We start from the raw sequence: 115343 nt of genomic DNA, 5'->3' as shown, positions 1-115343 counted from the left end.
AGCGAGGGTCTGGCGAAGACGCCTTGGCTGCGTCGCAGATGGTTCGGTGGACTGAATGCTGTGGCCGCGGTCGCGGCGTTGAATTCGTGCGCCTCGAACTCGCCCATAGAAAAGCCGCCTCACGGCGGCTTTTCTATTTCTACGACACGGCAATCTCCGGGTTCAGATCGCCTGATCGGTCGACGGCTTTTCCCACAGGTTGATACCGCCTTCGGTCGCATAGCGGTCGATTTCCGCCAGTTCGTCTTTCGAGAACGCGAGGTTTTTCAACGCACCGACGTTTTCGCGCACCTGCTCGGCACGGCTTGCGCCAATCAGCACGGAGGTGACGCGCCTATCGCGCAGCGCCCAGGCCAGTGCCATTTGCGCAAGGCTTTGTCCGCGACGCTGCGCGATGTCATTGAGCTTGCGCACGTGTTCGATGTTTTGCGGGCTCAGATGCTCCTGCTTCAGCGAACCGCCGCCCGGCTTGTTGACACGCGCGTCTTCCGGCACGCCGTTGAGATATTTGCCCGTGAGCAGACCTTGTGCGAGCGGCGTAAACGCGATGCTGCCCGCACCGACCTGGTCGAGCGTGTCGAGCAGTTCGTGCTCGATCCAGCGGTTGAGCATGTTGTACGCCGGCTGATGGATCAGGAGCGGCACCTTGTATTCGGCGAGCAGCTTCGTCATTTCGAGCGTCTTGGTTGCCGAGTACGACGAAATACCGATGTACAGCGCCTTGCCCTGCTGTACGGCGCTCGCCAATGCGCCGGCGGTTTCTTCGAGCGGCGTGTCGGCGTCGAAGCGATGCGAATAGAAGATGTCGACGTAGTCGAGACCCATACGTTGCAGGCTTTGATCGAGACTCGCGAGTATGTACTTACGCGAGCCGCCGCCTTGACCGTAAGGCCCCGGCCACATATCCCAGCCTGCCTTCGACGAGATCAGCAGTTCGTCGCGATACGGCTTGAAGTCGTCTTTGAAGAGCCGGCCAAAATTGGTTTCGGCGCTGCCGTACGGGGGGCCGTAGTTGTTGGCGAGATCGAAGTGTGTGATGCCCAGATCAAAGGCGGTGCGCAGGATATCGCGCTGCGTGGAGATCGGCGTCGTATCGCCGAAGTTGTGCCACAGGCCCAGCGACAGTGCCGGCAGTTTGAGACCCGACTTGCCGCAGACGCGGTATTGCATGTCCGAGTAGCGTGCTGAATCTGCTTCGTAAGCCATTGCAAAAGTCCTTGTATCTCGCGCGCCGCGAGGCGGCGCTATGGTTCGATGATGCGGCGTTGAGTCAAGCTGGTTTGCTATGGTAGCCAATCGGCGCCTTGCGTGCAGATGCCCAGTATGCGGGATGGACGGTTGCATGCCGGTCCCCTACACTTTGCCCGATCGGATTTATCGGAGGGATTCATGACGAAGGCGATTTCAATCGCATTGATTGTTGGCGGGATTGTGATGTTGTACTTCGGTGGGCAGGCGTTCAATTCGGTTAGCAGCGATGTGTCTCGGGTTTTTACCGGGTCTCCGACCAATAAGGCGATCATGCTGATCGTGGGGGGCGTTGTTGCTACTGTTGCCGGATTAACCGGCGTGGCTTTGTCTGGACGGAAGAAGTAAGGGTTTTTTTGCGCGTAACGGCTGGTTGGGTTGTTTGCCTGCGGCGGCATAAAGCGCGGCGCAGGCAAAAAAATCTAAAAAGCAATTTCAGGCTTGGCAGCCGACCGAGTCCCCGGCAACGGGACATTGCTCGCCCCATGATAGGTGAACACCAAAGAAAACTTAATCTGATCGCTAAGATTCTTCCCGGCCGAATGCAACGTATTGCAATGGAAAAACACCACATCGCCGACGCGAAGCTCGGGCGAAACAGCGGTTCGAATCAGCGCCTGATTCTCCTCCAGATCGGAGCGAAAAAACTTCGCCTCATCAAATCGATCAGAAGTGAAAGAAGCGCTATGTGACTTCGGCACCAACCACAACGCGCCGTTATCGACAGTCTCCGGCCCGAGAGCAAGCCACACGGACACCAGATCGTCACGCTCGAACGACCAATACCTCACATCGCGATGCCAGCCCGTCAAACTGCCGTATGCAGGATGCTTGGTCATCATGCAGTTGTGATGCGCCCGCGATAACCGCGGCTCCTCACCGAAATACAACTCCATCCAGCCGCGAATTTCCGGTGCAGTCGCCCATTGGGCAAAACTCGGATGACGCGCGTACGCGTCGAGCAACCGCCGAACCGTATGCCCACCCGGCGCATATTTAGACTCCGGCGCCCCCGGATAACGCAGATCCGCTTCGAACTCGATCGGCGCCGCCGCCTCCAGCAATTGCCGCTCTGCAATCTGCTTCAGTTCGCCGCAACGCTCGGGTGACACCAATCCCGGCACAACGACAAAGCCCTGCTCCCGCAACGTCTGAATCTGTTCTTTCTTCGAGTGAACTGACATGGATATTCCGTTACTTTCGACTGGCTGATGCTGGATTGTAAAACGGGCGCAATCGGGCTGCGCGCAGTTTCACCCATCCGCTTGCCCACCATCAAACCGTCGCCTTACGCACGACTTTCATGCGCAGTGAAATTGCATCGCACGTTGTAAGGGCAATCGCGCACGATAGACGGGCGCAAAGGGCACGATCCGACAGGTATGCCGGACCTTCCAACTCCGTAAAAACCCGGATTCGCAGGGTAAAAACGGACTTTCTGACGTCACGAATCGCGTGTAGCCTGCATGCATGTTGATCGCCACTCCCGCACTTCGGCGACGCGCACAGGCCGCCATGGCCGATTCCGCCGTCCTCCGTGCCCTTTCCAGTCGATTCCCAGGCTTTCGCGCCGTCCATCGCGACACCACCGTTGGCACATTTGGTGCTCCTTTCGGTACACATTCCGTCGCGCGACACGTTGCCTACTTGTGAAGCCATGCATACTCTACTGAGCTCCCGTCTTACCCGCGCCGCGTTGAAAGCGGCGCGTCCCGCGCGCCGCCATGTCATGCGCGCACTGCGTCACCACTCCACCCGCGCTCGCGCGCTAGGCGAACAATGGCGCGACGCCAAAGCGGTCGACGGTATTCGCACGTGGTTCCAGACCTTCTTTTCAGCGCTGCGCATACGAGGCGGATCGCGCCGCTTTTCGCTGCGTACGCTGCTGCGCAAACCGACGCCGCTGCGTGCGTTGACTGCCGCCAGCCGCGCACCGGTCGCCACGCCGCAGAGCACGAGCCGTCGCCCGCGTCGGATGTCGACAAGCGGCAGCACCGGCTGGTTTGCGTTCGCGTTTGCAAGCCGTTAAGCCGATCACCAGACGCACCGTCAGCGTGCAGCGAGGCGCGACCTTCGGCGCGTAGTTCAGCGTTAATGCCATCGTCCAATCGTGCAGCAACGCATGCAGCGGCTATAAAAAAACCCCGCCCGGCTCACGCCGGCGGGGTTTTTCGTTAAAGCGAACCGCGTGCGCTTATGCCAGCGCGGCAACCGGCTCCGTGCCGGCAGCTTCAGCGAGCGCCAAAGCCTTGTCCGTGGCTTCCCACGTGAATTCCGGCTCTTCGCGGCCAAAGTGACCGTAGGCCGCGCTCTTCTCGTAGATCGGACGCAGCAGGTCGAGCATCTGGATGATGCCCTTCGGACGCAGATCGAAATGCTCCTGCACGAGCTTCGTGATCGTCGCATCCGACACGCGGCCCGTACCGAACGTGTTGACCATCACCGAAGTCGGCTGTGCCACGCCGATCGCATACGACACCTGAATCAGGCAGCGCGAAGCCAAACCAGCGGCAACAATGTTCTTCGCCACATAACGGCCGGCATAAGCCGCCGAACGGTCGACCTTCGAAGGGTCCTTGCCCGAGAACGCGCCGCCGCCGTGGGGCGCCGCGCCGCCGTACGTGTCGACGATGATCTTGCGGCCGGTCAAACCGCAATCGCCTTGCGGACCGCCGATCACGAAGCGGCCGGTCGGGTTCACCAGGAACTTGATGTCGCCCTTGATGAGCTCAGTCGGCAGCGTCGGCTTGATCACTTCCTCGATTACGGCTTCGCGCAGCGTGTTCAGGTCGATGTCCGGCGAATGCTGCGTGGACAGCACGACGGTGTCGATGGAATACGGCTTGCCGTCGACGTAACGCACAGTGACCTGCGACTTCGCATCCGGACGCAGCCACGGCAGGCGGCCGTCGCGGCGCAGATTCGCCTGACGCTCGACCAGACGGTGCGACAGGTGGATCGGCAACGGCATGAGTTCCGGCGTTTCTTCGCACGCGTAGCCGAACATCAGGCCCTGGTCGCCGGCGCCTTGATCGAGGTTGTTGTCGTGCGCGCGGTCCACGCCTTGCGCGATGTCCGGCGATTGCTTGTCGTACGCGACGAGCACCGCGCAGCCGCGGTAGTCGATGCCGTAATCGGTATTGTCGTAGCCGATGCGCTTGATCGTGTTGCGCGCGACCTGGATGTAATCGACGTTCGCAGTAGTAGTGATTTCACCGGCCAGCACGACCAGTCCCGTGTTGCATAGTGTTTCAGCAGCAACACGCGAATATTTGTCTTGCGCCAGAATTGCGTCGAGGATGGCGTCCGAAATCTGATCCGCGACTTTGTCGGGATGGCCTTCGGACACGGATTCGGAAGTGAAGAGATAATCATTTGCCACGTTGCAGACTCCTGTTTTGTGGTTACGGTTGAGTTTCACGTAGCCAGCTTCGGGAGCCTTGAAGCGGCGACGCTTTAGCGGATTACCTGACCGTCAGGCGCTTCCCATATGAGTTGCGCGCCTGGCAGCTTCGCCCCGCAAGTTGTCTATTAACTCGGCGAAGCCCTTATTATAGCGACTTCCTTTGAATGTCACAGAGTGTTCACCCGTGCCGTATTTCAACCCGTTTCCAGGTCTCTTGAGCAAAGCGTCGCTCGACGCCCCACACGGAGGGGCGGCATGCTGAGTCGTATTGGTGCCCACCTGGCCATTGGGCTGCTGAAATTCCTGGCGCTGCTGCCGTACGGCCTCGTTGCAAGAATGGGCGATGGGCTTGGCTGGTTGCTCTATCAGGTCCCCAGCAACCGTAAGCGCATCGTTCACATCAATCTGAGCTTGTGTTTCCCGGAATGGAGCGAGGAGCACCGCGCAGAGATCGCGCAGAAACACTTCCGCCATGCGATTCGCAGTTATGTGGAGCGCAGCGTGCAATGGTTCGGCTCTGCGAAGAAGCTCGAAAAGCTCGTTCAGGTGGATAGCGAAATCGACCTGCTCGATCCCGACATGCCGCCCACCCTGTTGCTTGGTGCGCATTTCGTCGGTATCGAGGCAGGCTCCGTATTCATCAATCACGCACTGCGCCGGCAGTGCGGCGCGCTCTATCAGCCGATGTCCAACAAGGTGCTCGACGACGTGGCGATAGCCGCGCGCGGCCGCTTCGGCGCGGATATGGCAAGCCGCGCCGACAGCGCGCGCATCGTGCTGCGCTGGCTGCGCGACCGCAAGCCCGTCATGCTTGGCGCCGACATGGACTACGGCATGCGCAACTCGACGTTCGTGCCGTTCTTCGGCATACAGACATGCACGCTGACGGCCGTCGGACGGCTCGCCAAGGTCGGACATGCGCAAGTGGTGCCGTTCATCGGCGAAGTGCTGCCGAACTACAAAGGCTACCGGTTGAAGGTATTCAAACCGTGGGACAACTACCCCTCCGGCGACGACGATATCGATGCGCGTCGCATGAATGCCTTCCTCGAAGAGCAGATTCCGCTGATTCCCGAGCAGTATTACTGGGTGCACAAGCGCTTCAAGACGCGTCCGCCGGGCGAACCGGGCGTGTACTGAGCAGATTGCGCCGGAACGCGGAAATAACGCGGTGTCCGGCTCACCTGCCGGCGCGTCACTTACAATAGCGCGATGAAACTGAAATTCACCAAAATGCACGGCGCGGGCAATGACTTCGTCGTGCTCGACGGCTACACCCAACCGGTCGACCTGACGCCGGAACGGGTGCGCGCGCTCGCGGACCGGCATTTCGGCGTCGGCGCCGACCAGTTGCTGCTGGTCGAAAAGCCCACGCTCGACGGCGTCGATTTCCGCTATCGCATCTTCAATTGCGACGGCGGCGAGGTCGAGCATTGCGGCAACGGCGCGCGCTGCTTCGTCAAGTTCGTGCGCGATACCGGTCTGACCGACAAGCGCAGCGTGCGCGTGCAGGTCCAGAACGGCACCATCACGCTGACCATGCAGGACAATGGCGAAGTGCTGGTCGACATGGGCACACCTGTGTTCGAACCGGCGCGTGTGCCGTTCGATGCCAAAGGCCTCGAAGGCCGCAGCGAAGGCGCCGACACGCTCTGGCCGCTCGACGTGAACGGCGTGACGCGATGGATCTCGGTGGTGTCGATGGGCAACCCGCACGCGGTGCAGGTGGTCGACGACGTCGAAGATTTTCCGGTGCTGACCGATGGCCCGCTGATCGAGCGGCATGCGCGTTTCCCGCAGCGAGTGAACGCGGGCTTCATGCAGATCGTCGGCCGTAGCGAAATCAAGCTGCGCGTCTACGAACGCGGCGCCGGTGAAACGCTGGCCTGCGGCACGGGCGCTTGCGCGGCGGTCGCCGCCGGCATTCGCCGCGGGCTGCTGGATGCGCCGGTCCTCGTGCACACGCACGGCGGCAAACTGACGATTTCGTGGGACAGCACGCACGAGGGCGCGCCGCTCCTGATGGCCGGTCCCGCGGCAACTGTTTTCGAAGGCGAAATCGAGCTGGCCGATTAACCGATTAAGCGGCCACACTAACTCATTGACCGATGCGCCGCCCGAAGGCGTCGTCCCGTAGTCCCGTAGTCCTTTAGCCGAAACCATGAACGATCGCGAAGTCTCCGAATATCTGCTCGCCAACCCCGAATTCTTCGCCGAACACGCGGAAATGCTCGCGACGATCCGGCTCGCGAACCCGCACGGCAAAGCTGCAGTGTCGTTGCAGGAACGGCAGATGGAAATGCTGCGTGACAAGAACAAACATCTCGAACGGCGCCTCGCCGAGTTGCTGCGGTACGGCCACGAGAACGACAGCATTGCGTCGAAATTCAATCGCTGGACCATCCGCGTGATGGCCGAACGCGATCCGTATGCACTGCCGCGTACGATCACAACCGGTTTGCGCGACATTTTCGACGTGCCGCAAGCCGCGCTGCGCGTGTGGGATATCGCCGAACCGTACGCGCAGGCCGACTTCGCGCGCCATGTCGGCGAGGAAGTGCGGATCTTCGGAAATAGTCTCACCACACCGTATTGCGGCGCGAACACCGGCTTCGAAGCGGCGCAGTGGTTGGCGCCCGCAGTGTCGGCGGTAGCCGACGACACGTCGTCTTCGTCGGCGGAAAACGCGAGCGAATCCGCGCACGCCACCGAGTCGATCGCGCTGCTCGCGCTGCGCGACCCTGAAGGTAAAGAAGAAGCGCCCACCTTCGGCCTGCTGGTGATGGGCTCAGCCGATCCGCGCCGATTTCACGACGGCATGGCCACCGACTTCCTGACGCAGATCGGCGCGTTGGCGAGCGCGGCGCTGAGCCGCCTGCTGCCGCGCTGAGCCCACGCCGATCCGCCCAAACGCCGCCCATCGTGACCGAAGCCGACCCGATCGCCGTCTATCTGTCGAATCTCGAACACGAGCGGCGGTTGTCGGCGCATACGCTGCGCGGCTACACCCACGAACTCGAAGAACTGAAGCTGCTGGCTAAAGGCCGGCCGCTCGAAAGCCTCACCGCCATCGACATTCGCGGCGCCGTTTCACGCGCGCACGCGGGCGGACTGACCGCGCGCTCGATCAGCCATCGGCTTTCGGTGTGGCGTGCGTTTTATCGCTGGCTCGCGGGCCGCGTCGACTTGCCGGCCAATCCGGTCGCCACGGTGCGCGCGCCGAAACAGGCCAGGACGCTGCCTAAAGCGCTTTCCGTCGACGACGCCACGCGCCTGATGGAAAGCCCGCCCGCCGCCACGCTCGAAGGTTTGCGCGATCACGCGATGCTCGAGCTGTTCTACTCGTCGGGCCTGCGCCTGTCTGAACTGGTCGGTCTCGACGCCCGTTTCGCCGATGCCGACGGCTACCGTTCCGCAGGCTGGCTCAAGCTCGATTCCGCCGAAGTCGAAGTGCTCGGCAAGGGCAACCGGCGCCGCATCGTGCCGGTCGGCAGCAAGGCGCTCGACGCCTTGCGCGCGTGGCTCGCGGTGCGCGACCAGATGGTGAAGCACGATCCGCATCCGCTGTTTCTGTCGGCGCGAGGCAATCGTCTGTCGCCGAACGTGGTGCGCGAACGCGTGAAGCGCGCGGCGCTGGTCGCCGGCATTCCCGCCAACGTGCATCCGCACGTGCTGCGGCATTCGTTCGCCACGCATGTGCTGCAATCGAGCGGCGACCTGCGCGCGGTGCAGGAGCTGCTCGGCCACGTCAGCATTACCGCCACACAGGTCTACACGGCGCTCGATTTCCAGCATCTCGCGCACGTCTACGATCAGGCGCATCCACGCGCGAAAAAACGCGACTGACTCCGCTTTTTGCGGTTTGCAGTATCCACCTTCGCTTCACCTGCCGTGTGCGTCTCGCCATGCGGCCTATTGCTCTGCTGACACCCTGATGAACATCGTTACGCTCAAACCGTCGAAAGAAAAGTCGCTGCTGCGCCGCCATCCGTGGGTCTATGCCAATGCAATCGATCGCGTCGACGGCCATCCCGCCGCCGGCGCCACCGTCCTGGTGCGCGCGCACGACGGCCGCTTCCTCGCGCGCGCCGCCTACAGCCCGCATTCGCAGATCCGCGCCCGCGTTTGGAGCTTCGACGAAACCGAGCCGATCGACCACGCGTTCTTCAAGCGCCGCGTGCAGCGCGCGCTGGCGCATCGTCAAAGAATGGTGCGCGACACCGGCGCCGTGCGGCTGATTTTCGGCGAAGCGGACGGGCTGCCTGGCCTGATCGTCGATCATTACGTCGCCGAGGACGAAGGCCAGCGCAGCCAGCTCGTCTGTCAATTCATGGCGGCGGGCGTCGAAGCATGGAAGGAAGCGATCGTCGCCGCGCTAACCGATGCGACCGGTTGCCCGAACGTCTACGAACGCTCGGATGTGTCGATCCGCCAGAAGGAAGGCCTCGAGCAGATCACCGGCGTGCTGGCGGGCGAAGCGCCGTCCGGGACGCTGATCGCGAGCGAAAACGGCGTGCGTTATCACGTCGACGTGCGCAACGGCCACAAGACCGGCTTCTACGTCGACCAGCGCGACAACCGCTTGCTGGTGCAGCAACTCGCGCAGGACCGCGACGTGTTGAACTGCTTCTGCTACACCGGCGGTTTCTCGCTGGCAGCGCTCAAAGGCGGCGCCAGACGCGTGGTGTCGATCGATTCGTCGGGAGACGCACTGGCGATCGCCCAGCAGAACGTCGCGACCAACGGCTTCGATGCGCAGCGTGCCACGTGGCTCGACGCCGACGCGTTCAAGACCCTGCGCCGCCTTTACGACGACGGCGAACGCTTCGACCTGATCGTGCTCGATCCGCCGAAATTCGCGCCGTCGCGTGAACATGTGGACCGGGCGTCGCGCGCCTACAAGGACATCAACCTGACCGGGCTCAAGCTGCTGCGCCCGGGCGGTCTGCTGTTCACCTATTCGTGTTCCGGCGCGATCGACTCCGAACTGTTCCAGAAGATCGTCTCCAGCGCGGCCGCCGACGCGCGCGTCGATGCGCGGATTCTCAAGCGCCTCGGCGCCGGGGTGGACCATCCGCTGCTCACCGCCTTCCCGGAAGGCGAGTACCTGAAAGGCCTACTGTTGCAAATCGCCTGATCGCCCATAGTTTCAGGCCTATTTCCCGCGCCGGCGGCGCAGGCAAACCAGGGTTCGAACGCCGCCGCCTGCGCCGTCCCGACAGATATGTTTCAATACCGGGCTGGATTGGGCTGCGCGCCGTCGGGCTGCCGCGCCCGGTCCGACGCATTCGATTCTGCAGATTCACGTACATACAGGCGACCAACATGATCCCAGTCACCATCCTGACCGGCTTTCTCGGCAGCGGCAAAACCACCCTGCTCAAGCGCATCCTGAACGAAAAGCACGGCATGAAGATCGCCGTGATCGAAAACGAATTCGGCGAAGAGAACATCGACAACGAAATCCTCGTGCAGGACACGAGCGAACAGATCATCCAGATGAGCAACGGCTGCATCTGCTGCACGATCCGCGGCGACCTTTCGCGCGTGCTCGGCGATCTGGCGGCGAAGAAGCAGTCCGGCGAACTGGATTTCGACCGCGTCGTGATCGAAACCACCGGCCTCGCCAATCCGGGCCCGGTCGCCCAAACGTTCTTCATGGACGACCAGATCGCCAATGAATTCCTGCTCGACGCGATCATCACGCTGGTCGACGCAAAGCACGCGAACCACCAGCTCGACGAGCACGAAGTGGTGCAGCGCCAGGTCGGCTTCGCCGATCGGCTGTTCATCACGAAGGCCGATCTGGTCGACGAAAAGCATGTGGAAGATCTGCGCCACCGTCTGCTGCACATGAATCCGCGGGCGGCGATCAGAATCGTCAATTTCGGCGAAGCGGACATCAAGGAAATTTTCGACCTGCGCGGCTTCAACCTGAATTCGAAGCTCGAGATCGATCCGGACTTCCTCGCCGAAGACGAACACGCGCACAACCATGCTCACGCACACGACGAGCACGGCCATACCCACGACGATCACGAAAACTGCGATCACGACCACGGCCATTGCGATCACGAAGGTCACGATCACGCGAATCATCACCACGCGCACCACGACGACAAGATCAAATCGTTCGTCTTCCGCAGCAACCGTCCGTTCGATCCGAACAAGCTGGAAGACTTCCTCGGCGGCATCCTGCAGATCTACGGCGAGCGTCTGTTGCGTTACAAGGGCGTGCTGTACATGAAGGGCGTCGACCGCAAGGTGGTTTTCCAGGGTGTGCATCAGATGATGGGCAGCGATCTGGCCGCGAAATGGCAGCCGATCGAAAAGAAGACCAACAAGATGGTGTTCATCGGCATCGAATTGCCGCAAGACCTGATCACCGACGGTCTGAACGCCTGTCTGGCGTGAGGCGTGAGGCGTGAGCGGCTACGGCACCTACCGTGCCGCGCCGTTGTGCCGCGTGTGCCTCCAGGCACGTGGGCGCAGCGCCAATCGTCTGCTGAATGCGCCGAAAGTGGCCGAAAGGCCGCTGAAAAGTCGTATGTATGAAAAGCGCGTGAAAACCCTGCTGTATTAAAGCGTGCACGACCATCGCTTTTTAGTCGGGCGCGCGTTATATTTTCGGGATATATCGACCTGCTGCAGCGGGATTTCCACCAGTTGCGGTGCAGGATTGTGATTCAGTTACAATACGTGCCCACTGGAGAATGACAACGAATTGCCCGGTCAGTGCGTATCCCGCGCCGGGCCTGACATGGCGCCGGAAAATCTTGTCCGGAAACACGCCGACAATGCCGGCTGGCACAGCCTGAACGGGCGCGCTGCCGGTAGCACTGCCTCAGGAGCATTTGAGAAATCGGTTTCCAGAGGAGTTCGGCCCCGCATAGGCGTAGCGATGCCCAGCGCGTAGGCGCTCGGCGCTTCGGCGTCACGGCAGTCCACCGTCCGTGTTCGCCCTGCGCTCATCGAGCGTCTTCGAGGCGCCTTTGCGGGCAACACGAAAGTGCGGGCACTATGTAAGAGTTTTGCCTCACATTGAAGAAGCAAGCCAGATGACGACGAAACGACTCTTGACTGAAGCCGAAATCCTGAAGATGAGCGACAAGGATTACATGAATGAGGATCAGCTCGCTTTCTTCAAGAACAAGCTCGAACAGCTGCAGGCGGAGATTCTCCGCAATGCCGGCCAGACGACCGAAAACCTGCGCGAAACGGTAATCGTGCCGGACCCGGCCGATCGCGCGACGATCGAGGAAGAGCATGCGCTCGAACTGCGCACGCGCGACCGCGAGCGCAAGCTGCTGAAAAAGGTGCAGCAATCGCTCGCGCGCATCGATTCGGGCGATTATGGCTGGTGCGAAGAAACCGGCGAGCCGATCGGCATTCCGCGTCTGCTCGCACGGCCCACGGCCACCCTGTCGCTCGAAGCGCAGGAACGCCGCGAACTGCGCCAGAAGCTGTTCGGCGACTGAACGCCTGCGGCGCGGCTTCGGCTCCGCGCCCTGTTACGCTGCTTCGTCGAGAGGCGCACGGTAATCTGTGCGCCTTTTTTCTTTTGCAGGGCACTTTTTAGCGTTCGCCAGGAACGCGCCCCCGATCGTCAGCTGGCGGCGGTTCTACGCCGCGCCGGTGCTGCCACCCGGCTCCTCACCCTCTCCCGTGCGCCGTCCTGGTCACGGGTTTTTTGTCTTATGCCATTTGCCGGCTCTTGATATGACCGCGCACGCCCTAAAATAAACCGAACATGCGCTGCACGAGCGCGCGCCGGCCAGTCGATCGTCGGGTTGACCGGTTCAGCGTCGCGCGCCGTCCGCTTCCCGGATTCATGCGGTAGCGCTGCGCTGCCGCGTCCTACCCGTTTTGCAAAGAGGAACGCATATGGAGCAATTTCACGGCACGACGATCGTCTCCGTGCGCCGCGGCGACAAGGTCGCGCTCGGCGGCGACGGCCAGGTCACACTGGGCAACATCGTCATGAAGGGTGGCGCGAAGAAAGTCCGGCGCATCTATAACGGCAAGGTGCTGGTCGGCTTCGCCGGCGGCACGGCCGACGCCTTCTCGCTGCTCGACCGCTTCGAAGCGAAGCTGGAAAAACATCAGGGCAATCTGACGCGCGCGGCCGTCGAACTCGCGAAAGACTGGCGCACCGACCGCATGCTGCGCCGCCTCGAAGCGATGCTGATCGCCGCCGACGCGACCAGTACCCTAGTCATCACCGGTAACGGCGACGTACTCGACCCGGAAGGCGGTATCTGTGCAATCGGTTCGGGCGGCGCCTACGCGCAAGCCGCTGCGAAAGCGCTCGCCGACAACACCGAGTTGTCGCCGCGCGAAATCGTGGAGAAGTCGCTGGAGATTGCCGGCGACATGTGCATCTATACGAACCATAACCGCGTCATCGAGACGATCGAGTAAGGACCCACGATGAGCACCATGACCCCTGCCGAGATCGTCTCGGAACTCGACAAGCACATCATCGGCCAAGGCCGCGCGAAAAAAGCGGTGGCAGTGGCATTGCGCAACCGCTGGCGCCGTCAACAGGTCGAAGAACCGCTGCGTCAGGAAATCACGCCGAAGAACATTCTGATGATCGGACCGACCGGCGTCGGCAAAACCGAAATCGCGCGGCGCCTGGCGAAACTGGCCGACGCGCCATTCATCAAGATCGAAGCCACCAAGTTCACCGAAGTTGGCTACGTAGGCCGCGACGTCGACAGCATCGTGCGCGATCTGATGGAGATCTCGATCAAGCAGACGCGCGAAACGGAAATGCGCAAAGTGCGCAACAAGGCCGAAGATCAGGCGGAAGACCGCATCCTCGACATCCTGCTGCCCACCGCGCGCCCGGTCGGTTTCGGCGCGAGCTCAAGCGCCGCGGACACCGTGGATGAAAGCAGCCCGACGCGTCAGACCTTCCGCAAGCGTCTGCGCGAAGGCCTGCTCGACGACAAGGAAATCGAACTCGACGTCGAGCAGCCGCAAGTCGGCATGGACATCATGGGGCCGCCGGGCATGGAAGACATGACCGAGCAGATCCGCTCGATGTTCGCGAACATCGGCGGCGGCAAGAAAACGCGCCGCAAGATGAAGGTGAAGGAAGCGCTGAAAGTCCTCACCGACGAAGAAGCCGGCAAGATGCTCAACGACGAAGAGGTGAAAACCAGGGCGGTGCAGAACGTCGAGCAGAACGGCATCGTGTTCCTCGACGAAATCGACAAGATTGCCTCGCGTAACGAAACGGGCGGCGGCGAAGTGTCACGCCAGGGCGTGCAGCGCGATCTGTTGCCGCTCGTCGAAGGCACCACGATCAACACCAAGTACGGCATGGTGAAGACCGATCACATCCTGTTCATCGCAAGCGGTGCGTTTCATCTGGCGAGGCCGAGCGATCTGATTCCGGAACTGCAAGGCCGTTTCCCGATTCGGGTCGAACTGGATTCGCTGTCGGTAGGCGATTTCGAGTCGATCCTGGTCGCCACCGATGCGAGCCTCGTCAAGCAATACCAGGCACTGCTCGAAACCGAAGACGTGCACCTCGAATTCGCCGACGACGGCATTCGCCGCCTCGCCGAGATTGCGTACTCGGTGAACGAGAAAACCGAGAATATCGGCGCGCGCCGCCTGTACACGGTGATCGAAAAGCTGCTCGAAGAAGTCTCGTTCTCGGCCGGCAATCATTCGGGCACGACGGTGAAAATCGATGCGTCGTATGTCGACCGCGCGCTGAATGAAGTGGCTGAAGACGAAGACCTCTCGCGCTACGTGCTGTGAAGTCGCATCTGCCGCCGCGTATGCCGCATCAAAGCCGTACGCCTCCCCGGATCCACATCATGTGCGAGGCGTAAAAAACGGGCTGCTTTGTGAAAGGCAGCCCGTTTTGCTTTCTGGCCTGCGAACGAAAGGCCCGGCCGCTTACTGCTTGACCGGCCGCTTGGCCAACTTGCGCTGCAGCGTTCGACGATGCATGTTTAGTGCGCGCGCGGTGGCCGAGATATTACCGCCGTGCTCAGCGAGCACGCGTTGAATATGCTCCCACTCGAGACGCGCGACCGACAACGGCGTGGGATGCTCGATCGCCTCTTCGGCTTGCAGCGCGCTCGCTTCGCTTTGCAGCGCCGACAAAATCGTTTCGACGTTGGCCGGCTTCGCCAGATAGTTATCGGCGCCGTCTTTCACCGCTTGCACCGCGGTCGCAATGCTCGCGTACCCGGTCAGCACCAGCATCCGCGCGTCCGGCTGCAGGTCGCGCAGCGGCGCGACGAGCGTGAGGCCCGAGTCGTTGCCGAGATGCAGGTCCACCGTGATCTGGCTGAACTTCTGCTGGTTCGCGAGCTTGATCGCCTCGTCCGCGTTGTGCGCTTCGGCCACCGTGTAGCCGCGCCGCGTCAGACCGCGGGCGAGGATACCGGAGAACACCTCATCGTCGTCGATCACCAGAAAATTCATCTCGCTCATGCCTGTTTCTCCGTGTTGGATGGCGCGGCGCCGCGACGGCCCGTGCCGGATAATTTGCGCGCCGCGAGCGGTAGCCGCAGCACTGCGCGTGTACCACGTGGCTTGATCTCACTGACGTCGGTCAATTCGATCGAACCGCCTAGGCGCGCCGCCGCTGAAAACGCCAGATAAAGACCCACGCCGTGCCCGCCCTGCGTACTATCGACCGGCACCGTGCCGAGTGAACCACGCAACGCCAGCGGAATACCAGGGCCCGCGTCGCATACTTCGAATTCGATCCGGTCGCCTTGCTTCGCGAGCGTGCATGCCAGCGTCACATGATCGCGGCTCGCACGCGCTGCGTTGTCCAGCAGGATCGTGAGAATCTGACTGACGGCAACCGCGTCGTCAAGACTCACCTCCGCGGGCGGCACGCCGAACCGCTCGAATTTCACGTGCGGATGGCGCAAGCGCCATTGCTCGCCGAACGACTCGAGCCACTCGGCGACCGGTTGCCGGTTGCTCGACGTCGAGGCGCGGCTGCGCAACCGCGCAAGCGCCGAGGTGCACAACGTCATTTGCTGTTCGAGCAGTTCGAGGTCGGCCGTATAGGGCGCGAGGCCCTGATCTGTGCGCGCGGCGTCGCGCAATTCTTCGGTCAGCATCGCGATGGTAGACAGCGGCGTGCCGATTTCGTGCGCGACGGTGGCGGCCTGCACGCCGAGTGCGACGGCGCGCTCGTCTTGCAGCAAGCGCTGCTGGGCTTCGCCAAGCGCTGCGTCACGTAGCCGCAGAGCCCGCGACATACGCGCCACGAACCATGCAATCAACCCCACGCTGACCATGAAGTTCACCCACATGCCCGCGCGATAGTAATCGAACAGGTTGGCGGGGTTATCGAGATTAAGCGGCACCGAATCGAAACCAAGCACGGCGTAGCAGGCCACCGCGAAGGCAGCAAGCCACGCCATCAGACGCCACGGCAACACGGCCGCGGCAATCGCGAGAGACGGCAGATACAGCGAGACAAAGGGATTGGTCGTGCCGCCGGACAGAAACAGCAGCGCCGACAACGCGCCCAGATCGACCCAGATCTGGCCGAACAATTCGAGGTTGGACTCGGGCCGCTGCTGCAAGACGCGCCACCAGGTGAGACCGTTGAAGATCACTTCGAGCGAGATCACGAGCAACATCGCGGGCAACGGCAGATGCACGCCGATGAAGATCTGCACGAACGCGATCGTCATCAGTTGGCCGATGATGGCGAGGCTGCGCAGCCAGAACAGATGACTGAGATTGACTCGGCCGGTGGTGGTAATACGATGCATCACGTCAGTTTACCTGTTCGGAATTGTCGGACTCGTCTGACTGACCTCGCGACGTCGCGCCGGTAACATGGCTTTTCTGCGATAGCGCCGCACGGGCCATCGCCCACCATCGGTTCGCCAGCCGTCCGGACATACTCATGCCGTCTCCATCCTCAGATTCCGAGCAGCACGTCTCGTCAGCTTTCCTGAATTTTCTGCGGCATGCTGCCGCAGCTCGACAAAACGGCACGGCACAAGCAGAGACCAACTTGCTCGATGCCGCCGCACAACTGCATCCACTCGACGACGAATCGCTCGATTCGCTGACCACAGCTTCGCTTGCGCAGCACCGTCACGACGACGCCATCGCGCTCGCCGCCATTATTGCCCAACTAGACCCCAACCGCGCTGTCGCGCACTTTCGCCTGGGCTACACGCTGCAAATGGCGAACCGGCATGACGAAGCGATTGCACCGTATCGTCGCGCACTCGCGCTCGATCCGCGGCTGCCGCAGTTGCGCAACAATCTCGCTGGCGCGCTGATGCTCACCGGCGGCGACCTGAGCGAACAGCTCGCGCTACTGGAAAGCGCAGTGCAAGACGAACCCGGCGAAGGCGAAGCATGGACCAATCTCGCGCAGGCAAGCCGCGCCGGTTTTAATCTGCCGCGCGCGCTTGAGGCCGGCGCAATAGCCGTGCAATGCACGCCGTATAGCCCGCTGGCGCATAACAACTATGCGCTGGCACTGCGTGAAGCGCAACGCTGGGACGACGCGGAGCAAGCCGAAAGGATCGCCTGCGCACTTGCGCCCACAGACGCGATCCTGCGCTTCAATCTCAGCACGTTGCTGCTGATGCGCGGCAATTACGCACACGGCTGGCCGGCCCACGAAGCGCGCTGGGACGGTTCTTTGGAACTGGGCGGCGACCGCCCACAGATGCCGGCGCCGACCTGGCAAGGCGAGCCTCTCGCCGGCAAAACGCTGTTGGTGTGGGGCGAGCAGGGCATGGGCGACGTACTGCAGTTCAGCCGCTATATTCCGTTGCTGGCGGAGCGCGTTCATCGCGAAGACGGCCGCCTGATCTGGAATTCGTTTCCCCAGATGGGCGCGCTGCTGGTGCGCAGCCTGGGCGTTCACGTGGACGACTACACGGCAGGCGGCGGCGTCGAATCCCTGCCGCCGTTCGACTATGAGATTCCGCTGCTCAGTCTGCCATCCATATTCGACACGCGGGAACAGACGATCCCCGCTGCGATTCCGTATTTACACGCCGACCCCGCCGCCCGCGAGTCATGGCGCACGCGCCTGGCCAGCGAACCCGGGCTCAAGGTGGGACTGACATGGACCGGCAGCGCCGGCCATCAGCGCAATCCGTTTCGGCGGCTTGGCTGGGAACGCTACGCGGCGTATTTCGGTGGCGCGAAAGACGTTGGCTTCTATTCGCTGCAGCCGGGCGCGGCCGCGGACGTCGCGGCGGCGCAAGCAGCCGGCTTGCCGATGATCGACTTCACCGCCGGGTTCACCGACTTCGACGACACCGCCGCGTTTGTCAGCGCGCTCGATCTCGTGATCACGGTTTGCACGTCCGTGGCGCATCTGAGCGGCGCGCTCGGCCAGCGCACGTGGGTCCTGCTCGACGTCAATCCGCACTGGGTTTGGCTGCTCGACCGGTGTGACAGCCCGTGGTATCCGGGCGCGACGCTATACCGGCAGCAACAGTTCGGGCAATGGGATCGGGCACTCGAAGCCGTTACACGCGATCTGAGCACGCTAGCGGCGCGGCACCGCGCGGCGTAGCTCGCCACAGCGTCGCCACAGCGCGCCGGTTTCAAGCCGGATCGATGCCAGGCCAGGCTTGCGCGGCTCGTGCGATCTCCCCGGCGAGACATTCGGGGCACAGGCAGCGGCCCCCCGGATCCAACCTGTCGGCCGGCAATGCCGGCATGGCGCGGCACCAACACTCGAACGGCTCCCCATGCATGGCGCAGTCGAACGCGTTGCCGCAACGCGGACAACGCGCGCTGCTTTGGGAGCGGGTAGCGGACGGTTTCATGACGGGCAGGATGGTCTCGCTAAAGCATCGGTCAGGAAATGATGCCACGAGTGGCGCGGCTCCGTTAGTCGGCCGTTCGGCCTATTCCCGGCCTGCCGTAACCGGCTGTACGCTGGTTCGTCGGCCACCTGTTTGAGCCGTCGATTGCGCAGTGCGCCAGGTACGTGCCGCCCGCCGCCAGCACCGGCGTCGAAAACCCTGTTGCAGCGCGCCAGTCCTGTACAATTCGCCCTGTTTCAACTGTCCCGTGCCTGAGCCTGCCGCCATGTCCGAGCTTCCCGACCTTTCGCAGATCGCGCCCACCCTCAAGGCTGAAATCCTCGCCGAGGCGCTGCCCTATATTCGCCAATATCACGGCAAGACCGTGGTGATCAAATACGGCGGGAACGCTATGACCGAAGAGCGCCTGAAGCAAGGCTTCGCGCGCGACGTGATTCTGCTGAAACTGGTCGGTATCAATCCGGTGATCGTGCACGGCGGCGGTCCGCAAATCGACCAGGCGCTGAAGAAAATCGGCAAGCAGGGCACGTTCATCCAGGGCATGCGCGTCACCGACGAAGAGACGATGGAAGTCGTCGAATGGGTGCTCGGCGGCGAAGTGCAGCAGGATATCGTCACGCTGATCAACCATTTCGGCGGCCACGCCGTCGGTCTGACCGGCAAGGACGGCGGCCTGATCCACGCGCGCAAGATGCTGATGCCGGATCGAGACAATCCCGGCCAGTATGTCGATATCGGCCAGGTCGGCGAAGTCGAGGCGATCAATCCGGCGGTCGTGAAGGCGCTGCAGGACGACGCGTTCATTCCGGTGATCTCGCCGATCGGTTTCGGCGAAGACGGCCTGTCGTACAACATCAACGCGGATCTGGTCGCGGGCAAGCTGGCGGTCGTGCTGAACGCCGAAAAGCTCGTGATGATGACCAACATCCCCGGCGTGATGGACAAGGAAGGCAATCTGCTGACCGATCTGTCGGCGCGTGAGATCGACGGCCTGTTCGACGATGGCACGATCTCCGGCGGCATGCTGCCGAAAATCTCGTCGGCGCTCGACGCGGCGAAGAGCGGCGTGCGTTCGGTGCACATCATCGACGGCCGGATCGAGCACTCGGTTCTGCTGGAAATTCTCACCGAACAGCCGTTCGGCACGATGATCCGCTCGCATTGATCTTCGCCTCGAGCACGGCATGCACGGCGCGCCCAACCTGTGCGCCGTGCATGCCCGTTGTACTGCCCGGTTCGCAGCCTGGTTCACAACTCACCTCACACCGCGCCGCCCGATCGCGCGAAAATAAACTTCCCGTTGCTCCCCTCGCTCGCGTCGCAAGCCGCCCGCGTTCATTGCACGGCGCGGCAGCTCGCCGCTAGCCGGCTCTACTCATCATGCGCACCCCCACCTCCCAGCGCCGTCGTCCGCACATCGCAGGTGGCAGTCCGGTCTGGCTGTTCGATCTCGACAACACGCTGCACCACGCTTCGCACGCGATCTTTCCGGCGATCAATCAGGCGATGACGCAGTACATCATCGACGCGCTGCAAGTCGAAATCGATGAAGCCAACCGCCTGCGCACCGGTTACACGCAGCGCTACGGCGCGACCTTGCTCGGGCTCGCGCGGCATCATCCGCTCGATCCGCACGATTTCCTGAAGGTCGTGCACACGTTTGCCGATCTGGGTTCGATGATCCGCCACGAACGCGGCATCGCGCGCCTCGTCGCGGCGCTGCCGGGCCGCAAGATCGTGCTGACCAACGCCCCGGAAACCTATGCGCGCGCCGTGTTGGCTGAACTAGGCATCGAGCGGCTGTTCGAGCAGGTCATCGCGATCGAGCATATGCGCGACCGTCGCGGCTGGCGTGCCAAACCCGACCACGCGATGCTGCGCAAAGCGATGCGCGACGCGCACGTGTCGATGAGCGATGTGATCCTCGTCGAAGACACGCGCTCGCATCTGAAGAACTATCGGCGGCTCGGCATCCGCACCGTGTGGATCACCGGTCACCTGCCGCGCAAACCGCATGCGGACGGCATGCCGACGCGTCTGCCGGGCACCGGCCGGCCGCACTATGTCGATCAGTGCATTCGTTCGTTAAAATCGTTACGACTGGGCACCCGCTCGGTGCGACTGAAGGGACGACAGACATGCAGCCGATCGACAAGCCTGACGAAGCCGTAGCCGAACACGAGTCCGAACCCGCGGCGAGCCCACGTGCGCCGCGCCTGAAGCCGGGCGAACGCCGGGTGCACATCCTCCAGACGCTCGCCGCGATGCTGGAGGCGCCGAAGAACGAAAAGATCACCACTGCGGCGCTCGCCGCCCGCCTCGGCGTTTCGGAAGCCGCGCTGTACCGCCATTTCGCCAGCAAGGCGCAAATGTTCGAAGGGCTGATCGAGTTCATCGAGCAAACCATCTTCGGCCTGATCAACCAGATCGCCGACAAGGAAAGCAACGGCGTACTGCAGGCGCGTTCGATCGCCTTGATGCTGCTCAATTTCCCCGCGAAGAACCCCGGCATGACGCGCGTTTTGACCTGCGAGGCGCTGGTCGGCGAGCATGAACGGTTGACCGAACGCGTCAATCAGATGCTGGAGCGGGTCGAAGCTTCGTTGAAGCAATGTCTGCGGCTCGCTCAAATGGATGCAAACGCGAGCGAAACCGCAAGCGCGGGCGGCACGCAAGCCGCCGTGCCGCTGCCCGCCGGCTACGATCCCGCGATCCGCGCGAGCCTGCTGCTCAGCTACATCATCGGCCGCTGGCACCGGTACGTGCGCAGCGGCTTTGCACGGGCGCCCGCTGAACATGCCGACGCCCAGTTGCTGCTGATTCTTCAGTAGTCCGCGCGGCATGCGCGGACTCATGCGAGCGCCCACGACGTTGCCACATGAGAATTTCCGCTATACTTTCCGCCTGATTGCAGCACCTGATTGCAGCGCCCGAAAGCACCGGGCGCCGCAATCCAGAACACCCTGAACATCTCACGCGCCGATTTGCTGACTCGATTGCGGGCGCGCGAACCACCGGGAACGTTTCCCGGGGTTCACTACAAATGCGGCTAAAGAGGTCGTCAGCCGCGCACACAGTCTTTCCCCCGTGCCTCGCCGACGCCATCTAGCCGCCCTGTTTTGTTAAATGGCGGAATGAATGGAATCGATCGGTATCGTCGCTCCCCAAAAAATGCATTTCACTGAGCCGCTGCGCTTGCAGAACGGCAGCTCGCTGGCCGGTTACGACCTGATGGTCGAAACCTACGGCACGCTCAATGCCGCGCGCAGCAATGCGGTGCTGGTGTGCCACGCGCTCAATGCCTCGCACCATGTCGCGGGCGTGTACGCCGACAATCCGAAGGACATCGGCTGGTGGGACAACATGGTCGGCCCGGGCAAACCGCTCGACACCGACAGGTTCTTCGTGATCGGCGTGAACAACCTGGGCTCGTGCTTCGGCTCGACCGGCCCGATGAGCATCGATCCGGCCACCGGAAACCCCTACGGCGCGACGTTTCCCGTGGTGACGGTGGAAGACTGGGTCAACGCCCAGGCGCGCGTCGCCGATGAATTCGGCATCGTGCGCTTTGCCGCGGTAATGGGCGGCAGCCTCGGCGGCATGCAGGCGCTGGCGTGGAGCATGATGTATCCGGAACGCGTCGGCCATTGCATCGTGGTCGCGTCCACGCCGAAACTGTCCGCGCAGAACATCGCGTTCAACGAGGTGGCGCGCTCGGCGATCCTGTCGGACCCGGACTTCCACGGCGGCAACTACTACGCGCACAACGTCAAGCCGAAGCGCGGCTTGCGCGTCGCGCGGATGATCGGCCACATCACCTATCTGTCCGACGACGACATGGCCGAGAAATTCGGCCGATCGCTGCGCCGCGCGGAAGGCGCGGTGGATGCGTACAACTTCAACTTCGACGTCGAGTTCGAGGTGGAGTCGTATCTGCGCTACCAGGGCGACAAGTTCGCCGACTACTTCGACGCGAACACCTATCTGCTGATCACCCGCGCGCTCGACTATTTCGATCCGGCCAAAGCCTTCGACGGCGATCTGACCGCCGCCGTCGCGCACACCACGGCGAAATACCTGATCGCCAGCTTCTCGACCGACTGGCGTTTCGCGCCGGCCCGCTCGCGCGAACTGGTGAAGGCGCTGCTCGACCACAAGCGCACGGTGACTTACGCGGAAATCGACGCGCCGCACGGCCACGACGCCTTCCTGCTCGACGACGCGCGCTATCACAACCTGATGCGCGCCTATTACGAACGTATTGCGAACGAGGTGAACGCATGAACCAGCGAGCACTCGATTATCTGGCGCTGCGCCCGGATTTCCGCGCGATCGCCCGCTGGGTCGAACCGCGCGCGACCGTGCTCGATCTCGGCTGCGGCGACGGTTCGCTGCTGTCGCTGCTGACCGAAGAACTGGACGTGCAGGGCTACGGCATCGAAATCAACGACGCCGGCGTGCTGGCATCGACGCAAAACGGCGTCAACGTGATCCAGCAGAATCTGGAAGACGGCCTGCGTCTGTTCGAAGACGGCAGCTTCGACTTCGCGATTCTGTCGCAAACGCTGCAAACCATCCATCAGACCGCCGCGATCCTGCGCGAGACGGTGCGGGTCGGCAAGGAATGCATCGTGTCGTTTCCGAACTTCGGCTACTGGGCGCACCGGCTTTCGGTGCTGCAAGGCCGCATGCCGGTGTCGAAGTCGCTGCCTTTTCAATGGCACAACACGCCGAACGTGCGGGTACTGACCATCAAGGATTTCGAGGCGCTCGCGCCCGAGGTCGGCATCGAAATTCTCGACCGCGTGGTACTGCACGACGGCCAGGTGGTGCGGTGGGGCGTGAACTGGCGTGGTAGTCTTGCGGTCTATCGCGTCAAGAAAAGCTAACGCAAGTTATCCACATGTCGAACCCGCCGCACGAGGCGCCTGCACTTACCGCTCACGTAGAACATCCCGGCTGGCGCGCGTTCCTGAATGCGCGCATGCTGATCTGCGTCTTTCTCGGCTTTACGTCGGGACTGCCGCTGTTCACGCTCGTGTATCTGGTGCAGGCGTGGCTACGCTCCGAAGGCGTCAATCTGAAGGAAATCGGCCTGTTTGCGCTGATCCAGTTTCCGTACACCTGGAAATTCGTCTGGGCGCCGCTGATGGACCGCTACGTGCCGCGTTTTCCGGGCTGGCGTCCGGGAAGACGGCGCGGCTGGATGCTGGTCACGCAGATTCTGGTTGCCGGCGCGATCGCGGCGCTCGGTTTTGTCTCGCCGCGCGATTCGATCTGGACGGTCGCGGCGCTCACGGCGCTGGTCGCGTTCTTCGGCGCGAGTCAGGACATCTCGATCGATGCTTACCGGCGTGAGCTGCTGAGCGACACGCAGCAAGGTCTCGGCAATGCGGTGCACGTGAACGCGTACAAGATCGCCGCGCTGGTGCCGGGTTCGTTGGCGCTGATTCTGTCCGATCATTTGCCCTGGGCCATCGTGTTCATCGTCACCGGCGCGTTCATGCTGCCCGGCATGATCATGACGCTGGTGGTGCGCGAACCCGAGGTGCACGGCACGCCACCCAAGAATCTGCGCGAAGCGATCGTGCAGCCGTTCAGCGAATTCATTCAACGCGACGGCTGGCGCGGCGCGCTGTTCGTGCTCGGCTTCATCTTCCTGTACAAGCTCGGCGACACTATGGCGACCACGCTGTCGACCTCGTTCTTTCTCGACATCGGCTTTTCACGCACGCAGATCGGCGTGATCGCGAAGACCACCGCGTTTGGCGCGAGTCTTGCCGGCGGGATTGTCGGCGGGATCTGGCTGATGAAGATCGGCATCGGCCGGGGGCTGTGGATTTTCGGCATCCTGCAGATGGTGTCCACGCTCGGTTTCGCGTGGCTCGCACATCTCGGGCCGGCTTCGCCCGGTCTTACCGCGATCTATGACATCGCCGTCTGGCTGAGCCAGGGCACGACGAAGCTGCTCGCGCTGGTCGGCGTCGACTGGGCCGTGCAGCTCGATCCGCGATCGGTCGCGCTCGCACTCGTCTACGGCCTCGAAACCTTCGCGACCGGCCTGACCATGGCGGCCTTCACCGCCTACATCGCCAGCACCACCGATCCGCGCTACACGGCCACGCAGTTCGCGCTGTTCACGAGTCTGGCGTCCGTGCCTCGCACACTGGCATCGGCGGCAAGCGGCTACGTGGTCGCCAGGATCGGCTGGTTCGACTACTTCATCGTGTGTACCGCGCTGGCGCTGCCCGGCATGCTGCTTCTGCTGCGGATCGCGCCTTGGAGAAGCCAGTCGTGACGGTGCTCCCGCCAAAGCGTGCGATGCGCGCGGATGCCTTTTCGGCTCAGCCCTTCAAGGCCAGCCGCGCCGCATTGCATGCGGCATTGGCGCTCGGCTATGCGGGCGTCACGCTAGCTGCGCCGCCAAGCGCACACGCGACAGCCATGCCTGCGGTCGCCACCAGCGCACCGGCACCGGCTACGGCACCAGCGGCACCGGCCGCGCCGCCGGCAAAATCGGCGCAGAGTGCAGCGAGCCCTGAGAATGCGACACCGGCGGCACCCAGCGCGAATAGCGCCGCAACCGCCGGCAGCGCAGCTGCCGCCGCTACGCCGCCCGCGCCGTCGCCCACGCCGCAACCACCGGTAACGGCCAAGACGCCCGCGCCTACCGCGACACCGCCCGCAGCTGCAAAAGCGCCCGCGGCCACCTCGACGCCAGCAGCGGCTTCAAGTCCTGCCGCGTCCGCGTCGTACGGTCCGAACGCGCAACTGCGCTACGGCGGCTACGTGGTATTCCGCAACCTGATTCCATCGCCGATGCTCGAGGCGCAAGCCGCCGACGAGTTCGACCAGATCGCCCGCGGCGCGGATCACGCGAACCGCCTGTACGGCGAGACCGATGCACACGTCACGCGCGTGCGTTCGATCACGGACAAACTGATCCCCTACTCGCTGAAATGGAACGAGCGGGCGAAAGGCTGGAAGTGGGATGTGGCGGTGGTGCGCTCGCCCGATATCCGCATGTACTGTCTGCCGGGCGGCAAGATCGTCGTGTATAGCGGCCTGCTCGACCGCGTGCATCTGAACGACAACGAACTCGGCATGCTGATCGGCCATGAGATCGCGCACGCATTGCGCGAGCATGCGCGCGAACGGCTCGGCGAGCAACAGGCGGAGCAACTGGGTTCGTCGGGCGCGATTCCGCAGATATTCGGGCTCGCCGATCTGGGCGCGGCGCCGCTCGGCATCGGTTCGCAGTTGCTGGAAATGAAGTACGAAAACACCGACGAAACCGAAGCCGACGTGATCGGCAGCGATATCGCGTCGCGCGCCGGCTTCGATCCGCGCGCGGCGGTCACGCTGTGGGACAAGCTGGCAACAGCAACCCACAGCAATCGCGAGCAAGGGTTCATCTACGTGCATCCGTACACGCAAGCGCGCCGCCAGGACATCATCAAGCGCTTGCCGGATATGCTGCCGCTCTATGCAAAGGCGGTCGGCAAAAGCGTGGATGCGCTGCCGGACTATGCCCGCATGGGCCGTCCGCGCCGCAAGCTGACCCGCGATTGAGTGTCGCGAGCCGCGCGATTGTGATGCGCTCGCGGCCCTTGCGGTTCGCTTGCGGCTCAGCCGGCTCCCATGTTGTGATTACTTCTTGAGCTTGTGGTCGTAGTCGACGGTCAGCGGCGCGTGGTCGCTGAATTTGATGTCGCGGAACACGTCGGTGCGCTTCGCCTTGCCTGCGATGCCCTGCGTCGCGATCTGATAATCGATCCGCCACCCGACGTTCTTCGCGTACGCCTGACCGCGATTGCTCCACCACGTATATTGCTCCGGGCGCTGATCGAGCGTGCGGAACACGTCGACATAACCGACTTCGTCGAACAGTCTGGTCAGCCACGCGCGTTCTTCCGGCAGGCAACCTGAGTTCTTCTGGTTGCCCTTCCAGTTCTTGATGTCGATCTCTTTGTGGACGATGTTGACGTCGCCGCACACGATCACTTCGCGCTCTTTAGCCAGCTCCGCGAGATGCGGCATGAACACGTCCATGAAGCGGTACTTGGCCTGCTGACGTTCTTCGCCGCTCGAACCCGACGGCACATACACCGACACGATCGACAGCTTGCCGAACCGCAGTTCGACATAGCGCCCTTCGGGGTCGAATTCCTCGCTGCCGAAACCGATCATGACTTCGTCCGGCTCATGACGCGTGTAGACGCCCGCGCCGCTATAGCCCTTCTTCACCGCATGCTGAAAATAGCCGGTGAAATCGTGCGGCGCCATGAATTCGGGCGTCATATCGTCTTGCGAGCATTTGATTTCCTGCACGCACAGCACGTCGGCTTTCTGTTCGCCGAACCATTCGAAAAAACCCTTCTTCGCCGCTGAGCGGATGCCGTTCAGGTTCGCGGTAATCACACGCAACATGTCGTTCCTCGTATGTTCAATTCGTTCAATTCGTTCGATTCACTTTGAGGCCGAAGGACGGATCACTCGACCCTGACGCCCTTCAGTGATTCTTTGGGAGGCGGATATTCGAGCTTCAACCCTTCGAACGTGCGCAACAGCAACTCGGCGACCATCACGTTACGATGCGTCTTCGAATCGGCCGGAATCACATACCACGGCGCGTAGTCCGTCGACGTGGCGGCTAATGCATCGCGATACACCGTCTGATATTGGTCCCACTGCTTGCGCGCGTCGAGATCGGACACATCGAATTTCCAGTGCTTGCTCGGATCGTCGATCCGCGCTTGCAGACGCGCACGCTGCTCGTCTTTCGAAATGTGCAGCATGCACTTGACGATGGTCGTGCCGTTGTATGCCAGCATCTCTTCGAACTGCCGAATGTGGCAGCTGCGTTGCTCGAATGCTTCGGCGCTCAGGTTGCCGAGCACGGTGGGCACCAGCAGATCCTCGTAGTGACTACGATTGAAGATCGTCAGCTCGCCGGCAGCCGGCGCTTGTGCATGCACGCGCCACAAGAAGTCATGCGCCAACTCGACAGGCGTCGGCGCCTTGAACGGCACGATGCGCAAACCGAGCGGATCGACTTCATGAAACACCGCGCGGATCGTGCCATCCTTGCCGCTCGTGTCCATGCCTTGCAAAACCAGCAACACGCGACGCTTTTGCTGCGCGTGCAAGCGCTCCTGCAACACGTCGAGCTTAGCTCCAATCCCCGCCAATCGTGCGCGGTCGCTTTCTTTCGAACCGGTTGAAAACGGCTTGGCGGCCGGGTCGAAATCGGCCAGCGAGAATTTGCCGTTCTTTTTGCCGGCATCGAAATACGGCACGCGGAAATCGTCGAGTTCGGGTTGCTTCGCCATTCACACACTCCGTGATCTGCGTTTAAACGGGCCCGCAAAATGAAACGGGCCGTTGCCCCACTTTCGTTTCCGGCAACAGCCCGCGATGGCTAAAGCTCGCGCCTCAGCCGTGCTTCTTCAACTGAGCTTCAACTCAGGACAGCTTCTTCTTCAGCAGTTCGTTGACCTGCGCCGGATTGGCCTTGCCCTTGGTCGCCTTCATCGCCTGGCCGATCAGCGCGTTGAACGCCTTTTCCTTGCCGGCGCGGAATTCCTCGACCGACTTCTGGTTCGCGGCAAGTACTTCGTCGATGATCGCTTCCAGCGCGCCGGTGTCCGAAATCTGCTTCAAACCCTTCGCTCCGATGATGCGATCGGCGGCGGCTTCGTCCGTGGCCTTCTCTTCCCAGATAGCGAGGAAAATTTCCCTGGCGATCTTGTTCGAGATCGTGCCGTCGGCGATACGTTGCAGCAACAGCGCGAGTTGTGCCGACGAAACCGGACTCCCGGCGATGTCCAGGCCTTCGCGATTCAGTTGCGACGACACTTCGCCCATCAGCCAGTTTGCAGCGACCTTCGCTTGCGCCGGGCCGACCTTGACGACAACCGCTTCGTAGTAAGCAGCCATTGCCTTGCTCGACGTCAGCACGTTGGCGTCGTACGGCGTCAGGCCGTATTGCGACACGAACCGTTGCTGAATCGCTTCCGGCAGTTCCGGCATCTCGCCCTTCACGCGCTCGACCCACGCCGCGTCGATCACGAGCGGCATCAGATCGGGATCGGGGAAATAGCGGTAATCGTGCGCGTCTTCCTTGCTGCGCATCGAGCGCGTTTCGCGCTTGTCCGGATCGTACAGACGCGTTTCCTGCACCACCGTGCCACCGTCCTCGATCAATTCGATCTGACGGCGCACTTCATACTGGATCGCTTCTTCGAGGAAGCGGAACGAGTTCAGGTTCTTGATCTCGGCGCGCGTGCCGAATTCCGCCTGACCGACCGGCCGCACCGACACGTTCGCGTCGCAACGGAACGAGCCTTCCTGCATGTTGCCGTCACAAATGCCGAGCCACGTCACCAGCGTATGCAGTGTCTTGGCATACGCAACTGCTTCAGCCGCGCTGCGCATTTCCGGCTCGGTGACGATTTCGAGCAGCGGCGTGCCGGCGCGATTCAAATCGATGCCGGTCATGCCCGTGAAGTCTTCGTGCAGCGACTTGCCCGCATCTTCTTCGAGGTGAGCGCGCGTCAGGTTGACGACCTTCTCGTATGCTTCCTTACCCGTCTTTTCATTGGCAGGCACTTGAATCGTCACCTGGCCGCCCTGCACGACGGGAATTTCGTACTGGCTGATCTGATAGCCCTTCGGCAGATCGGGGTAGAAATAATTCTTGCGCGCAAAGATGCTGCGCGGCGCGATGGTGGAGCCGATCGCGAGACCGAACTGGATGGCGCGCTCGACAGCGCCGCGGTTCATCACCGGCAATGTGCCCGGCAACGCGAGGTCGACGGGGCAGGCTTGCGTGTTGGGTTCAGCGCCGAACTGCGTGGCGGCGCCGGAGAAAATCTTCGATTTGGTCGACAGTTGCGCGTGGGTCTCCAGACCGATCACGACTTCCCATTGCTTGGTCATGGTGTTCACACTCCTGCCGGTGCTTTGCGGTGCCAATCGGTGGCGCGCTGGAACGCGTCGGCCACTTGCAGCATCCGGGCTTCATTGAAATAGTTGCCGATGATCTGCAGACCCACCGGACGCTGCGCATTCGCGCCCGCGCCGAAGCCGCACGGCACGCTCATGCCGGGCAAACCGGCGAGGCTCACCGACAGCGTGTAAATGTCGGCCAGATACATCTGCACCGGATCGTCGCCCTTCGCGCCGAGGTCCCACGCCACTGACGGCGAGACCGGTCCCATGATCACGTCGCACTGCTTGAACGCTTCCTGGAAATCCTGCGCGATGATGCGGCGGATCTTTTGCGCCTGCAGGTAGTACGCGTCGTAGTAGCCGTGCGACAGCACGTACGCGCCCACCAGAATGCGGCGCTTCACTTCCGGACCGAAGCCTTCGGCACGCGACTTCTTGTACATGTCCAGCAGATCGCGGTATTGCGCGGCGCGATGGCCGAAGCGCACGCCGTCGAAACGCGACAGGTTCGACGAGGCTTCCGCCGGCGCGATCACGTAGTACACCGGAATCGACAGTTCGGTTTTCGGCAGCGAGACGTCCACCAGCGTGGCGCCGAGCGCTTCGTATTGTTTCAGCGCGGCGTCGATCGAGGCGCGCACGTCATCGGCCAAACCTTCGCCAAAGTATTCCTTCGGCAAACCGATGCGCAGACCGGCGAGCGGTTTATCCGCGCCATCCTCTTTCCACGTCTTGCCGATGTAGCGCGTGAAGTCTTCGTCGTCGCGCGTGAGGCTCGTCGAATCGCGTGCGTCGAAACCGGCCATGGCGTTGAGCAGCGTCGCGCAATCCGCGGCGGTTTGCGCCATCGGACCGCCCTGATCCAGCGACGACGCAAACGCGATCATCCCGTAACGTGACACGCGGCCGTAGGTCGGCTTGATGCCGGTGATGCCGGAGAACGACGCCGGCTGACGAATCGAGCCGCCGGTATCGGTGCCGGTCGCAGCGGGCGCCAGGCGCGCCGCCACAGCCGCCGCCGAGCCGCCCGACGAACCACCCGGCACGGCCTGACGATCCCACGGATTCTGCACCGGGCCAAAGTACGAATTCTCGTTGGACGAGCCCATCGCGAACTCATCCATATTGGTCTTGCCCACGCACACCATGCCGGCGTTCTGCAAGCGCGCGACCACGGTTGCGTCGAACGGGCTTTCGTAGTTCGCGAGCATCTTCGAGCCGGCGGTGGAGCGCCAGCCCTTCGTCACGAACACATCTTTGTGCGCGATCGGCAGGCCGACCAGCGGGCCGGCGTGGCCGGTATGGAGCAGCGCGTCGGCCGCTTTCGCCTGCGCGAGCGTCAGATCGGCGTCGACCTGAATGAATGCGTTCAGGCTGTTGGCCGCGTCGATCCGCTTCAGATACAACTGTGCCAGTTCGACTGCGGAGCATTCCTTGGCAGCGAGTGCGGCACGCAGTTCGGTCAAGCTTTTTTCATGCATTGCGTTTCATCCTGAAGAGCGCGACAGCGCTTGCAACGCTGCCGTGGAGGCTTTCGGCTGCCCGCCGGCAAGCCGGGCCGAGAAGGCCGGATACAGTGGACACGCGAGCGCTGCTCCGCTGTGCGGCAGTCCGCTCGCACGCCGCGCCGGGCTTTATTCGATCACCCTCGGTACGAGGTACAGGCCGTCCTGGACAGCCGGCGCCGGGCGCTGGAAAGCTTCGCGTTGAACGGTTTCGGTTACGGCGTCGTCACGCAGACGCAGCGCGACGTCTTCGATCTGTTCGATCGGATGAGCAAGCGGCGCGATGCCGGTGGTATCGACTGCCTGCATCTGTTCGACGAGGCCGAAGAAATCATTGAGCTGGGCAAGCGTGTGCTCAGCGTCGGCGTCGGCCAGTTCGAGCCGCGCAAGATGCGCGATGCGTTTAACATCGGTCAGGGTCAGAGCCATGCAGTCACCGGAAAATGTGGTGGACCGCCGCAGCGCGGAAAAACAATGCTGCGACAGCGGGTTACGACACTGGAGGAACGCCTCGAAAAAGGGGCCAGCGGCGGCAAAAAGTGCCGTCCGTTTCCTTCAAATCATCCAAAATTATAAGGTATCATTACGCGTTCGACCCAAACCCGGACCGACTTACCAAGGCCTTTCTGGACAATTCCCACGGATAGTTCGGATTTTGCCAACATGGCTTTGCTCCGGCCTCCGGTAGACTCCCTCGCAGCTTCAAGTTCCTGTGGCGCCGCTTCCGCCCGGTTGAAGCTGTTATTTTTTCCGCTGCCGCCCTGCGCATACGTTGCGAGGCCCGGCGCCAAGCGAGACAGGATTTTGAATGTTCGGTTTTCTGCGCAGTTACTTCTCCAACGATCTGGCGATTGACCTTGGCACTGCCAACACGCTCATCTACATGCGTGGCAAGGGCATCGTTCTCGATGAACCGTCGGTGGTCTCGATCCGCCAGGAAGGCGGTCCCAACGGTAAAAAAACCATCCAGGCAGTCGGCAAGGAAGCCAAGCAGATGCTCGGTAAGGTGCCGGGCAACATCGAGGCGATCCGCCCGATGAAGGACGGCGTGATCGCCGACTTCACCGTCACCGAACAGATGATCAAGCAGTTCATCAAAACTGCTCACGAATCGCGCATGTTCTCGCCGTCGCCGCGCATCATCATTTGCGTGCCGTGCGGGTCGACCCAGGTCGAGCGCCGCGCGATCAAAGAAGCAGCTCACGGCGCCGGCGCTTCGCAGGTCTATCTGATTGAAGAACCGATGGCTGCCGCAATCGGCGCCGGCTTGCCGGTGTCGGAAGCCACCGGCTCGATGGTCGTCGATATCGGCGGCGGCACGACCGAAGTCGGCGTGATCTCGCTGGGCGGCATCGTGTACAAAGGCTCGGTGCGCGTGGGCGGCGACAAGTTCGACGAAGCCATCGTCAACTACATCCGCCGCAATTACGGCATGCTGATCGGCGAGCAAACCGCCGAAGCCATCAAGAAGGAAATCGGCTCCGCGTTCCCGGGTTCCGAAGTCAAGGAAATGGAAGTGAAGGGCCGCAATCTGTCGGAGGGCATTCCGCGCAGCTTCACGATCTCCAGCAACGAAATCCTCGAGGCCCTCACCGATCCGCTGAACCAGATCGTGTCGTCGGTCAAGATCGCGCTCGAACAAACGCCGCCGGAACTCGGCGCCGACATCGCCGAGCGCGGCATGATGCTCACGGGCGGTGGCGCACTGCTGCGCGATCTGGACCGCCTGCTCGCAGAAGAAACCGGCCTTCCGGTGCTCGTCGCCGAAGACCCGCTGACGTGCGTCGTGCGCGGCTCGGGCATGGCGCTCGAACGCATGGACAAGCTGGGCAGCATCTTCTCGTACGAGTAAGCGAGCCCGTCTCCATGCCAGTAGCGCGGATCAGGCAAACGGCCCCTTGTGGGCCGGCTTGCCGTTGGCTGGGCTTACCAGCCGCCGCGCACTGAACGCGCGTCCCTCGCGCGCCGCCGTCTCACCCAATCGCTCACGCCCCCGGCGCCGACCATGGAATACAGTCCGCCGCCCCTGTTCAAGCAAGGCCCGTCCGCGCTCGCACGGCTGGTGTTTTTCGTCGTGCTGGCGCTGGCCCTGCTGATCTCCGATGCGCGCTTCAAAACGCTTGAAATCGTTCGCGGCGTGCTCGGCGCGGGTCTTTATCCGTTGCAACGCGCGGCGCTCGTACCGCGCGACGTCTTCATGGGCGCGGCCGACCTGGCCGTGACCAGCGCCACATTGCGCAGCGAAAACGCCAAACTGCGCACCAAAGATCTCCAGTTGTCGCAGCAAGCCAATACGGCCGCCGAACTGGCCGCCGAAAACACCCACTTGCGCGCGCTGCTGCAACTGTCGCAGCGCGCGACCACGCAATCGCTGCCCGCCGAAATCCAGTACGACACGCGCGACCCGTTCACGCAGAAGGTGGTGATCGGGCGCGGTGCGCAGCAAGGTATTCAGAACGGCTCGCCGGTCGTCAACGAAGACGGCGTGATCGGTCAGGTGACGCGTGTGTTCCCGCTGCAAGCCGAAGTGACGCTGCTGACCGACAAGGATCAGGCGGTGCCCGTGCAAATCGTGCGCACCGGCTTGCGCAGCGTGATTTACGGCACGCCGAAGGGCGATGCGCTCGACCTGCGCTTCGTGCCGATCAGCGCCGACGTGCAAGCCGGCGACGAACTCGTCACCAGCGGGCTCGACGGCGTTTACCCGCCGGGTCTGCCCGTCGCCAAGGTAGTTCGGGTCGATAGACAGGCGGATACGGCGTTTGCCCGCGTCATCTGCCTGCCGGTCGCGCCGGTGCGCGGCGCGCGTCAGCTGCTGGTGCTGCACTATCTGAACAATGTGCCGCCGCGTCCGGCGGAAGAGCCCGATGCGGCCACCACCGCAAAGGACGCGAAGAAGAAGGGCGTGAACCCCGCGGACAGCAAGGCCGCCGCGGACAAATCCGCCGCCGGACCCGCCGAGAAATCGCCGCCGGCCAAACCCGCTGCAGCGGAGAAGAAATCGGCCACTGACAAGAAACCGGCCGCCGACAAGAACGCGAAGCCGCCAGCCAAGCCGGGGGTCCAGCCATGAACCGTCCGCAATATATCCTGCAGCCGGTCAACCCGTACTTCATCGCGTTTAGCCTCGCTGCGGCGTTTTTGCTGAACCTGATGCCGTGGGGACGCCTCCTCGGCGTGCCCGATTTCGTGGCGCTCGTGCTGCTGTTCTGGAATGTGCACCAGCCGCGCAAGGTCGGCATGGGCATCGCGTTTTTCCTCGGTTTGCTGATGGACGTGCATAACGCCAGTCTGCTTGGCGAACACGCGCTGGCTTATACGCTGCTGTCGTACGGCGCGATTACGATCCACCGCCGCGTGCTGTGGATGTCGCTCGGCGTGCAAGCCTTTGCGGTGATGCCACTTTTAGTCGTCGCGCAGCTGGTGCCGTTCGTGATCCGTCTGCTGACGGGCGCGGCGTTTCCGGGCTGGGGTTACCTGATCGACGGCTTCGTTGAAGCCGCGCTGTGGCCGATCGCCAGCGTGCTGCTGCTGATGCCGCAGCGCCGCCCGGCCGATCCGGACGATACGCGGCCGATCTAGCCATGCAACGCGCGTGCCGGCCATTCTGGGAACCCGCGTTCCCGGCCCGCTCGACGTGCATCGCTGTTCATGCCTCCCGGTTCCGGCCGGATTGGGCGCACACTCATGACGGCCGTCACACGGCCTTTTGCAGAATCGCATGACCGAATTCAAGGACACTCAGCAACAGCTCTCGAAGTTCCGCCTGCGCGTCGCGGCGGCGGGCCTGTTCGTGTTCGTGTGCTTCGGGCTGATCGGCTTCCGTTTCCTGTTCCTGCAGGTCTGGCACTACAGCAAGTACTCGCTGCAAGCGGACGAAAACCGCATCTCGGTCGCGCCGATCGTGCCGAACCGCGGCATCATCACCGACCGCAACGGCGTGGTGCTGGCCAAGAACTACTCGGCGTACACGCTCGAAATCACCGCGTCGAAGCTGAACGACACGCTCGAAAACGTGATCGACAACCTGGCCACCGTGGTGTCGATCGACGCCCGCGACCGGCGCCGCTTCAAGAAACTGCAGGAAGACTCGAAGAACTTCGAGAGCCTGCCGATCCGCACCCGCCTCACCGACGACGAAGTCGCGCGCTTCACCGCGCAGCGCTTCCGCTTTCCGGGCGTGGAAGTGCGCGCGCGCCTGTTCCGCCAATATCCGCTCGGGCCGACGGCAGCGCACGTGATCGGCTACATCGGGCGGATTTCGCAGCGCGACCAGGAACGCATCGACGACGCCAGCGATCAGAACGACAGCGATCCGGATCACTACGATCCGCGTCTGGATGCGAACAACTACAAGGGCACCGATTACATCGGCAAGATCGGCGTCGAGCAGAGCTACGAAACCGAACTGCACGGGCAGACCGGTTTCGAGGAAGTCGAGGTGACCGCCGGTGGCCGGCCTGTGCGCACGCTGTCGCGCACCCAGGCGACGCCCGGCAACAACCTCGTGCTGTCGCTCGATATCGGCTTGCAGCAGGTCGCCGAGCAGGCCTTCGCGGGCCGCCGCGGCGCGCTGGTCGCGATCGAACCGGCAACGGGCGACGTTCTCGCGTTTGTCTCGGCGCCGAGCTTCGATCCGAATTCTTTCGTCGACGGCATCGATCAGCAGACCTGGGACGAACTGAACAATTCGCCTGATCACCCGCTTCTGAACCGGCCACTGCACGGCACCTATCCGCCGGGCTCGACCTATAAGCCGTTCATGGCGCTCGCCGCGCTGACGCTGCACAAGCGCACGCCGGGCTGGGGCTTCCAGGATCCGGGCTCGTACACGTTCGGCGGCCACACGTTCCGCAACGATGTGCGCTCGGGCCAGGGTTGGATCGACATGAACCGCGCGATCGTCGTGTCGAACGACACGTACTTCTACATGCTCGCGCACGATCTCGGCGTCAATGCGATCGCCAATTTCATGAAACCTTGGGGCTTCGGCCAGATCACCGGCATCGACATCTCCGGCGAAGCGCGCGGCATCCTGCCGTCGACGGAATGGAAGCGCAAGGCGTACCGCAAGCCCGAGCAGCAGCGCTGGTACGAGGGCGAAACGATCAGTCTGGGCATCGGCCAGGGCTACAACTCGTTCACCATTCTGCAACTCGCCCACGCAACGGCAACGCTCGCGAACAACGGTGTCGTGATGAAGCCGCACCTCGTGCGCGACATTGAAAACCCGATCACGAAGGACACGCGTGCGGTCGTGCGCGATCCCAAAGACAGGATCGCCGTGAAGCAATCGGACATCGATATCATCAAGCGCGCGATGGAAGGCGTCGTGACGGACGGCACCGCGTCGAAGCTGTTCATCGGCGCACCGTATCTGGCGGCCGGCAAGACCGGCACCGCGCAGGTGTATTCGCTGCAAGGCACGAACTACAAGGGCCACGCGATCGCCGAGCATCTGCGCGACCACGCGCTGTTCATCGCATTCGCGCCTGCCGAACAACCGAAGATCGCGCTCGCGCTGGTCGTCGAAAACGGCGGCTGGGGTGCTGAAGCGGCCGGTCCGATCGCACGGCGCGTGCTCGATTATTACCTCGTCAGCAAGAACAGGCCCGGCGCTGAAGCAGCCGCCGTAGCGGCAGCAGCCTCGGCAACGCAGGATGCGTCCGCGCCGGAAGTCGGCGACGCACCGACGCCGCAGGAAGCGGCCCAGTCGGTCAAGATCGCGGCGGGCTTCACGGCGCTGCCGATACCGGGTGCGGCTTCGGCGGCAGCGGCAGCCTCGGCTGCGGCTGCCGCATCGGCACCAGCTGCGGCATCGGCGCCTGCTGCCACGGCTGCTGCATCCGGCGCTTCGGCGGCCGTTGCCGCCTCTGCGTCCACCACCACAAAGAATCCGCCGCCGCGCAAATCCGGCGGACCGCGTAAGCCCCGCCCGAGCAGCGAGGCGGTTCCGACCGCCGCCGCACGCCCCGAAGGAAGTCCCCTTGGGGGACGCCCCGGAGGACGTCCCGTTGGGGAACCGTCGCGGGATGACGGCATTCAGTCCACGCCGCCACGCCAGCCGGTTTCCGGCGGCATCGACGAGTAAGGAGAAAGGCATGCAATTCGACAAGCGCGCCTGGCTCGACCGCATCAAGCGCATGTTCGCGGGCTTCGATCGCCCGCTCGCGTTGATCGTGTTTCTGCTGCTGTGCGTCGGCATCGTTACGCTGTACAGCGCAAGTCTGGACGTCCCCGGCCGCGTGGAAGACCAGCTGCGCAACATCATGCTGACGTTCGTGCTGATGTGGGCGCTCGCCAATGTGCCACCCACGATGCTGATGCGCTTCGCGGTACCGCTCTATACGTTCGGTATCGCGTTACTGGTTGCGGTGGCCCTGTTCGGTTTGACGCGCAAGGGCGCAAAGCGTTGGATCAACGTGGGCGTGGTGATCCAGCCGTCCGAGATTCTGAAGATCGCCACGCCGTTGATGCTCGCGTGGTACTACCAGCGCCGCGAAGGGGTGGTGCGCTGGTACGACTACCTGGTCGGATTCGCGATCCTGATCGTGCCGGTCGGGCTGATCGCGAAGCAGCCCGACCTGGGCACCGCCGTGCTGGTGTTTGCGGCCGGGTTCTTCGTGATCTACTTCGCGGGCCTGAGTTTCAAGCTGATCGTGCCGGTGCTGGTTGCCGGCGTGATCGCGGTCGGTTCGATCGCCGCGTTCCAGGACAAGATTTGCCAGCCCGAAGTGCAGTGGCCGCTGATGCACGACTATCAGAAGCACCGCATCTGCACGCTGCTCGATCCAACCTCCGATCCGCTCGGCAAGGGCTTTCACACGATCCAGGCAGTGATTGCAATCGGCTCGGGCGGGCCGCTCGGCAAAGGCTGGCTGAAGGGCACGCAGGCGCATCTGGAGTTCATCCCCGAGAAGCACACCGACTTTATCTTCGCGGTGTTTTCCGAAGAGTTCGGGCTGGCGGGCGGCCTCGTGCTGCTGACGCTTTACATGTTGCTGATCGCGCGCGGTCTGTATATCGCGGCCAATGGTGCGACGCTGTTTGGACGTTTGCTGGCCGGTTCACTGACGATGGCGTTCTTCACCTACGCGTTCGTCAACATCGGGATGGTGAGCGGGATCTTGCCGGTGGTCGGCGTGCCGCTGCCGTTCATGAGCTACGGCGGCACGGCGCTAACGACGCTGGGGGTCGCGATCGGCCTGATCATGAACGTCGCGCGGCAGAAGCGGTTGATGCAGAGTTAAAGCGGCAGAGTTGAAGCGACGGAGTTAAAGCGGGCCACGAACGGCCCAGCAAGCAAAAGGGGCGCACCGCAAGGAGCGCCCCTTTTTATTCACTGCGGTTTCACTTCCTTCTGATCCCGCAATTGCGCGCTCAGTTGCTGATACTTCAGACGCGCCGCCGGATCGCCCTGTGCCGCCGCCGCCGCGTAATATGCGCGCGCCACGTTCAGGTTCTTGTCCACGCCATCGCCACCGCGCTCGTAGAACGAGCCGGTCACGTATTGCGCGGTCATGTCGCCGCCTTGCGCCGCCTTCTTGTACCAGACGAAGGCCTGCTTGTTGTCGCGCTCGGTGCCGCGGCCGTCGAGAAACTGATTGGCGAGCGCCAGTTCCGCCTGCACGTGCCCTTGCTGCGCGGCCTTCAAAAACCACCGATGCGCCTCGACCGGATCGCGCCCGACAAACTCACCATCGTCGTACATCTTGCCGTACACGTACTGCGCGTGCGACATGTTGGCGTCGGCGGCCTTGCGCAGCCACTTCTTGCCTTCGTCGACATTCGCGGTAGTGCCTTCGCCGTTGAGCAGCATCATGGCGTAGTTGAACTCGGCGAGCCGGCTGCCGTGCTCGGCTGCCTGGCGAAACTCGGCAAGCGCCGCCTTCAGGTTGCCGGCGTTGTAATCGGCGACCGCGGTTTGCGTCTCGGGATCGTTCGACTTTGCGATCTTGTCCTGCGCGTACGCCGTCACGTTCGCCATCAACGCCGCTGCGACCGCCAGACGCATGACGACGCATTGCACCATCCCCTTCATGACCTCACCTCCTGCAACGCCTGGCGAGTCGCGCGCAACATCCACATGACGTCCGCGGCCAGAGCGATGAAACGGAAACCCGCGTCGCGATACTGCTTCGCACTCGCGACGTCGACGGCAAACATGCCAGTTGCGATGCCAGCCTTGTTGGCGGCGTCGACGATGCGCGCCATCGCCGCCTGCACGTCGGCATGCTTCGAATCGCCGAGATGGCCGAGGCTCGCGGCCAGATCGGCCGGCCCGACGAACAGGCAATCGATGCCTGGCGTCGCGGCGATCTTCTCGACTTCCTGCAAGCCGCGCGTCGATTCGATCTGCACGATGGTCGCGATCTGCGCGTTGGCCGTCTGCACGTAATCGCGCCGCATGCCATACGAAGCTGCCCGCACCGCGCCGGCGACGCCGCGCAAACCGTCGAGCGCGTCGGCGGTCGGATATTGCGTCAGACGCACGGCGTGGGCCGCCTCCTCGGCGGATTCGATATTCGGGAACATCAGCGTGCGCGCGCCGGCGTCCAGCACGCGCTTGACCAGCCACGCCTCACTGGCGGGCACCCGCACGACCGGCTCGCTCGGCAGATGCGCGGCGGCGATCGCGCGCAATTGCGCGGTGACGTCGCCGCTATCGTTCGGCGCGTGTTCCATGTCGATCAGCAGCCAGTCGAAACCGGCATGCGCGAGCGCCTCGGCCGCCGATTCGCTACCGAGCGACAGCCACAGGCCGAACAGCGGATCGGCTTCCTTCAGACGTTGCTTGAGGGGATTGGTAAAGGTGCTCATCGCCACGCTCCCCGGCGATGGGACACATCGCCTGGAACGCGGGAAAGGACGCTGGCGTGGCGAACCTGGTGGCCGCCAAGGCCGTGGTGGCCAACGTACCTGCTGCGACGTAATGCGGTGACCGGCATGTCTCGCTCCGTGTGGTTATCGGAGCGATCATACCGTGACAATAACGCGGGGGTTGGATCGTACTGCTCGCCGCAGCTTCAGTCGCGGACCACGTCGGCCCAGCAGTTCGGCGTCTCGAACAGACGCACCTTGTGCAGGCGCAGATTCACGCCGTAGTGCGCGTCGTAGACGTTCGCGAGGATGTCGAACGCGACGGCGGCGAGATTCTCGACGGTCGGAATGCGATCGAGCACGACGGTCTTATGCCCCGCCATGGTTTCCAGAAAGCCGCGCACCTGCGTATCGCCTTCGTAGACGAGGAATGCATGGTCCCATTTATCCACCAGATGCTCGACGGCGAGCGCCTTCACGTCGGCGAAGTCCATCACCATGCCGCGATCGGGCGCGCCTTCCGTATCGACCAGGTCGCCTTGCAGCGTGATTTCGAGCACATAGCGATGCCCGTGCAGGTTACGGCACTGGCTGCGGTGGTCAGGGATGCGGTGACCCGCGTCGAATTCGAGTTTTCGTGTAATCGTCAGCACGGCAAATCAGGGAATGTTCAGATACTTGTGGGTCTGCATCGACAGGCGCCATTGCGGATGGCGTTTGCACCAGTCGATCGCGAGCCTGGTGTTGATCTCGCGCGACGGGCCGTCCATCGGCTGGACGAGGAAATACTCGAAGTCGAGCTTCGCATAGTCGGACAGCCGCTGGTTGTCCTGCGGAATCACGACCTTCAGTTCGTTGCCTTTGGTAACGACGAGCGGCGCGTCGGCCTTCGGGCTCACGCAGATCCAGTCGATCGTCTCGAGCACCGGCAGCGAACCGTTGGTTTCGATGGCGATTTCGAAACCGGCGCCATGCAACGCATCGACGAACGGCTGATCGATCTGCAGCATCGGCTCACCGCCCGTGCACACCACGAAGCGTTCGCCCTCGCCTTCCGGCCACAGGGACGCAATCATCTGCACCAGTTCTTCGGCGCCGCGGTACTTGCCGCCGTTCTCGCCATCGGTGCCGACGAAATCGGTATCGCAGAAGCGGCACACAGCCTCCGCCCGATCTTCTTCGCGGCCCGACCACAGATTGCAGCCGGCGAACCGGCAGAACACGGCCGGACGCCCGGCATTCGCGCCCTCGCCTTGCAACGTGTAGAAGATTTCCTTGACCGCGTACGTCATGCTGCTTTCTGCCTTGTGTTCCTGAAAATGATGGCCTGCGTGGCGTTCGTTAGGACGGCGCCGCGCCGAGCCCTCAAACCGGCTCGGTCACCTTCTCGCCGGCCAGATACGCTTCGTAGCCACGCTTGCGCAAGCGGCACGCGGGGCATTCGCCGCAGCCGAAGCCCCATGCATGCAATTCTGCGCGCTCGCCGACATAGCAGGTATGCGTTTCGACGCGCACCAGTTCAACCAGTTCGTCGCCGCCCAGCTCTTGCGCGAGCCGCCACGTGTCGGCCTTGTCGAGCCACATCAATGGCGTTTCGAGCAGGAAGCGCTTGTCCATGCCGAGATTCAGCACGACCTGCAATGCCTTGATCGTATCGTCGCGGCAATCGGGGTAGCCCGAGAAATCCGTCTCGCACATCCCGCCGACCAGCACCTGCAGGCCACGCCGATACGCGATGGCCGCGGCGATCGTCATGAACATCAGATTGCGGCCCGGCACGAACGTATTCGGCAAACTGTTCGCGGTGGCTTCGATCTCGATCTCACGCGTCATCGCGGTATCGCTGATCGAACCGAGAACCGACAGATCGATCATGTGATCGTCGCCGAGGCGCTCGGCCCATGCCGGAAAAGCGCGCACCACAGCGTGACGAAAACCTTCGCGGCATTCGAGTTCGACCCGGTGCCGTTGACCGTAATCGAAGCCGAGCGTTTCGACCGTTTCATAACGATCGAGCGCCCAGGCGAGGCACGTGGCGGAATCCTGGCCGCCGGAAAACAGCACCAGAGCGCTACGTTTAGCGTCTTTACGGATCACCGTGAAACTCCGTGAATGATGAGTGCCACGTCGCGCTGCGCGAGGTGCGCCATGCAAGCAACGCGGCGCGACGCGTGCCGGCACTGCCGCCGGCCCAAACCAGTATAGGCCGCGCCTTCTGAATGCAGCGTCGCTGGGCGCTTATACCGTCAATCGTCGGACGCAGGGTTCGGTGTCTGTCGGCGCCTGACCGTTTGCGACCAGGATGCCTCACAAGGCCGGCGCCATAAACACGAAAGGACTTGTCCGGCGCGGCGGCACTCAGGCACCACACTCGCGTGCAAGTCCTTGAACTGGCGCGATTTTATCACGCGACGCCGAACGCCGCCGAGCGCGCCGCACTTGCATCATGCGCAGGCCGGATCCGACGAATGCCCGTCGGAAAAGGAAAAGCCCCAGGAATCTTGCGATTTCCTGGGGCTGAATCCTGGTGGCCTGGGACGGAATCGAACCATCGACACGCGGATTTTCAATCCGCTGCTCTACCAACTGAGCTACCGGGCCAACGAAGAACGAGATGATATCAAAGGGTCAGCAGCACGGCAAGCCCCTTCTCGAAAAAATCCGCTGGGGCAATATCCGCGCGCATGGCGCGGCCGTTCACTCCCCTTTGTTCTTGCCGAGATCGACGCCGAGCTGCTTGAGCTTGCGATACAGGTGCGTGCGCTCCAAACCGGTCTTCTCCGCCACGCGCGTCATGCTGCCGTTCTCGCGTGCGAGGTGATATTCGAAGTACGCGCGCTCGAACGCATCACGTGCATCGCGCAGCGGAATATCGAACGAGATCGACGCCGTTTGCGCAGCCAATCCACCGCTGCTGCCGACGCCGTCCGACGACAGCATCGGCAACGCCGCCGCTGAAGCCACTGCCGACGCGTTGGTCGGCAAGACCGGCTTGGCTGCCGCGCCGCCCGGCGCACTTGCAGCATTGCCACGCGCCAGCCCTTGCTCGACCGCCTTCAACAGCTTCTGCAACGCGATCGGCTTCTCGAGAAAATTGAGCGCGCCGATCTTGGTCGCTTCGACCGCCGTATCGATGGTTGCGTGGCCGGACATCATGATCACCGGCATGGTCAGTTGCCCTTGCGCGGCCCATTCCTTAAGTAAGGTCACACCGTCGGTATCGGGCATCCAGATGTCGAGCAATACCAGATCGGGTGTCTGGCGCAAACGGAAGTCACGCGCTTCCTGCGCGTTTTCCGCGGCCTCCACGACATGCCCCTCGTCGCTCAGGATCTCCGAGAGCAATTCCCGGATGCCCATTTCATCATCTACCACCAGGATGGTTGCCATTTACGCTGCCCTTGTCTGCACTGTTGCTTTTGTCGTTGCCTGCGACGCACTGCTGTGCGCCGCCCGCGGCCCCGCTTCAGGTGCCGCGGCATCGTCTACCAGTTGAAGGAAGAGGATCGAGATCTGCGCGCCTTCGATCACATCGCCCGCTTTCATGCGGTTACGAATGTCGATCCGCGCGCCGTGTTCGTCGACGATCTTCTTGACCATCGCGAGACCGAGACCCGTGCCTTTGGCCTTGGTCGTCACGTAAGGTTCGAATGCACGTGTCAGGATACGCGTAGGGAAGCCCGGTCCGTTATCCGACACCGTCAGACGCACCGCGACGCGTACTTTGCCTTCCGCGTCGGGGTCTCCGTATTCTACTGTCCTCGTCTCGATCAACACACGTGGTTGCTCGACGTCGGCCACTGCATCCTGCGCGTTCTGCAGCAAGTTGTGAATCACCTGACGCAATTGCGTCGCGTCGCCGCGAATCACCGGAAGTTCCGCGAGTTCCACTTGAATCGCACTCTTGCCTTCCTCGATACCGTACAACGTGAGCACTTCGCTGACCAGATCGTTCAGTTGCAGATGCGCGAGCACCGCCGGGGGCGTACGCGCATAGTCGCGGAAATTGTCGACCATCTGCTTCATCGCCGCGACCTGGTTCACGATTGTGGTCGCGCCGCGCTTGAGCACATCGGCATCCGACGGCGCCAGCTTGTCGGCGAGCTTCATCTGCAAGCGCTCGGCCGAGAGCTGGATCGGCGTGAGCGGATTCTTGATCTCATGCGCGAGCCGCCGCGCGACTTCGCCCCATGCGATCGAACGCTGCGCCGAGATCACGTCGGAGATGTCGTCGAACACGACGACGTAGCCCGAAGTCTGCATGTCTTCGGCGTCGCGCTCGGCGGCGGACACGAGACGCGCGCCGCGCACGAGCAGGGTGAGCGGCTCGGTTTCGCCCTGCACCTGTATCGAGAATTGCTGCTGCCAGTGGCCGCGATCGTCGTGACCGTCGCCGCTTGCCGCTTCACGATCGGCAAAGGCTTTGCGCACCATGCCGCCGAATTCGCTCAGCACGCCGATCTGTTCGAGCGCCGAACCCAGCACCTCCTGGAACTGTTGACGGAAAATCCGCTCGGCGCCGCGGTTAGCGGTGGTGAGGCGGAACTGCCGGTCGAACACGAACACGCCCGCGGTCAGGTTCGCGAGAATGCTTTCCAGATAGGCCTTCGAATGCTCGAGCGCGATGCGGTTGTTTTCGACCGCCGCGCGCGCTTCGGAAAGCTGCCGGGTCATCGCGTTGAACGACTGCGTGAGGAAACCCAGTTCGTCGCGCGACTTGATTTCGCGTTTCGGCGTGTAGTCGCCCTCGGTCACTTCCTTGGTGCCCTGCGCGAGCAGGAACAACGGCCGCGCAAGCTGATTGCCGAGCGCGAGCGCCAGCATCATCGCGATGAAGGTGGCGAGAAACAGCGCAAGCGTCAGTGTGCCGATGTACATCTTGCGCAAGCCGGTGCGGCCCAGCGCCTTCTCCTGGTACTCGCGATACGCGCGCTGCACCGCGTCGGCATTGCGTGCGAGCGACGGCGAGACCGGCTGCGTGAGTTGCAGGAAGCGTTCGGCGGGCTGTAACAGCGACGCGTTCGAATCCGGAATGCGCTGCACGATGCGCAGCCGCAATGCGCCCTTGCTGCCATGCGCGTGCGGATCGCCGTCCACCTCGCCTTCGATCGCTGCATAACCACGCCCGCGCGCCTGGTCGATCATCAACGGTGTGGGCAAGTCGTTCGGCACGAGCGTCGCGAAATTGCCGGACGCCTGCGCGACCACGTGCATGTCCGGCGTCGCGCCCGACATGCTGCGCGTGGGTTCGACGATCGTCGCGTCCTGCACGCCGAACTGATCGCGCAAGCGCAACAGCGTGAGCGTCGTGCCGGCCGCGTCCGCACTCGCCAGTTGCTCGGACATCAAACGGCCCTTGGTCTGCAGATCCGACAGCGACGCGTCGAGCATGCCGCGGCCGAGGTTCAGCCCCGAGGTCAGCGCGGTTTCGACGTTCACGTCGAACCACGATTCGATACTGCGCGACACGAACTGATACGACACGACGTAAATGATTCCGCCCGGCACCACGCCGACCAGCGCCATGAAGAACGCGAGTTTCGCGAGCAGCCGCGTGCCGAATTTACCCTTGCGAAGCCGGGCAATGATGATGATGACTAGGGTCGCCACCACCAGCAAAAAAATCATCGCAACGATGAGATTCGCTGCATACAGCCACTGGTAATAACGGTCGAAGAATTCGGTGTTCGCGCTTGCGGCCGCGAGCAGCACGAGCAGCAGCACGGCCGTGACGGCGACCGTAGTCACCAGCACGCGCACGACGATGCTGCTGACACTGGTGGCGCGGCGCACTCTATTTAGCACGTTCGGTCACCGTGAAGGTAAAGCGCTTCCATTCCGACGAGAGATTCCAGTCGCGGTTGTTCACGGCGTCGATCTGGAACGGCTTGGGCATCAGCGCGATGTCGAGCTGCATGCGCACGGACGCGTTGTAAGTCTCGCCGGCATGCACCTGAGTGCGGTCGATCACATGCCACGAGGTGACGTGCTTGATCACCGCGAGCGCATCTTTGAGCGTAGTGAAGCCGAGCTGCAAACCGCCCGACGACACACTCGACACGCGGTACTCACGTGTGAGCGGCTGGAACGACAGGCGGATGCTCTGCGACACGCTCACCGGCTGCTCGTCGAACCAGTACCAGCGCGGCCGGCTCAATTCGAAATCGGTCGTGAAGTAAAGCGGAATGCCTTTATTGACAGCGTCTTCGAGATTGCTGTTCAGATCGAAATCAAAGCGCGCGTCGAGGCTCCAGCCGGTACCGTCGGATTGCAGCGACGCGCGCTGCACCGCGATCGAGTCAGCATGCGCCACGCCCGGCACGGCAAGCCATACGGCCAGCGCGATCCAGAGCACGGCTGCGAGCCGAAGCGGGAAAAAGCGTTTGATGGTCACCGTTTCTGAAAGCGCGCGTAGAAAAATCCGTCGTGGTCTGAGTTCGAGCCGGTGCCATCTTCAGCGGCGTATCCGGCATGGGAATCGGCCGATTTGTCGGCGGGCGCGCGGGAAACTGTGGGTAAAAGTTGCCCTGGCGCGTCCAATCGTACCGCATCCTGGTACTTGTCTCCAAACCACTGTGCCTGCAACTCGCCTTCTTCGGGGAAGATCGAACACGTAACGTAGAGCAACTCGCCGCCCGGCTTCACGAGCGGCCACAGCGCGTCGAGAATGCGGCGCTGCTCGGCGACCAGCGCGGGAATATCTGACGCGCGGCGCAGCCAGCGAATATCCGGATGACGCCGCACGATGCCCGATGCGGAACACGGCACGTCGGCGAGAATACGGTCGAAGGGCTGGTCGATGTCGTCATGCCATTTTGACGGCTGGCCCGCATCGCCGATGCGCACTTCTGCCTCGAGCTTCAGCCGCTGCAAATTTTCGCCGATGCGACGTGCGCGCGACGCGTCGCTTTCGAGCGCGATGAGCTGAAGGTTGGCGAGTTCGAGCAAATGACCGGTCTTGCCGCCCGGCGCCGCGCAAGCATCGAGCACGCGCATGCCGTCGCGCACGCCGAGCAGTTGCGCCGCGAGTTGCGCGCCGGCGTCCTGCACGGACACGACACCGTCGCTGAAGCCGGGAATCCGGTCGACCGGCATCGGTGTGGCCAACTTGACCGCGTAGTCGCCGGCCTTGCTCGCGGCGATGTGACGGTCTTGCAGCACTTGAAGATACGCGTCGACTGTCGAGTGGCGCGCGTTCACACGCAGCGTCAGCGGGCCTTGCGTGTTGCCGGAGGCGAGCACCGCTTGCCACGCGTCGGGCCAGGCGCGCCTGACTGCGTCGATCCACCACGCCGGGTAATTCCAGCGTGCCACTTCGTCGGCCTGCGACTCGCTCAGCAGCGTCTCACGCTCGCGTAGAAAATTACGCAGCACGGCGTTGACGAGCCCCTTCGCGAACGCGAATTCACGACGTGCGGCGATTGCGCTGACGGCCTGATCGACGACGGTGAACGGCGCGTAAGCGGCGCTCGCTTCATCGTCGACGAGCAAGGCCAGCGCGCACGCGAGCACGTGACCGACGTGCGGCGGCGGCGCCTTCTTCACCAGCTTCGCGATCAGCCATTCGGCGGTCGCCAGACGCCGCATCGTGCGGTACGCGATGTCCTGCACGGCGCCGCGCGCAGCGGCGGCGCTGCCCTCAGGCGCGGACACGAACACGGATTGCAGGGCGGCCGGCAAGGCCGCGCCGAGGCGCACGGCGCCGACGGCCTGGCCCGCGCAATCGAGCGCAAAACCGAGCGATTCGGGCGCGAGATGCAGCAACGACAGACGTGATTCGCGCGGGCGCGCCGATTGGGAAGCAGAACGCGAAGAAGGCTTTGGGATCATGAAAGAGGCAAAGGCAGGCCGCGCGGTGCGCGCGACGCAAACAACACATTGTAGCGTGGCGCGGCTCGGGGCTTCTGCGGCGGGGCCGCGGCCGCCACGCGCAGACCTCGCTGGCCGAACAAAAAAGGCGAGCCCGCAGACTCGCCTTTCGCCGCACCAGGTCAGCGCTGCGCGCCGTTATTCGAAGCGCCCGGTGCGCGCCATTTCCATCAACCGGGCGATCCGCTCCTCGGTAGCCGGGTGCGTCGAAAACAGATTCGCGATGCCGCCGCCCGAGAGCGGATTCATGATCATCATCTGCGCGGTGGCCGGATGCTGCTCGGCTGTCGGAAACGGAATGCCGCTCGCATAGCGATGAATTTTGTCCAGCGCCGACGCCAGCGCCTGCGGGTCGCCGGAAATCTGCGCGCCGCCACGGTCCGCTTCGAATTCACGCGCGCGCGAAATCGCCATCTGGATCAGGGCACCGGCGATCGGCGCAAGCAACGCGACGGCAATGCTCGCGATCGGATTCGACGGACGGCCGTTTTCATCGCGGCCACCGAAGAACATCGCGAAGTTCGCCAGCGCGGAAATGGCGCCGGCCATGGTTGCCGAGACGGTCGAGATCAGGATGTCGCGGTGCTTCACATGCGCCAGTTCGTGCGCCATCACGCCGCGCATTTCGCGCTCGGACAGCACCCGCAGGATGCCCGTGGTCGCAGCAACCGCTGCGTGCTCCGGATTGCGGCCGGTGGCGAACGCGTTGGGCGCGTCTTCGTTGATCAGGTAGACGCGCGGCATCGGCAGGCCGGCACGCGTGGACAACTCGCGCACCATCCGGTAGAACTGCGGCGCGCCGGCTTCGTCGACTTCCTGCGCGTTGTACATGCGCAGGACCATCTTGTCCGAGAACCAGTACGAGAAGAAATTCATTCCAAGGGCGATCACGAGCGCGATCGTCATGCCGCGCGACCCGCCGATCATCCCGCCGATCACGATGAAAAGGGCCGTGATCGCGGCCATCAACATCGCGGTTTTGACCCAATTGAACATGTCTGCTACTCCTTGCCCGAACGCGGGTTCATATCTGCGCCGCGTCATCGCGGCGACTGATTGTAAGCGAGATGTTAGATATGGGCGCGCAAGGAAAATTCAATCATCTCGACGCGGTGGCGAGCTTGATGCCCAAGCCGACGAATGCGCTGCCGACACTGCGATCCAGCCACTTCTTCACCGACGGCTTGCCGGAGAAGCGCCGCGTCACGCTGCCCGCGATCCACGCGACAAAACTGTTCCAGATCATGCTCATCACGACGAACACCACGCCGAGCGTGAGGAACGCGAGCGCTTTGTGGTCGCTGCCGGTCGTCACGAACTGCGGGAAGAACGACACGAAAAACAGCACCACTTTCGGGTTCAGCACATTGGTCCAGAAGCCTTGCAGGAACAACTGCCGCAGCGATTTCGGCGCGCCTGCGGCACGTGCTTCGCCGAGCGCTTCGTCTGCCGCTGGTTTCGCGAAAATCAACCGCACGCCCAGATAGATCAGATAAATAGCGCCGACAAACTTGATGACGGTGAACGCCGTGGCCGACGCGGCCAGCAGCGCCGTCAAACCGAATGCGCAGGCAAGCGAATGAATGCAGCAACCGGCTGAGATACCCAGCGCGGACATCAGGCCCGCACCGCGGCCCTGCGCAACGCTGCGCCCGACGATATAGGCCGTATCCGGCCCGGGCGTCACGTTCAGCAGAAAGACGGCGACGACGAAAAACTCGAAATGGGTGATGCCGAACATGGGAATCCTCGAAAACTGGGTCGTTGCATGGAGGATTCTAACGCGCCGCAGGGCTGCGGCGCGGGTGTTGCACACCCTGCCGAAACGGACAATGCTCAGGACCTGTGGACGGCTGCTACCGCCCTTCTGGAAGCTGGAAACGCTGCCCTGCCGCCAGCGTCGCGCCGGCCAGGAATTCGCGCACCGGTAAGCGCTTGCCGCCGGGTTTCTGCAACTGCGTGAGACGCAACGCACCTTCCCCGCAGGCCACCACCACGCCTTCGGCCGAAACATCGGTGATCGTGCCGGGGGCGCTGTTGCCTTGCGCCTCTACGGGAACCGCCGCCCAGATCTTCACTGACGTGCCGTCGTCCAGCGTGGCCACGCCGCCGGGAAACGGGTCGAACGCGCGCACCTGACGCGCGAGCACGTCGGCCGGCTTGCGCCAATCGAGCGCGGCTTCATGTTTGCCGATCTTTTCCGCGTACGTCGCGCCTTCGGCCGGCTGCGGGGTCGCCGGCAGCTTGCCGTCGCGCTCGAGCTCGATCAGCGCGTCGACGATCAGCTTCGCGCCGTCTCGCGCAAGCCGGTCGTGCAAGGTGGCCGTGGTGTCGGCTTCGGAAATCGACGTGCGCACTTCGGAGATCATCGCGCCGGTGTCGAGGCCGACGTCCATTTGCATCAGCGTGATGCCGGTTTCCGCGTCGCCCGCTTCGATCGCGCGATGGATCGGCGCGGCGCCGCGCCAGCGCGGCAACAGCGATGCGTGAATGTTGATGCAGCCATACGGCGGGATATCCAGCACTTCCTGCGGCAGGATCAGGCCATAAGCGGCCACCACCATGACGTCGTGCGGCGTAGCGCGCAGCAGGTCGATGGCGGCTGCGGCTTCGGCCGGATATTTGCCGGCGCGGCGCAGCGAAGGCGGCTGCGCGACGGCGAGCCCATGCTCCTGCGCATAGCGCTTCACCGGGCTCGCCTGCAATTTCATCCCGCGTCCGGCGGGGCGGTCGGGCTGGGTCAGCACGAGCGGCACCGGAAAACCGGCGCTGTGGATCGCGGCCAGCGCGGCCGCGGCGAACTCCGGTGTACCGGCAAAGATGACGCGCAACGAATGACTCATGAACGAGGGAGGTAGGCGAGGTGGACGCGCATTACATCGCGTGGGCGAGCTTCTTCATCTTGCTCTTGATACGCGTCTGCTTCAGCGCCGACAGGTACTCGACGAACACGCGGCCCATCAGGTGATCCATTTCGTGCTGGATGCAGACGGCGAGCAGCCCCTCGCAGTCCATCTCGAAGGTTTCGCCCTTCTCGTTCAGCGCCCGCACGCGCACTTTCTCGGCGCGCTCGACGTTGTCGTAAATGCCCGGCACTGAAAGACAACCTTCTTCCGAAAGCTTCCTCTCGTCGCTCGACCAGATGATTTCCGGATTGATGAAGGCGAGCAGTTCGTCGTGCGCGTCCGACACGTCGATCACGACCACGCGCTCATGCACGTCCACCTGGGTCGCGGCGAGCCCGACGCCGGGCGCGGCGTACATCGTTTCGGCCATGTCGGCGACAAGCCGGCGGATGCGGTCGTTGACCGCTTCGACCGGCTTCGCGATCTTGTGCAGCCGTTTGTCCGGGTAATTGATGATGTTCAGTAAAGCCATGATCTTGAAGATGATTTTAGGCGCCGCTGACCGGTGGAAGGTTCGCGTTGGCCGTTCGGCCAGGTTGTGAGCCCGTCGCGTTACGCAGAGGATAGATGGTGTCGAACCGGTTCGATTCAACGCGCTACTTGCGCCAGACAACGAGCCCGCGCGGGTGGGCGCGGCGCTGCAGTTATTTCGGATGATGAAAATTTTAGCATGGCGCCCGCCTGCCCGCTGGCCCTGTACGAGGATCGACCGCAATGCACACCTTGCCCGCTACGGATATTGAACTCGCCGCCTGGCTGCGGCTGTCGCTCGCGCCGGGGCTGAAACCCGCCGCGCTGCGCTTACTTCTGAGCGCTTTCGGACTGCCGGAAGCTATCTTTGATCAATCGCCCGAGGTGCTCGCCGGCATCGCCGGCGAGGCTGCGGCGCGCGCCGTGCTGGCGCCGGCCAATCCCGAATTTGAAGCGCAGCTCGCTGCGGTGATTGCGTGGCGCGACCAGCACGGCAACCATCTGGTCGCGCTCGACGATCCCGCCTATCCGCCAACGCTGCTGACCATGCCCGATCCGCCACCGCTGCTATATATAAAGGGCCGGCTGGAGCTGCTGCATACGAGGGCGATCGCCGTGGTGGGCAGCCGCAGCGCCACGCCGCAAGGTGCCGAGGACGCGGAGCGTTTTGCGCGTGAGCTTTCAGCGGCGGGCGTGACAATCGTATCGGGGCTGGCGCTCGGCATCGACGGCGCCGCGCATCGCGGCGGTCTGGAAGGCCCCGGCGGCACGGTAGCGGTCATCGGCACCGGCGCGGACCTCGTGTACCCATCGGCGCATCACGCGCTGGCTCGGCAGATCGCAGTGGAAGGGGCGATCGTCTCGGAATGGCCGCTCGGCACGCCTGCGCGCGCCGCCAATTTTCCGCAGCGTAACCGGCTGATCGCCGGCCTCGTTAGCGGCGTTCTGATCGTCGAGGCAACCATGCGCTCAGGCTCGCTGATCACCGCGCGGCTCGCCAATGAAATGGGGCGCGATATCTTTGCGTTGCCGGGGTCGGTCCACGCGCCGCTCTCGCGTGGCTGTCACCGGATGATCAAGCAAGGTGCCAAGCTGGTCGAAACGCCCGATGAGGTGCTCGAGGAACTCGGCTTCGCCAAACCGTCGGCGGCTGCGTCCGCTCGCGCATCGCCAGTGCCGCGGGACGGTGAGGTTCGGGCGGATTCGGCACCCGCGGCGGCATCAGCAGCGGCCGCGCCTGCGATCACCGCAGAAGGTCAGCGACTGCTCGCCGCGCTCGGCCACGCGCCATCCACACTTGAAATTCTTGCCACCCGCACCGAGATGGAAGGCGCAGCATTACAAAACACGCTGCTGCAACTCGAACTCGCCGGCCAACTGACCGTCCTGCCTGGCGGCCGCTTCATGCGGGCAAGCCACGGCTAACCCTGCATTGACCAGGGTCGACCACGACTCGCGATCGGCCGTGCTACATTCGCGCCAAAGCACCTGACAAAAAAGTACGCAAGGAACCACCATGCCCGCGCTGAATCTCGACACCGACCAAGACCGGATCGCCGAGCGCGTCAACGAACCCGAGACGCTGCTCGTTGCCTGCCTGTGCGCGGAGTGGTGCGGAACCTGCCGTGACTATCGGGAAGCCTTCAACCGGCTGGCGGACAAGCACCCGGACATCTGTTTCGCATGGATCGACATTGAAACCCACGCCGACCGCTTCGACGATCTGGACGTCGAGAATTTCCCGACCATCCTGATCGAGGACTCGATAACGACACGTTTTTTTGGCACGGTTTTACCGCAGGCTGCGATTGTCGAGCGGATGCTGGCCGACCTGACGGCCGTGCCCGGCATCAGCGGGGCGCCCAAACTGCGGCCCGCGCTGGCGGTTGCCTGAAGCGTGGCTGCCAGCCGCGCAGCCTTGCGGCACGGGCGTTGCGGGCTGTGCACAGCACACTTGCCAGCGCTTCCTCAAGCGCTGGGCACAACATTATGATGGTCCGTTTTTTTATGGCACTTGACGCGCCGCTCTCGCGCCGTGTGCTATAAAGCGGTCGTTATTGGGTCGCAAAGGTCACAAACGAGGGTCGCGCTAAAGAAAGCGCACTCAAGGCCACCAACCCGGATCTACCAACCTCACATCGAGTCATGTCCAAAGCACTGATCATCGCCGAAAAGCCTTCCGTCGCGAACGACATCGCGCGCGCTTTGGGCGGCTTTACCAAGCATGACGAATACTACGAAAGCGACGAATACGTCCTTTCCTCGGCAGTCGGCCATCTGCTGGAAATCGCCGCGCCCGAAGAATATGAAGTCAAGCGCGGCAAGTGGAGTTTCGCCAATCTGCCCGTCATTCCGCCGCATTTCGACCTCAACCCGATCGCAAAAAGCGAGTCGCGCCTGAAGGTGCTGACCAGGCTGCTCAAGCGCAAGGACGTCGACCGGCTCATCAATGCATGCGACGCGGGGCGCGAGGGCGAGCTGATTTTCCGCCTGATCGCGCAGCACGCGAAAGCCAAACAGCCGGTTCAACGCCTGTGGTTGCAATCCATGACGGCGGGTGCCATTCGCGACGGCTTTGCCCGTCTGCGCAGCGACGAAGAAATGCAACCGCTCGCCGATGCGGCGCGCTGCCGCTCGGAAGCGGACTGGCTGGTCGGCATCAACGGCACGCGCGCGATGACCGCGTTCAACAGCAAGGGCGGCGGTTTCTTCCTGACCACGGTCGGGCGGGTGCAGACGCCGACGCTGTCGATCGTCGTCGAGCGTGAAGAGAAAATTCGCCGCTTCGTGCCGCGCGATTACTGGGAAGTGAAGGCGGAGTTCGTCTGCGCAGCCGGCTTCTATGAAGGCCGCTGGTTCGATCCGAAATTCAAGCGCGACGAGTTCGATCCGGAAAAACGCGACTCGCGTCTGTGGGCGCTGCCCGCCGCCGAAACGATCGTCGCCGCCTGCCGCGGGCAGATCGGCACGGTAACCGAAGAATCGAAGCCGTCCACACAACTGTCGCCGGCGCTGTTCGACCTGACCAGCTTGCAGCGCGAGGCCAACGGCCGCTTCGGCTTCTCGGCCAAAAACACGCTCGGTCTCGCTCAGGCGCTGTACGAAAAGCACAAGGTGCTGACCTATCCCCGGACCGACGCACGCGCGTTGCCGGAAGACTATATGGATACGGTCAAGCAAACACTCGGCATGCTCAAGGAGAGCAATAACTATCTGCCGTTTGCCAAGCAGGTGCTCGACAAGGGCTGGGTGAAGCCGAACAAGCGCATCTTCGATAATTCCAAGATCAGCGATCACTTCGCCATCATCCCGACGCTGCAGGCGCCGAAGAATCTGTCCGAACCGGAACAGAAGCTCTACGACCTGGTCGTGAAGCGCTTCCTGTCGGTGTTCTTCCCGGCCGCTGAATACCGGGTGACGACGCGGATCACGGAAGTGGTCGGCCATCATTTCAAGACTGAAGGCAAGGTGCTGGTCGAACCGGGCTGGTTGCAGATTTACGGCCGTGAAATCAGCGGCGAAGACGCGAACCTCGTGCCGGTGCAAAAGAACGAGAAGGTCAAGACCGACAAGATCGCCGCGCAGCAACTGGTGACGAAACCGCCGGCACGCTACAACGAAGCGACCTTGCTGTCGGCAATGGAAGGCGCGGGCAAGCTCGTCGAGGACGACGAACTGCGCGAAGCCATGGCGGCCAAGGGTCTGGGCACGCCGGCCACGCGCGCCGCCATCATCGAAGGGCTGCTCGGCGAAAAGTATCTGATTCGCGAGGGCCGCGATCTGATTCCGACCGCCAAGGCGTTCCAACTGATGACGCTGTTACGCGGCCTCGGCGTGAAGGAATTGACCGCACCGGAGCTGACCGGCGAGTGGGAATACAAGCTCTCGCAGATGGAGCACGGCAACCTGCCGCGCGACGCCTTCATGCAGGAAATCGCGCGCATGACGCAAACCATCGTCAAGCGCGCGAAGGAATACGATTCCGACACGATCCCGGGCGATTACGCGACGTTGCAGACGCCGTGTCCGAATTGCGGCGGTCAGGTGAAGGAAAATTACCGGCGCTTTGCGTGCTCGAAGTGCGAGTTCTCGATTTCGAAAATTCCGGGCGGACGCCAGTTCGAAATTCCGGAAGTCGAAGAGTTGTTGCAGAACAAGACGATCGGACCGCTGTCCGGTTTCCGCAGCAAAATGGGCCGGCCGTTCTCGGCGATCCTGAAGCTCTCGCTCGACGACGAGATCAAGAACTACAAGCTGGAGTTCGACTTCGGCCAGGATGCGGGCGGCGAAGATGGCGAACCGCCTGACTTCTCCGACCAGCAGCCGGTCGGCGCATGCCCGAAGTGCAAGGGGCACGTGTTCGAGCACGGCATGAGCTATGTCTGCGAGAACTCGGTCGCAAGTCCGAAGACGTGCGACTTCCGCTCGGGCAAGGTGATCTTGCAGCAGGAAATCGGCCGCGAGCAGATGGCGAAACTGCTGGAAGAAGGACGTACCGACCTGCTGACGAACTTCAAGTCGTCGCGCACCGGCCGTAACTTCAAGGCTTTCCTCGTCAAGCAGAGCGACGGCAAGATCGGTTTCGAGTTCGAGAAGAAGGAGCCGTCCGCGAAAACCGCTGCGAAGACTGCAGCGGCGAAGTCGGCTGTCAAGGCGGCGCCGGAGCTGGACGACGAAGAAGCGGCAGTCGCTGTGAAGGCGGCGCCAGCGGCCAAAAAGGCGGCTGCGAAGAAAGCACCCGCCACCCGGACCGCGGCAGCCAAGAAGGCGCCCGCTAAAAAAGCAGTAGCGCGCAAGACCGGCTCGTAATCGAAGCCGGCGGCCGGGGAGGAGGTCACTCGCATCCGGCCAGCTTCGCGCTTGCGATAAAAAGGCGCAGTCACATGTGAAGTGACTGCGCCTTTTTATTTGCCTACCAGACTGCACTTACCGATACGCTCCCCGGCTAGTACTACATGAGCTCACCCGAGCAGTTCACCGCAACTCGGTTCACAGCGGCGACAAAGCCGTCGGCCGCGAGCGATTCGATGTCTTCGCCAAGGTCTTCGGCACGGGCGACAACTCGCTATCGAGCAGACTTGACAACGGCTCAGCGCCGTCGAACGCTTCCGGCGGGGTGATCTCTGCGGAATCCAAAGCGGCCGCCGTGGCAGGCCGCACAAGGCCGTCCTTGATCCACTGCTCGCCGAGCAGGCTGTTCGGCGTCTGGCTGAAATGCTCGACCAGGTGATCGATGAACGTGCGCACCTTCGCCGGCAAATGGCGGCGGCTCGGATACGCAATGCTGATCTCCACCTGCGGCAAACGGTAATCGCCGAGCAGACGCACGAGCCTGCCGCGGGTCATGTCGCGCCCGATCAGATAGCTCGGCAGAATCGCGATGCCCATGCCGAGCAACGCAAACTGCCGCAGCATTTCCGTGTTGTTCGCCACGATCACGTTCGACGGACGCACCCGCACCTCGCCTTCCGGCCCCGTGAACACGCGCTCGTCGCCCCAATACTCGGACGGCAAGCTCAGACACGGGTGCTCGAGCAGATGCTCAGGGCGCGTGGGCGTGCCATGCTTTTCCAGGTACGCCGGCGTCGCGCACACCGTCATGCAGCCGGTGGTCAAACGCCGCGTGACAATGCTCGCACTGCGCATCTGCCTCGCGATAACGACGCCGACGTCGAAGCCTTCTTCGACCAGGTCGACCTGCCGGTCCACCAGCGTGACATCGGGAATGACTTTCGGATAACGCTCCGCATAGGTCTGGAGCACCGGCGCCAGGTTATGCAACCCGAACACGACCGGCGCAACTATTCGCAATGTGCCGACGGGTTCGTGATTTCGCGCGACCACCATCTGCTCGACGTCTTCCAATTCGTCGAGAATCTGGCGCGCACGCTCGAGATAGACCTGGCCTGATTCGGTCAGCGACAAGCTGCGGGTTGTGCGATTGAGCAGCCGCGTACCAAGGCGGCCTTCGAGATCGGCGACGTGGCGGGTCGCAACTGCATTGGATATATCCATCGCGCTTGCAGCGCGGGCGAAACTACCGAGATCCGCCACTTTGACGAATACTCGCATCGACTGCAAATGATCCATGGGACTACTCCTGCCGTGTTACAGCTTCCTGAAAAGCAGTGAAGCGAACTTGGAATTCTCCTACGACTCGCGAAATCCTGCAGAAGTTGCCCATCAAAGCGGAAATTTTGTCGATATTTGCGTCACTGTGCTCTTCAGTGCGGGGCACGAACACTCATTGTTCCCGAAAAAGAAACAATCTGCTGCACCGCAGCTTGCACAGTCTTTTTTGTTCGAACAGACGCAGCGGTCGTGCGGGCATTGCTGAATCAGCAAAAGTGTTAGAGGGTCGAATCAGAAAGCGAAAAACCGCCCGAAGGCGGCTTTCTACGCGAAGTGAATACTCACGTTATCAGACTGCGAATTTCCCTTCCAAGGCTGCTTTAGCCTGAGTCAGAGCCAATGGCAGCCCTTGCTGCAGTGTGTCGAACAACTCGGCATGCAGAGCGAGTTCATCGCGCCAGGCAGCGTCGTCCACCGAGATCACCTGCTGGAATTGCTCGCGGCTGAAATCGAGCCCGCTCCAATCGATGTCTTCATAGTGCGGCGACACGCCAAATGCGTGTTCCTCGCCTTGCGCCGAGCCTTCGATGCGGCCGACCATCCAGCTCAACACACGCATGTTCTCGCCGAAACCCGGCCAGACGAACTTGCCGTCCGCGCCCTTGCGGAACCAGTTCACGCAGAAGATTTTCGGCAGCTGCGCGTTCAATTTCTCGAGGCGCTCGCCGGTTTTGAGCCAGTGACTGAAGTAGTCGCTCATGTTGTAGCCGCAGAACGGCAGCATCGCGAACGGGTCGCGGCGCACCACGCCCTGCTGGCCAGCGGCGGCTGCGGTCGTTTCCGAGCCCATGGTTGCGGCCATGTAGACGCCTTCGACCCAGTTGCGGGCCTCCGTGACGAGCGGCACCGTGGTCGAACGGCGGCCACCGAAGACGAACGCGTCGATCGCGACGCCCGCCGGATTCTCCCACTCGGCATCGATCGACGGACATTGCGAGGCCGACGCCGTAAAGCGCGCATTCGGGTGCGCCGCTTTGCGCCCGCTTTGCCTGGCGATTGCCGGTGTCCAGTCCTTGCGCTGCCAGTCGATCAGATGCGCGGGCGGCTCGGCGGTCATGCCTTCCCACCAGACGTCGCCGTCGTCGGTCAGTGCGACGTTCGTGAAGATGACGTTTTCCTTCAGCGTGGCCATTGCATTGAAGTTGGTCTTCTCGCTGGTGCCCGGCGCGACGCCGAAATAGCCCGCTTCCGGATTGATCGCGTACAGGCGGCCGTCCTTGCCTGGCTTGATCCACGCAATGTCGTCGCCGATTGTCGAGATTTTCCAGCCGTTCAGGCCTTGCGGCGGAATCAGCATCGCGAAGTTGGTCTTGCCGCAGGCCGACGGAAACGCGGCGGCGACATGGTGCTTGCGGCCTTCCGGCGATGTCACGCCGAGAATCAGCATGTGTTCGGCGAGCCAGCCTTCGTCGCGGCCCATGGTCGATGCAATGCGCAGCGCAAAGCACTTCTTGCCGAGCAGCGCATTGCCGCCGTAGCCCGAACCATAGCTCCAGATTTCGCGCGATTCGGGGAAATGGACAATGTATTTGGTGCTGTTGCACGGCCACGGCACGTCTTTCGCGCCCGCAGCGAGCGGCGCGCCGACCGAATGCACGCACGGCACGAACTGGCCGCCTTCGCCGAGCACGTCGTACACCTTGCGGCCCATGCGCGTCATGATGCGCATGTTGGTCACCACGTACGGGCTGTCGGTCAACTCGACGCCAATGTGCGCGATCGGCGAACCGAGCGGCCCCATCGAGAACGGCACGACGTACAGCGTGCGGCCGCGCATTGCGCCGTCGAACAGGCCGTCGAGCGTCGCGCGCATTTCGGCCGGCGCGATCCAGTTGTTGGTTGGGCCAGCGTCTTCGCGACGCTGCGAGCAGATGAAGGTGCGGTCTTCGACGCGCGCCACGTCCGACGGATCGGACCACGCCAGATACGAATTCGGGCGTTTGGCGGGATTGAGTTTTTTGAGGGTGCCGGCTTCGACCATCTGCGCGCACAGGCGGTCGTACTCTTCCTGCGAACCGTCGCACCAGACGACCTGATCGGGCTTGGTCAACGCGGCGACGCGCTCGACCCACTCGATCAATTTACGGTGTTTGACCCATGTGGGTGCCTCGAAGGTGGGCTGTCCTTCGAATGAGGGATGATTCATCGACCTGTCTCCGTTCTGATAGCAATAGAAAAACGGTACGAGCCCAGTGACGCTGCGTGCGAGAGGCGTTCAATCCATCACGTCGGCAATTCCTACAACTCGACGCGCAATTCGATTGTGCAGATCATGGGCTACGCACAGCCCGTTGCGCGGAGGCGTCCGCCGACAGCCTTCTGAAACCGTCTGTAAAGCGGCTTGCCTCAACGCACAACAAACTGTTAAAAACGATGTCAATCGGCCCTGCCGTGGTGCTGCTGCTGTTCTTCGCGGCAGCTTCTACGGTAAAACATTCATCTAGTCCACCGTGTGACCTAGGTCACATGATGGGACAGCCAGCATAACACTCCGTTCCGCACCACCAAGGTGCGTCGCAAGACACATACCATGAAGATTGCCATCCTCGACGATTACCAGGACGCCGTTCGCAAGCTCGACTGCTTTCAATTGCTGGCCGACCATGATGTCAAGGTCTTCAACAACACTGTCCGTGGTTTGGGCCAGTTGGCGAGCCGTCTTTCCGAAGTCGATGCGCTGGTCCTGATTCGCGAACGTACCCGCATCAACTCGCAACTGCTCGACAAGTTGCCGCGTTTGCGCATGATCAGCCAAACCGGCAAGGTGTCGAGCCATATCGACCTGCCGGCGTGTACCGAGCGCGGCATTGCCGTGCTGGAAGGCAGCGGCTCGCCGTTCGCGCCGGCCGAATTGACGTGGGCACTCATCATGGCTGCCCAGCGGCGGATTCCGCAATACGTAGCAAACCTTAAGCAAGGAGCCTGGCAACAGTCGGGTTTGAAGACGTCGGCACTGCCGCCGAACTTCGGCTTGGGCCAGGTGTTGCGCGGCCAGACGCTGGGGATTTGGGGTTACGGCAAGATCGGGCGGCTGGTTGCCGGATACGGCAAGGCGTTCGGCATGAACGTGCTGATCTGGGGCCGCGAACATTCGCGCGAAGCGGCGCGTGCCGACGGCTTCGGCGTCGCCGAAAGCCGCGAAGCGCTGTTCGAACAGAGCGATGTGCTGTCGCTGCATCTGCGTTTGCATGACGACACGCGCGGCATCGTCAAGCAGGAAGATCTGCTGCGGATGAAGCCGACCGCGTTGCTCGTGAACACGAGCCGGGCCGAATTGCTCGACGAAAACGCGCTGGCGAGCGCGCTGTCACACAATCGTCCGGGGATGGTCGCGATCGACGTCTACGAAAGCGAGCCGATTCTGCAGGGCTACAGCCTGCTGCGGATGGAGAACGTGATCTGCACGCCGCACATCGGCTATGTCGAGCGCGAGAGCTATGAGTCGTATTTCTCCGCGGCGTTCAAGAACATTCTGGCCTTCGACGCCGGCGATACGGCCAGTGTGGCGAATCTGGAAGCGTTGCAGGGCGGACGGCGGCGTTAAACGCGGCGCAACAGCTGGTGCGCGGCGTCGTATCGCATCGTAATGAAACGCATCGCGACGAAACGGAAACGAAGCAAAACCGCGCCGCCGCCGCTCAGCGCGCTTCGTGCGCGGCGGCTTCGCGCAGATCGGGCATGCGTTCGAGGAAGGTTTCGCCGTCGACGCGGCCGAGGTTATACGCGTGCACCATCTGCGAAGGGCTCGTGTAATCCCAGCTCGAAATCGGCACCTTGCACGACGGCTGCACGTAGAGCCGTTGCTGCACGCCATGCGGCACGACGAACATCTGCGGACGCGGATAGAGACGCGTGACCATCACCAGCACGTTGCCCGGCGCGTCGGCATCGAGCGCGCCGACCGGCACGTTATCGACCATCCCGCCATCCAGTACCGGCCTGCCGTTGCGCCGCAGAACCGGCGTGAACGGCGGCGTGCTCGACGATTGCAGGATCAGATCCGCGAGGTCCTCGACAGTCGCGCAATCCTGCGCGCGCACGAATTCCGGATGGAAGCCGAGCGTCTGACCGAGCGTCGGATGCAGCGTCTTGCGCACGTATTTTTCGATGTTGTACGCGATCAGTCCCGCGGCGACCGCGCTGCGCGCGCCGAGCCAGCGAGGCAGATGCGACACGCCGATGCGGATTTCCGGCGCCTGTGCGAGCGTCGCAAACTTGTCGCCATAGATGTCGAGCAGAGCCTGCCGGTAGATGCGGTAATGCGGAAACACCGATTCGCCGCGCAGCAGGTTGCCCCAGTAGGCGTTGCGGGTGTTGTGGCGCAGCGCGTCCTGGTAGTAGCGCATCACCCAGTCGGAATCGCGCGTGTAGAGCATGCACGCGGTGGCGGCGCCGGCCGAAATGCCGGTAATGACGCGCGGACGGATATGCAGTTCCGGCTGCACGACGTCCCAGAATCCCGCCTGCCACCAGCAGCGATTGCCGCCACCGGCGAATACGACCTGATCGAACATCTTGGCTTTTTCCTCTAATGCGGCGTGCGGCGCGCCGTTTTAATTCGAATTGAATCGTTTTAGTCGAGCAGCGCGTAGGTGGTGGTGGCGTGGACGGCCATGTTGCCGGCTTCATCGAACAATTCGACTTCGCCGAATACGAGATTACGGCCCAAGCGCAACACGCGCGCGGTAATCAGCACATCGCCCTTACGGACCGCGCGCATGAAGCTGATATTGAGAGAGACTGTGCTCATCGGCTTGAAGCCGCCGAGCGCGGCTGAAATCGCGACGATCATCGCTGTGTCGGCGGCCGCCATGAACACCTGACCGCAGATCACGCCACCCGAATGACGCAGTTCGCCGGAAAACGGCAGGCGCAGCGTTGCGCTCTCTTCGTCGACCTTGACGGGAGTCAGCGTGAGCGTGCGCACCCAAGGCGCCAAGATGCGGTCGAGCAACTCGAGAATCGCTTTGTCATCCATGTCCGTCCCCGGTCGATAACCGCGCGACGCTTCGCGCGGTATGGTGTCGCGACATGATACCGGGACGGTGAGCTCAACGTCTTTTTGGCGAGGACCGGTCTGCTGGGCGTACCCGCGGCGGTCGTTACAAATATTTTTAAGAAAGTTGCTAAGGAGACTTGGCAATCTCGGAAAGTTACTGCATAATTTCGCTTCTGTTTGGGGCGTTAGCTCAGTTGGTAGAGCAGCGGACTCTTAATCCGTCGGTCGAGTGTTCGAGTCACTCACGCCCCACCAAAGAATTCAAGCACTTAGCCCAGTCATTGCGACTGGGCTTTTTGCTTTATGGCTCGCGTGTAACACGCTGTGTAACCGCATTTTAGGCAATGCGCGCAGAGCGAGCGCTCACTCCTCCGTGTCAGCGATCCAGCAGCCGAAACGCTCGAATTCATCAAGCGGGACGTGCTCAATCTGGCGATGTGCAACACGGACAATCACACGCGCAATACGGCCGTGCAACTGGTCGAAGGCAGAGTCCAGCTCACGCCCCTGTTTGACTTCGCGCCGATGTACCTCGATCCCGAGTTGATTCCACGTGCACTGAGGTGGTATCGGCCGGACACCCGGGCTGAACTGACGGACTGGGCCGACGTGCTCGCGGCATTGCCCGTACCCGACCACGAACGCCGGATGCTCGCCGGGGAGTTGAGCCGGTTTGCCGTACGGATCGAACGCTTGCCCGACACCATGGCAGCGCAGGGGGTCGATCACGACATCATCGAGTTCCTGACGCCGTACATCGATACGCAGGTCCGACAACTGAAAGCCCTTCAACCCTCAGAGGCCTAGCATGCCCCGTCGGACTCGACCCACCCGTGAAGAGCAGAACGCCCTGCGCCGCGCTTTCTACGACAGGATCGCCCGGGGCGATATGACCATTCCTGAAGCCATGAAAGCGATGCGCGCGATGACGGGCCTGACCCAGGCGGAATTCGCCGCGCACCGAGGCGTCAGCCGCCGGGTCATCCAGGACATCGAGCGCGGGACCGGAAATCCGACCGTCGACTCGCTCAACAACGTTGCGAAGCTCTTCGGCCTGCAGGTCGGGTTCGTCCCGATCAGGCGGAACGAACCATCTTCGCCGACCTCGAGCTAACAACTATCAAACGGTGCCGGACGACGTCTCCGAAGCAAGCCACCTATGACGCAGTGGCCATGGCCAACACCCAATTTCGCGCCGCAGGAGCCTGATCACCCCACCTCGCGAGCCAGCGCCACCCGCCCTCCCCCAATCAGCGAAAGAGCAATTTCCTTCAATACACCCCACCCCGCCGCCCGATACCGTTGACCGTCGCAAATCCTGCGCACCCACGTATCGAGGCATCAGATGACCGTATTACTTTCCATGGCCGCCTTTGCGTTGGCCTCGTCGATCTCACCCGGCCCAGTCAATGTCGTTGCGCTCAGCGCCGGCGCCCAGCACGGACTCGCCGCGAGCATGCGGCATGTCACCGGGGCGACCGTCGGCTTCACGCTGCTGCTTCTGCTCATCGGTCTGGGTCTGCACGAACTGCTCGCTCGTTTCCCCAACCTGATCACAGTCGTCCAATGGGCCGGCGTCGGTTTCCTGCTTTACATGGCCTATAAACTCGCCGTCGATGACGGCAAGCTCGGCGCCGACAAGCCCGTCCGAGGGCCGTCCTTCGCATATGGCGCCGCCATGCAATGGCTCAACCCGAAAGCATGGCTCGCGTCGCTGGCGGGCATGAGCGCCTACGCAGCCGACGGCGACGGCAGGCTCGTCTGGCAGTTCACCGTCGTGTACTTCGTGATTTGCTATGCGTCGATTGCCAGCTGGGCGTATGCCGGTACGTTCCTGCGTCGGTACTTGCAGGAACCGAAGCGCGTGAGGCTATTCAATCGTGTGATGGCGGCTTTGCTCGCCGCTAGCGCGCTGTATCTGCTAATAGCGTGACCCGCACGGCAGAGCGCACTTCCAGACGCGCCGTTCGCCTCAACCGCGATACTGCCCCGGCGTCGCCGCGACCAGCCGTTTGAAGGTCCGCTGCAAATGCGCCTGATCGGCAAAGCCGGCATCCAGAGCAACGTCCGCAATCAGACGGCCACGCCTGAGTTGCGCGCGGCTGTACTGAATGCGCCGATTGATCAGATACGCATGCGGCGTCATGCCGTAGCGCTTTTTGAACGCGCGAATCAGATGCGAGGCGGACAGATCGGCCGCCTCGCAGACATCCTCCAGCTTCAGCGGACGCGTGCAGTTTTCGGCGATAAATTCAGCAGCGCGCGTGAGTTGGCGGCTGGCGTCGTTATCCGGCAAAGGCGCCGGATTGAGGGTTTGCTGGACTTCGGAAAAGAATGTGACGGCGGCGCTTTCCTTGCGCATGACATCGGCGTTGCCGTCGACGAGAATCGCGTACAGACAGTTCAACCCGTCAAACAAAGCGGGCTCCGTCGTCATGGTCTGCGAAAACGCGCGGAACGCATGGTTGCCACTGAATCCCAAGTCGTGCTGCAGCCCCGCAAGCCATGCAGCATCGACATGCAGCATCCGATACGACCAGCGTTCGTCGGCAACCGGATTACAGGCGTGCGCGTCGTCCGGGTTCATCATGACGACCGCGCCGGCCCCGACCCACTCACGCGCGCTGCGGTTTACATACACGCTGCGCCCGCCGGTCACGGCGCCGATCGAAAACGTTTCGTGCGAGTGTTTGGCGTAGCAAAGCTCGCGGCCATCTTCAATCGAGCGGGCTTCGAGAAACGGCAACGTCTCGTCGCGCCAGAACTGAGGCGCCGCGCCGCTTCGTGCGAAAACCGCTTGCTGCGTCACCTCACTCATTGTGCGTTTCCCGATTATTCATATGACACAGGGCTCGGCTGCCGAACTCAATGCATCGGCCACCGTGTCACGAAAGAATAGCGGGAAATCCCCTTCGTTGCCTGACGAAAAGAACGGCGGCGAAAATCCGAAGTGTTCCGCAAGAGGCGCGACGTGATGCGGCGTAGTGCCGTGAACCACGCCCCTTTACATTACTTCGGCGTCACATCGATATTGCCCAGATACTTCGCCGCCAGCGTCTTCACCGTACCGTCGGCCTGGACCTTCGCGATCGCCGCATTCAACTGATCGCGCAGTGCGGTATCGCCCTTGCGAATGCCGTATGCAATACCGCTGCCGAGGATCTTGTCGTCGCGCACCGGCTGGCCGACGAAAGCGTAATCCTTGCCGTTAGGTTTCGACAGAAAACCCGTCTCTCCTGCCGGCGCCAGAACCAGCGTCGCGTCCAAACGACCCGCGACGAGATCCGTATAGACCTGGTTCTGATCCTGATACGGCACGACGGTGACGCCCCCGGCTTCCCAATGCGCCTTCGCGAAAGTCTCCTGAATCGACGCCTGCAACACGCCAACGCGTTTGCCCTTCAACGATGCGGGGGTCGGCAGCAGACCGCTGTCACGCTTCGCGATCAGCTGCGTCGGCACGCGATACACGACGGTGGTGAAATCGATCGCCTGACGGCGCTGCTCGGTCGCGTTCATCGCCGAATTGATGGCGTCGAACTTGCGGCCCTGCAACGCGGGAATCAAACCGTCGAACGACGTTTCGACCCACTTGCACGTCAAATGCGCCGCGGCGCAGACGGCATTGCCGACATCGATATCGAGGCCTTGCAGCTCACCGTTCGGCCCTTTCGATTCGAACGGTGGGTACTGCGCTTCGAGTCCGAAACGCAAAGTCGATGTATCGGCGGCAATGGCGGCAGACGACGCTGCCACCGATGCCAATGCGCAAGCCAGCGCCAGTAGAGGTTTGAGCAACTTCATAACAGGTCCCTTTCCCTTGAATTCATTGTGACGGCGAGCACGCAGCGCGACGATCATACTGCGTCCAAAAAAGGCCGCCGGCTCGTGCCGCGCCGATCAGATTTCGCACAAACGCCGTGCGCCTTCGATCAGCGTCGCGTCGTCCTTCGAGAAGCTCAGGCGGATCAAACCCGAATCCGTGCCGTCGGTATAAAACGCCGACAGCGGAATCGTCGCGACGCGCGCATCGCGAATCAGGCGCAGCACGAAATCGCTGTCGCTTTCATCGGAAAAGCCGCGAAAGCGCGCCAGCATGAAAAAGCTGCCTTCGCTCGGCAGCAACTCGAAGCGCGACTCGCGCAGCGCATGCGCCAGCAGATCGCGCTTCTTCTGATAGAACGCGGACAGGCCAAGATAGCTTTCGCGATTCGCGAGCGCGTCGACGAACGCGTATTGCATCGGCGTATCGGCGGAAAACACCATGAACTGGTGGACCTTGCGGATCTCGTCCATCAGCGCGGCGGGCGCGAGGCAATAGCCGACACGCCAACCGGTGACGTGATACGACTTGCCGAACGACGACACGATCACGCTGCGCGCCGCGAGTTCGGCGTCGCAGGCCATGCTTTGATGCTTGGCGCCGTCGAACACCACATGTTCGTAGACTTCGTCGGCGAGGATCACGATATCGGTGTTGCGCGTGATGGCCTTCAGCCGGGCGACATCGGCCTCGCTGAACGTGGTCGCGGTCGGATTGTGCGGCGTATTGACGATGATCATGCGCGTCTTCGGCGTGATCGCGGCGGCGACCTCGTCCCAGTCCACGCGAAAATCGGCAAGCGACAGTTTGATCGGAATGGGCTTCGCGCCTTGCAGACGCACGATCGGCCCGTAGCTGTCGAACGAAGGCTCGAAGTAGATCACTTCGTCGCCGGGATGCACCAGCGCGCTGATCGTCGAGTACAGACCTTCGCTGGCGCTGGCGATCACGGTTACTTCACTGGCCGGGTCGTAACGCACGCCGTATAGCGTCTCCACCTTGTCGGCGAGCGCGTCGCGCAGCGCGCCGATGCCGGCCATCGGGGCATACTGGTTGTGGCCGGCGCGCATGGCTTGCGCGACGCCGTCGATCAGCTTCGCATCCGGCGCAAAATTCGGCGCGCCTTGCGACAGGTTCAATGCGTCGTATTGCGCGGCCAATTGACCGATCACGGTAAAAATCGTCGTGCCTACGTCAGGCAGTTTCGAGCGGGCTTGCAAGGCGCTCTGCATAAGGCGTTCTCCATCGGGCAGCGGATTCGCGGACAGCCAGCTGCGCGGCGGCCCCATCCGGTTCGATGATTAGGCATCAGCCAAAGAACCGTCACAATCGAAACTTTGTCATGCGCGGCATGCGTTTACGTCATGGCTGGCGCCATGCCGCGCCGGCGCGGGCTGAGCCAATGAAATCGGGGCTTTGAGGGAAGAGATGAGGCCGCGCGGAGAACGCGGAAAACGGCAGAGGTATGACGTAATGTGATGAATGCGGACGGCTGCGACCGGGCGATCACAGCCGTTTGAAGCGGAATTACTCATCCATCAAGCGGACTTTCACCTTCTTGCCCTTTACCTTGCCGGCGCTGAGCTTGCGCAACGCGTCACGCGCGACACTGCGCTCCACGGCCACATAGGTCGACATTTCGGTCACGTTGATCTTGCCGATCTGCGAACCGGCGAAACCCGCCTCGCCGGTCAGCGCGCCGAGCACGTCGCCGGGGCGGATCTTTTCCTTGCGGCCGCCGAGTATCTGCAGCGTTTCCATCGGCGGCAGCAGCGGCTCGTTGCTGGCGGGCTTCAGATCCGCCAGCTTGTGCCACTCGACGTCACGCTTGTGCGCCTGTTCGAGGCTGCCCACGCGGCCCATCTCGTTCATGCTCGCGAGGCTCAGCGCCCAGCCTTCCTGATCGGCGCGACCGGTGCGGCCGATGCGGTGCACGTGCACTTCCGGATCCGGCGTCACGTCGACGTTGATCACCGCTTCGAGCTGCGCAATGTCGAGGCCGCGCGCGGCGACGTCGGTGGCGACCAGCACCGAGCAGCTACGGTTCGCGAACTGGATCAGCACCTGATCGCGTTCACGCTGATCGAGTTCGCCATGCAACGCAAGCGCATGAAAACCTTGCGCGCGCAGCACGTCGAGCAGATCGCGGCATTGCTGCTTGGTGTTGCAAAACGCCAGCGTGCTCACCGGTCGATAGTGATTCAGGAGCATACCGACCGCATGCAGACGCTCATCCTCGGTCACTTCATAGAAGCGCTGGCGGATCTTGGTGTTGTCGTGCCGCTCGGCGAGCTTCACTTCCTTCGGATTGCGCAGGAATTGCTGGCTGAGTTTGACGATGCCTTCGGGGTAGGTCGCGGAGAACAGCAGCGTCTGGCGCTCTTTCGGACATTGCCGCACGACCGTGGCGATATCGTCGAAGAAACCCATGTCGAGCATGCGGTCGGCTTCGTCGAGCACCAGCGTGTTGAGCGCCTGCAACGGCAAGCTGCCGCGTTCGAGGTGATCCATGATCCGGCCCGGCGTGCCGACCACGATATGCGCGCCGTGTTCGAGGCTGGCGGTCTGCGGACGCATCGGCGTGCCGCCGCACAGCGTCAGCACCTTGATGTTTTCTTCCGCGCGCGCAAGGCGCCGGATTTCCTGCGTGACCTGGTCGGCGAGTTCGCGCGTCGGGCACAGCACCATCGCCTGCACGGCGAAGTTGCGTACGTCGAGACGCGCGAGCAGCGCCAGCGAAAACGCCGCGGTCTTGCCGCTGCCGGTTTTCGCCTGGGCGATCAGATCGTGGCCGGCCAATGCGATCGGCAAGCTGGCGGCCTGGATCGGCGTCATCTCGACGTAGCCGAGCTGCGTCAGATTGGCGAGCGTCGCGGGCGGTAACGGCAGCTCGCTGAACGGCGCGCCGGCTGTGGTGGGACTGTTCATATTCTCGATGGCTCGCTAAAGGCTGAAGGCTGAGGACTAATCGGCCACGGGGCCAAGGGTGGGACGGCCTTCGATCTGCTCGTAAAGCACCGAGCCATCGTCCGCGTCGAAACGTTCGACGTAATTGCGCGCGCCGCACATCGGGCAACGGAACAGGAGCCCTTGGCCCTCGTTCTTGATGACGACGTCCGACTGCTCCCACTGCGCGTCGCAGGACTTGTTTCTACAGGTAAACACGTTGATTCTCCAACTGGATTCGATTGTTTATTGGGCGGGCCGTACGAGCGGCCCAGCCGTGAATGGGATCACTACCGGGGACGCTGCCGATGTCACCATCGCGATGGCTACGGGATGAAGCGCTTTAGCCCAGATGCGTATGCCGTGCACGCGTTGCGCTCACTTCCATACCGGTGAGGCCCTGAACGATGCCGCAGTCTTCGACCGCCTGCTCGCCATGGCATTGCTCGCGCAACGTGGTCAGTTGCACTTTCAGTTGCTTCAGTTCGTCGATGCGCGCGTCGACATGCGCGATGTGCTCGTCGATCAATGCATTGATGCCGCCGCAGCCGTCCGCCGGCGCGTCGGTCAGACGCAGCAATGCACGGATTTCGTCATGGGTCATGTCGAGCGCACGGCAATTCCGGATGAAACGCAGCCGCTCGACGTGCTTCGCCGTGTAGCTGCGGTAATTCGCCTCGGTGCGCTCCGCTTCGGGCAACAGGCCCTCTTTTTCGTAGAAACGGATGGTTTCGGTCGTGCAATGGGCGATTTTCGCCAGTTCGCCGATTTTCATGGCGCCTCCAGATTCCGGCCTTGACCTTGTAGTGGCTTCAAGGTGTTTACTAGACCACAAATCGAACCAGGAAGCCACCATGCCGCGCGCCAGCCATGCCGAAACAGAACGTCACGAACACGGTGAAGCCTGTGCCCACGGGCATAAAGCGCGCGCTCACAATCACAGTCATGGCGAAACCTGCGACCACAGCCACGAAGCCGATGCCCAAGCGCATGGACACGCTCATCGCCATGCCGACGCCGCCTGTTGCGCGCCCGCGTCCGTCTTGCCAATGCCGGGCCGACTCCCGAAATCCGAAAGCGTCGGCAGCGATGTACGCACCGCCATCCGCATCATGCAGATGGACTGTCCGACCGAAGAAGCGCTGATCCGCAAGAAATTCAGCCGCATGCCGGCCGTGCGCAGCATGGATTTCAACCTGATGCAGCGGGTACTGACGGTCGTGCACACGCCCGACGCGCTCGGCACCATCCTCGCCGCGCTGCGCTCGCTCGACTTCACGCCTGAACTCGCCGACGCCAATCCAAACGCAGATGCAGGGCCCGCCGCGCCTCACGCGCCGTCCAGGCCGTGGTCGCTGGCGCTGGCAGGCCTGGCGGCCGTGGGCTCAGAGGCCGCCAGTTGGCTCGGCGCGCCCATCTGGCTGGCTGCGGGTCTGGCGATCCTCGCCATCGTCTCCGGCGGCCTGACGACGTACCGGAAGGGCTGGCTCGCGATCCGCAACGGCAACCTCAACATCAACGCGCTGATGAGCATTGCGGTAACCGGCGCGCTGATCCTGCGCCAGTGGCCGGAAGCCGCCATGGTGATGGTCCTCTTCACGATCGCCGAGTTGATCGAGGCGAAATCGCTCGACCGTGCCCGCAACGCGATCAAAGGCCTGATGCAGCTGACGCCAGAACAGGCAAGCGTGCAGCAAGCCGACGGCAGCTGGCGTTCGACGGCGCTCAAATCGATCGCGCCCGGCGCTTTGGTTCGCGTGAAGCCGGGTGAGCGCATCGCGCTCGACGGCGAAATCGTCGCGGGCCGTTCGAGCGTGGACCAGGCGCCGATCACCGGCGAAAGCCTGCCGGTCGACAAAACCGTTGGCGACTCCGTGTTCGCCGGCACGATCAACCAGACCGGTTCCTTCGACTATCGCGTAACGGCCGCGGCCAGCAACACGACGCTCGCCCGCATCATCCACGCAGTCGAAGAAGCACAAGGCACCAAAGCGCCGACGCAACGCTTCGTCGATCAGTTCGCGCGCGTCTATACGCCGATCGTGTTCGCGACCGCGCTCGCCGTCGCGGTGCTGCCGCCGCTGCTGTTCAGTGGTCCGTGGCACGAGTGGATCTACAAGGCGCTGGTGATGCTGGTGATCGCCTGTCCGTGCGCGTTGGTGATCTCGACGCCGGTGACGATCGTCAGCGGCCTCGCCGCGGCCGCGCGCCACGGCATTCTGATCAAAGGTGGCACCTACCTCGAACAGGGCCGCAAGCTGACGTGGCTCGCGCTCGACAAAACCGGCACGATCACGCACGGCAAGCCCGTGCAAACGGAGTTCGCATCGCTGGCCGATGTCGATGCCGCCCGCTGCCGGTCGCTCGCGGCGAGTCTCGCGGGCCGCTCGGATCATCCGGTGTCGATGGCGATTGCGGCGGCGGCCAAAGCTGAAGGCGTCGCGAGCACGACAACAGTCGATGGATTCGAAGCGTTGACGGGACGCGGCGTGCGCGGCGACATCGACGGCTCGCCGTATTGGCTCGGCAATCATCGGCTGGTCGAAGAACTCGGCCGCTGTTCAGCATCGCTGGAAGCACGTCTCGACGCGCTCGAACGGCAAGGCAAAACGGTCGTGATGCTGCTGGACGCCGAACGCGTGCTGGCCTTGTTCGCCGTCGCCGATACGGTGAAGGACACGAGCCGCGCCGCCATCGCCGATTTACATCGCCTCGGCGTGCGTACCGCGATGCTCACCGGCGACAACACGCACACGGCCGAAGCGATCGCGCAGCAGGTCGGCATCGACGAAACGCGCGGCGATCTGTTGCCGGAAGACAAGCTGAACGCGGTGGCAAGCTGGTCGAAGGACGGTACCGTGGTCGGCATGGTCGGCGACGGCATCAACGACGCGCCGGCGCTCGCGCGCGCCGATATCGGCTTCGCGATGGGCGCGATGGGCACCGACACCGCGATCGAAACCGCCGACGTCGCGCTGATGGACGACGACCTGCGCAAGATTTCGCTGTTCGTGCGGCTCTCGAAGGCGACGCATTCCGTACTGGTTCAGAACATCACGTTGGCGCTGGGCATCAAGTCCGTTTTCTTCGTGCTCACGCTAATGGGCCTCGGCACGATGTGGATGGCGGTGTTCGCCGATGTGGGCGCGAGCTTGCTGGTAGTGGCAAACGGCTTGCGGTTGTTGCGTCAATAAACGCGGGCCGCGTCACGCCGAAGCGCCAGCGCGCTAATGCGTGAACGAATAGGCGTGTTCTTCGGCACGTGAGCTGGCGGCGGCCTTCAGCGTATCCGACGGCCGCATGCCGAACAGCTTCCGATAATCGGTGGCGAACTGGCTCAGATGCCAGAAGCCCCACGCCGCGGCAATATCCTGCACCGAACGCGACTCGCGCCACGCGCCGCATAGATCGCGGCGCGCGCCGTTCAGCCGGATGATGCGCAGATACGTGGCGGGCGCCATGCCGAGCACATCCTGAAAGCAGTATTGCAAGGTCCGCCGGCTCACATGCAACCGTTCGCACAACTCCGGCACATTGACCGCGCGGTCGCGATTCGCCAGCACATATTCGCGCGCTTCCGAGACGATCGACTGACGGCGTGGACGCACAGGCATCGCGACCTGCTCCGAGCCGGGCAACGCGCCCACGTCGAATAGCGACGCCAACACCGATGCCTGCAAATTGTTGCGCGCGAACGAGGACAGCGGCGCGGCGCTCGCCGCGCCGTCGTCGAGAAGCTGCCGCAGCGAAGCGCACAGCCGCTCCTTTCTCGCCATGCCGATCGAAACGACCTCCGTATTCGGCAATTGATCCGCCAAACCGACGCGCTCCACTTCGGCCGAATAACGGCGCAACACTTCGCCTTTCACCACCACGCCGAAAATCTCGTAACCCGACGACGTCAGCAGTTCGAATTCGATTCCGCCAGGACGACATGCGAGCGCATCGCCGGCGATCACCTGCGCGTCGATACGCCCGGAGCCTTCCGGACAAGTGGGAATGCCGAACCAGTATGCGTCCTCCTGCACTTCGCAAGTTTGCCTGAGCGTGTGGCTGGTCGTTTCGACGAACACCTGCATGTGATCGAGACATAACTCCGTCAACCCGCCGACAAAGCGGCCGGCGCTCAACTGGTCATAGGTCTGGCTCCAGCCGTGAAGGTTGCGCGCCTGTTCGTCGGCGTCGTGGGCGACGCAGGTGTGCACGCAAAAGCTCGGCTGCGGCACTGCGGGCCGGTCAGTGAAGCTGTCGCTTTGGAGTTCGATCGTCATACCAGGTCGGCAAAAAAAGGAACATGAGCGGAATATCGGGAAGAAAAGAAGGCAATTCCCATGCCGAACGCATTCACAGCGTGCAGGCTCGACAAGCGCCCGTGCGCTGTTCAATTGATGAACAACGCTGCGCACACTGATCAGAAATAGGACGTTCATTCTGCAACAGGTTGAACAGCGCATCGCGCGATGCGTCGCAATAGTGCCTGCCACGCGTGCGCAACTCACCAGCGCGGTGCATTGGCACACTTCTGGCTCTAGTCACTCGCGGCCAAGCGAAATATCGCGCCGAATACAGCCCATTCAACATGTGAGGAGCACACAGATGAATCATGCAGAGATGCAATTTCTGAGTACCGAATTCCCGTACAAAAAGCAGTATGCGAATTTTATCGGCGGTGAATGGGTCAAGCCCGTCGCAGGCGAGTACTTCGACAATGTCTCGCCGATCACCGGCGAGCCGTTCACGTCGATCCCGCGCTCACGCGAGGCCGATATCGAACTCGCGCTCGACGCCGCCCATCGCGCGAAAGCCGCATGGGGCAAGACCTCGACCACCGACCGCGCCAACATTCTGAACCGCATCGCCGACCGGATGGAAGCGAATCTGCAACGACTCGCGGTGGCCGAAACGATCGACAACGGCAAGCCGTTGCGCGAAACGATGGCCGCGGACATTCCGTTGGCGATCGATCACTTCCGCTATTTCGCCGGCGCCGTGCGCGCGCAGGAAGGCTCCATCTCCGAGATCGACGACGATACAGTCGCATATCACTTTCACGAACCGCTCGGCGTGGTCGGCCAGATCATTCCGTGGAATTTCCCGATCCTGATGGCGGTTTGGAAACTCGCACCTGCACTGGCCGCAGGGAATTGCATCGTGCTGAAGCCTGCCGAGCAGACGCCGGCATCGATACTCGTGCTGCTCGAATTGATTCAGGACCTGCTGCCGCCGGGCGTGCTGAACGTGGTGAACGGTTTCGGCCTCGAAGCCGGCAAGCCGCTCGCATCGAGCAAACGCATCGCGAAGATCGCCTTCACCGGCGAGACCACCACGGGCCGCCTGATCATGCAGTACGCGAGCCAGAACATCATTCCGGTGACGCTCGAACTCGGCGGCAAGAGCCCGAACATTTTCTTCGCCGACGTGATGGACCAGGACGACGGTTACTTCGACAAGGCGCTCGAAGGCTTCGCGATGTTCGCGCTGAATCAGGGTGAAGTGTGCACGTGCCCGTCGCGCGTGCTGGTCGATGAAAAGATCTACGACCGCTTCATGGAACGTGCTTTGAAGCGTGTTGCCGCGATCACGCAGGGGCATCCGCTCGATACGAAAACGATGATCGGCGCGCAAGCCTCGCAGGAACAGCTCGAAAAAATCCTCTCGTATGTCGATCTCGGCAAGCAGGAAGGCGCCGAGTGTCTGATCGGCGGCGAACGCAATGCGCTCACTGGCGAACTGAGCAAAGGCTACTACGTGAAGCCGACCGTGTTCCGCGGCCACAACAAGATGCGCATCTTCCAGGAAGAAATCTTCGGGCCGGTGGTGTCGGTCACGACGTTCAAGACCGAAGACGAAGCGCTGGAAATCGCCAACGATACGCTCTACGGTCTCGGTGCCGGCGTATGGACGCGCGACGGCACGCGCGCTTATCGCTTCGGCCGGCAAATCCAGGCGGGCCGCGTATGGACCAACTGCTATCACGCGTATCCGGCACATGCGGCTTTCGGTGGCTATAAGCAATCGGGCATTGGCCGCGAGAATCACAAGATGATGCTCGATCACTATCAGCAGACCAAGAACCTGCTCGTCAGCTATAGCCAGAAGCCTCTCGGTTTCTTCTAAGCACAACGATCCTGTTCAGGCGGGCCGCGTCGTGCGGCCCGCTTTTTTCGGCGAGGGCATGTGATGGCTGACGAGAAGGAAGTCGCACGCGTGATCGCGACGCCTGCCGCTGTGACGTTGATCGAGACGCTGCGTGCCGAGCATGGCGCCGTGATCTTTCACCAATCCGGCGGATGTTGCGACGGCAGCGCACCGATGATGTTTCCGCAAGCCGAATTCATGGTCGGCTCATCCGACGTGAAGCTCGGGACGATCGCCGGCGTGCCGTTCTACATGAGCGAATCGCAGTTCGAGTATTGGCAGCACACGCAATTGATCATCGACGTGGTGCCGGGCAACGGCGGCATGTTTTCTTTGGAACGACCCAGCGGATTGCGATTCTTGACGCGCTCGCGACTCTTCGAGGACGACGAGAACGCGTGGCTGGAAACGCATCCGGTGGAACGGGCGGATGCGTGATTTTTTAGGCGGCGCTTGGGTTTGAATCGTCGCTGACTGCGGGTACGGAAGGCGTACTCGCCAGCAATGCGTCGCTATCGTCTTTAAGACCGACACCGGTGAGTCCCAATCGCCGTGCATGCGTCAGCAGGTAATGCAATTTGTGCGCAGCCAACGCGTAGTTCAAACCTTCAGGCCGCACGTTCGAAATGCAGTTGCGCTGCGCATCGCTACAGCCCACTTTCGGCGCGTACGTCAGGTAGATGCCGAGGCTATCGGGCGAACTCAACCCGGGCCGCTCGCCGATCAGCATCACCACCAGCTTCGCACCTAACAACTCGCCGATTTCGTCGCCGAGCGCAACACGTGCCTGCCGCGCGACCACCACCGGGCCGATTTTCCAATCCGTGAGTTTCGGACAGACAGCTTGCAAAAACGGAATCGATTGCTTGGATGCGGCGAACGCCGACAGGCCGTCGCCGATCACGAACACCACATCCGGTGAATCGGCCGGAACCTGTGCGAGCGCTGTACGGCTCTCCTCCGACAAGCGTCTGCCGAGATCGGGACGCCGCAAGTAATGCTCGCGATCGGGCGCAGCGCTATGCACGTCGACCGTGCTGAAATTTTGCGCGCGTAGCTGTTCGTGCAGCACATCGGTATCGAGCGGATGATGCACCGCGTCGCGTGCTTGCGCATGCGACAGGTTGAACGCCAGCAACGGCGCAGTCGGCAGACTGCTGCCCGCGCGTCCCAACGCGATGCGCGCATTGGTGAACTGGCGCAGCGCGTTCCAGGGATTTTTTTCGAGGAAGTCGCTCATGCGATGCCCATCCAGTCGCGCGCGCCTTCCAGCAGCGGTTGTTGTGTCGATGCGCTGAGCAATGCGCCGCGCGCGTCGGTGATCTGCATCGACTCCAGCCATTCTTCGAATTCAGGTGCGCGGCGCAAGCCGAGCACGTCGCGCATATACAGCGCGTCGTGGAATGACGTGCTTTGATAGTTGAGCATCACGTCGTCCGCGCCCGGAATGCCCATGATGAAGTTGATGCCCGCCACGCCCAGCAGCGTGAGCAGGTTGTCCATGTCGTCCTGATCGGCTTCGGCGTGATTCGTGTAGCAGATGTCGCAACCCATCGGCACGCCGAGCAGCTTGCCGCAGAAGTGATCTTCGAGACCCGCGCGGGTGATCTGCTTGCCGTCGTACAAATATTCCGGTCCGATGAAACCGACCACCGTGTTGACCAGAAACGGATTGAACTTGCGCGCGACCGCATAGGCGCGCACTTCGCAGGTCTGTTGATCGACGCCGTGATGGGCATCGGCCGACAACGCGCTGCCCTGGCCGGTTTCGAAATACATCAGGTTATTGCCGACCGTGCCGCGTTTGAGCGACAAGCCCGCTTCATACGCCTCCTGCAACAGCGCGAGCGAAATGCCGAACCCTGCGTTCGCTTTCTCCGTACCGGCAATCGACTGAAACACCAGATCGACCGGCGCGCCTTTTTCGATCGCGGCGATCGTGTTGGTGACGTGGGTCAGCACGCACGATTGCGTCGGCACCTGATAGCGCTGGCGGAAGTCGTCGATCATCACGAGCAGCGTGGTGATCGCGGCGAGATTGTCGCTGGCGGGGTTGATGCCGATCATCGCGTCGCCGCAGCCGTACATCAAACCATCGAGCATCGACGCGGCGATGCCTTTGACGTCGTCGGTCGGATGATTCGGTTGCAGACGCACCGACATGTGGCCCGGCAAGCCGACCGTATTGCGAAAGCGCGTGATCACCGGACGCTTGCGCGCCGCCGCGATCAGGTCCTGATTGCGCATCAGCTTCGACACCGCCGCGACCATCTCCGGCGTAAGGCCGGCGGTAATACGCGTGAGCGCGTCGGCATCGGTCGTGCTGCTGAGCAGCCAGTTTCGGAAGTCGCCTACCGTCAGATGCGCGATCTCGGCGAAGGCTTGTGGCGAGTGATCGTCGATCACGAGGCGCGTGACTTCGTCGCTTTCGTACGGGATTAGCGCTTCGTTGAGGAACGTGCGCAGCGGCACCTGGGCGAGCGCCATCTTGGCTGCGACGCGTTCTTCCTCGCTGGCCGCGGCGACGCCCGCGAGCTGATCGCCCGAACGCTGCGGACTCGCCTTCGCCAGCAGCGTTTTGAGGTCGGCGAAACGATAGGTGCGGCTGCCGATTGTCTCGGTGTAGCTCATCTTTACGACTCCATCGCCGCTGCTTACGCAGCGGCTCGATCCGTCATTCTTCGAGCAAAGCGTCCGCCGGCGCCGTTTCGCGTTGATGGCGCGTCAGCAGGAAGTAGACGTAGCCCAGCGCGAGGAAGATAGCGAACACGATGGCCACCAGAAAATTGAAGTAGACCATCGTCGCCAGACAAATCACCGCGGCCACCAGCGCGAACGCCGGAAAGAACGGAAACAGCGGCGCACGGAACGGGCGCTCCATATTCGGGTCCGAGCGGCGCAGCTTGAACAGCGACAACATGCTGATGATATACATCACGATAGCGCCAAATACGGACATCGTCACGATGTTCGCCGTCAGCGTCTGGCCGCCGAACTGGATCAGTTCATCGCTGTAAATCGCGGCGATGCCGACCACACCGCCCGCGAGAATCGCGCGATGCGGCGTCTTGAAGCGCGGATGCACCTTCGAGAGCCACTCCGGCAGATAGCCCGCGCGGGCCAGCGCGAAAATTTGCCGCGAATAGCCGAGGATGATGCCGTGAAACGACGCGACGAGCCCAAACAGGCCGAGCCAGACCAGCATGTGCATCCAGCCGCTATGCTCGCCGACGATGTACTTCATCGCTTGCGGCAGCGGGTCGTTGATGTTCGACAGCTTGGTCCAGTCGCCCGCCGCGCCGGCAAACACCATCACGCCGATGGCGAGCACCACCAGCGTCAGAATGCCGGCGACGTAGGCGATCGGAATCGAGCGCTTCGGGTTCTTCGCTTCCTCGGCGGCCATCGCGACGCCTTCGATCGCGAGAAAGAACCAGATCGCGAACGGGATCGCCGCGAACATGCCGTGGAACGAGCCCATGCTGAAGGTGTCCGCGCCCGCCCAGCCGCCCTTCGTGAAGTTGGACCACTGGAATCCCGGCGAGACGACGCCCATGAACACCAGCAGCTCGAAGATCGCGAGCAGCGTCACGCACAACTCGAAGGCCGCGGCGATCTGCACGCCGACGATATTCAGCGCCATGAAGACCAGATACGCGCCCATCGCCGCGTGCTTCGGTTCGAGGCCGGGAAACTGCACGTGCAGATACGCGCCGATTGCGAGCGCGATGGCCGGTGGCGCGAACACGAATTCGACGAGCGTCGCCGCGCCAGCCAGATAGCCGCCGGTCGGGCCGAACGCGTGGCGCGCGTAGGCGAACGGGCCGCCCGCATGCGGGATCGACGTGGTGAGTTCGGTGAAACTGAAGATGAAGGTGGTGTACATCGCCGCGATAAACACCGCCGTGATAACGAAGCCGAGCGTGCCGGCGCTCGCCCAGCCGTAGCTCCAGCCGAAGTACTCGCCCGAAATGACGAGACCGACCGCGATTCCCCACAGTTGCCACGTGCCGAGCGTCTGCTTCAACTCGTGATGCGTGACCTTGCCGACGTGCTGACTTTTGGATTCTGATTTCATCGGGGGCTCCCTGATGTTGCCGCTTGCTTTATGCCGCAAGGTTTTGCGGGGCATGGGCGGACAGGCTTCAGCCGATGGTAGTGAGCCAATAATCGAGGTGTTATCGAAATTCGGCAATTTTCGGCGGCGGGTGTGTCAGCGAGCGCTTAAATGTGCTGATGCTCGGGGCGTGAAATTCGCGGGATTGGTAAATGGGGACGCGGTACTTTGGTTCGCATTCGTTCGCACTAGTTTCTGTTGGCAAGGCGCTCGGCGGTTTGTTCGATTGGCGGCCTGCAATGTGCTCGTTTGTGCAGCGCGGTTCGCTACTGCCTCTCTGGTTTTTATAGTTTTGTATATGTATACGTAGTAATAGTTAACAAGCAGCGCGCCTGGCTGTGGATAACTTGAATCTTCTTTTACGGATCAAAGGTCTGCGGAATCGATAACCCTGCGGAGCGCGCGCGGACAGGGGCACGGAGCCTGGGAAAACTTTTGCGCGGCCTGGTAGGGCCGCGCTTTTATCAAAGTTTCGTCCACAGTGTGCCGGGTGGTTTTTACAAAAGTTATCCAGAGGGAGTTGTGGATAAGTGGGGTTGCTTATGTCGCGCTCAATCCGCTAATTCGTACGACGTGCTGCGGCCTCCTGCTGCCGATTTTTTCAACACCCCTAATGCGAGCAGTTCGCTGATGTCGCGCAACGCGGTATCCGGTGAACACTTCGCAATCGCAGCCCACTTGGTACTGGTCAGCTTGCCTTCAAAACCGTCGAGCAGGCGACTGACCAGTTTGATTTGCCGCTCGTTGAGCGGCGTGCTCGCCCAGCGCCGCCAGAAGCGAGCCTTGGACAACACGACGTTCAGTGTGAGTTGGGCTTGATCGACTGCGCGATGCAAAGCACCGAGGAACCATACCAGCCACTCGGTGGCATCGAGTGTGCCTTTTTGTGTGCGCTCGAGAATGTCGTAATAGTCATTCCGCTCACGCTGGATCTGTGCCGACAAACTGTAGAATCGCTCGGGGCTGCCGTCGGCACGCGCCAGAAACAAATCGCCGATGGCTCTTGCCATGCGGCCGTTGCCATCGTCGAACGGATGCAGCGTGACGAACCAGAGGTGGGCAAGCCCTGCCTTGAGTACCTGCGGATCGGCCGAATCGCTATTCAGCCAGGTGAGAAAACGGTCTGCTTCCAAATCGAGGCGCCCTGCGGGCGGTGCCTCGAAGTGGACTTTCTGACGGCCGATCGGACCGGAAACAACCTGCATCGGGCCTTTGGAATCGTCGCGCCAGTTGGCAACGCTGATCCGGGACATGCCGCTGAACCCCGTTGGAAAAAGCGCGGCGTGCCATGCGAACAGACGCTCCTGAGACACCTCGGCCGAACATCGCTGGGTGGCGTCAAGCACCATCTCAACGACGCCTTCGATATGGCGGTCGACTGGCGCGAGTGCGCAAATGTCGACGCCGAGCCTGCGTGCTATCGACGAACGCACCGATGCGACATTGAGCTGTTCGCCCTCTATCTCGCTGGTTTTGACGACGTCCTCAGTGAGCGCGGCAAGACTGGCCTCGCCCCGTAGCGCCAGGCCGACATCGGCGAGACGCCCCAGCAATAGACCTTGGGCTCGGGAGACTTCCGCAAGCGGCTCCGCAAGGCGTGACAAGTCATAGCGCCATGTCGGCCATTCGGGGGATTCCCAGATGTATAACCAATCTCCGCGATTCATGCGGAGATTATGCTCTATTTTCTCCGCAGATTCAAATTATTCTCCGCAAGATAAACGGAGAATAAGGGTGCCATTCGCCGCTCGGGGCCGTAGGCCCCTCGCGTGCGACTGATTTTTCAAGCGGACTGGATGGGTTGAAATGCTGGAACATCGAAAGCCGATGATCTGCGCGACAACCGTTTGCGCAAGAAATCAACGACTGGAGCAGGAGAAGATCCGCTTCAGGCAGGTCAAGGCGGCGCTGCAAAACACGTAATAACTGCGGCAATGTCAAATCAGAATTCGTTGTCGTACTTGTCGGATACCGTCTGTGCGATGGTGGGGCCGTATCCTCGCCAACTGCAGATTTTGTCGCTGCACATCGTTGACGGTGGGTTACCGTGCCTTCTGCATCAAACAGTCGCTTCGGCAACGCCTTATTGCAAAATTAATTCGCACTGCCAAGGCGTTGACAACACTTAGGCGCGTCGCTTATCTTCGGCACGCGGGACGGTCGGTCAAGCTTGCCAAGGTACGGGAAATTACGTTCCAGGCACTACGGGGCTACCCCGTGGATCAGAATGACCTCCGCAGTTCGTCGCATGAGCGTCACTTGCGCGTTGCGCAAACCGGCTCACGCAGCACAAGACGCGTTGACTGGCCGCCCCGCCCCTCTCTTTGCTCTATGCCCTTATCTTCCCTGCAACACGTCACCTATGCGATCGCCGATGCCATGCTGGCCGGGCCGCCTGAGCCCGCCGCAATGGTCGAGCGGATGACGCTTGTGTTGGGTGAACGCGCGGACTGGATGAATGGATTGGTGCGCAGGGTCGCAAAGCGATTCGGCGCACCGTGGGATAGCGTCGGCAGTAAAGAATTGTCGAAGGTTGTTGCTGAGACCACGGGTTTTGTCTCGGCTTGGAGGGGTGAGAACCGGCCGAGGGTTGTTCGTGTGTTGGCGCGGCCTCCTTTTCAGCGGCCGCCTCCGCCTTGGTTGCATGACGTAGCGCTACCGCAGTTGCCGACGCTGGGCGATCTGGCCGCGTGGTTGGGAATCGAGCCGGACGAACTGGACTGGTTTGCTGATCGCTGGCGTGTGCCGGCGCAGAGTGCGGCGACACCGCTTCATCACTATTCGTACAAGGCGATCGAAAAACGCGACGGCCGGTGTCGGATTATCGAAGTGCCCAAATCGCGCTTGCGGGCTTTGCAGAGGAAAGTGCTTCGTGACTTACTCGATCGAGTTCCTGCTCACGATGCAGTGCATGGTTTTCGACGTGGGCGGAATACGGTTACGTTCGCGGCGCCTCATGCGGGTAAAGCGGTTGTGATTCGCTTCGATTTGACGGATTTCTTTGCATCTGTGCATGCGGGGCGCGTTTACTCCGCGATACGTGCTTTTGGTTATCCGTTGGAAGTTGCACGGGCGCTAACTGCACTGTGTACCAATCGCGTGCCGAGTGGCCGCCTGCTCGCGCTGGATGTGCGGGACAGGATCGATTGGCAGGAACGGCAGCGGTACAGGAACCGTCATTTGCCGCAGGGGGCGCCGACTTCGCCGGCGTTGGCGAATTTGTGTGCTTTTCGGCTGGACCTGAGGCTTGCCGGACTCGCGCGTTCTCTCGGTGCAACTTATACGCGGTATGCCGATGACCTGGCTTTTTCGGGTGGTGAGGATCTCGCACGGGTCGCCGAGCGGCTGTCGATTCGCGTGGCGGCGATCGCGATCGAGGAAGGGTTTTCGGTCAATTTACGGAAGACGCGGATGATGCGACGGGGTGCGAGGCAACATCTGGCCGGCGTGGTGGTGAATCGCTATCCGAATCTCGCTCGGCCAGCGTTCGATGCGTTGAAAGCCGTGCTCACGAATTGCGTGAGACACGGGCCGGCTTCGCAAAATCGCGACGGCCACGCCAACTTTCAGGCGCACCTGGCGGGCCGCGTCGCGCAGGCGGTGATGCTGAATGCGTCGCGGGGCGCGAAACTGAAGGGAATCTTTGAGCGGATCGAGTGGGACGAAGTCCAACCGCGGCATTTCACGCACCAACGCCACGAACCGTAGCCGCTAGCCGGGCCCACGAGTCCTCAAGTCCTCAAGTCCACGCGCCCTCGTCGCTCAACAACGTCGGCTATCATCGACGTTTAGGACACTGCGATCGCTTCAGCCTTTCCAACGCCTGCCCCATGAATTTCGACTATTCCACGCTGGACCTGTTGCGCCAGAACCATCCCGCATGGCGCCTGCTACGCTCGGATCACGCACCGCTTGTCGCGAGCTTCCTGCAGCGAACTTTCACGGCGCCCAACGTGCGCGTCATCGCGCAAGCGGACCTAGCCGAAGCCCTCGAAGACGAACTGTTTGCATTGCGCGAACAACTCGGTCCTTCCGCCTTTCCCAAAGCGGCTTCGGACTATCTGAACGACTGGGCGGCTAACGATAAAGGCTGGCTGCGCAAGTTCTATGGCCCGGGCTCGGATGAACCGCATTTCGATCTGACGCCCGCTACTGAGAAAGCGATCGCATGGCTTGGCACATTGACCGAACGCAGTTTCGTCGGCACGGAATCGCGCCTGCTCACGCTGTTCGAATTGCTCAAGCAAATGAGCGAAGGCAGCGAGCGGGACCCCGAGGCGCGCCTTGCCGAACTTCATAAGCGACGTGCGGAGATCGACGCGGAGATCGCGCGTGCGGAAGCCGGCGACATTTCTGTCATGGACGACACCGCGCTGAAAGACCGCTTCCAGCAATTCACCGCCATTGCGCGTGAACTACTGACCGACTTCCGCGAGGTGGAGCACAATTTCCGCGGCCTCGACCGTCGAGTGCGCGAACGCATTGCGCTATGGGACGGTGCAAAGGGCGAACTGCTGGAAGAAATCATGGGCGAACGCGATACGATCGCCGACTCGGATCAGGGCCGCAGCTTCCGCGCGTTCTGGGACTTTCTGATGTCGAGTCGTCGCCAGGAAGAACTGACCGCCTTGCTCGACCGCGTGCTCGCCCTTCCGCCTGTGGCCGAACTCAAGCCCGATGCGCGCACCCGGCGAGTCCACTATGACTGGCTCGAAGCCGGCGAGCACACGCAGCGCACCGTCGCTTTTTTGTCGCAGCAGCTGCGGCGCTTTCTCGACGACCAGGCGTGGCTCGAGAACCGCCGGATCATGGACATCTTGCGCGGTGTCGAAGCTAAAGCGCTGGCGTTGCGGGACACGCCGCCGTCCGGTGAAATAATGACGATCGCCGATACGGCCGCCGACATTGAATTGCCGATGGAGCGCCCCCTCTATTCACCCGCGCTGAAACCGCGCATCGCGTCGATTTCGATCGAGGCGGGCGACGCCGACATCGACGCGGCGGCGTTGTATGCACAAGTCGTCGTCGATAAAGCCAGACTGACTTGGCACATCCGTCATGTCCTGCAGGATCGCTTACAAGTGACGCTGCGCGAACTGTGCGAGATGCAGCCGCTGCAGCAGGGTTTGGCCGAACTGGTCGCCTACCTGCAACTTGCCGGCGACACCTTCAGCAGCGTGGTGGACGAACAGTCCAGTGAGACGATCATGTGGCACAGCGTGAAAGAAGACGGCGAACACCAGACCCGGCAGGCGAACCTGCCGCGCGTCATTTTCGTGAGATGAACATGCTGGAACCCGAACAGGACGCCACGGCGTCGATGCACGATTTGTCGAGCCTGCTGATTCCCTTGCTCAAAGGGGTCATTTACCGGGACGCGGATACGGTACTGTGGAGCGCGTTGCTCGACCTGCAGGCCCGCGTCCGCGACTACGTCACTGTCCTGAACCTCGAGTTGGTACTCGACGAAGCCGAAGGCTACGCGTTTCTGCGCTCGCGCCCCGAGAACGGCGACGATTCTCCCGCTTTGCCGAGGCTCGTGGCAAGACGCCCGTTATCGTTTCCCGTGAGCCTTTTGCTGGCGTTGCTGCGTAAGAAGCTCGCCGAGTCCGATGCCAGCGGCGGTGAGACACGCCTCATTCTCGTGCGGGAGCAGATCGTCGACATGGTCCGGGTGTTCCTGCCCACCGGCAGCAACGAGGCCAAACTGACCGATCAGATCGATACCCACATCAACAAGATCGTCGAACTCGGCTTTTTGCGCAAACTCAAGCCGGTCGCCGGCAAGCGCGACGGGCAAGCCGCCGCGTTCGAAGTGCAGCGCATCCTCAAAGCGTTTGTCGATGCACAGTGGCTGGCCGATTTCGATGCACGGCTCGCTGGTTATCAGGCGCAACTCGGGGCAGCAGCAGGGAGCGCCAATGACTGACATGCAACTGCCCGGACTCGATTTTGTCGCCGACGACGCCCTGTCCGGTTTTCGCCTGCATCAGCTGGAAGTCTTCAATTGGGGGACATTCGACGGCCGGGTGTGGACACTGAAACCGGACGGCAAAAATGCGCTGCTGACAGGCGATATCGGCTCCGGAAAGTCGACCCTCGTCGATGCCGTGACCACGCTGCTGGTGCCCGCGCATCGCATCGCGTACAACAAGGCAGCGGGTGCCGACAGCAAGGAACGCACACTGCGCTCGTACGTGCTCGGCCATTACAAATCGGAACGCAATGAGTCCAGCGGGACAGCCAAGCCTGTGCCGCTGCGGGATCACAACAGCTATTCGGTGATTCTCGGCCGGTTCCACAATGCCGGCTACGACCAGACCATCACCCTTGCGCAGGTGTTCTGGATGAAGGATCCGCACGGGCAGCCCGCGCGGCTGTTCGTCGGCGCGGAACGGGCGTTGTCGATTGCTGCCGACTTCGCCGGGTTTGGCCCGGACATCTCGGGCCTGCGCAAAAAGCTGCGCGCGGCCGGTGCGGAGGTGTTCGACAGTTTCCCGCCCTACGGTGCGTGGTTCCGGCGCCGCTTCGGCATCGAGAACGATCAGGCACTGGAGTTGTTTCATCAAACGGTGTCGATGAAGTCAGTGGGCAATCTGACGGATTTTGTCCGTAGCCACATGCTCGAACCGTTCGATGTTGCGCCACGTATGACCGCGCTGATCGGCCACTTCGACGACCTGAACCGCGCGCATGAGGCGGTGTTAAAGGCCAAGAGGCAGATGGAGCGGCTCAATCCGCTCGTCGACGATTGCGAGCGGCACGCGCTGCTCGTGTCGCAAGTCGACGATCTGCGTGCCTGCCGGGAAGCGCTGCGCTCCTATGCCGCCGACCTCAAACTCGGTTTGCTCGATAAACGCATTGAGAATCTCGCCGCGGAATGGGAGCGGCAGGACGCTCATGTGAAGCGGCTCGACGCGACACGCTCCGCTCAACGAATCCAGGAGAGCGAACTGCGGCGCCATATTGCCGATAACGGAGGCGATCGGCTGGAGCGGCTCGAAGCCGAGATTCGCGCGAAGGATCAGGAGTGCGCGGGACGTAAGCAAAAGGCGCAGCGCTACGATGAGCTCACGCAGATCATCGGCGAGCCGCTTGCGCAAGATGAACTCGGCTTTCTCGCGCTCCGGCGGCGCCTGCCGGAACTGATCGAAAGCGCGCGATCGGACGATGACCGCCTGCAGAACGACCTGACCGAACACGGCGTCAGTTTCCGCACGGGCAAACAGGAGCATGACGCGCTGCTGGCCGAGATCGGCAGCCTGAAGAGCCGGCGCAGCAATATCCCGGCGGAACAGATCGCCATGCGTGCGGCGTTATGCGACGCACTTGCGCTGCCCGAAGCCGATCTATGCTTTGCCGGCGAATTGCTACAAGTGCGCGAAGACGAACGCGATTGGGAGGGCGCCGCCGAGCGTCTGTTGCGCAATTTTGGCCTGTCCCTGCTGGTCTCCGACGAGCACTACGCCGCCGTCACCGAATGGGTTGATAGAACCCATCTGAAGGGGCGGCTGGTCTATTTTCGAATCCGGCAATCCGCGCGACGCGAACGCGCCGAATTGCATCGTGACTCGCTGGCACGAAAGATTTCCGTCAAACCCGACTCGCCGTTTTACGAGTGGCTCGAGTACGAAGTGGCGCAACGCTTCAATGTGGTGTGCTGCGACACGCAGGAACAATTCCGCCGCGAGACGCGCGCCATTACACGGGCCGGTCAGATCAAGGCGCCGGGCGAGCGGCACGAAAAGGACGATCGGCATAGGCTGGACGACCGCCGGCGTTACGTATTGGGTTGGACCAACACCGCAAAAATCCAGGCGCTTGAAGCGCAATCCGCTGAGTTGGCCGCGCAACTGCAAGATCTCGGCGCGCAGATCGGCAGGATTCAGGAGCAGCAGAGCGCCTTGAAGACGCGCCTTAATGCATTGTCGTTGCTCTCTGAGCATGCGGACTACCGCGAGCTCGACTGGGGCACGCTCGCGACGGAAGTCGCCGGGTTGCGCGACGAGAAGGCACGTTTGGAATCCGCATCCAACTTGCTGCAACAGCTGACGGAACGTCTGAATCAGGTCACCGCCGCGCTTGCCGATGTCGAGGCACAACTCGATGGACATAAAGCGGAGCGCACACGTACTGAAGAGCGACAGCACATCGCCGACGATCTGCGCGCGCAAACCCGGACGATTTTGGATGATCAGGCTTACGCCGGTCATGTCGCTTACTTCGCTCGGCTCGCGGAGTTGTGGCCTGAGGTGCTCGGTAAGCACCAGTTGACCGTCGAGTCTTGCGACAATCGCGAGAGCGATATGCGCAAGTGGTTGCAAGACAATATCGATGCCGAGGAAAAGAAGGTCTCACGCCAGCGCGACAAGATCATCGATGCCATGCGAGCCTACTGCGTGGCGTTCCCACTGGAGACCCAGGAAGTGGATGTCGCGATCGAGGCGGCGGCGGAATATCGCACCATGCTCGACACGTTGAAAGCCGACGATTTGCCGCGTTTCGAGGCTCGCTTCAAAGACCTGCTCAACGAAAATACCATCCGCGAGGTAGCCAACTTCCAGTCGCAGTTGGCTCGCGAGCGCGAGACGATCCGCGAGCGGATCGAGCTGATCAATGAATCGCTTACGCAGATCGACTACAACGCCGGGCGCTATATCGTTCTCGAAGCGCAGTTGAGTCAGGATGCGGAGATTCGCGACTTTCAGAGCGACCTTCGCTCGTGTACCGAAGGCACGCTCACGGGCTCGGAAGACGTGCAGTATTCCGAGGCCAAGTTTCTCCAGGTCAAGCAGATCATCGAGCGATTTCGCGGCCGTGAAGGATTGACTGACCAGGATCGCCGCTGGTCGGCCAAGGTCACCGACGTGCGCAACTGGTTTGGATTCGCGGCCAGTGAACGTTGGCGTGAAGACGGCAGCGAGCACGAGCACTATTCCGACTCGGGCGGCAAATCGGGCGGGCAGAAGGAGAAGCTCGCCTATACGATTCTGGCGGCCAGCCTCGCGTATCAATTCGGTCTTGAATGGGGGGCGGTGCGTTCGCGCTCGTTCCGCTTTGTGGTGATCGACGAAGCCTTCGGACGCGGTTCGGATGAGTCCGCGCAATACGGTTTGCGGCTGTTCGCGCAATTGAACCTGCAATTGCTGATCGTCACCCCGTTGCAGAAGATTTATATCATTGAGCCGTTTGTTGCCAGCGTCGGTTTTGTCGATAACAAGGAAGGACGGGAATCGCGGCTGCGTAATCTGTCGATTGAAGCGTACCGCGAGGAGAAAGCCAGGAGCGAAACGTGAGTTGGACCACGCCGGCCGATCTGCGCGCACAGGTGAACAGACTTTGGGAGCGCGGCGAACTGCTCGCCAACGTTGCGGTGGAGGCGCCTTCGTTCCCGAAGCGTCTCGTCCTTAAAGGCCCCACGTCTACCGAGATCGCTGAGCGCTTCGACGATATCCGTCAGTGGAGTAATGCGCTTAGAGCGATGCCGCATTGCCGCGTGCAAATGCGTGAGTTTCGACATCGCGTGTTCGGCGCGAATGCCTTGCCGGATGAGGCGTGGATCGACTCTTTCGAGGAAGCGGTTGCGTTGATCGGAAAGCAGCGCGACGCGGCGCGGTTTAGAACGTTGTTGAACATCACGCGTGTGCGCGAACCGCGCCTCGTTCCGTGGCTTGCCAAACGGCCGTTGCGGGTGCTTGAACTCGCCGAGGTGTGGGAGCGTTTGCTGGACGTGTGTGTTTGGCTCGAGCAGCATCCACGCCCTGGTGTGTATCTGCGGCAGATCGATATCGCAGACGTGCATACCAAGTTTATTGAAGGTCATCGCGGCGTGCTTGCCGAGTTGCTGGACTACGTTCTGCCAATTGAAGCGGTCGACCCGGCGCGCTCCGGACTCAGCCAGTTTTCACTACGTTATGGATTTCGCGACAAGCCGCTGCGTGTCCGCTTTCGCATGCTGGACGCTAAGAAAGCGCTCTTTCAGCCCGCCACGACCGAGCAGGATGTCACGCTGGACGCCGCCAGTTTTGCGCAACTCGATCCTAGGGTTAGCCGTATTTTCATCACGGAAAACGAGATCAATTTTCTGGCTTTTCCGCCTGTTGACGACAGTATGGTTGTGTTCGGCGCGGGGTATGGTTTTGACATGCTGGAAGATGCTACGTGGTTGTCGAATCGTCGAGTGCTTTACTGGGGCGATATCGATACACATGGTTTTGCGATTCTCGATCAGTTGCGCGGCCTGCTTCGTCACGTGGAGTCGTTTTTGATGGACCGCGAAACGCTACTGGCTTTCACGTCGCAATGGGATCGGGAAGAGAAGCAGACAACGCGTGATTTGTCGCGGCTTGGTGCGGATGAACAGGCGCTATACGATGACTTGCGTGATAACCGGTTGCGCAAGAATTTGCGGTTGGAGCAGGAGAAGATTGGGTTTGGGTGGGTTGAGGGGGCGCTTGAGAAATTGCAGCGGGGGAGATGAGCGTAAGGGCCTCGCGTGGACCGTTCAGGTTTTCCTGGACGATGCGGTGCGAAGCGGGACATGCTGTCTCCTTTAGGCATTTTGCGTTACCCGGTAACGAGACTGGACATATCGTTACCGGGTAACAGCGGCGAGGAGAAACCGATGGCACAAACAACAGCGCAACGGCAGGCCGCCTTCCGGGCAAGGCGGGCGACAGCTGGAAACGATGGCAACGGGGAGCGGCGGCTTGATATGTGGGTAACCACTGAAGCCGATCTCGCGCTCGCGCGGCTGGCACGCCGTTACTCGGTAACGAAGCGTGAGATGCTGGAGCGGCTGGTAGTGCGGGCGGACGCGGCAATTGTGCGCAGACTCGATCCGGACTCGGCAGAATGGGACGCCTACTTCAACGATCCGCGGTAGCTCATCAGCGTTACCGGGTAACAGTCCGCTTTCCCGGGTGCAGTCGGCTACCGGCTCAGCCTGAAAGCCGTTCCGGGCGATCGGGGCGTGCTGTCCAGCGCTATTGCGTATTCCGGTGAACGTGACCGCCGATTCAGGACAGCCGGGAAATCGGTCACGTTCGTCCGGAATGGCCGGTCACAATGAACCGGAGTGCCCGGGCACGTTCGTCCGGAATCGGTCACGTTGGGCCGGAATACCCAAGATGCGTGGCCGCGATGGCAATAGGTCGCCGACTCTTATTTGGCCACTACAACGGCGATGGACCAACTGCGCTATTAGGCAAAATTGCTAGTTTCTTGCACGGCAGGTTGCTTCCCTAGCCCGTTTGGAAGCGTTGGACGCACTGAGGTATCCGGCGCCCCTGTGCAATGACAACCCGCCCACGTCCTTGGGCCAACGTAGCTTGCTCGCGCTTTGCGTCATCTGCGACGTGAAGCCTCGCGCCAGCGTAGCCGGCTAAATAACGTACGCATCAAACCGCCCGCTCTTATATCATCACCTCTTATTGAGATAAGGACGACGCGGACCACTCGAGCAGGAACGCCTCCAGTGCCCTATTTCACCCCGCAAGACCGATCCGACTAGTTATCCCCAGCCGTCTGGGGGAGCCATTACCCGAAGAGATTTTGAGATGCAAAATGACCTTGCTAGCTTGCGCGACCTCGTTCGCCAGTTCGCGGATGAGCGGGACTGGGACAAATTTCACACGCCAAAGAATCTCGCGACGGCATTAAGCGTCGAGGCCAGCGAGCTACTGGAGCCATTTCAGTGGCTGTCCTCCGGAGACAAGAGCGAGCTCGATGAGGGCAAACAAGCCGCCATTCGTCACGAAATGGCGGACGTATTGCTGTACTTGGTGCGCCTGGCAGACAAGCTTGATGTCGACCTCTATCAAGCCTGTTTGGAAAAAATGGATATCAATCAGGCGAAATATCCCGCCGAAAAAGTCCGTGGAGATTCGCGTAAGTACTCCGACTACCAGGACTAAGAACCAGACCAAAACTAAAACGAAGATCAAAGACCAATGCGACTGTACGCAAACCATTGCAAGACATTCATCGAAGACTGCGAGCGCAACCAGATCGCAGAGAAGCTACGAGCCAGCTTCCAGCTATACGCCAAAAATCCGTCACCGAGTGAATTCCAATCCTGGCAAAACTCCCTGCGCGCGCTCGCACTCATTTTTTCGCGCGCCGGGTTGACCAACCAGGGCGTCATGCTCGAATTTCAACTGCCGACGAACTCGAAGCGTATCGACTGCTTGCTATGCGGCTTCGCGAAAGATGGAACGCCGACTGCCGTAGCGATCGAGCTGAAGCAATGGCAGACATGCGAGGAGTCGGCGGGGGACAACGAAGTCTCAACGTTCATCAATGGTTGCGTCCGCGACGTACTACATCCCTCAGCTCAGGTAGCACGATACGCGTCCTATCTTCGGGACAATCATGAGGCTTGCTACGCGGACGAGACGCCGATTGAAGTCGCTGCTTGTGCCTATTTACACAACTACCATTCGCACCCAGCTGATCCACTCCGGGCGCCTAAATTCTCGGCGGTGCTGGAGGTGACACCGACGTTCAGCGCCGACGACGTAGACGAGTTCGTCAAGTTTCTGGCGGAGCGGGTTGGAGGCGGCGACGGTCTGGAAGTGCTGCGTCGCATGGAAGAAAATCGCTATCGTCCTAGCAAGAAGCTGATGGACTATGTGGCGTCCGTGATCAAGAACAACCCGGAGTACACGCTGCTTGACGAGCAGCAGGTGGCGTTCGACGCCGTGATGACCGCTGCGCGTTGCGGGGTGCATGACCGTCAGAAGCAGATCATCATCATCAAGGGTGGCCCAGGCACCGGCAAGTCGGTGCTGGCGGTCAACCTCGTCGCAAGTTTGCTATCAAGTCACTACTCGACGCACTACGTGACCGGCTCCAAAGCGTTCACTGAAACCCTGCGGACGATAATTGGTTCGCGAGGCCAGGAGCTGTTTACGTACACGAACGGCTACGTCGACGCTCAGGCTGATTCGGTGGACGTACTGGTCACTGACGAAGCGCATCGTATTCGAGACGTGAGCAGCAACCGCTTCACGCCGGCGAACAAAAAGTCCGGCCTGAAACAACTGGAGGAGCTGATCGCAGCCGCACGTGTTTCGGTATTTTTCATCGACGATCATCAGGTCGTACGCCCTGGCGAAATCGGCTCAGTCGCCTACATCCGGGAGTACGCGGAGAAGCACAAGTGTGCGGTGTACGAATCCGAACTCGAGACACAGTTCCGCTGCAACGGCTCCGATGCGTTTGTTCGCTGGATAAACACGATGTTGGGCATCGATGACCGTCCGCGCTTCGAATGGAACGATCACGAAGCTTTCGATTTCCGGATTTTTCAGTCTCCGGAAGCGTTGGAAAGCGCGATTAAGGATAAAGTGCAAGCGGGCGCGACTGGCCGGCTGGCCGCAGGCTTCTGTTGGCCTTGGTCCGATCCTAACAAGGACGGTACGCTTCAGGCCGACGTCGTGCTCGGAAACTTCAGCCGTCCGTGGAACGCAAGGACCGATGCGGGGCGGCTTGCTGCAGGCATTCCGAAATCGTCGCTTTGGGCGTATCACCCGAACGGGATTAACCAGGTCGGGTGCGTGTATACCGCCCAAGGTTTTGAGTTCGACTACGCGGGGATCATTTTCGGACAGGACCTGCGTTTCGATGCATCTCAAGACGCGTGGGTCGGAGATAAAACTAAGTCACACGACACGACTGTGAAGAAGTCGAAGGACGACTTTACGCGGCTGGTCAAGAACACATATCGCGTCCTGCTCTCTCGCGGAATGAAGGGCTGTTATGTCTGCTTTGCGGACGCTGAAACCGAGGCCTACTTCAGAAGTCACGTTGCTGAAGCATCGCAGTAAGTAGCGTCTCGCGGGTGCACTTGATTGGTTCGTCGCCCCAGCGCCGATAACACATCATGCACCCTTACCTGATAGTTCGCCCGACATGCTCAATCGTATGCGACGTCTGTCAGGGCGAATCTGTCTCAAATCTAGCAATGAAATGTGTACCCGGTTTTGTTGTTCATAGAGCGTTCGACGCTGTTGCACAACCCCCGACAATGCGCGAGAATACATCGCATGCCTAACAACATAGCTGACGATCACGACGCTTACGTTTATAAGGCATCACTGAACGATTAGCTCGTTGAAGGGTAGAAGAGGATGCGAAAGCGCCGAGCCGAGCATCAAGGAGAACGAGGAAGGAGATGAAGCGCGGGACGCATGGGCTGCCACCCACACGACCCGCTGACCACAACCAGCTCAGTAACGGAGTTGATCATGGCTGACGCCAATCATAAAGCAGTTGCGTCTGTAACCCAACGCATCTTGACCATTTCGGCACAAAGACGGCCACGACCGATGAAAGTCTTAGGCCCTGAGAACTACGAGTTTTTTGACGACTTACCACCGGCGCCTTGGATTAGGCTTTCGGGGCGATGGTTGGAGGAGGCGGGATTTGGAATCGGCGGCCGAATCCGTGTCGAGGTTCAAGGCAACAAACTCATCATCACTCCAGCCTGACCGGCTTCGAACTTGGCGGCCGCGACACGCCTGTGCCGCCGGGGGGGTTGCGGTACGGGTTCTCGCGCAGTCTCGTCATGACAAAGCGAGACGTCGCGGGGTGAGGGCGCGGGATCTCAATAGCTGCGATTAGGCTAGCATCCGTTCTCTATGATCTCCGATGACGTGCTTGGGGCCGACAGCAGGTCGAAACCCGGCGGCCGCGTGAAACCGGCCATGAAGGGTCATCGGCCCGCAACCCTGGGCGGCCGCTCGGATGACTGCTTTTGTTCAACTGCCGCCGGCTTTGCAAGACGCCCGCGGGAAGGGGGCGGACGTCAGTTCAAGGCAGCGTGTGCAGCCTGATGCGTCGGAAAATAGAGAAAGAAAAGCTGTATCGCGGCCCGCTCGCCGAAGCGGTGATTGGCAAGTACACCGACGGCAAGAATACGATGGTGCCCAACACATCCGTGAAGGATCCTCATGGTGCCCGCGATAGAGCGGCAACATATGACTATCGGCCGCGTGTGCCTGAAGTCGGTGTCGGCGGACTACCTGTTTCGCAAGGGCGGGACGGAATACAGCTGAGGCATCTCGCAACGCAAATCCAACGACCCCTTCCGAGGGGTCGTTTTTCGCGCTAGTCAGGAGGTCTTCAGACCTCAGCGCGCTGAAGGCGTTAATGTGTAGCGGGGCAGAGCGCCCCTATTCTCTTCATTTGGAGCCGTAAGCCAGCGTGCTTGGATTCGTTTGCCCAAAAGTGAGATACCACCCAGCCTGCACTGTGCCAGATGCTACGAAAACATCAAATAACTTGGTGCTAACGTCGTAGCGGCGCACGCTCCCGGTTTGCGCCGGATCTGCCCCAGAGATTGGGACGAACAGTTTTCCGCCAGGGCCGAATAGCAGCGCCTGCGCATAAACGCGGTGTAGGTCATCGCCTTGCGTATAAAGATCGATCGTATCAACGTATGCCCCCGGACTACCCCCAGTCGGCCCCTGAAACACCAGGATTTTATCGGTATCGCCGGCTTGTGCTCGAAAGCTGGTGATATATAGGTTTCCGTCAGGGCCGAACACTAAGCCTTCAGGCCGGTTGAGGTCATTCAGGCTGTCGACAAAAGTATCAACGAAGTGACCTGTTCTCGGATTGAACCGAAGCACTTGCCCTCTCAATCCGGAAATGAGGCACGGGTAATTGGAAATATAGAGCAGGCCATCGGAGCCCAGTACAATCGCACGAGGATGGAACTCTGCGGGAGTAGTTTGAGTAGTTGATGTTGCGCAGGTGCCGAACGTGAAATCCGGAACGAAACTGCCAGCGAACGTTCCGTCAGCCGTATATTTCAAAAGCCGGCCAGGAGTCGGCTGTTTATTGGCTTGCGGCTCGGTAGTAAAGTCCGCCACGAACATAAAGTCTTGTTTTGTCTTGGCGTCTCTCCAAAGAATCACGCCACGTGACGCAACGGGAGCGTTGGCGTCGCTGTGCGGAACGAGCCTCCTGAGCAGCTGGCCGGTGTTGTCGTATTCAAGTATGTCACTGTTGCTAGACGTCTGGACATTCTGGTCAGAGAGTATCAGGTCACCGTCCTGGTTAAAAACGAGGCCACGTGGCCCGCGCAAACCACTAGTCGATTTGACGAACGTACCAAGCGATTGCCCTTGCAATCCGAAGCGCTTTACCGTGTTACCGCCTACGTCAGCGACATACAGAGAGTCTGGGGTTTGCGCAAAGGTAGGTGCGCTCGGAGCGAGGTGCGCTGCTAAGACGACGACCACTGTGCTCATGAACTGCGCGGCACGGTTTTTCATCTTCATGACATGTTCCTCGCGGTTATTCAAGCCGATTGACAACTTAATGCCAACGAGAAAGGCGCCTAACGTCAGAAAGCTATGCTAGGACCATACGGATTACAAGGGAAAAATCGCGTCATAATCCGCCAACGACTCTCGGTAGACTTTTCAGATTTCGGAACGGCTCACGAATGGGCGCAGGTTGTACGGGACTGGTCATGCCTGTCCCGAAAGTGTCGTGCGGTAGATGACGTCGCACCTTCAGCGTGAGGACTTGGTTTAAGTCTGCCGCGACCGATACAATCGCGAATCCTGTCGCTGAAAGGAGGAGCGATTGACACCGTCGGTCCAGCCGTTGCGCACGCGACGGCGCGAACTACAGGTGCGAGTTGGAGGCAGCTGACCTTCAGCGACGGTAATCAGATGCTCGACGCAGCACTTCGCGGCTTCGCGCTCGCGTACGTGCAAACAGACGGCTGAGAGCGAGTTTTCTGCCAGACACCCCCGCTGGGTGTCCGAAGACTGGTGTGTGTGTCCCAATGCTAGTTGGACATTACGTCTGCTACCTGAGGCGCCGCAAATCATCGCGAGCGGTCGAACTGCAGTCGAAACGCTTTAGTTGGCTATCCGGGCAAGGCACAATTTCTGCATTGCCTGTCGCAAAGCACAAGTCCCGAGGCCAGAACGCTGCTGGGCAGGCAACGAGCAGCAATCCGAAGAAGATGCCTCGGTAAGGAAAACGTCTCCGGCGATTTCGATGAATGGCCGTTACTGCTCCAAGACGCGACTGAGGATCGGTGCAGCGATGGGCGTCCGGTTTGGGTCGACTTCGGCCGGCGCAATCTCTGCGCTTTCAGACTACCCACCAAAGTCAAACGCCCGGGAATCCCGGGCGTTTAACTTTCAGCAGCTGCTGGATTTTTCACTATCTTCGGCAGCACTTTCTCACTTACTCGGCACAGTTTTCACTTTCTGTGTCATCCGACACCTCAAACGTCAATATTCCCCGCCCTCAACGCATTCGACTCGATGAAAGCCCGACGCGGCTCCACATCATCCCCCATGAGCGTCGTAAAGATACCATCAGCCGCAATAGCATCCTCAATCTGCACACGAAGAAGACGACGCACCGTCGGATCCATCGTAGTCTCCCAAAGCTGCCCAGGATTCATCTCGCCGAGACCCTTATAGCGCTGCTTGGAAATATTCCGTTCAGCATCAGCTAGCAACCACTTCATAGCGCTCTTGAAGTCGGTAACAGCCATACTCCGCTCGCCACGCTTGATTACCGCACCCGTGCCAATCAACCCCTTAAACGTATTAGCGGTATTGATTAGCTGTTGGTAATCAGCGGTCAACTGAAAGTCTTCATCCAGCACAGAGATCTTCTGATTACCGTGATGCGTCCGAGCGACCTTCAGCGAGCGCAGTTCACGCACCGGGTCATACATCGTCGTGACCTTAACCTCAGGCTTCAACGGATCATCCCGCAACTTCGCTTCCAAAGCGGCCGCCGAACCCTCAGCCGCTTCCTCACTAGACAGATCAACAACAACCCCATCCATCACAGCCTCAAGCGCCCCAGCGTCATACAACCGGCTCAGCCGGTTAACCACAGCTTGAGCAAGCAAATAAGCCCGAGCCAACTCACCCAACGCATCACCCGTAATCGGCGTAGCGCCTTCAGAAGCCAGCAGCTCCGACCCCTGCAACGCCAGCTTCAGGATGTGAGCATTAACCTCAGCCTCATCCTTCAAATACCGCTCATCCTTCCCCGCCTTGATCTTATAGAGAGGCGGCTGCGCGATATAGATATACCCACGCTCAATCATGTCCGGCATCTGCCGATAGAAGAACGTCAGCAGCAGCGTCCGAATGTGCGCGCCGTCCACATCCGCATCGGTCATGATGATGATGCGGTGATAACGCAGCTTATCCAGGTTGTAATCTTCCTTGCCGATCCCGCATCCAAGCGCAGTAATCAGCGTAACAATCTGCTCCGAAGAAAGCAGCTTGTCATACCGCGCCTTCTCGACGTTAAGCACCTTACCGCGCAGCGGCAAAATCGCCTGAAACTTCCGATCACGCCCCTGCTTCGCCGACCCACCTGCCGAGTCACCCTCGACGATATAAATCTCCGACTTTGCCGGGTCCTTCTCCTGGCAATCCGCCAGCTTCCCAGGCAGACCAACACCATCCAGCACACCCTTCCGACGCGTCATCTCCCGCGCCTTCCGAGCCGCATCCCTCGCCCGCGCCGCATCAACAATCTTGCCGCAAATGATCTTCGCGTCGTTCGGCGTTTCCTGCAGGAATTCTTCGAGCGCCTTCGCGACCACGTCCTCCACCGGCGCGCGCACTTCCGACGACACCAGCTTGTCCTTGGTCTGCGCGCTGAACTTCGGCTCCGGCACCTTCACCGACAGCACGCACGACAGCCCTTCGCGCATGTCGTCGCCGGCCGTCTCGACCTTCGCTTTCTTCGCGACTTCGTGATCGGTGATGTACTTGTTCAACACGCGCGTCATCGCCGCACGCAAACCGGTCAGGTGGGTGCCGCCGTCGCGCTGCGGAATGTTGTTCGTGAAGCACAGCACGTTTTCGTTGTAGCTGTCGTTCCACTGCATCGCCACTTCCACGCCCACGCCGTCCTTCTCGCCGCTGATGTGGAAAATGTTCGGGTGCAGTACGGCCTTGTTCTTGTTGATGTACTCGACAAAACCCTTCACGCCGCCCACAAACGCGAAATCTTCTTCCTTGCCCGTGCGCTGGTCGGTCAGCTTGATCCGCACGCCGTTATTCAGGAACGACAGTTCGCGAATCCGCTTGGCCAGAATGTCGTAGTGATATTCGACATTGCCGAAGATCGTGTTGTCAGCCAGGAAGTGCACTTCGGTGCCGCGGTTTTCGGTGTCGCCGATCACCTGAATCGGCGAGACAGCCACGCCGTCGACCTCTTCGAGCACGCGGTTCTGCGGCACGCCACGGTGGAATTCCATGAAGTGCTTCTTGCCGTCGCGGCGAATGGTCAGGCGCAACCAGGCCGACAAAGCGTTCACGCACGACACGCCCACGCCGTGCAGGCCGCCGGACACCTTGTAGCTGTTCTGGTCGAACTTGCCGCCGGCGTGCAATTCGGTCATCACGATTTCAGCGGCGCTGCGCTTCGGATCGTGCTTGTCGTCCATCTTCAGGCCGGTCGGCACGCCGCGACCGTTGTCGGTGATGGAAATCGAGTTGTCCGCGTGGATGATCACCTGGATATCGTTGCAGTGCCCGGCCAACGCTTCGTCGATCGAGTTGTCCAGCACTTCGAATACGAGGTGATGCAGACCGGTCCCGTCCGATGTATCCCCGATGTACATCCCGGGACGCTTGCGCACCGCCTCCAGACCTTCAAGGATCTGAATCGACGAGGCGCCGTAGCTGTTATCGGGTTGCGAATTGTTCAGTTCAGTCATGGATTTTTTCCGGTTCTGCGTTACTGCAAGGTTGCTGCTCGGGACTTTTCAAAACACCATAAAAACGCCAAAGGGGCGCTGCGCCCCTTGGTGTGTTCTTGGTTTTCGGACGCATTAGATGCGCATCGGCATCACGACGTATTTGAATTCGTCGTTCTCGGGAATCGTGATCAACGCGCTGGAGCTGGCGTCGCCAAGGCTCACTTGCAACATGTCGACCTTCAGGTTCGCGAGCACGTCGAGCAGATACGTGACGTTGAACCCGATATCGACGCTGTCGCCGTCGTACGCGATTTCCAGTTCTTCCTGCGCCTCTTCCTGATCGGCGTTGGTCGACATGATCTTCAACTGGCCCGGCTCGATGATGCAGCGCACGCCCTTGAATTTGTCCGACGTCAGAATCGCGGCGCGTTGCAGCGAACGCTGCAGTTCTTCACGGCCGATCACGAACTGATTCTTGTGCGACTTCGGAATCACGCGCTGGAAGTCGGGGAATTTGCCTTCCACCAGCTTCGACACGAGTTCGACCTGGCCGAAGGTGAACTTCACCTGCGTGGGCGCGATGTCGATCTTCAGCGTGTCGTCGATGTCTTCCAGCAGACGCTGGAGCTCCAGAATCGTCTTGCGCGGAATGATCACTTCCTGGCGCGCGAACGAACCTTCGATCTTCATCGATGAGAACGCCAGGCGGTGGCCGTCCGTTGCGACCGCCATCAGCTGGTTGCCGTCCACCACCAGCAGCATGCCGTTCAGGTAGTAGCGGATGTCCTGCTGGGCCATCGAGAAATGGACCATGCCGAGCAACTGGCGGAACGTTTTCTGGGGAACCACCAGGTTCGCGCCGTAGTCTTTAGCCTGAGCGACGGTCGGGAACTCGTCGGCCGCCAGCGTTTGCAGCGCAAAGCGGCTCTTGCCGGATTGCACGGTCAAACGCTTGTCGTTCAGGGTCAGCGTAACTTGCCCGTCGGGCATCGCGCGCAGAATGTCGAGGAGCTTTCTTGCTGCCACCGTGGTCGCGACCGAATCGCCGCCCACGCCGAAATCGGCACGCGTGGTGATCTGCAACTCGAGGTCGGTCGACAGGAACGACACGTCCGGGCCGTTCTTGGTAATCAGCAAATTGGCGAGGATCGGCAACGTATGGCGGCGTTCGACGATGCCGCTCACGGTTTGCAGCGGCCTGAGGAGGTTATCGCGTTCGGTCTTGACCAGTTGCATAGAGTTCCTTCGTTGATATGACGGCCTGCGCGCCTTGCCAGGCAGCTTTCCAGCACGCAACCGTGGCCCCCCGCCGGCGCCACGCAGCGCCTGTCACGGCGTAAAATCCGCCCGCGGCCGCCGGGCGGTTAAACCTGTATTGTGCCTGAAAACGGAACCGCCCTACTAAAATGGGGGCGAGTTTGGAAATAAACAGGTCGATTTTTCGGTCCGGCCTGCTTAACCCTTCAGCGTTTGCTCCAGAACGTGCAGTTCGTGGTTCAGCTGGGCATCCGTGCCGCGCTCGGCGGCGATCTTGCGCACCGCGTGCAGCACGGTGGTGTGGTCGCGCCCGCCGAACAGCTCGCCGATTTCCGGCAAACTTTTCTGCGTCAGTTCCTTCGCCAGATACATCGCGATCTGCCGTGGCCGCGCGATGTTCGCCGGACGCTTCTTCGAATACATGTCCGCGACCTTGATGCTGTAGAAGTCGGCGACGGTCTTCTGGATGTTTTCCACCGAAATCTGCCGGTTCTGTACCGTCAGCAGGTCTTTCAGGGCTTCTTTCGTCAGTTCGATCGAGATTTCGCGGCCGTGGAACTTCGAGTACGCGAGGATCTTGCGCAGTGCGCCTTCCAGTTCACGCACGTTCGAGCGCAAGTGCTTGGCGACGAAGAACGCGACGTCCTCGTTCAGGCTCACGAACTCCGATTGCGCCTTGCGCATCAGAATCGCGACGCGCATTTCCAGCTCGGGCGGCTCGATCGCCACCGTGAGGCCGGAGTCGAAGCGCGAGATCAAGCGGTCGTCGATGCCCGAAATTTCTTTCGGATACGTGTCGCTGGTGATGATCACCTGCGCCTTGTTCGCGACCAGCGCCTCGAACGCGTAGAAGAATTCTTCCTGCGTGCGGGACTTGCCGGAGAAGAACTGAATATCGTCGATCAGCAGCAGGTCGAGCGAGTGGTAGTAGCGCTTGAAGTCGTCGAACGCCTTGCGCTGGTAGGCCTTCACCACGTCGGACACGTACTGTTCCGCGTGGATGTAGCGAATCCGCGCGCCGGCCTTGTCCATCAGAAGCTGGTTGCCGATCGCGTGGATCAGATGGGTCTTGCCGAGGCCCACGCCGCCGTACAGAAACAGCGGGTTGTACGAGATGCCCGGGTTGTCCGCGACCTGAATCGCCGCGGCGCGCGCCAACTGGTTGGCCTTACCGGTCACGAAGTTATCGAACGTAAGCACCGGGTTAAGCTTCGAACGCTCGTACATCGAGTCGTTCTCGCCGTTACTATTCGAGCCGGCGCTTTGGCCCGGACGCCACGTGCGGCGTGCGGCGGCGGCTTCGTTTGCGTCGAGGCTGGGGAGATCGAGGTCGGCGGCTTCTTCAGCCGCCGCGCGTGCGTTCGCGTTATGCGTAGCGACCGCGCCGTTGGCGCGCGCAGCGTGCGCCGCTTGCACCGCGCCGACAGCTGCGTCGACCGCGGCACCGCCACCGGAACCGGAATAGCCGCCGCCCATTGGCGCGGACGACGGACGCGCCTGAGCCGGCGCCGCTGCCGCGGGCGCGCGCATGCCAGCCTTGGGGTCCAACACAAATTGCACGTCGACCGGTGCATGCCAGAAATCGCGGGCCATGTCCGCGATGCGGCCGGAGAACTGGCTCTTGACCCAGTCGAGCTTGAAGCGGTTCGGCGCAGCGATGCTAAGCGTGTTCGCAGCGGCGTCGAAGGCGACCGGGGCCAACGGTTTGATCCACGTCACGTACTGCTGGGGCGTAAGCTCACGCTCCAGCAATGCGGAACAGTGTTGCCAGAAATCGTTCATCGAGTTGCTGTCGTTATGGTGTGCACGGCGGTCCACCGCTGCCCCTGTCGCGCGCACGCAACATGGCCCTGAGCAGCCAGGCGTAACGGCTCCAGGCGCTTGTGCCACAAGGGTTTGCGGGGCAAGCGAGCCGGAGCGGCGTGCAGGATTTTTGGGAAGTAAGGCGAGATTCTAACGCCAAATCGGACCCGAAAGGGAGTTATCCACAGGGACGGATCATCTGGCTAAGCATCGCCGGGCCACCGCCGGACCCGGCTAAACTATTGACGCCCAACAGAAAACGGGTTTAAATAGCGGGTTCCGCGAAAACCAATTCAGTAAACCTCCGGCCATTGCGCTTTCAGCGATGATCGCGCGGTTATTTTTCGATCAAGTGAGAGCAACATGAAACGTACTTACCAACCTTCCGTTACCCGTCGCAAGCGCACCCACGGCTTCCGCGTTCGCATGAAGACCGCTGGTGGCCGCAAGGTCATCAACGCACGTCGCGCGAAGGGCCGCAAGCGCCTCGCCATCTAAGGCAGGCGAGCGGATTGCGCGCTCCGTCCGTGCCAACAAGCGAAGCCCGCGATGGAGCGGGAGCGGCAGGGGCGCGGCGACAGGGCTCGGTTCCGTTGCGAGCGCAAGCCGCCTTCCCCAAAGCCGCAAGGCTGCTGAAAACGGATGAATTTTCATCCGTTTTTCGTTTGCGCCCGTGGCGCCGCACCGCGCACTTCGTGGTGTACGGCCGACCCACCGGCAATGACGCTCGCTTAGGCCTCGTGATCGGCAAGAAGTATGCGCCGCGCGCGGTCACGCGTAATCTGGTACGTCGAATCGCGCGTGAAGCCTTCCGGCTGCGTCGCGCGGAATTCGGCGGTTGGGATGTGCTGCTGCGTTTGCACACACGCTTCGACAAGAAGGCTTTGCCGAGCGCCTCGTCGCCGCCGTTGAAGGCGCTGTGCCGCAGCGAGATCAAGGCGCTGCTCGACAAGGCTGCGCGCGAAATTGTCCGTCGCGAGGCGCCGCCCGCGGAAGCGCCCAAGACGGAATGACGCTCAAGTGACCGTCCGCTTTGCAGTTGTGGCCGCTATGGCAGCCCTGCTGCGCGGGCGTCGCCCGGTACTCCACGTTGCGCGGCGTCGTTAGGCCGCACCAGCCATGCAAACGGTACTCATCGCTTTACTGCGTTTCTACAAGGTTGCCGTGAGCCCAATGCTCGGCAACCGGTGCCGTTTTTACCCTTCCTGCTCTGATTACGCGCGCGAAGCAATCCAGTATCATGGCGCCGCGCGCGGGACTTATCTCGCCGCCAGGCGTATTTGCCGCTGCCACCCGTTTTCCGCGGGCGGCATCGATCTCGTCCCGCCTCCCACTTCTGAAAAGCGCTGACGCGCCGTTCCATCGACACTGAGACAACGCATGGATATCAAACGCACCGTCCTATGGGTCATCTTTTTCATGTCAGCGGTCATGCTGTTCGACAACTGGCAACGCGACCACGGACGCCCGTCGATGTTCTTCCCGGGCGCCAACCCGACCAAAACGGTCGGTAGCGCAGCACCGGGAACCACGACGCCGGGAACCCAGTCCGCCGATCTGCCGGCCACCAACACAGCAGCCGCGCCGGGCAACGTGCCGGCGGCGACGCAGTCGCAACTGATCAAGTTCAGCACCGACGTCTATAACGGCGAGATCGACACCCGCGGCGGCACGCTGTCGAAGCTGTCGCTCGTCAAGCAAGGCGAAGGCAAGCAGCCGGATCTCGTCATCACGCTGTTCGACCGCACCGCCAATCACACGTATCTGGCTCGTACCGGCCTGCTCGGCGGCGATTTCCCGAACCATAACGATATCTACACGCCGGTTCCGAACCAGCCGCACGATCTGACGGGCGACGCCAAGTCGCTCCAGCTCAGCTTCGAGTCGCCGGTCAAGGGTGGCGTGAAGGTCGTGAAGACCTACACGTTCACGCGCGGCAGCTATGTGATCGGCGTCGACACGAAGATCGAGAACGTCGGCACCGCGCCGGTGAGCCCGTCGGTCTATATGGAACTGGTGCGCGACGACACGCCGGTGGAAACGCCGCGCTTCTCGCACACGTTCATCGGACCGGCTGTCTACACGGACCAGCACCACTTCCAGAAGATGACGTTCAGCGACATCGACAAGAACAAGGAAGACTTCGTCAATTCGGCCGACAACGGCTGGATCGCGATGGTGCAGCATTACTTCGCGTCGGCATGGATTCCGCAACAGGGCGCGAAGCGCGACATCTATGTCGAGAAGATCGATCCGACGCTGTATCGCGTCGGCGTGAAGCAACCGGTGCCGGCCATCGCGCCGGGCCAATCGGCTGATGTTTCCGCGCGCCTCTTCGCCGGTCCGGAAGAAGAGCGCATGCTCGAAGGCATCGCGCCGGGTCTGGAACTGGTGAAGGACTACGGCTATGTGACGATCATCGCGAAGCCGCTGTTCTGGCTGCTCGAAAAGATCCACAGCTATGTCGGCAACTGGGGCTGGGCGATCGTGCTGCTCACGCTGCTGATCAAGGCGGTGTTCTTCCCGCTGTCGGCCGCGAGCTACAAGTCGATGGCGCGCATGAAGGCGATCACGCCGCGTATGCAGGCCTTGCGCGAACGCTTCAAGGGCGATCCGCAGAAGATGAACGCGGCGCTGATGGAGCTGTACAAGACCGAGAAGGTCAATCCGTTCGGCGGCTGTCTGCCGGTCGTGATTCAGATTCCGGTGTTCATCTCGTTGTACTGGGTGCTGCTGTCGTCGGTTGAAATGCGCGGCGCGCCGTGGATTCTGTGGATTCACGATCTGTCGCAACAGGATCCGTTCTTCATCCTGCCGGTGCTGATGGCCGTCTCGATGTTCCTGCAGACCAAGCTGAACCCGACGCCGCCGGACCCGGTTCAAGCCAAGATGATGATGTTCATGCCGATCGCGTTCTCGGTCATGTTCTTCTTCTTCCCGGCGGGTCTGGTGCTGTACTACGTCGTGAACAACGTGCTGTCGATCGCCCAGCAGTACTACATCACGCGGATGATGGGCCAGTCGAAGACGAAACCGGCCTGATGATGATGGCGGTGGGCGGCGGCAGCGAGCGTGACTAACGCAAGCCGAAGCCGACTGAAGCCAGCAGAAAAACAAAGCCGTAAAAAAGCCGCCCGATTTGCGCCCGGGCGGCTTTTTTATTTGGCTTCAGGTTCGCCGTCTATTGACTGGTCAGTACCGCCATATAATTCGGTGATCATTTCTTCGACCAGGTTTCGCTGACGCGGCGACAAACCCTCAAGCCTCGAAGCGAGTTCAATCGTTTCAGGCGACGGCGGATATTTCTCGCCGCGCGCAAGCGGTTTGACCTTGCCGGCCGGAGGTGGCCCGTAATGCAGCCAATGAGCGTCCTTTTGCAGCCAGGTGGCCAAAACCTGCAGTTTGTCGGGCTTCGGAATCGTCGTACCTGCAAGCCATTTGTGCGCGGTTTGCGGAGAGACGGCGGGACCCTTGCTATAGAGCAGATTGAATTTTTTGGCTAAATCAGTCCCACCCTTAATATCCTTGGGGAGTGAGTCTTTCAGCCGTTTGGCGAAAGCGGCTTTTTCTTTGGAGGTCGGCATGGCCGGATTGTGCAATTCAGCGCATAATCAGTGGACAACCGTTCACGCTAATCTTTAACTTAAATAAGCTATTTTTAGCCTGAAATAGCCATCGAATAACGCGTTTCGCGATTTCGTCGAATATCGCTTTTTTCCTTCTGCGGCTTGGGCTTCAGCGGCTCATCGGCGTCGATGCATCGTAAGCGGGTGTTAACTTATCTTAGCCCGTTTGAGATAAATCCTTATTTGTCTGACGAACGACACGGAGTTTTAAGAATCCTTGCCGCCGAAGGCTCGAGTGAGTGCCCGCGTTACAATGCCCAGCGCCCGCAGGTGGGCGCTTCAATCTCCTCTGACAGCCGCCTTCCCATGCTCACCACCGATTCCGATCCGATCGTCGCCATTGCTACTGCGCCCGGCCGAGGCGGTATCGGGGTCGTGCGGATTTCGTTTGGCCGCGCGGGCGAAACAGCGGCCCAGCCGCTCATGCAAGCGCTCACCGGTCAGGCGCTCGCACCGCGCCACGCCAGCTACGTGCCGTTCCTCGACGACAGCGGCAATGCCCTCGACCGCGGCATCGCGCTGTACTTTCCCGCGCCGCACTCATATACCGGCGAGCACGTGCTCGAACTGCAAGGCCACGGCGGTCCGGTGGTGCTGCAACTGGTCCTGCAGCGTTGCATGGACGCCGGCCGGGCGTTCGGTCTGCGTTTGGCCGAGCCAGGCGAGTTCACGCGCCGCGCGTTTCTCAACGACAAGCTGGATCTGGCGCAGGCCGAAGCCGTCGCCGATCTGATCGAAGCCAGCACCGAGGCCGCCGCGCGCTCGGCGGGACGCTCGCTCGACGGCGCGTTTTCGCGCGACATTCACGCCCTCGTCGAAGAGGTGATCACGCTGCGGATGCTGGTCGAGGCGACGCTCGACTTCCCGGAGGAAGAAATCGATTTTCTCGAAGCCGCCGACGCCCGCGGCAAGCTCGCGCGAATTCGCGAACGGCTCGCGCACGTGCTGAGCGAAGCGCGGCAAGGCGCGTTGCTGCGCGAGGGTTTGTCGGTGGTGCTCGCGGGGCAGCCGAACGTCGGCAAGTCGTCGCTGCTGAACGCGCTGGCCGGCGCGGAACTGGCCATCGTCACGCCGATCGCCGGAACGACGCGCGACAAGGTTGCGCAGACCATCCAGATCGAAGGCATTCCGCTGCATGTGATCGACACCGCCGGCCTGCGCGATACCGAGGACGAAGTCGAGAAAATCGGCATTGCACGCACGTGGAGTGAGATCGAACGTGCGGACGTGGTGTTGCATCTGCTCGATGCAAGAACCGGCATGACCGCCGAAGACGGAACGATCGCCGGACGCTTTCCGAGCGGTGTGCCGGTGGTGCGGGTGCTGAACAAAACCGATCTGACCGGCCTCGCGCCGGACGTGAAATCGCTCGCCGCGGCCACGGACATCGATCTGAGCGAGGTGCGCCTGTCGGCGAAACAAGGCGACGGTGTCGCGCTGCTGCGCGGAGAACTACTGCGGATTGCCGGCTGGCAAGCCGGCGCGGAGAGCGTCTATCTCGCGCGCGAACGGCATCTGATCGCGCTGCGCGCGGCACAGGAGCATCTCGCGACCGCGGCCGCGCACGCCGATCAGAACTCCCAAGCGCTGGATCTGTTCGCCGAAGAACTGCGCCTCGCACAGGACCAGTTGAACTCGATCACCGGCGAATTCAGCTCGGACGACCTGCTCGGAGTGATTTTTAGCAGGTTCTGTATCGGCAAGTAAACGGCTTCCGGAGTTTTCATGGAAAGCCTTGATAGCACTGCAATGTAAGCCTCTTCTCGCACTCCCTCTAAAAACGTATCGGCAACCTTCGTTGACCCAAAACGGCGCAAATCTTTGGTACACAGAGGATGCACAGTTTAAAATCGCCACGGTCCGTGGATCAACGATTCGAAAAATGCCAAGACTAGCCGCTCCCCTAACCGAAGCCCAGATACGTGCATTAGAACCACGCGAGAACCGATACGCCGTGGCGGACGGCAACGGCCTCGTGATCGAAGTCATGACGACCGGCACAAAGGTCTGGCGCTTCCGCTATTCGCTGAACGGCAAGCGGCAGCCTCTCGCTACGATCGGCGACTACAGAATGATCTCGCTGCGGGTCGCGCGCGCGAAGGCGCAGAAGTATGCCGAGATGGTCGCAAGCGGAATCTCGCCCGTTGCCACGGCACGCAGGGACCGCGGTGCGGAGGGAAAGGCAGATGTTCTGCGGGAGGGTGCAGAACTTTATCTCGCGGCGGAGATGGCCGGCAAGTCGGAAGAATATCGGCGTACAACGCGGCGAGCGCTGGAAAAGGACGTCTTGCCGGCCATTGGCGCCAAGCCGATAAAGGCCGTGACTGCCGACGACATCCTCGCGATATGCGACAGGATCAAAAGCCGTGGCTCTCCAAAAATGGCGCTGCACACGCGCAACGTGGTGAAGCGGCTCTATGAGTATCTGATCGCTCGGCAACTCGCGACGACAAACCCGGCGCAGATCATTCCAGCTCGCTCGATAGCAACATCGGACAGCCGCACCCGCGTTCTCTCTCCAGACGAAATCGGCTCGGTGCTCCGATCGATTTATGCATCGAGTATCCGACGACCGTTGAAGTTAGCGCTACACCTGCTGGTGCTGACGATGGTTCGGAAATCCGAACTCGTCGAGTCGACATGGTCCGAATTCGACCTGGACGCCGCGCTATGGAGAATTCCGGCCGCACTAATGAGGCAAGACCGGCACCATGACGTGTATCTCCCGCACCAGGCGGTTGCGATGCTCCGAGAGTTGCGCGGCAGCATGGCCAGTCGAAATTTCGTATTCCCGACCGTGAGAGGCGACGACCACCCCATCGCGAAGAGCACCCTTAATCAGGCCGTCAAGGCACTCGGACTCGACGTGGAACATTTCGTCTTGCATGACTTTCGGCGCACCGCGTCGACGCACTTGCGCGAGATGGGGCAGCCTTCAGACGCGATCGAAAAGACCTTGGCGCGTGCGATCAAGGACACCGGGCGTGCCGACGGTGAGGAGGATGCCGCCGAACGGCGCCAGACCTTGCAACTTTGGGCAGACTTCGTCGATACGCAGATTCAGGGCGGCCGAAAAGCAGGAATCGACCCGTTCTGAGGGCCTCGGGCCGGCCTGGCATTGCCCGCCTTACAGAAGACAGTTCTAGCGCGGTAGTTTGGTACACAACGATTAACAATCAATACACAAGCTACTGTAGATAAATGAAAAATTGATTTTTCACTAGGTTCTGTATCTCAAGACAACAATCATGTTTGAATTTCTCCGCTGCCATCTCACAACGCCCTTTTCTCCCGCCGCCCATCGCCTAAACTGAAGCATTGGCGCAACCCGATATGGAGGCTCCCATGTCTGAATCGTTGATGGCTTATTTGCTGGGACCCTTGGTGATGCTAGTAGTCGGCGTTGCGATCTGGGCTGCGTCGCACTATAGCCGCCAGACAAGGCCGGAGCGCCTCGAGCGCTGGCTCGATACGCACTACGCGGAATGGTTGCACCACAAGCACTGAACACCGCACCGAGATGAAAAGGCCGTCGCGCGCTGCGACGGCCTTTCTGTGTAGCGCGCAAGCATCAGCTGCGCGCGCCGGTCCGCGCCGCCTGCTTACCACCCCGGCTGAGGCTGCTGCGGGTAACCGTAATACTGTCCGGGCGGCGGCGCACCGCACGCGACGTACGCGCGCTGGTACTGGTCATAGCAGTATCCCGGCGGCGGACCGGCGTAGACCGGAGCCGGCTGATACACCGGTTGCGCGTACACAGGCTGCTGGTAAGCAACCACAGGCGCCGGATTCAAAGCGGACGTCACCACGGCGCCGAGCAGCGCACCGCCGATCAGCGCGCCGACCACATCGCCGCCATTGCCATGAGCTGAAGCTTGCCCCGCCACGCTCAGACTTCCGACCATCAACAACGCCACTGCAATCTTTTTCATGTCTGACTCCCGCCGTTTAGGCATGGAACAGATTGTGTACGGCGTGTGTGGAAATAGATGCTGCAAGTGGTAACGGGGAATTACCGGTGTAACGGACACCGAACGGATGCGGCGCGCGTTGTAACAGATGTGGTGGACAATACCGGAGAGAGCAGCAAAACCCCGATTCGTACCGGCAACCAGAGAGGACGCGTGATGAACTACGACGACAGCAATCCCTTCGCAAGGATTCTGCGTGGCGAACTACCCTGCATCAAAGTCGCGGAAACCGGCGCGGCGCTTGCCATCATGGACCTGATGCCGCAAGCCGACGGTCACGTGCTGGTCGTGCCGAAGGAAGCGGCAGTGGAGATTTTCGAGCTGTCGGACGCATCGGTGGTCGCTTGCATGCGCATGACGCAGAAGCTGGCCATCGCCCTGCGTGCGGCCTTGCGCCCGGACGGCATGTTCATCGGACAGTTCAACGGCCGCGCCGCGGGACAAACCGTGCCGCACGTGCATTTTCACGTGATCCCCCGCTGGGAGGGAGAGCCGCTGCGCATGCACGCACGCGACGTCGCCGATGCCGCCACACTCGAAGCGCTCGCCAAACGCATTCGCGAGCATTGGCGCGCGGACTGAGCGAGGCTCAGGCAGCGACGCGCGCAAAAAACCCGCGTATTGCGGGTCGGGTCAATCACTGATGGTACGTCGGACGGTGATACGGCGGGCGATGGTGATGATGGTGATACGGCACGCGGCGGCAATGCGTCACGAGACGGCCATGCACCCACACGCGCTTGCACACCACACGTGACTACGAATGTGCCTCGGCGGTCGCCGGCACGAAAGCCGTGGCGGTGGCCGCCAGCAGCATCAATGAAATCAATTTGCGCACGAAACCTCCTGTTCGACGGGTCGCTATTTTAAGACGGCCGGTCAAGATGTGCAGTTCAGGCACGTAGGAAGGCGCAAGACGATCAAGCGCCGCGCGTGACAGCGTTTCGCGGCGCTGGGCAACATCAGGAAAAGGACGAGTCGGCAAATGCCATGCTGAAGGCATAACGTCGCGAACCGCGCCGCGACGCGGCGTCACGGTTCGCGCAGCGCAAGTACACCCCACGACAGCTCAATGACGATTCCGCATGCGACGCAACGGATGCCGCCAGTTGGTACGGTGAGGCCGTACATCCATGTGTCTCAACTCCTGCTGATGCCTATGCTCTTGCCACAATTCGTCGGAGAAAAGCCACGCAACAATCGCGAGCGGCACGACCAGAAACGCGCCCAGTATCAATTGCTCGATCACGTAGCCTCCGATCGCAAGTGCATGATTTCATTCTAGAGCAGCACGCGTGCCCACACGGTGTCACGCCGCCCACAATTTTGCGATAACCCGCCTGCGGCAGTGCGACGCCCTGCCCTCGCCGAACCCGCGCGCTGTCTCGCTCTTTGCAAAATCGCGCTGCTGCGGCTGCATGCGTTGCAAGAACTCCTGCGCTGCGGCCGGACTAAAAAAGTGCGCGCCACGGCTCGCCTATTTTCAGTCCAAGTTCTTCGCGACCCATCAGCGCTGGAATTGAGCCGCTGTTGCAAACGGGCGCGCGCTGGCGCGTCGCCCGGCAGACCTGGCATCGTTTATCTTCTGCACGTACACCGTTATTTCGCAATTTTTCTTTAGCCGGATGAATGACTTTGTGTGCAATGCACCAAGTCCAGACATTAATTGTATTAATTCGCTTAATTGACACTGCTCGTTTACGCGAATACGAACTGCAAAGCTTTACTGATTAAGGCAAAGCGCCCTGCCAGTCTTTTAGTTATCCGTTTCAATTCTGCGTCTTTAAGCCTTTGCTTGCCGGTTAATGAGGTGTGGTCGAGGGTGCGACAATTCGCCGCTGTTGCGACCGCACACAAGATGTGCTTGTCGTTCGCTCGCCTTCTCCTAAAGTGCAAGATGCGGGTTCGACGTTAAAGTTAAATACATAGCTAACCTGAGTAATAAACCCCGCACCGGAGGAACATATGAAATCGCGAATCGCCCTTCTTTTCGCCATTGCGGGTTTGGCTGCCGCATCCGTTCAAGCGCAAGACGTTGTCGTCAAGCCGCAGCAAACCATCCAGTTCAAGGCGAATGCGTATGGCTGCCTGTCGAAGGATAAGCTCGACGCCGCCGATCAGCATGCGCAAGCCGGCGAACAGCAAAAGATGCAGGAATTCTTCTCCGGATACCAGTGCATTTCAACGCCTGAGAATTCGAGTTTCCGCGTGGTGCGCGTGGTTGGGCATGATGTCGAATTCGTGAATTCTTCCAATAGCGATACGGAAGGCCTCTGGGCTAACGACCGATTCATCAAGCAATAAGCGCTGGCGAAACGCCGGAGGCGGTTCGTGCTGCCATTCCTCTGACTTTAAAAGCCGGGGGCGGTGAACCTGTGAGTGATAAATCGGCTGGGCGAATTGCCCGGCCGTTTTTATTGGCGGCGCCGGTCTGATTGCTGAAGCAAATTAAAAAAACCGATGCAGATTGTCGGTCCGCATCGGCAGCACGCCTTCTCGCAAAGCGCAGGAACGTCGTCAAACGTCGATCAATGCGAATCGCGCGGCACCGGCGCGCCGCTCGATCCCACCAGGAAGTCGAGATCCGCGCCTTGATCCGCTTGCAGCACGTGTTCGACGTAAAGCTTGTAGTAGCCGCGCGTGGGCGGTTCCGGCGGCTGCCATGCGGCGCGGCGGCGTGCCAGTTCGGCGTCGGAGACATCCAGATGCAGGCGCCGTGCTTCGACGTCGAGCTCGATCATGTCGCCGGTCTGCACGAACGCGAGCGGACCGCCTGCCGCCGCTTCCGGCGACACGTGCAACACCACCGCGCCGTATGCCGTGCCGCTCATGCGTCCGTCGGAAATGCGCACCATATCCGTGATGCCCTTTTGCAGCACCTTCTTCGGCAGCGGCATGTTGCCGACTTCGGCAAAGCCCGGATAGCCCTTCGGCCCGGCACCCTTGAGCACCATGATGCAGTGCTCGTCGATCTCGAGCGACTCGTCGTCGATCTTCGCATGCAATTCCTCGATGTTCTCGAACACCACCGCGCGTCCGCGATGCTTCAGCAGATGCGCTGTGGCCGCCGACGGCTTGATCACCGCGCCGTTCGGCGCCAGGTTGCCCTTCAGCACCGCAATGCCCGCTTTCGGCTTGAATGGCTCCGCGAAAGTCGTGATGACCTTTTCGTCATGGTTCGGCGCGTTGCGCACGTTGTCCCAGATCGTCTTGCCGTTGACGGTCAGCGCGTCGCGATGCAGCAGCCCTTGCTCGCCGAGTTGCTTGAGCACGGCCGGCAGACCGCCCGCGTAGTAAAAGTCCTCCATCAAATATTCGCCTGACGGTTGCAGATTCACCAGACACGGCACGTTCGATCCCAGTTCCCAATCCTCCAGCGAAAGCTCGACGCCGATCCGCTTGGCCAGCGCGATCAGATGTACGACCGCGTTGGTCGAGCCGCCGATCGCCGCATTCGTGCGGATCGCGTTTTCGAACGCCTGGCGCGTGAGGATCTTGTCCATCGTCAGATCCTCACGAACCATCTCGACGATGCGCCGTCCGGCGAGATGCGCCAGCACTTGCCGGCGTGCATCGACAGCGGGGATCGCCGCGTTGTGCGGCAAACCCATGCCGAGCGATTCGACCATCGAGGCCATCGTCGATGCCGTACCCATGGTCATGCAATGGCCGCGCGAGCGGTTCATGCACGACTCGGCTTCGGTGAATTCTTCCTGTGTCATCGTACCGGCGCGCACTTCCTCGGACATCTGCCAGACACCCGTGCCGGAACCGATGTTCTTGCCGCGAAAGCGTCCATTGAGCATCGGACCGCCGGAAACAGCAAGCGCGGGCAGATTGCACGATGCCGCGCCCATCAGCAGCGCCGGCGTGGTCTTGTCGCAGCCGACCAGCAGAATCACGCCGTCCATCGGATTGCCGCGAATCGACTCCTCGACATCCATCGATGCGAGGTTGCGAAACAGCATCGCGGTAGGCCGCAGATTGGTCTCGCCGAGCGACATCACCGGAAACTCCAACGGCAAACCGCCCGCTTCGTGCACGCCTTTTTTCACGTACTCGGCAAGCTCGCGAAAATGCGCGTTGCACGGCGTCAGTTCGGACCACGTGTTGCAGATGCCGATCACCGGACGCCCGTCGAATTCGTCGTGCGGAATGCCCTGGTTTTTCATCCACGAGCGATGCAGAAAGCCGTCGCGGTCCTTGAGGCCGAACCACGCCTGGCTGCGCAGCGGCTTTTTAGTCTGGTTCGAATCAGCCATGAAAACTCCTGTTGGCAAACATGTAGAGGGGGCGCCTGGCCCAGGGGCGCGCGTCAGTGCACGCGCTTGCTGCGGCGGTACTGATCGAACAGCACCGCGAGCAGCAGAATCCCGCCGCGAATCAGGTATTGATAGAAGGTCGGCACGTTCATCAGGCTCATTGCGTCCTGCACGGAGCCCATGATCAGCACGCCGACCAGCACACCGGAAATCGTCGCGACGCCGCCCGTCAGCGATACGCCACCGAGCACGCATGCGGAAATCACGCCGAGTTCGAGCCCGACCGACGTTTTCGGGTCGCCCAGACTCATCCGCGAGGCAAGCATCACGCCGGCAAAGCCGGTAACGAGCCCTTGGAATACGAACACTGTGATCTTGATACGCGTAACCGGCAAGCCCGCGAGCAACGCCGCCTCGCTATTGCCGCCCACAGCGAGCACGTTCTTGCCGAACACGGTTTTCTTCAGCAGAAAGCCGAACAGCACGAAGCCAACGATGTTGCTCCAGATCGGATACGAAATGCCGAGGAACGCACCGCCGCCGAGGTCGAAGAAACGCTCTTCGGAGATCATGACCGCGTCGCCGTTCGACGTGATGAACGCGAGACCGCGCACGACTTCCATCATCGCGAGCGTGACGATCAGCGAGTTGATCTTGTAGCGTGCGACCAGTACGCCGTTCACGAGCCCGACCGCGCCGCCCGCAAGCACGCCGGCTGCCACGCCGAGCAGCACGCTGTGCGTCGCGGTGATCAAGGTGGAGGCGACCACGCCCGCGAACGCGACGATCGACGCGACCGACAAATCCACTTCGCCCAGCGCGAGCACGAACATCATCGTCACGGAGATCGAGCCGATTAGCGTGACGGACAGCAGCAAGCCCTGGATATTTCGCGAGCTCAGGAAATCGGGCACGGTGAACGATAAAGCCGCGAACAGGATGATGAACACCATCACGATGCCGGACTTGTTGATCAGATCCCACGTGCGCGCCGCGCGTGCGCCTAGACCCGCGGCGGCGACGGCTGGCGTAGAGGAGTCGGTGGAGGGTGTGTGCATGATGTCTATTCCGTTTTCAATGGCGCGATTCAAATTCAGTTGGCGGCTTAGCGGGGCAGGGCGAGTTTGATCAATGCGTCGGGGGTGGCCTGCGCCTTCGGCAGATCGCCGACGACACAGCCTTCCTTCATCACGATCACGCGATCCGCGACGCCGATCACTTCAGCCAGATCGCTCGACACGACGATCACGGTGCGGCCCGCTTCGGCCAGCCCATACAGCAAGCCGTAAATCTCGCTGCGCGCGCCGACGTCGATGCCGCGCGTGGGTTCGTCCATCAGGAATACGTCGATGTCTTCGGCGAGCCAGCGCGACAGAATCACCTTCTGCTGATTGCCGCCGGAGAGCGTGCCGATCGGTGTCTCGCCGTTACGCGTCTTGATCGCGAGCTTGCCGATGAACTCCCTGGCGGTCTGCGCTTCCTTGCGGCCGTTGAGCACGTTGAAGCGGCTGAAGTGACGGCGGCAACTGATGTTGAGGTTGTCCGAGACGGAGGCGATCGACACGATGCCTTCCTGCTTGC

Annotated in this window: 104 protein-coding genes, 2 tRNA genes and 1 pseudogene (2 of these 107 cut by a window edge); 56 read left to right on the top strand and 51 right to left on the bottom strand. The window is 61.6% G+C overall.

What is annotated here, in order from left to right; translation table 11 throughout:
* Positions 1 to 2: a 2-nt sliver of a hypothetical protein gene (locus SB772_RS06370; RefSeq protein WP_341313647.1), read on the top strand. It extends 184 nt beyond the left edge of the window; a 2-nt sliver of its 186-nt coding sequence is all that appears in the window; its start codon lies beyond the left edge, outside the window; its stop codon straddles the left edge of the window (only 2 of its three bases are visible, at positions 1 to 2).
* A gap of 160 nt (positions 3 to 162) precedes the next feature.
* Here the strand turns inward: SB772_RS06370 and mgrA are convergent, their stop codons facing one another.
* Positions 163 to 1206, bottom strand: a complete 1044-nt coding sequence (mgrA, locus tag SB772_RS06365) for an L-glyceraldehyde 3-phosphate reductase (RefSeq protein WP_410832431.1) — start codon at positions 1204 to 1206, stop codon at positions 163 to 165.
* Between the two features lie 183 nt (positions 1207 to 1389).
* On the opposite strand from mgrA, the gene SB772_RS06360 reads away from it, so the two are divergent.
* On the top strand, positions 1390 to 1596 hold the full coding sequence (locus tag SB772_RS06360) for a DUF3185 family protein (protein ID WP_341313649.1): 207 nt from the start codon (positions 1390 to 1392) through the stop codon (positions 1594 to 1596).
* A 74-nt stretch (positions 1597 to 1670) separates the two neighbouring features.
* On the opposite strand, the gene SB772_RS06355 is transcribed toward SB772_RS06360, so the two are convergent.
* Positions 1671 to 2432 carry a phytanoyl-CoA dioxygenase family protein gene (locus SB772_RS06355; protein WP_410832430.1) on the bottom strand — a complete coding sequence of 254 codons (762 nt, stop codon included), beginning with the start codon at positions 2430 to 2432 and terminating at the stop codon, positions 1671 to 1673.
* 473 nt (positions 2433 to 2905) lie between these two features.
* Between SB772_RS06355 and SB772_RS06350 the strand changes: the two genes are divergently transcribed.
* Positions 2906 to 3277: a hypothetical protein gene (locus tag SB772_RS06350; protein WP_410832429.1), complete on the top strand. Its 372-nt coding sequence runs from the start codon at positions 2906 to 2908 to the stop codon at positions 3275 to 3277.
* Positions 3278 to 3442: 165 nt separating this feature from the next.
* Here SB772_RS06350 and metK read toward each other — a convergent pair whose 3' ends face one another.
* Complete coding sequence (metK, locus tag SB772_RS06345; protein ID WP_410832428.1) at positions 3443 to 4630, bottom strand: methionine adenosyltransferase; 1188 nt, start codon at positions 4628 to 4630, stop codon at positions 3443 to 3445.
* A 279-nt stretch (positions 4631 to 4909) separates the two neighbouring features.
* On the opposite strand from metK, the gene SB772_RS06340 reads away from it, so the two are divergent.
* From SB772_RS06340 to hslU, 10 genes are all read left to right on the top strand, one after another.
* Positions 4910 to 5794 (top strand): lipid A biosynthesis lauroyl acyltransferase, encoded by an 885-nt coding sequence (locus SB772_RS06340; RefSeq protein ID WP_410832427.1) that lies wholly within the window; start codon positions 4910 to 4912, stop codon positions 5792 to 5794.
* 72 nt (positions 5795 to 5866) lie between these two features.
* The gene (gene dapF, locus SB772_RS06335; protein WP_410832426.1) at positions 5867 to 6730 is read left to right on the top strand and encodes a diaminopimelate epimerase; all 864 of its coding nucleotides are present in this window, start codon (positions 5867 to 5869) and stop codon (positions 6728 to 6730) included.
* Positions 6731 to 6815: 85 nt separating this feature from the next.
* A complete protein-coding gene (locus tag SB772_RS06330; RefSeq protein WP_410832425.1) occupies positions 6816 to 7544 on the top strand; it encodes a DUF484 family protein in 729 nt (242 codons plus the stop codon).
* Between the two features lie 32 nt (positions 7545 to 7576).
* The gene (gene xerC, locus SB772_RS06325; protein WP_410832424.1) at positions 7577 to 8500 is read left to right on the top strand and encodes a tyrosine recombinase XerC; all 924 of its coding nucleotides are present in this window, start codon (positions 7577 to 7579) and stop codon (positions 8498 to 8500) included.
* Between the two features lie 88 nt (positions 8501 to 8588).
* Entirely contained in the window at positions 8589 to 9791 is a 1203-nt protein-coding gene (locus SB772_RS06320) for a class I SAM-dependent rRNA methyltransferase (protein WP_410832423.1), read from the top strand.
* 188 nt (positions 9792 to 9979) lie between these two features.
* Positions 9980 to 11068, top strand: a complete 1089-nt coding sequence (locus tag SB772_RS06315) for a CobW family GTP-binding protein (RefSeq protein ID WP_410832422.1) — start codon at positions 9980 to 9982, stop codon at positions 11066 to 11068.
* A gap of 10 nt (positions 11069 to 11078) precedes the next feature.
* A complete protein-coding gene (locus SB772_RS06310; protein ID WP_410832421.1) occupies positions 11079 to 11237 on the top strand; it encodes a hypothetical protein in 159 nt (52 codons plus the stop codon).
* Positions 11238 to 11712: 475 nt separating this feature from the next.
* Positions 11713 to 12132, top strand: coding sequence for an RNA polymerase-binding protein DksA (gene dksA, locus SB772_RS06305; RefSeq protein WP_006050516.1), 420 nt, complete (start codon positions 11713 to 11715; stop codon positions 12130 to 12132).
* A 406-nt stretch (positions 12133 to 12538) separates the two neighbouring features.
* On the top strand, positions 12539 to 13075 hold the full coding sequence (gene hslV / locus SB772_RS06300; RefSeq protein ID WP_410832420.1) for an ATP-dependent protease subunit HslV: 537 nt from the start codon (positions 12539 to 12541) through the stop codon (positions 13073 to 13075).
* A gap of 9 nt (positions 13076 to 13084) precedes the next feature.
* Positions 13085 to 14431: an ATP-dependent protease ATPase subunit HslU gene (hslU, locus tag SB772_RS06295; protein WP_410832419.1), complete on the top strand. Its 1347-nt coding sequence runs from the start codon at positions 13085 to 13087 to the stop codon at positions 14429 to 14431.
* A gap of 141 nt (positions 14432 to 14572) precedes the next feature.
* On the opposite strand, the gene SB772_RS06290 is transcribed toward hslU, so the two are convergent.
* Both SB772_RS06290 and SB772_RS06285 read right to left on the bottom strand, forming a co-directional pair.
* A complete protein-coding gene (locus tag SB772_RS06290) occupies positions 14573 to 15115 on the bottom strand; it encodes a response regulator transcription factor (protein WP_120297330.1) in 543 nt (180 codons plus the stop codon).
* Positions 15112 to 16422 carry an ATP-binding protein gene (locus SB772_RS06285; RefSeq protein WP_410832637.1) on the bottom strand — a complete coding sequence of 437 codons (1311 nt, stop codon included), beginning with the start codon at positions 16420 to 16422 and terminating at the stop codon, positions 15112 to 15114. The genes SB772_RS06290 and SB772_RS06285 overlap by 4 nt, the downstream gene beginning before the upstream one ends.
* Before the next feature lie 137 nt (positions 16423 to 16559).
* On the opposite strand from SB772_RS06285, the gene SB772_RS06280 reads away from it, so the two are divergent.
* Complete coding sequence (locus SB772_RS06280) at positions 16560 to 18200, top strand: tetratricopeptide repeat protein (protein ID WP_410832418.1); 1641 nt, start codon at positions 16560 to 16562, stop codon at positions 18198 to 18200.
* Positions 18201 to 18231: 31 nt separating this feature from the next.
* On the opposite strand, the gene SB772_RS06275 is transcribed toward SB772_RS06280, so the two are convergent.
* The gene (locus tag SB772_RS06275; RefSeq protein ID WP_410832636.1) at positions 18232 to 18456 is read right to left on the bottom strand and encodes a cysteine-rich CWC family protein; all 225 of its coding nucleotides are present in this window, start codon (positions 18454 to 18456) and stop codon (positions 18232 to 18234) included.
* Between the two features lie 265 nt (positions 18457 to 18721).
* Here SB772_RS06275 and argB point away from each other — a divergent pair, with 265 nt between their 5' ends.
* From argB to SB772_RS06240, 7 genes are all read left to right on the top strand, one after another.
* Positions 18722 to 19621 (top strand): acetylglutamate kinase, encoded by a 900-nt coding sequence (gene argB, locus SB772_RS06270; RefSeq protein ID WP_341313662.1) that lies wholly within the window; start codon positions 18722 to 18724, stop codon positions 19619 to 19621.
* 215 nt (positions 19622 to 19836) lie between these two features.
* Positions 19837 to 20628: a pyrimidine 5'-nucleotidase gene (locus SB772_RS06265; protein WP_410832417.1), complete on the top strand. Its 792-nt coding sequence runs from the start codon at positions 19837 to 19839 to the stop codon at positions 20626 to 20628.
* A complete protein-coding gene (gene slmA, locus SB772_RS06260; protein WP_410832416.1) occupies positions 20595 to 21287 on the top strand; it encodes a nucleoid occlusion factor SlmA in 693 nt (230 codons plus the stop codon). The genes SB772_RS06265 and slmA overlap by 34 nt, the downstream gene beginning before the upstream one ends.
* Before the next feature lie 307 nt (positions 21288 to 21594).
* Positions 21595 to 22740 (top strand): homoserine O-acetyltransferase, encoded by a 1146-nt coding sequence (locus tag SB772_RS06255; RefSeq protein WP_410832415.1) that lies wholly within the window; start codon positions 21595 to 21597, stop codon positions 22738 to 22740.
* Positions 22737 to 23345 carry a methionine biosynthesis protein MetW gene (metW, locus tag SB772_RS06250; RefSeq protein WP_410832414.1) on the top strand — a complete coding sequence of 203 codons (609 nt, stop codon included), beginning with the start codon at positions 22737 to 22739 and terminating at the stop codon, positions 23343 to 23345. Before SB772_RS06255 ends, metW begins: the two co-directional genes overlap by 4 nt.
* 14 nt (positions 23346 to 23359) lie before the next feature.
* On the top strand, positions 23360 to 24754 hold the full coding sequence (locus SB772_RS06245; RefSeq protein ID WP_410832413.1) for an AmpG family muropeptide MFS transporter: 1395 nt from the start codon (positions 23360 to 23362) through the stop codon (positions 24752 to 24754).
* Between the two features lie 23 nt (positions 24755 to 24777).
* Positions 24778 to 26028, top strand: a complete 1251-nt coding sequence (locus SB772_RS06240; protein WP_410832635.1) for a M48 family metallopeptidase — start codon at positions 24778 to 24780, stop codon at positions 26026 to 26028.
* 78 nt (positions 26029 to 26106) lie between these two features.
* Here SB772_RS06240 and SB772_RS06235 read toward each other — a convergent pair whose 3' ends face one another.
* The 5 genes from SB772_RS06235 to gatC all read right to left on the bottom strand — a co-directional run bounded on the left by SB772_RS06235 (position 26107) and on the right by gatC (position 31343).
* The gene (locus SB772_RS06235; RefSeq protein WP_410832412.1) at positions 26107 to 26886 is read right to left on the bottom strand and encodes an exodeoxyribonuclease III; all 780 of its coding nucleotides are present in this window, start codon (positions 26884 to 26886) and stop codon (positions 26107 to 26109) included.
* Between the two features lie 62 nt (positions 26887 to 26948).
* Entirely contained in the window at positions 26949 to 27788 is an 840-nt protein-coding gene (locus tag SB772_RS06230; protein WP_410832411.1) for a PPK2 family polyphosphate kinase, read from the bottom strand.
* Between the two features lie 133 nt (positions 27789 to 27921).
* Positions 27922 to 29397 (bottom strand): Asp-tRNA(Asn)/Glu-tRNA(Gln) amidotransferase subunit GatB, encoded by a 1476-nt coding sequence (gene gatB, locus SB772_RS06225; protein WP_410832410.1) that lies wholly within the window; start codon positions 29395 to 29397, stop codon positions 27922 to 27924.
* Positions 29398 to 29402: 5 nt separating this feature from the next.
* Positions 29403 to 30890 carry an Asp-tRNA(Asn)/Glu-tRNA(Gln) amidotransferase subunit GatA gene (gene gatA / locus SB772_RS06220; protein ID WP_410832409.1) on the bottom strand — a complete coding sequence of 496 codons (1488 nt, stop codon included), beginning with the start codon at positions 30888 to 30890 and terminating at the stop codon, positions 29403 to 29405.
* Positions 30891 to 31043: 153 nt separating this feature from the next.
* Positions 31044 to 31343: an Asp-tRNA(Asn)/Glu-tRNA(Gln) amidotransferase subunit GatC gene (gatC, locus tag SB772_RS06215; RefSeq protein WP_410832408.1), complete on the bottom strand. Its 300-nt coding sequence runs from the start codon at positions 31341 to 31343 to the stop codon at positions 31044 to 31046.
* A gap of 379 nt (positions 31344 to 31722) precedes the next feature.
* Here gatC and SB772_RS06210 point away from each other — a divergent pair, with 379 nt between their 5' ends.
* From SB772_RS06210 to rodA, 5 genes are all read left to right on the top strand, one after another.
* On the top strand, positions 31723 to 32766 hold the full coding sequence (locus SB772_RS06210; RefSeq protein ID WP_004189550.1) for a rod shape-determining protein: 1044 nt from the start codon (positions 31723 to 31725) through the stop codon (positions 32764 to 32766).
* A 153-nt stretch (positions 32767 to 32919) separates the two neighbouring features.
* Positions 32920 to 33987, top strand: coding sequence for a rod shape-determining protein MreC (mreC, locus tag SB772_RS06205; protein ID WP_410832407.1), 1068 nt, complete (start codon positions 32920 to 32922; stop codon positions 33985 to 33987).
* Positions 33984 to 34496: a rod shape-determining protein MreD gene (mreD, locus tag SB772_RS06200; protein ID WP_410832406.1), complete on the top strand. Its 513-nt coding sequence runs from the start codon at positions 33984 to 33986 to the stop codon at positions 34494 to 34496. Before mreC ends, mreD begins: the two co-directional genes overlap by 4 nt.
* Before the next feature lie 139 nt (positions 34497 to 34635).
* Complete coding sequence (mrdA, locus tag SB772_RS06195) at positions 34636 to 37005, top strand: penicillin-binding protein 2 (protein WP_410832405.1); 2370 nt, start codon at positions 34636 to 34638, stop codon at positions 37003 to 37005.
* 10 nt (positions 37006 to 37015) lie between these two features.
* Entirely contained in the window at positions 37016 to 38164 is a 1149-nt protein-coding gene (rodA, locus tag SB772_RS06190; protein WP_410832404.1) for a rod shape-determining protein RodA, read from the top strand.
* An 89-nt stretch (positions 38165 to 38253) separates the two neighbouring features.
* Here the strand turns inward: rodA and SB772_RS06185 are convergent, their stop codons facing one another.
* The 14 genes from SB772_RS06185 to def all read right to left on the bottom strand — a co-directional run bounded on the left by SB772_RS06185 (position 38254) and on the right by def (position 50981).
* Entirely contained in the window at positions 38254 to 38955 is a 702-nt protein-coding gene (locus SB772_RS06185) for a tetratricopeptide repeat protein (RefSeq protein WP_410832403.1), read from the bottom strand.
* Positions 38952 to 39734: an HpcH/HpaI aldolase family protein gene (locus SB772_RS06180; protein ID WP_410832402.1), complete on the bottom strand. Its 783-nt coding sequence runs from the start codon at positions 39732 to 39734 to the stop codon at positions 38952 to 38954. The genes SB772_RS06185 and SB772_RS06180 overlap by 4 nt, the downstream gene beginning before the upstream one ends.
* A gap of 206 nt (positions 39735 to 39940) precedes the next feature.
* The gene (gene queD, locus SB772_RS06175; protein WP_410832634.1) at positions 39941 to 40384 is read right to left on the bottom strand and encodes a 6-carboxytetrahydropterin synthase QueD; all 444 of its coding nucleotides are present in this window, start codon (positions 40382 to 40384) and stop codon (positions 39941 to 39943) included.
* Positions 40385 to 40393: 9 nt separating this feature from the next.
* On the bottom strand, positions 40394 to 41026 hold the full coding sequence (gene queE, locus SB772_RS06170) for a 7-carboxy-7-deazaguanine synthase (protein WP_410832401.1): 633 nt from the start codon (positions 41024 to 41026) through the stop codon (positions 40394 to 40396).
* 73 nt (positions 41027 to 41099) lie between these two features.
* Positions 41100 to 41831, bottom strand: coding sequence for a 7-cyano-7-deazaguanine synthase QueC (queC, locus tag SB772_RS06165; protein WP_410832400.1), 732 nt, complete (start codon positions 41829 to 41831; stop codon positions 41100 to 41102).
* Positions 41832 to 42259: 428 nt separating this feature from the next.
* Positions 42260 to 42335, bottom strand: a tRNA-Phe gene (locus tag SB772_RS06160).
* Positions 42336 to 42431: 96 nt separating this feature from the next.
* Positions 42432 to 43124 carry a response regulator transcription factor EsaR gene (esaR, locus tag SB772_RS06155; RefSeq protein WP_410832399.1) on the bottom strand — a complete coding sequence of 231 codons (693 nt, stop codon included), beginning with the start codon at positions 43122 to 43124 and terminating at the stop codon, positions 42432 to 42434.
* On the bottom strand, positions 43125 to 45539 hold the full coding sequence (locus SB772_RS06150; RefSeq protein ID WP_410832398.1) for an ATP-binding protein: 2415 nt from the start codon (positions 45537 to 45539) through the stop codon (positions 43125 to 43127). It lies immediately after the preceding gene.
* Positions 45529 to 46128, bottom strand: a complete 600-nt coding sequence (locus SB772_RS06145; protein ID WP_410832397.1) for a DUF4390 domain-containing protein — start codon at positions 46126 to 46128, stop codon at positions 45529 to 45531. The genes SB772_RS06150 and SB772_RS06145 overlap by 11 nt, the downstream gene beginning before the upstream one ends.
* Positions 46125 to 47564 (bottom strand): 16S rRNA (cytosine(967)-C(5))-methyltransferase RsmB, encoded by a 1440-nt coding sequence (gene rsmB, locus SB772_RS06140; RefSeq protein ID WP_410832396.1) that lies wholly within the window; start codon positions 47562 to 47564, stop codon positions 46125 to 46127. Before rsmB ends, SB772_RS06145 begins: the two co-directional genes overlap by 4 nt.
* A 177-nt stretch (positions 47565 to 47741) precedes the next feature.
* Positions 47742 to 48599 (bottom strand): zinc metalloprotease HtpX, encoded by an 858-nt coding sequence (gene htpX / locus SB772_RS06135; protein ID WP_410832395.1) that lies wholly within the window; start codon positions 48597 to 48599, stop codon positions 47742 to 47744.
* A gap of 103 nt (positions 48600 to 48702) precedes the next feature.
* Positions 48703 to 49344, bottom strand: a complete 642-nt coding sequence (locus tag SB772_RS06130; protein ID WP_410832394.1) for a LysE family translocator — start codon at positions 49342 to 49344, stop codon at positions 48703 to 48705.
* 115 nt (positions 49345 to 49459) lie between these two features.
* Positions 49460 to 50446 carry a methionyl-tRNA formyltransferase gene (gene fmt, locus SB772_RS06125; protein ID WP_410832393.1) on the bottom strand — a complete coding sequence of 329 codons (987 nt, stop codon included), beginning with the start codon at positions 50444 to 50446 and terminating at the stop codon, positions 49460 to 49462.
* A 31-nt stretch (positions 50447 to 50477) separates the two neighbouring features.
* Positions 50478 to 50981: a peptide deformylase gene (gene def / locus SB772_RS06120; protein WP_410832392.1), complete on the bottom strand. Its 504-nt coding sequence runs from the start codon at positions 50979 to 50981 to the stop codon at positions 50478 to 50480.
* 242 nt (positions 50982 to 51223) lie between these two features.
* Between def and dprA the strand changes: the two genes are divergently transcribed.
* The 3 genes from dprA to SB772_RS06105 all read left to right on the top strand — a co-directional run bounded on the left by dprA (position 51224) and on the right by SB772_RS06105 (position 55789).
* Positions 51224 to 52405 carry a DNA-processing protein DprA gene (gene dprA / locus SB772_RS06115; RefSeq protein ID WP_410832391.1) on the top strand — a complete coding sequence of 394 codons (1182 nt, stop codon included), beginning with the start codon at positions 51224 to 51226 and terminating at the stop codon, positions 52403 to 52405.
* A 91-nt stretch (positions 52406 to 52496) separates the two neighbouring features.
* On the top strand, positions 52497 to 52874 hold the full coding sequence (locus SB772_RS06110) for a thioredoxin family protein (RefSeq protein WP_410832390.1): 378 nt from the start codon (positions 52497 to 52499) through the stop codon (positions 52872 to 52874).
* A 251-nt stretch (positions 52875 to 53125) separates the two neighbouring features.
* Entirely contained in the window at positions 53126 to 55789 is a 2664-nt protein-coding gene (locus SB772_RS06105) for a DNA topoisomerase III (protein ID WP_410832389.1), read from the top strand.
* A gap of 180 nt (positions 55790 to 55969) precedes the next feature.
* On the opposite strand, the gene SB772_RS06100 is transcribed toward SB772_RS06105, so the two are convergent.
* Together SB772_RS06100 and SB772_RS06095 are read right to left on the bottom strand one after the other, a co-directional pair.
* Positions 55970 to 57070 (bottom strand): LysR family transcriptional regulator, encoded by a 1101-nt coding sequence (locus SB772_RS06100; protein WP_410832388.1) that lies wholly within the window; start codon positions 57068 to 57070, stop codon positions 55970 to 55972.
* A gap of 331 nt (positions 57071 to 57401) precedes the next feature.
* Positions 57402 to 59258 carry a phosphoenolpyruvate carboxykinase (GTP) gene (locus SB772_RS06095; RefSeq protein WP_410832387.1) on the bottom strand — a complete coding sequence of 619 codons (1857 nt, stop codon included), beginning with the start codon at positions 59256 to 59258 and terminating at the stop codon, positions 57402 to 57404.
* A gap of 384 nt (positions 59259 to 59642) precedes the next feature.
* On the opposite strand from SB772_RS06095, the gene SB772_RS06090 reads away from it, so the two are divergent.
* Complete coding sequence (locus SB772_RS06090) at positions 59643 to 60656, top strand: D-2-hydroxyacid dehydrogenase family protein (protein ID WP_410832386.1); 1014 nt, start codon at positions 59643 to 59645, stop codon at positions 60654 to 60656.
* A 94-nt stretch (positions 60657 to 60750) separates the two neighbouring features.
* On the opposite strand, the gene SB772_RS06085 is transcribed toward SB772_RS06090, so the two are convergent.
* Together SB772_RS06085 and SB772_RS06080 are read right to left on the bottom strand one after the other, a co-directional pair.
* Positions 60751 to 61626 carry a patatin-like phospholipase family protein gene (locus tag SB772_RS06085; RefSeq protein WP_410832385.1) on the bottom strand — a complete coding sequence of 292 codons (876 nt, stop codon included), beginning with the start codon at positions 61624 to 61626 and terminating at the stop codon, positions 60751 to 60753.
* Between the two features lie 59 nt (positions 61627 to 61685).
* A complete protein-coding gene (locus SB772_RS06080) occupies positions 61686 to 62090 on the bottom strand; it encodes a PaaI family thioesterase (RefSeq protein ID WP_410832384.1) in 405 nt (134 codons plus the stop codon).
* A 200-nt stretch (positions 62091 to 62290) separates the two neighbouring features.
* Between SB772_RS06080 and SB772_RS06075 the strand changes: the two genes are divergently transcribed.
* The 4 genes and pseudogenes from SB772_RS06075 (at position 62291) to SB772_RS06060 (ending at position 64044) form a co-directional block, all read left to right on the top strand.
* Positions 62291 to 62366: transfer RNA gene (locus SB772_RS06075), tRNA-Lys, on the top strand.
* Positions 62367 to 62498: 132 nt separating this feature from the next.
* Positions 62499 to 62918: pseudogene (locus SB772_RS06070) on the top strand (HipA domain-containing protein); the annotation flags it as partial.
* A gap of 1 nt (position 62919) precedes the next feature.
* Positions 62920 to 63225, top strand: a complete 306-nt coding sequence (locus SB772_RS06065; protein WP_410832383.1) for a helix-turn-helix domain-containing protein — start codon at positions 62920 to 62922, stop codon at positions 63223 to 63225.
* 231 nt (positions 63226 to 63456) lie between these two features.
* Positions 63457 to 64044: a LysE family translocator gene (locus tag SB772_RS06060; protein ID WP_410832382.1), complete on the top strand. Its 588-nt coding sequence runs from the start codon at positions 63457 to 63459 to the stop codon at positions 64042 to 64044.
* 39 nt (positions 64045 to 64083) lie between these two features.
* Here SB772_RS06060 and SB772_RS06055 read toward each other — a convergent pair whose 3' ends face one another.
* The 7 genes from SB772_RS06055 to SB772_RS06025 all read right to left on the bottom strand — a co-directional run bounded on the left by SB772_RS06055 (position 64084) and on the right by SB772_RS06025 (position 69890).
* Positions 64084 to 64929 carry an AraC family transcriptional regulator gene (locus tag SB772_RS06055; protein ID WP_410832381.1) on the bottom strand — a complete coding sequence of 282 codons (846 nt, stop codon included), beginning with the start codon at positions 64927 to 64929 and terminating at the stop codon, positions 64084 to 64086.
* Between the two features lie 191 nt (positions 64930 to 65120).
* Complete coding sequence (locus SB772_RS06050) at positions 65121 to 65915, bottom strand: ABC transporter substrate-binding protein (RefSeq protein WP_410832380.1); 795 nt, start codon at positions 65913 to 65915, stop codon at positions 65121 to 65123.
* A gap of 96 nt (positions 65916 to 66011) precedes the next feature.
* Complete coding sequence (locus SB772_RS06045; protein ID WP_410832379.1) at positions 66012 to 67166, bottom strand: pyridoxal phosphate-dependent aminotransferase; 1155 nt, start codon at positions 67164 to 67166, stop codon at positions 66012 to 66014.
* 295 nt (positions 67167 to 67461) lie between these two features.
* Positions 67462 to 68862, bottom strand: a complete 1401-nt coding sequence (gene dbpA, locus SB772_RS06040; RefSeq protein WP_410832378.1) for an ATP-dependent RNA helicase DbpA — start codon at positions 68860 to 68862, stop codon at positions 67462 to 67464.
* Between the two features lie 36 nt (positions 68863 to 68898).
* Entirely contained in the window at positions 68899 to 69099 is a 201-nt protein-coding gene (locus SB772_RS06035) for a hypothetical protein (protein ID WP_410832377.1), read from the bottom strand.
* A gap of 124 nt (positions 69100 to 69223) precedes the next feature.
* Positions 69224 to 69655: a Cd(II)/Pb(II)-responsive transcriptional regulator gene (gene cadR, locus SB772_RS06030; protein ID WP_410832376.1), complete on the bottom strand. Its 432-nt coding sequence runs from the start codon at positions 69653 to 69655 to the stop codon at positions 69224 to 69226.
* 49 nt (positions 69656 to 69704) lie between these two features.
* On the bottom strand, positions 69705 to 69890 hold the full coding sequence (locus SB772_RS06025) for a hypothetical protein (RefSeq protein ID WP_410832375.1): 186 nt from the start codon (positions 69888 to 69890) through the stop codon (positions 69705 to 69707).
* A 108-nt stretch (positions 69891 to 69998) separates the two neighbouring features.
* Between SB772_RS06025 and SB772_RS06020 the strand changes: the two genes are divergently transcribed.
* Entirely contained in the window at positions 69999 to 72074 is a 2076-nt protein-coding gene (locus SB772_RS06020) for a heavy metal translocating P-type ATPase (protein ID WP_410832374.1), read from the top strand.
* A 33-nt stretch (positions 72075 to 72107) separates the two neighbouring features.
* Here the strand turns inward: SB772_RS06020 and SB772_RS06015 are convergent, their stop codons facing one another.
* Positions 72108 to 73151 carry a helix-turn-helix domain-containing protein gene (locus SB772_RS06015; RefSeq protein ID WP_410832373.1) on the bottom strand — a complete coding sequence of 348 codons (1044 nt, stop codon included), beginning with the start codon at positions 73149 to 73151 and terminating at the stop codon, positions 72108 to 72110.
* 325 nt (positions 73152 to 73476) lie between these two features.
* Here SB772_RS06015 and adh point away from each other — a divergent pair, with 325 nt between their 5' ends.
* Both adh and SB772_RS06005 read left to right on the top strand, forming a co-directional pair.
* The gene (gene adh / locus SB772_RS06010) at positions 73477 to 74997 is read left to right on the top strand and encodes an aldehyde dehydrogenase (protein ID WP_410832372.1); all 1521 of its coding nucleotides are present in this window, start codon (positions 73477 to 73479) and stop codon (positions 74995 to 74997) included.
* A gap of 63 nt (positions 74998 to 75060) precedes the next feature.
* Complete coding sequence (locus SB772_RS06005; protein WP_410832371.1) at positions 75061 to 75456, top strand: DUF779 domain-containing protein; 396 nt, start codon at positions 75061 to 75063, stop codon at positions 75454 to 75456.
* Positions 75457 to 75460: 4 nt separating this feature from the next.
* On the opposite strand, the gene eutC is transcribed toward SB772_RS06005, so the two are convergent.
* The 4 genes from eutC to SB772_RS05985 form a co-directional block, all read right to left on the bottom strand.
* Positions 75461 to 76258 carry an ethanolamine ammonia-lyase subunit EutC gene (gene eutC, locus SB772_RS06000; RefSeq protein ID WP_410832370.1) on the bottom strand — a complete coding sequence of 266 codons (798 nt, stop codon included), beginning with the start codon at positions 76256 to 76258 and terminating at the stop codon, positions 75461 to 75463.
* Positions 76255 to 77649 carry an ethanolamine ammonia-lyase subunit EutB gene (locus SB772_RS05995; RefSeq protein WP_410832369.1) on the bottom strand — a complete coding sequence of 465 codons (1395 nt, stop codon included), beginning with the start codon at positions 77647 to 77649 and terminating at the stop codon, positions 76255 to 76257. The genes eutC and SB772_RS05995 overlap by 4 nt, the downstream gene beginning before the upstream one ends.
* 43 nt (positions 77650 to 77692) lie before the next feature.
* Positions 77693 to 79096: an ethanolamine permease gene (gene eat / locus SB772_RS05990; protein ID WP_410832368.1), complete on the bottom strand. Its 1404-nt coding sequence runs from the start codon at positions 79094 to 79096 to the stop codon at positions 77693 to 77695.
* Positions 79097 to 79686: 590 nt separating this feature from the next.
* Complete coding sequence (locus tag SB772_RS05985; protein WP_410832367.1) at positions 79687 to 80802, bottom strand: Fic family protein; 1116 nt, start codon at positions 80800 to 80802, stop codon at positions 79687 to 79689.
* Positions 80803 to 81466: 664 nt separating this feature from the next.
* Between SB772_RS05985 and SB772_RS05980 the strand changes: the two genes are divergently transcribed.
* The 9 genes from SB772_RS05980 to SB772_RS05940 all read left to right on the top strand — a co-directional run bounded on the left by SB772_RS05980 (position 81467) and on the right by SB772_RS05940 (position 93627).
* Positions 81467 to 82843, top strand: a complete 1377-nt coding sequence (locus tag SB772_RS05980; protein WP_410832633.1) for a reverse transcriptase family protein — start codon at positions 81467 to 81469, stop codon at positions 82841 to 82843.
* Between the two features lie 122 nt (positions 82844 to 82965).
* Entirely contained in the window at positions 82966 to 84420 is a 1455-nt protein-coding gene (locus SB772_RS05975; RefSeq protein WP_410832366.1) for a DUF3375 domain-containing protein, read from the top strand.
* A gap of 2 nt (positions 84421 to 84422) precedes the next feature.
* Entirely contained in the window at positions 84423 to 85064 is a 642-nt protein-coding gene (locus SB772_RS05970) for a DUF4194 domain-containing protein (RefSeq protein ID WP_410832365.1), read from the top strand.
* Positions 85057 to 88431 (top strand): ATP-binding protein, encoded by a 3375-nt coding sequence (locus tag SB772_RS05965; RefSeq protein ID WP_410832364.1) that lies wholly within the window; start codon positions 85057 to 85059, stop codon positions 88429 to 88431. The genes SB772_RS05970 and SB772_RS05965 overlap by 8 nt, the downstream gene beginning before the upstream one ends.
* Complete coding sequence (locus SB772_RS05960; protein WP_410832363.1) at positions 88428 to 89615, top strand: DUF3322 domain-containing protein; 1188 nt, start codon at positions 88428 to 88430, stop codon at positions 89613 to 89615. Before SB772_RS05965 ends, SB772_RS05960 begins: the two co-directional genes overlap by 4 nt.
* Positions 89616 to 89849: 234 nt before the next feature.
* The gene (locus tag SB772_RS05955) at positions 89850 to 90020 is read left to right on the top strand and encodes a hypothetical protein (protein ID WP_410832362.1); all 171 of its coding nucleotides are present in this window, start codon (positions 89850 to 89852) and stop codon (positions 90018 to 90020) included.
* 673 nt (positions 90021 to 90693) lie between these two features.
* On the top strand, positions 90694 to 91050 hold the full coding sequence (locus SB772_RS05950) for a nucleotide pyrophosphohydrolase (RefSeq protein ID WP_410832361.1): 357 nt from the start codon (positions 90694 to 90696) through the stop codon (positions 91048 to 91050).
* 36 nt (positions 91051 to 91086) lie between these two features.
* Positions 91087 to 92964 (top strand): DUF2075 domain-containing protein, encoded by a 1878-nt coding sequence (locus SB772_RS05945; RefSeq protein WP_410832360.1) that lies wholly within the window; start codon positions 91087 to 91089, stop codon positions 92962 to 92964.
* A 420-nt stretch (positions 92965 to 93384) separates the two neighbouring features.
* Positions 93385 to 93627: a SymE family type I addiction module toxin gene (locus SB772_RS05940; RefSeq protein ID WP_410832359.1), complete on the top strand. Its 243-nt coding sequence runs from the start codon at positions 93385 to 93387 to the stop codon at positions 93625 to 93627.
* Positions 93628 to 94320: 693 nt separating this feature from the next.
* Here the strand turns inward: SB772_RS05940 and SB772_RS05935 are convergent.
* The 4 genes from SB772_RS05935 to dnaA all read right to left on the bottom strand — a co-directional run bounded on the left by SB772_RS05935 (position 94321) and on the right by dnaA (position 101882).
* Positions 94321 to 95424: a hypothetical protein gene (locus SB772_RS05935; protein WP_410832358.1), complete on the bottom strand. Its 1104-nt coding sequence runs from the start codon at positions 95422 to 95424 to the stop codon at positions 94321 to 94323.
* A gap of 965 nt (positions 95425 to 96389) precedes the next feature.
* The gene (gene gyrB, locus SB772_RS05930) at positions 96390 to 98861 is read right to left on the bottom strand and encodes a DNA topoisomerase (ATP-hydrolyzing) subunit B (protein ID WP_410832357.1); all 2472 of its coding nucleotides are present in this window, start codon (positions 98859 to 98861) and stop codon (positions 96390 to 96392) included.
* A gap of 114 nt (positions 98862 to 98975) precedes the next feature.
* Positions 98976 to 100079, bottom strand: a complete 1104-nt coding sequence (dnaN, locus tag SB772_RS05925) for a DNA polymerase III subunit beta (RefSeq protein ID WP_410832356.1) — start codon at positions 100077 to 100079, stop codon at positions 98976 to 98978.
* 219 nt (positions 100080 to 100298) lie between these two features.
* Entirely contained in the window at positions 100299 to 101882 is a 1584-nt protein-coding gene (gene dnaA, locus SB772_RS05920; RefSeq protein ID WP_410832355.1) for a chromosomal replication initiator protein DnaA, read from the bottom strand.
* Positions 101883 to 102266: 384 nt separating this feature from the next.
* Between dnaA and rpmH the strand changes: the two genes are divergently transcribed.
* The 4 genes from rpmH (at position 102267) to yidC (ending at position 104945) form a co-directional block, all read left to right on the top strand.
* Complete coding sequence (gene rpmH, locus SB772_RS05915) at positions 102267 to 102401, top strand: 50S ribosomal protein L34 (protein WP_004198824.1); 135 nt, start codon at positions 102267 to 102269, stop codon at positions 102399 to 102401.
* 29 nt (positions 102402 to 102430) lie between these two features.
* The gene (rnpA, locus tag SB772_RS05910; RefSeq protein ID WP_410832632.1) at positions 102431 to 102916 is read left to right on the top strand and encodes a ribonuclease P protein component; all 486 of its coding nucleotides are present in this window, start codon (positions 102431 to 102433) and stop codon (positions 102914 to 102916) included.
* A gap of 106 nt (positions 102917 to 103022) precedes the next feature.
* Complete coding sequence (gene yidD / locus SB772_RS05905; RefSeq protein WP_007180115.1) at positions 103023 to 103253, top strand: membrane protein insertion efficiency factor YidD; 231 nt, start codon at positions 103023 to 103025, stop codon at positions 103251 to 103253.
* 30 nt (positions 103254 to 103283) lie between these two features.
* A complete protein-coding gene (yidC, locus tag SB772_RS05900; protein ID WP_410832354.1) occupies positions 103284 to 104945 on the top strand; it encodes a membrane protein insertase YidC in 1662 nt (553 codons plus the stop codon).
* A 116-nt stretch (positions 104946 to 105061) separates the two neighbouring features.
* Here yidC and SB772_RS05895 read toward each other — a convergent pair whose 3' ends face one another.
* The gene (locus SB772_RS05895) at positions 105062 to 105487 is read right to left on the bottom strand and encodes an XRE family transcriptional regulator (RefSeq protein WP_410832353.1); all 426 of its coding nucleotides are present in this window, start codon (positions 105485 to 105487) and stop codon (positions 105062 to 105064) included.
* Positions 105488 to 105835: 348 nt separating this feature from the next.
* Between SB772_RS05895 and mnmE the strand changes: the two genes are divergently transcribed.
* From mnmE to SB772_RS05880, 3 genes are all read left to right on the top strand, one after another.
* Entirely contained in the window at positions 105836 to 107236 is a 1401-nt protein-coding gene (mnmE, locus tag SB772_RS05890; protein ID WP_410832352.1) for a tRNA uridine-5-carboxymethylaminomethyl(34) synthesis GTPase MnmE, read from the top strand.
* 175 nt (positions 107237 to 107411) lie between these two features.
* Positions 107412 to 108626, top strand: a complete 1215-nt coding sequence (locus tag SB772_RS05885) for a tyrosine-type recombinase/integrase (RefSeq protein WP_410832631.1) — start codon at positions 107412 to 107414, stop codon at positions 108624 to 108626.
* 248 nt (positions 108627 to 108874) lie between these two features.
* A complete protein-coding gene (locus SB772_RS05880; RefSeq protein WP_410832351.1) occupies positions 108875 to 109036 on the top strand; it encodes a hypothetical protein in 162 nt (53 codons plus the stop codon).
* Between the two features lie 95 nt (positions 109037 to 109131).
* Here SB772_RS05880 and SB772_RS05875 read toward each other — a convergent pair whose 3' ends face one another.
* Complete coding sequence (locus SB772_RS05875; protein ID WP_410832350.1) at positions 109132 to 109461, bottom strand: ecotin precursor; 330 nt, start codon at positions 109459 to 109461, stop codon at positions 109132 to 109134.
* A 195-nt stretch (positions 109462 to 109656) separates the two neighbouring features.
* Between SB772_RS05875 and SB772_RS05870 the strand changes: the two genes are divergently transcribed.
* Positions 109657 to 110082 carry an HIT family protein gene (locus tag SB772_RS05870; RefSeq protein ID WP_410832349.1) on the top strand — a complete coding sequence of 142 codons (426 nt, stop codon included), beginning with the start codon at positions 109657 to 109659 and terminating at the stop codon, positions 110080 to 110082.
* A 175-nt stretch (positions 110083 to 110257) separates the two neighbouring features.
* Here SB772_RS05870 and SB772_RS05865 read toward each other — a convergent pair whose 3' ends face one another.
* Positions 110258 to 110536, bottom strand: coding sequence for a hypothetical protein (locus tag SB772_RS05865; RefSeq protein WP_410832348.1), 279 nt, complete (start codon positions 110534 to 110536; stop codon positions 110258 to 110260).
* Positions 110537 to 110572: 36 nt separating this feature from the next.
* On the opposite strand from SB772_RS05865, the gene SB772_RS05860 reads away from it, so the two are divergent.
* Both SB772_RS05860 and sap1 read left to right on the top strand, forming a co-directional pair.
* Positions 110573 to 110785, top strand: a complete 213-nt coding sequence (locus SB772_RS05860; protein ID WP_410832347.1) for a hypothetical protein — start codon at positions 110573 to 110575, stop codon at positions 110783 to 110785.
* A gap of 680 nt (positions 110786 to 111465) precedes the next feature.
* Positions 111466 to 111804: a surface attachment protein Sap1 gene (gene sap1 / locus SB772_RS05855; RefSeq protein WP_410832346.1), complete on the top strand. Its 339-nt coding sequence runs from the start codon at positions 111466 to 111468 to the stop codon at positions 111802 to 111804.
* Positions 111805 to 112028: 224 nt separating this feature from the next.
* Here sap1 and SB772_RS05850 read toward each other — a convergent pair whose 3' ends face one another.
* The 3 genes in view from SB772_RS05850 to araG are tightly spaced (at most 53 nt apart) and all read right to left on the bottom strand, a layout consistent with a single transcriptional unit that may run on beyond the window.
* Positions 112029 to 113762: an IlvD/Edd family dehydratase gene (locus SB772_RS05850; RefSeq protein WP_410832345.1), complete on the bottom strand. Its 1734-nt coding sequence runs from the start codon at positions 113760 to 113762 to the stop codon at positions 112029 to 112031.
* A 53-nt stretch (positions 113763 to 113815) separates the two neighbouring features.
* Entirely contained in the window at positions 113816 to 114820 is a 1005-nt protein-coding gene (araH, locus tag SB772_RS05845) for an L-arabinose ABC transporter permease AraH (RefSeq protein ID WP_410832344.1), read from the bottom strand.
* Positions 114821 to 114867: 47 nt separating this feature from the next.
* A protein-coding gene (araG, locus tag SB772_RS05840) for an L-arabinose ABC transporter ATP-binding protein AraG (protein WP_410832343.1) crosses the window boundary here: on the bottom strand, positions 114868 to 115343 show its 3' end. 1081 nt of this gene lie beyond the right edge of the window; 476 of the gene's 1557 nt are visible here — the last part of the coding sequence; the start codon falls outside the window, past its right edge; its stop codon occupies positions 114868 to 114870.

The organism is Paraburkholderia sp. SIMBA_030 (genome assembly GCF_046535245.1).
Classification (GTDB): Bacteria; Pseudomonadota; Gammaproteobacteria; order Burkholderiales; family Burkholderiaceae; genus Paraburkholderia.
Note: the sequence above shows the minus strand (reverse complement) of the source record. Positions and strands in the feature narration are given on the sequence as shown.

Excerpts from the sequence above, each read along its gene's own strand:
- mgrA (WP_410832431.1), bottom strand. The coding sequence starts at position 1,206 with ATGGCTTACGAAGCAGATTCAGCACGCTACTCGGACATGCAATACCGC.
- SB772_RS06360 (WP_341313649.1), top strand. The coding sequence starts at position 1,390 with ATGACGAAGGCGATTTCAATCGCATTGATTGTTGGCGGGATTGTGATG.
- SB772_RS06355 (WP_410832430.1), bottom strand. The coding sequence starts at position 2,432 with ATGTCAGTTCACTCGAAGAAAGAACAGATTCAGACGTTGCGGGAGCAG.
- SB772_RS06350 (WP_410832429.1), top strand. The coding sequence starts at position 2,906 with ATGCATACTCTACTGAGCTCCCGTCTTACCCGCGCCGCGTTGAAAGCG.
- SB772_RS06340 (WP_410832427.1), top strand. The coding sequence starts at position 4,910 with ATGCTGAGTCGTATTGGTGCCCACCTGGCCATTGGGCTGCTGAAATTC.
- dapF (WP_410832426.1), top strand. The coding sequence starts at position 5,867 with ATGAAACTGAAATTCACCAAAATGCACGGCGCGGGCAATGACTTCGTC.
- SB772_RS06330 (WP_410832425.1), top strand. The coding sequence starts at position 6,816 with ATGAACGATCGCGAAGTCTCCGAATATCTGCTCGCCAACCCCGAATTC.
- SB772_RS06320 (WP_410832423.1), top strand. The coding sequence starts at position 8,589 with ATGAACATCGTTACGCTCAAACCGTCGAAAGAAAAGTCGCTGCTGCGC.
- SB772_RS06315 (WP_410832422.1), top strand. The coding sequence starts at position 9,980 with ATGATCCCAGTCACCATCCTGACCGGCTTTCTCGGCAGCGGCAAAACC.
- dksA (WP_006050516.1), top strand. The coding sequence starts at position 11,713 with ATGACGACGAAACGACTCTTGACTGAAGCCGAAATCCTGAAGATGAGC.
- hslV (WP_410832420.1), top strand. The coding sequence starts at position 12,539 with ATGGAGCAATTTCACGGCACGACGATCGTCTCCGTGCGCCGCGGCGAC.
- hslU (WP_410832419.1), top strand. The coding sequence starts at position 13,085 with ATGAGCACCATGACCCCTGCCGAGATCGTCTCGGAACTCGACAAGCAC.
- SB772_RS06290 (WP_120297330.1), bottom strand. The coding sequence starts at position 15,115 with ATGAGCGAGATGAATTTTCTGGTGATCGACGACGATGAGGTGTTCTCC.
- SB772_RS06285 (WP_410832637.1), bottom strand. The coding sequence starts at position 16,422 with ATGCATCGTATTACCACCACCGGCCGAGTCAATCTCAGTCATCTGTTC.
- SB772_RS06280 (WP_410832418.1), top strand. The coding sequence starts at position 16,560 with ATGCCGTCTCCATCCTCAGATTCCGAGCAGCACGTCTCGTCAGCTTTC.
- SB772_RS06275 (WP_410832636.1), bottom strand. The coding sequence starts at position 18,456 with ATGAAACCGTCCGCTACCCGCTCCCAAAGCAGCGCGCGTTGTCCGCGT.
- argB (WP_341313662.1), top strand. The coding sequence starts at position 18,722 with ATGTCCGAGCTTCCCGACCTTTCGCAGATCGCGCCCACCCTCAAGGCT.
- SB772_RS06265 (WP_410832417.1), top strand. The coding sequence starts at position 19,837 with ATGCGCACCCCCACCTCCCAGCGCCGTCGTCCGCACATCGCAGGTGGC.
- slmA (WP_410832416.1), top strand. The coding sequence starts at position 20,595 with ATGCAGCCGATCGACAAGCCTGACGAAGCCGTAGCCGAACACGAGTCC.
- SB772_RS06255 (WP_410832415.1), top strand. The coding sequence starts at position 21,595 with ATGGAATCGATCGGTATCGTCGCTCCCCAAAAAATGCATTTCACTGAG.
- metW (WP_410832414.1), top strand. The coding sequence starts at position 22,737 with ATGAACCAGCGAGCACTCGATTATCTGGCGCTGCGCCCGGATTTCCGC.
- SB772_RS06245 (WP_410832413.1), top strand. The coding sequence starts at position 23,360 with ATGTCGAACCCGCCGCACGAGGCGCCTGCACTTACCGCTCACGTAGAA.
- SB772_RS06240 (WP_410832635.1), top strand. The coding sequence starts at position 24,778 with ATGCGCGCGGATGCCTTTTCGGCTCAGCCCTTCAAGGCCAGCCGCGCC.
- SB772_RS06235 (WP_410832412.1), bottom strand. The coding sequence starts at position 26,886 with ATGTTGCGTGTGATTACCGCGAACCTGAACGGCATCCGCTCAGCGGCG.
- SB772_RS06230 (WP_410832411.1), bottom strand. The coding sequence starts at position 27,788 with ATGGCGAAGCAACCCGAACTCGACGATTTCCGCGTGCCGTATTTCGAT.
- gatB (WP_410832410.1), bottom strand. The coding sequence starts at position 29,397 with ATGACCAAGCAATGGGAAGTCGTGATCGGTCTGGAGACCCACGCGCAA.
- gatA (WP_410832409.1), bottom strand. The coding sequence starts at position 30,890 with ATGCATGAAAAAAGCTTGACCGAACTGCGTGCCGCACTCGCTGCCAAG.
- gatC (WP_410832408.1), bottom strand. The coding sequence starts at position 31,343 with ATGGCTCTGACCCTGACCGATGTTAAACGCATCGCGCATCTTGCGCGG.
- SB772_RS06210 (WP_004189550.1), top strand. The coding sequence starts at position 31,723 with ATGTTCGGTTTTCTGCGCAGTTACTTCTCCAACGATCTGGCGATTGAC.
- mreC (WP_410832407.1), top strand. The coding sequence starts at position 32,920 with ATGGAATACAGTCCGCCGCCCCTGTTCAAGCAAGGCCCGTCCGCGCTC.
- mreD (WP_410832406.1), top strand. The coding sequence starts at position 33,984 with ATGAACCGTCCGCAATATATCCTGCAGCCGGTCAACCCGTACTTCATC.
- mrdA (WP_410832405.1), top strand. The coding sequence starts at position 34,636 with ATGACCGAATTCAAGGACACTCAGCAACAGCTCTCGAAGTTCCGCCTG.
- rodA (WP_410832404.1), top strand. The coding sequence starts at position 37,016 with ATGCAATTCGACAAGCGCGCCTGGCTCGACCGCATCAAGCGCATGTTC.
- SB772_RS06185 (WP_410832403.1), bottom strand. The coding sequence starts at position 38,955 with ATGAAGGGGATGGTGCAATGCGTCGTCATGCGTCTGGCGGTCGCAGCG.
- SB772_RS06180 (WP_410832402.1), bottom strand. The coding sequence starts at position 39,734 with ATGAGCACCTTTACCAATCCCCTCAAGCAACGTCTGAAGGAAGCCGAT.
- queE (WP_410832401.1), bottom strand. The coding sequence starts at position 41,026 with ATGACGTACGCGGTCAAGGAAATCTTCTACACGTTGCAAGGCGAGGGC.
- esaR (WP_410832399.1), bottom strand. The coding sequence starts at position 43,124 with ATGGCAACCATCCTGGTGGTAGATGATGAAATGGGCATCCGGGAATTG.
- rsmB (WP_410832396.1), bottom strand. The coding sequence starts at position 47,564 with ATGATCCCAAAGCCTTCTTCGCGTTCTGCTTCCCAATCGGCGCGCCCG.
- htpX (WP_410832395.1), bottom strand. The coding sequence starts at position 48,599 with ATGTTCAATTGGGTCAAAACCGCGATGTTGATGGCCGCGATCACGGCC.
- SB772_RS06130 (WP_410832394.1), bottom strand. The coding sequence starts at position 49,344 with ATGTTCGGCATCACCCATTTCGAGTTTTTCGTCGTCGCCGTCTTTCTG.
- fmt (WP_410832393.1), bottom strand. The coding sequence starts at position 50,446 with ATGAGTCATTCGTTGCGCGTCATCTTTGCCGGTACACCGGAGTTCGCC.
- def (WP_410832392.1), bottom strand. The coding sequence starts at position 50,981 with ATGGCTTTACTGAACATCATCAATTACCCGGACAAACGGCTGCACAAG.
- dprA (WP_410832391.1), top strand. The coding sequence starts at position 51,224 with ATGCACACCTTGCCCGCTACGGATATTGAACTCGCCGCCTGGCTGCGG.
- SB772_RS06110 (WP_410832390.1), top strand. The coding sequence starts at position 52,497 with ATGCCCGCGCTGAATCTCGACACCGACCAAGACCGGATCGCCGAGCGC.
- SB772_RS06105 (WP_410832389.1), top strand. The coding sequence starts at position 53,126 with ATGTCCAAAGCACTGATCATCGCCGAAAAGCCTTCCGTCGCGAACGAC.
- SB772_RS06100 (WP_410832388.1), bottom strand. The coding sequence starts at position 57,070 with ATGGATCATTTGCAGTCGATGCGAGTATTCGTCAAAGTGGCGGATCTC.
- SB772_RS06095 (WP_410832387.1), bottom strand. The coding sequence starts at position 59,258 with ATGAATCATCCCTCATTCGAAGGACAGCCCACCTTCGAGGCACCCACA.
- SB772_RS06090 (WP_410832386.1), top strand. The coding sequence starts at position 59,643 with ATGAAGATTGCCATCCTCGACGATTACCAGGACGCCGTTCGCAAGCTC.
- SB772_RS06085 (WP_410832385.1), bottom strand. The coding sequence starts at position 61,626 with ATGTTCGATCAGGTCGTATTCGCCGGTGGCGGCAATCGCTGCTGGTGG.
- SB772_RS06080 (WP_410832384.1), bottom strand. The coding sequence starts at position 62,090 with ATGGATGACAAAGCGATTCTCGAGTTGCTCGACCGCATCTTGGCGCCT.
- SB772_RS06065 (WP_410832383.1), top strand. The coding sequence starts at position 62,920 with ATGCCCCGTCGGACTCGACCCACCCGTGAAGAGCAGAACGCCCTGCGC.
- SB772_RS06060 (WP_410832382.1), top strand. The coding sequence starts at position 63,457 with ATGACCGTATTACTTTCCATGGCCGCCTTTGCGTTGGCCTCGTCGATC.
- SB772_RS06055 (WP_410832381.1), bottom strand. The coding sequence starts at position 64,929 with ATGAGTGAGGTGACGCAGCAAGCGGTTTTCGCACGAAGCGGCGCGGCG.
- SB772_RS06050 (WP_410832380.1), bottom strand. The coding sequence starts at position 65,915 with ATGAAGTTGCTCAAACCTCTACTGGCGCTGGCTTGCGCATTGGCATCG.
- SB772_RS06045 (WP_410832379.1), bottom strand. The coding sequence starts at position 67,166 with ATGCAGAGCGCCTTGCAAGCCCGCTCGAAACTGCCTGACGTAGGCACG.
- dbpA (WP_410832378.1), bottom strand. The coding sequence starts at position 68,862 with ATGAACAGTCCCACCACAGCCGGCGCGCCGTTCAGCGAGCTGCCGTTA.
- cadR (WP_410832376.1), bottom strand. The coding sequence starts at position 69,655 with ATGAAAATCGGCGAACTGGCGAAAATCGCCCATTGCACGACCGAAACC.
- SB772_RS06025 (WP_410832375.1), bottom strand. The coding sequence starts at position 69,890 with ATGGCGATGAGCGTGTCCATGCGCTTGGGCATCGGCTTCGTGGCTGTG.
- SB772_RS06020 (WP_410832374.1), top strand. The coding sequence starts at position 69,999 with ATGGACTGTCCGACCGAAGAAGCGCTGATCCGCAAGAAATTCAGCCGC.
- SB772_RS06015 (WP_410832373.1), bottom strand. The coding sequence starts at position 73,151 with ATGACGATCGAACTCCAAAGCGACAGCTTCACTGACCGGCCCGCAGTG.
- adh (WP_410832372.1), top strand. The coding sequence starts at position 73,477 with ATGAATCATGCAGAGATGCAATTTCTGAGTACCGAATTCCCGTACAAA.
- SB772_RS06005 (WP_410832371.1), top strand. The coding sequence starts at position 75,061 with ATGGCTGACGAGAAGGAAGTCGCACGCGTGATCGCGACGCCTGCCGCT.
- eutC (WP_410832370.1), bottom strand. The coding sequence starts at position 76,258 with ATGAGCGACTTCCTCGAAAAAAATCCCTGGAACGCGCTGCGCCAGTTC.
- SB772_RS05995 (WP_410832369.1), bottom strand. The coding sequence starts at position 77,649 with ATGAGCTACACCGAGACAATCGGCAGCCGCACCTATCGTTTCGCCGAC.
- eat (WP_410832368.1), bottom strand. The coding sequence starts at position 79,096 with ATGAAATCAGAATCCAAAAGTCAGCACGTCGGCAAGGTCACGCATCAC.
- SB772_RS05985 (WP_410832367.1), bottom strand. The coding sequence starts at position 80,802 with ATGAATCGCGGAGATTGGTTATACATCTGGGAATCCCCCGAATGGCCG.
- SB772_RS05980 (WP_410832633.1), top strand. The coding sequence starts at position 81,467 with ATGCCCTTATCTTCCCTGCAACACGTCACCTATGCGATCGCCGATGCC.
- SB772_RS05975 (WP_410832366.1), top strand. The coding sequence starts at position 82,966 with ATGAATTTCGACTATTCCACGCTGGACCTGTTGCGCCAGAACCATCCC.
- SB772_RS05970 (WP_410832365.1), top strand. The coding sequence starts at position 84,423 with ATGCTGGAACCCGAACAGGACGCCACGGCGTCGATGCACGATTTGTCG.
- SB772_RS05965 (WP_410832364.1), top strand. The coding sequence starts at position 85,057 with ATGACTGACATGCAACTGCCCGGACTCGATTTTGTCGCCGACGACGCC.
- SB772_RS05955 (WP_410832362.1), top strand. The coding sequence starts at position 89,850 with ATGTGGGTAACCACTGAAGCCGATCTCGCGCTCGCGCGGCTGGCACGC.
- SB772_RS05950 (WP_410832361.1), top strand. The coding sequence starts at position 90,694 with ATGCAAAATGACCTTGCTAGCTTGCGCGACCTCGTTCGCCAGTTCGCG.
- SB772_RS05945 (WP_410832360.1), top strand. The coding sequence starts at position 91,087 with ATGCGACTGTACGCAAACCATTGCAAGACATTCATCGAAGACTGCGAG.
- SB772_RS05940 (WP_410832359.1), top strand. The coding sequence starts at position 93,385 with ATGGCTGACGCCAATCATAAAGCAGTTGCGTCTGTAACCCAACGCATC.
- SB772_RS05935 (WP_410832358.1), bottom strand. The coding sequence starts at position 95,424 with ATGAAGATGAAAAACCGTGCCGCGCAGTTCATGAGCACAGTGGTCGTC.
- gyrB (WP_410832357.1), bottom strand. The coding sequence starts at position 98,861 with ATGACTGAACTGAACAATTCGCAACCCGATAACAGCTACGGCGCCTCG.
- dnaN (WP_410832356.1), bottom strand. The coding sequence starts at position 100,079 with ATGCAACTGGTCAAGACCGAACGCGATAACCTCCTCAGGCCGCTGCAA.
- dnaA (WP_410832355.1), bottom strand. The coding sequence starts at position 101,882 with ATGAACGATTTCTGGCAACACTGTTCCGCATTGCTGGAGCGTGAGCTT.
- rpmH (WP_004198824.1), top strand. The coding sequence starts at position 102,267 with ATGAAACGTACTTACCAACCTTCCGTTACCCGTCGCAAGCGCACCCAC.
- yidD (WP_007180115.1), top strand. The coding sequence starts at position 103,023 with ATGCAAACGGTACTCATCGCTTTACTGCGTTTCTACAAGGTTGCCGTG.
- yidC (WP_410832354.1), top strand. The coding sequence starts at position 103,284 with ATGGATATCAAACGCACCGTCCTATGGGTCATCTTTTTCATGTCAGCG.
- SB772_RS05895 (WP_410832353.1), bottom strand. The coding sequence starts at position 105,487 with ATGCCGACCTCCAAAGAAAAAGCCGCTTTCGCCAAACGGCTGAAAGAC.
- mnmE (WP_410832352.1), top strand. The coding sequence starts at position 105,836 with ATGCTCACCACCGATTCCGATCCGATCGTCGCCATTGCTACTGCGCCC.
- SB772_RS05885 (WP_410832631.1), top strand. The coding sequence starts at position 107,412 with ATGCCAAGACTAGCCGCTCCCCTAACCGAAGCCCAGATACGTGCATTA.
- SB772_RS05880 (WP_410832351.1), top strand. The coding sequence starts at position 108,875 with ATGTCTGAATCGTTGATGGCTTATTTGCTGGGACCCTTGGTGATGCTA.
- SB772_RS05875 (WP_410832350.1), bottom strand. The coding sequence starts at position 109,461 with ATGAAAAAGATTGCAGTGGCGTTGTTGATGGTCGGAAGTCTGAGCGTG.
- SB772_RS05870 (WP_410832349.1), top strand. The coding sequence starts at position 109,657 with ATGAACTACGACGACAGCAATCCCTTCGCAAGGATTCTGCGTGGCGAA.
- SB772_RS05860 (WP_410832347.1), top strand. The coding sequence starts at position 110,573 with ATGACGATTCCGCATGCGACGCAACGGATGCCGCCAGTTGGTACGGTG.
- sap1 (WP_410832346.1), top strand. The coding sequence starts at position 111,466 with ATGAAATCGCGAATCGCCCTTCTTTTCGCCATTGCGGGTTTGGCTGCC.
- SB772_RS05850 (WP_410832345.1), bottom strand. The coding sequence starts at position 113,762 with ATGGCTGATTCGAACCAGACTAAAAAGCCGCTGCGCAGCCAGGCGTGG.
- araH (WP_410832344.1), bottom strand. The coding sequence starts at position 114,820 with ATGCACACACCCTCCACCGACTCCTCTACGCCAGCCGTCGCCGCCGCG.